Annotated in this window: 95 protein-coding genes, 2 tRNA genes, 1 other RNA gene, 4 pseudogenes and 2 CRISPR repeat arrays (2 of these 104 only partly in view); of the genes and pseudogenes, 52 read left to right on the forward strand and 50 right to left on the reverse strand. The window is 53.8% G+C overall.

What is annotated here, in order from left to right; all coding sequences use genetic code 11:
* The 6 genes from RHH27_RS01860 to RHH27_RS01885 form a co-directional block, all read right to left on the reverse strand.
* Positions 1 to 123: the 5' portion of a hypothetical protein gene (locus RHH27_RS01860; RefSeq protein ID WP_206200827.1), read on the reverse strand. It extends 63 nt beyond the left edge of the window; the window shows 123 of its 186 coding nt (coding positions 1-123); it begins with the start codon at positions 121 to 123; its stop codon lies beyond the left edge, outside the window.
* A complete protein-coding gene (gene rsmD / locus RHH27_RS01865; protein WP_206200828.1) occupies positions 120 to 677 on the reverse strand; it encodes a 16S rRNA (guanine(966)-N(2))-methyltransferase RsmD in 558 nt (185 codons plus the stop codon). The genes RHH27_RS01860 and rsmD overlap by 4 nt, the downstream gene beginning before the upstream one ends.
* A gap of 171 nt (positions 678 to 848) precedes the next feature.
* Positions 849 to 1,379, reverse strand: coding sequence for a non-heme ferritin (ftnA, locus tag RHH27_RS01870; protein WP_206200829.1), 531 nt, complete (start codon positions 1,377 to 1,379; stop codon positions 849 to 851).
* On the reverse strand, positions 1,345 to 1,593 hold the full coding sequence (locus RHH27_RS01875; protein WP_206200830.1) for a FeoC-like transcriptional regulator: 249 nt from the start codon (positions 1,591 to 1,593) through the stop codon (positions 1,345 to 1,347). Before RHH27_RS01875 ends, ftnA begins: the two co-directional genes overlap by 35 nt.
* A gap of 2 nt (positions 1,594 to 1,595) precedes the next feature.
* On the reverse strand, positions 1,596 to 3,893 hold the full coding sequence (feoB, locus tag RHH27_RS01880) for a Fe(2+) transporter permease subunit FeoB (RefSeq protein WP_302678699.1): 2,298 nt from the start codon (positions 3,891 to 3,893) through the stop codon (positions 1,596 to 1,598).
* A 14-nt stretch (positions 3,894 to 3,907) separates the two neighbouring features.
* Entirely contained in the window at positions 3,908 to 4,447 is a 540-nt protein-coding gene (locus RHH27_RS01885; protein ID WP_399364497.1) for a ferrous iron transport protein A, read from the reverse strand.
* Positions 4,448 to 5,469: 1,022 nt separating this feature from the next.
* Between RHH27_RS01885 and RHH27_RS01890 the strand changes: the two genes are divergently transcribed.
* From RHH27_RS01890 to RHH27_RS01900, 3 genes are all read left to right on the forward strand, one after another.
* A tRNA-Pro gene (locus RHH27_RS01890) sits at positions 5,470 to 5,543 on the forward strand.
* A 57-nt stretch (positions 5,544 to 5,600) separates the two neighbouring features.
* Positions 5,601 to 6,254 (forward strand): DUF3318 domain-containing protein, encoded by a 654-nt coding sequence (locus tag RHH27_RS01895; protein WP_302678700.1) that lies wholly within the window; start codon positions 5,601 to 5,603, stop codon positions 6,252 to 6,254.
* A gap of 2 nt (positions 6,255 to 6,256) precedes the next feature.
* Positions 6,257 to 6,475, forward strand: coding sequence for a hypothetical protein (locus RHH27_RS01900; protein WP_206200833.1), 219 nt, complete (start codon positions 6,257 to 6,259; stop codon positions 6,473 to 6,475).
* Positions 6,476 to 6,544: 69 nt separating this feature from the next.
* Here RHH27_RS01900 and RHH27_RS01905 read toward each other — a convergent pair whose 3' ends face one another.
* Positions 6,545 to 7,636: a chlorophyll a/b binding light-harvesting protein gene (locus RHH27_RS01905; RefSeq protein WP_302679141.1), complete on the reverse strand. Its 1,092-nt coding sequence runs from the start codon at positions 7,634 to 7,636 to the stop codon at positions 6,545 to 6,547.
* Between the two features lie 228 nt (positions 7,637 to 7,864).
* Here RHH27_RS01905 and RHH27_RS01910 point away from each other — a divergent pair, with 228 nt between their 5' ends.
* Together RHH27_RS01910 and RHH27_RS01915 are read left to right on the forward strand one after the other, a co-directional pair.
* Positions 7,865 to 9,541 (forward strand): diguanylate cyclase, encoded by a 1,677-nt coding sequence (locus RHH27_RS01910; protein ID WP_206200834.1) that lies wholly within the window; start codon positions 7,865 to 7,867, stop codon positions 9,539 to 9,541.
* A 68-nt stretch (positions 9,542 to 9,609) separates the two neighbouring features.
* Positions 9,610 to 10,254 (forward strand): response regulator transcription factor, encoded by a 645-nt coding sequence (locus RHH27_RS01915; protein WP_206200835.1) that lies wholly within the window; start codon positions 9,610 to 9,612, stop codon positions 10,252 to 10,254.
* 48 nt (positions 10,255 to 10,302) lie between these two features.
* Here RHH27_RS01915 and RHH27_RS01920 read toward each other — a convergent pair whose 3' ends face one another.
* The 3 genes from RHH27_RS01920 to RHH27_RS01930 all read right to left on the reverse strand — a co-directional run bounded on the left by RHH27_RS01920 (position 10,303) and on the right by RHH27_RS01930 (position 15,217).
* Positions 10,303 to 12,729, reverse strand: coding sequence for a sucrose synthase (locus tag RHH27_RS01920; protein ID WP_302678703.1), 2,427 nt, complete (start codon positions 12,727 to 12,729; stop codon positions 10,303 to 10,305).
* Positions 12,730 to 12,811: 82 nt separating this feature from the next.
* On the reverse strand, positions 12,812 to 14,242 hold the full coding sequence (locus RHH27_RS01925) for a sodium/glutamate symporter (protein ID WP_206200837.1): 1,431 nt from the start codon (positions 14,240 to 14,242) through the stop codon (positions 12,812 to 12,814).
* Positions 14,243 to 14,296: 54 nt separating this feature from the next.
* Positions 14,297 to 15,217 carry an alpha/beta fold hydrolase gene (locus RHH27_RS01930; protein WP_302678704.1) on the reverse strand — a complete coding sequence of 307 codons (921 nt, stop codon included), beginning with the start codon at positions 15,215 to 15,217 and terminating at the stop codon, positions 14,297 to 14,299.
* An 83-nt stretch (positions 15,218 to 15,300) separates the two neighbouring features.
* Here RHH27_RS01930 and sat point away from each other — a divergent pair, with 83 nt between their 5' ends.
* A complete protein-coding gene (gene sat / locus RHH27_RS01935; protein ID WP_302678705.1) occupies positions 15,301 to 16,497 on the forward strand; it encodes a sulfate adenylyltransferase in 1,197 nt (398 codons plus the stop codon).
* A gap of 756 nt (positions 16,498 to 17,253) precedes the next feature.
* On the opposite strand, the gene RHH27_RS01940 is transcribed toward sat, so the two are convergent.
* Positions 17,254 to 17,397 carry a hypothetical protein gene (locus RHH27_RS01940; RefSeq protein WP_181495457.1) on the reverse strand — a complete coding sequence of 48 codons (144 nt, stop codon included), beginning with the start codon at positions 17,395 to 17,397 and terminating at the stop codon, positions 17,254 to 17,256.
* 349 nt (positions 17,398 to 17,746) lie between these two features.
* Between RHH27_RS01940 and RHH27_RS01945 the strand changes: the two genes are divergently transcribed.
* From RHH27_RS01945 to rlmB, 3 genes are all read left to right on the forward strand, one after another.
* On the forward strand, positions 17,747 to 19,306 hold the full coding sequence (locus RHH27_RS01945; RefSeq protein WP_302678706.1) for a glycoside hydrolase family 3 N-terminal domain-containing protein: 1,560 nt from the start codon (positions 17,747 to 17,749) through the stop codon (positions 19,304 to 19,306).
* A gap of 85 nt (positions 19,307 to 19,391) precedes the next feature.
* Positions 19,392 to 20,702: an META domain-containing protein gene (locus RHH27_RS01950; protein ID WP_206200841.1), complete on the forward strand. Its 1,311-nt coding sequence runs from the start codon at positions 19,392 to 19,394 to the stop codon at positions 20,700 to 20,702.
* Positions 20,703 to 20,730: 28 nt separating this feature from the next.
* A complete protein-coding gene (gene rlmB, locus RHH27_RS01955) occupies positions 20,731 to 21,612 on the forward strand; it encodes a 23S rRNA (guanosine(2251)-2'-O)-methyltransferase RlmB (RefSeq protein ID WP_302678707.1) in 882 nt (293 codons plus the stop codon).
* Here rlmB and RHH27_RS01960 read toward each other — a convergent pair.
* Both RHH27_RS01960 and RHH27_RS01965 read right to left on the reverse strand, forming a co-directional pair.
* Complete coding sequence (locus RHH27_RS01960) at positions 21,609 to 22,817, reverse strand: 4-hydroxy-3-methylbut-2-enyl diphosphate reductase (protein ID WP_206200843.1); 1,209 nt, start codon at positions 22,815 to 22,817, stop codon at positions 21,609 to 21,611. The two genes, rlmB and RHH27_RS01960, sit on opposite strands and share 4 nt — an antisense overlap.
* Before the next feature lie 42 nt (positions 22,818 to 22,859).
* Positions 22,860 to 24,047, reverse strand: coding sequence for a 1-deoxy-D-xylulose-5-phosphate reductoisomerase (locus tag RHH27_RS01965; RefSeq protein ID WP_302679142.1), 1,188 nt, complete (start codon positions 24,045 to 24,047; stop codon positions 22,860 to 22,862).
* 117 nt (positions 24,048 to 24,164) lie between these two features.
* Between RHH27_RS01965 and RHH27_RS01970 the strand changes: the two genes are divergently transcribed.
* Positions 24,165 to 25,343: a DNA double-strand break repair nuclease NurA gene (locus RHH27_RS01970; protein ID WP_302678708.1), complete on the forward strand. Its 1,179-nt coding sequence runs from the start codon at positions 24,165 to 24,167 to the stop codon at positions 25,341 to 25,343.
* Positions 25,344 to 25,345: 2 nt separating this feature from the next.
* Here the strand turns inward: RHH27_RS01970 and RHH27_RS01975 are convergent, their stop codons facing one another.
* Positions 25,346 to 26,836, reverse strand: a complete 1,491-nt coding sequence (locus RHH27_RS01975; RefSeq protein WP_225901620.1) for a hypothetical protein — start codon at positions 26,834 to 26,836, stop codon at positions 25,346 to 25,348.
* Positions 26,837 to 26,953: 117 nt separating this feature from the next.
* Between RHH27_RS01975 and RHH27_RS01980 the strand changes: the two genes are divergently transcribed.
* The gene (locus RHH27_RS01980; RefSeq protein ID WP_206200846.1) at positions 26,954 to 27,655 is read left to right on the forward strand and encodes a YggS family pyridoxal phosphate-dependent enzyme; all 702 of its coding nucleotides are present in this window, start codon (positions 26,954 to 26,956) and stop codon (positions 27,653 to 27,655) included.
* A 302-nt stretch (positions 27,656 to 27,957) separates the two neighbouring features.
* Here the strand turns inward: RHH27_RS01980 and RHH27_RS01985 are convergent, their stop codons facing one another.
* Positions 27,958 to 28,089 (reverse strand): hypothetical protein, encoded by a 132-nt coding sequence (locus RHH27_RS01985; RefSeq protein WP_255521481.1) that lies wholly within the window; start codon positions 28,087 to 28,089, stop codon positions 27,958 to 27,960.
* A gap of 231 nt (positions 28,090 to 28,320) precedes the next feature.
* On the opposite strand from RHH27_RS01985, the pseudogene RHH27_RS01990 reads away from it, so the two are divergent.
* Positions 28,321 to 28,713: pseudogene (locus RHH27_RS01990) on the forward strand (transposase); the annotation flags it as partial.
* A 23-nt stretch (positions 28,714 to 28,736) separates the two neighbouring features.
* Here RHH27_RS01990 and RHH27_RS01995 read toward each other — a convergent pair.
* The 5 genes and pseudogenes from RHH27_RS01995 to RHH27_RS02015 all read right to left on the reverse strand — a co-directional run bounded on the left by RHH27_RS01995 (position 28,737) and on the right by RHH27_RS02015 (position 33,936).
* The gene (locus tag RHH27_RS01995; RefSeq protein ID WP_302678709.1) at positions 28,737 to 29,117 is read right to left on the reverse strand and encodes a GxxExxY protein; all 381 of its coding nucleotides are present in this window, start codon (positions 29,115 to 29,117) and stop codon (positions 28,737 to 28,739) included.
* Positions 29,114 to 30,055 (reverse strand): GDP-L-fucose synthase, encoded by a 942-nt coding sequence (locus RHH27_RS02000; protein WP_149820529.1) that lies wholly within the window; start codon positions 30,053 to 30,055, stop codon positions 29,114 to 29,116. Before RHH27_RS02000 ends, RHH27_RS01995 begins: the two co-directional genes overlap by 4 nt.
* 2 nt (positions 30,056 to 30,057) lie before the next feature.
* Positions 30,058 to 30,567, reverse strand: a pseudogene (locus RHH27_RS13355) (GDP-mannose 4,6-dehydratase); the annotation flags it as partial.
* A 1,032-nt stretch (positions 30,568 to 31,599) separates the two neighbouring features.
* A pseudogene (locus RHH27_RS02010) lies at positions 31,600 to 32,175 on the reverse strand (GDP-mannose 4,6-dehydratase); the annotation flags it as partial.
* Between the two features lie 3 nt (positions 32,176 to 32,178).
* Positions 32,179 to 33,936, reverse strand: coding sequence for a TolC family protein (locus RHH27_RS02015; protein WP_302678710.1), 1,758 nt, complete (start codon positions 33,934 to 33,936; stop codon positions 32,179 to 32,181).
* A gap of 225 nt (positions 33,937 to 34,161) precedes the next feature.
* On the opposite strand from RHH27_RS02015, the gene RHH27_RS02020 reads away from it, so the two are divergent.
* The 3 genes from RHH27_RS02020 (at position 34,162) to RHH27_RS02030 (ending at position 35,203) form a co-directional block, all read left to right on the forward strand.
* A tRNA-Ser gene (locus RHH27_RS02020) sits at positions 34,162 to 34,253 on the forward strand.
* Between the two features lie 119 nt (positions 34,254 to 34,372).
* Positions 34,373 to 34,597 carry an NAD(P)H dehydrogenase subunit NdhS gene (locus RHH27_RS02025; RefSeq protein WP_225901621.1) on the forward strand — a complete coding sequence of 75 codons (225 nt, stop codon included), beginning with the start codon at positions 34,373 to 34,375 and terminating at the stop codon, positions 34,595 to 34,597.
* Between the two features lie 3 nt (positions 34,598 to 34,600).
* Complete coding sequence (locus RHH27_RS02030; RefSeq protein WP_302678711.1) at positions 34,601 to 35,203, forward strand: HAS-barrel domain-containing protein; 603 nt, start codon at positions 34,601 to 34,603, stop codon at positions 35,201 to 35,203.
* Between the two features lie 83 nt (positions 35,204 to 35,286).
* Here the strand turns inward: RHH27_RS02030 and RHH27_RS02035 are convergent, their stop codons facing one another.
* The 13 genes and pseudogenes from RHH27_RS02035 to RHH27_RS13365 form a co-directional block, all read right to left on the reverse strand.
* Entirely contained in the window at positions 35,287 to 35,412 is a 126-nt protein-coding gene (locus RHH27_RS02035; protein ID WP_302677173.1) for a hypothetical protein, read from the reverse strand.
* 2 nt (positions 35,413 to 35,414) lie between these two features.
* Entirely contained in the window at positions 35,415 to 36,245 is an 831-nt protein-coding gene (locus RHH27_RS02040) for a M48 family metallopeptidase (RefSeq protein ID WP_302678712.1), read from the reverse strand.
* Between the two features lie 204 nt (positions 36,246 to 36,449).
* Entirely contained in the window at positions 36,450 to 40,430 is a 3,981-nt protein-coding gene (locus tag RHH27_RS02045; protein ID WP_302678713.1) for a DNA-directed RNA polymerase subunit beta'', read from the reverse strand.
* Between the two features lie 19 nt (positions 40,431 to 40,449).
* Positions 40,450 to 42,318, reverse strand: a complete 1,869-nt coding sequence (locus tag RHH27_RS02050; protein WP_302678714.1) for a DNA-directed RNA polymerase subunit gamma — start codon at positions 42,316 to 42,318, stop codon at positions 40,450 to 40,452.
* A gap of 77 nt (positions 42,319 to 42,395) precedes the next feature.
* A complete protein-coding gene (rpoB, locus tag RHH27_RS02055) occupies positions 42,396 to 45,722 on the reverse strand; it encodes a DNA-directed RNA polymerase subunit beta (protein ID WP_302677177.1) in 3,327 nt (1,108 codons plus the stop codon).
* 235 nt (positions 45,723 to 45,957) lie between these two features.
* Positions 45,958 to 46,602 carry a Uma2 family endonuclease gene (locus RHH27_RS02060; protein ID WP_302678715.1) on the reverse strand — a complete coding sequence of 215 codons (645 nt, stop codon included), beginning with the start codon at positions 46,600 to 46,602 and terminating at the stop codon, positions 45,958 to 45,960.
* A gap of 41 nt (positions 46,603 to 46,643) precedes the next feature.
* Positions 46,644 to 47,339: a DevA family ABC transporter ATP-binding protein gene (locus RHH27_RS02065; protein ID WP_206200858.1), complete on the reverse strand. Its 696-nt coding sequence runs from the start codon at positions 47,337 to 47,339 to the stop codon at positions 46,644 to 46,646.
* 9 nt (positions 47,340 to 47,348) lie between these two features.
* A complete protein-coding gene (gene devC, locus RHH27_RS02070) occupies positions 47,349 to 48,503 on the reverse strand; it encodes an ABC transporter permease DevC (protein WP_206200859.1) in 1,155 nt (384 codons plus the stop codon).
* 9 nt (positions 48,504 to 48,512) lie between these two features.
* Positions 48,513 to 49,676, reverse strand: a complete 1,164-nt coding sequence (locus RHH27_RS02075; RefSeq protein ID WP_206200860.1) for an ABC exporter membrane fusion protein — start codon at positions 49,674 to 49,676, stop codon at positions 48,513 to 48,515.
* A gap of 91 nt (positions 49,677 to 49,767) precedes the next feature.
* Positions 49,768 to 50,367, reverse strand: a complete 600-nt coding sequence (locus tag RHH27_RS02080; RefSeq protein WP_302678716.1) for a pseudouridine synthase — start codon at positions 50,365 to 50,367, stop codon at positions 49,768 to 49,770.
* Positions 50,368 to 50,377: 10 nt separating this feature from the next.
* Positions 50,378 to 50,564: non-coding RNA, 6S RNA (gene ssrS, locus RHH27_RS02085), on the reverse strand.
* 37 nt (positions 50,565 to 50,601) lie between these two features.
* Entirely contained in the window at positions 50,602 to 53,913 is a 3,312-nt protein-coding gene (locus tag RHH27_RS13360) for a helix-turn-helix domain-containing protein (RefSeq protein ID WP_399373358.1), read from the reverse strand.
* Positions 53,914 to 53,973: 60 nt separating this feature from the next.
* Positions 53,974 to 55,092: pseudogene (locus RHH27_RS13365) on the reverse strand (ATP-binding protein); the annotation flags it as partial.
* A 126-nt stretch (positions 55,093 to 55,218) separates the two neighbouring features.
* Here RHH27_RS13365 and miaA point away from each other — a divergent pair.
* Entirely contained in the window at positions 55,219 to 56,121 is a 903-nt protein-coding gene (gene miaA / locus RHH27_RS02095) for a tRNA (adenosine(37)-N6)-dimethylallyltransferase MiaA (RefSeq protein ID WP_302677184.1), read from the forward strand.
* Here the strand turns inward: miaA and RHH27_RS02100 are convergent.
* Together RHH27_RS02100 and RHH27_RS02105 are read right to left on the reverse strand one after the other, a co-directional pair.
* Positions 56,100 to 56,843, reverse strand: a complete 744-nt coding sequence (locus tag RHH27_RS02100) for a type 1 glutamine amidotransferase (protein ID WP_206200864.1) — start codon at positions 56,841 to 56,843, stop codon at positions 56,100 to 56,102. The genes miaA and RHH27_RS02100 overlap by 22 nt on opposite strands.
* Positions 56,844 to 56,849: 6 nt before the next feature.
* On the reverse strand, positions 56,850 to 58,445 hold the full coding sequence (locus RHH27_RS02105) for a DUF6930 domain-containing protein (RefSeq protein ID WP_302678718.1): 1,596 nt from the start codon (positions 58,443 to 58,445) through the stop codon (positions 56,850 to 56,852).
* 42 nt (positions 58,446 to 58,487) lie between these two features.
* On the opposite strand from RHH27_RS02105, the gene RHH27_RS02110 reads away from it, so the two are divergent.
* The 5 genes from RHH27_RS02110 to RHH27_RS02130 all read left to right on the forward strand — a co-directional run bounded on the left by RHH27_RS02110 (position 58,488) and on the right by RHH27_RS02130 (position 63,601).
* Positions 58,488 to 58,919 (forward strand): resolvase, encoded by a 432-nt coding sequence (locus tag RHH27_RS02110; RefSeq protein WP_302678719.1) that lies wholly within the window; start codon positions 58,488 to 58,490, stop codon positions 58,917 to 58,919.
* 38 nt (positions 58,920 to 58,957) lie between these two features.
* Positions 58,958 to 60,994, forward strand: a complete 2,037-nt coding sequence (locus RHH27_RS02115) for a ribonuclease catalytic domain-containing protein (RefSeq protein ID WP_302678720.1) — start codon at positions 58,958 to 58,960, stop codon at positions 60,992 to 60,994.
* Between the two features lie 5 nt (positions 60,995 to 60,999).
* Positions 61,000 to 61,383, forward strand: a complete 384-nt coding sequence (locus tag RHH27_RS02120; RefSeq protein WP_302678721.1) for a YkgJ family cysteine cluster protein — start codon at positions 61,000 to 61,002, stop codon at positions 61,381 to 61,383.
* Positions 61,384 to 61,450: 67 nt separating this feature from the next.
* A complete protein-coding gene (locus RHH27_RS02125; RefSeq protein WP_206200869.1) occupies positions 61,451 to 61,804 on the forward strand; it encodes a hypothetical protein in 354 nt (117 codons plus the stop codon).
* Between the two features lie 27 nt (positions 61,805 to 61,831).
* Positions 61,832 to 63,601 carry an ABC transporter ATP-binding protein gene (locus RHH27_RS02130; RefSeq protein WP_302678723.1) on the forward strand — a complete coding sequence of 590 codons (1,770 nt, stop codon included), beginning with the start codon at positions 61,832 to 61,834 and terminating at the stop codon, positions 63,599 to 63,601.
* Positions 63,602 to 63,714: 113 nt separating this feature from the next.
* Here RHH27_RS02130 and RHH27_RS02135 read toward each other — a convergent pair whose 3' ends face one another.
* On the reverse strand, positions 63,715 to 63,858 hold the full coding sequence (locus RHH27_RS02135) for a hypothetical protein (RefSeq protein WP_206200871.1): 144 nt from the start codon (positions 63,856 to 63,858) through the stop codon (positions 63,715 to 63,717).
* 149 nt (positions 63,859 to 64,007) lie between these two features.
* On the opposite strand from RHH27_RS02135, the gene RHH27_RS02140 reads away from it, so the two are divergent.
* The gene (locus RHH27_RS02140; RefSeq protein ID WP_302677193.1) at positions 64,008 to 64,757 is read left to right on the forward strand and encodes a pseudouridine synthase; all 750 of its coding nucleotides are present in this window, start codon (positions 64,008 to 64,010) and stop codon (positions 64,755 to 64,757) included.
* Here RHH27_RS02140 and RHH27_RS02145 read toward each other — a convergent pair.
* Entirely contained in the window at positions 64,727 to 67,063 is a 2,337-nt protein-coding gene (locus RHH27_RS02145) for a heavy metal translocating P-type ATPase (RefSeq protein WP_206200873.1), read from the reverse strand. The two genes, RHH27_RS02140 and RHH27_RS02145, sit on opposite strands and share 31 nt — an antisense overlap.
* Before the next feature lie 226 nt (positions 67,064 to 67,289).
* Between RHH27_RS02145 and eno the strand changes: the two genes are divergently transcribed.
* The gene (gene eno, locus RHH27_RS02150; RefSeq protein WP_206200874.1) at positions 67,290 to 68,570 is read left to right on the forward strand and encodes a phosphopyruvate hydratase; all 1,281 of its coding nucleotides are present in this window, start codon (positions 67,290 to 67,292) and stop codon (positions 68,568 to 68,570) included.
* Between the two features lie 3 nt (positions 68,571 to 68,573).
* Complete coding sequence (gene rsmA, locus RHH27_RS02155; protein WP_315862908.1) at positions 68,574 to 69,368, forward strand: 16S rRNA (adenine(1518)-N(6)/adenine(1519)-N(6))-dimethyltransferase RsmA; 795 nt, start codon at positions 68,574 to 68,576, stop codon at positions 69,366 to 69,368.
* Here the strand turns inward: rsmA and RHH27_RS02160 are convergent.
* From RHH27_RS02160 to pheT, 3 genes are read right to left on the reverse strand one after another with little or no spacing between them, the layout of a single operon-like run.
* Positions 69,345 to 70,133, reverse strand: coding sequence for an E3 ubiquitin ligase family protein (locus RHH27_RS02160; protein ID WP_302678725.1), 789 nt, complete (start codon positions 70,131 to 70,133; stop codon positions 69,345 to 69,347). The two genes, rsmA and RHH27_RS02160, sit on opposite strands and share 24 nt — an antisense overlap.
* A gap of 60 nt (positions 70,134 to 70,193) precedes the next feature.
* Positions 70,194 to 71,204, reverse strand: coding sequence for a biotin synthase BioB (gene bioB / locus RHH27_RS02165; RefSeq protein WP_206200876.1), 1,011 nt, complete (start codon positions 71,202 to 71,204; stop codon positions 70,194 to 70,196).
* Positions 71,205 to 71,213: 9 nt separating this feature from the next.
* Positions 71,214 to 73,679 (reverse strand): phenylalanine--tRNA ligase subunit beta, encoded by a 2,466-nt coding sequence (pheT, locus tag RHH27_RS02170; RefSeq protein ID WP_302678726.1) that lies wholly within the window; start codon positions 73,677 to 73,679, stop codon positions 71,214 to 71,216.
* A gap of 362 nt (positions 73,680 to 74,041) precedes the next feature.
* On the opposite strand from pheT, the gene RHH27_RS02175 reads away from it, so the two are divergent.
* Positions 74,042 to 74,848: a transposase gene (locus RHH27_RS02175; protein ID WP_302678727.1), complete on the forward strand. Its 807-nt coding sequence runs from the start codon at positions 74,042 to 74,044 to the stop codon at positions 74,846 to 74,848.
* A gap of 3 nt (positions 74,849 to 74,851) precedes the next feature.
* Here RHH27_RS02175 and RHH27_RS02180 read toward each other — a convergent pair whose 3' ends face one another.
* The 4 genes from RHH27_RS02180 to RHH27_RS02195 all read right to left on the reverse strand — a co-directional run bounded on the left by RHH27_RS02180 (position 74,852) and on the right by RHH27_RS02195 (position 79,259).
* Positions 74,852 to 75,496, reverse strand: a complete 645-nt coding sequence (locus tag RHH27_RS02180) for a ribonuclease HII (RefSeq protein WP_206200878.1) — start codon at positions 75,494 to 75,496, stop codon at positions 74,852 to 74,854.
* 2 nt (positions 75,497 to 75,498) lie between these two features.
* The gene (locus RHH27_RS02185) at positions 75,499 to 76,878 is read right to left on the reverse strand and encodes a UDP-glucose/GDP-mannose dehydrogenase family protein (protein ID WP_302678728.1); all 1,380 of its coding nucleotides are present in this window, start codon (positions 76,876 to 76,878) and stop codon (positions 75,499 to 75,501) included.
* 14 nt (positions 76,879 to 76,892) lie between these two features.
* Positions 76,893 to 77,849, reverse strand: a complete 957-nt coding sequence (locus RHH27_RS02190) for a UDP-glucuronic acid decarboxylase family protein (RefSeq protein WP_149820594.1) — start codon at positions 77,847 to 77,849, stop codon at positions 76,893 to 76,895.
* Positions 77,850 to 77,948: 99 nt separating this feature from the next.
* Entirely contained in the window at positions 77,949 to 79,259 is a 1,311-nt protein-coding gene (locus RHH27_RS02195) for a dihydroorotase (RefSeq protein WP_302678729.1), read from the reverse strand.
* 190 nt (positions 79,260 to 79,449) lie between these two features.
* Here RHH27_RS02195 and nuoH point away from each other — a divergent pair, with 190 nt between their 5' ends.
* The 11 genes from nuoH (at position 79,450) to RHH27_RS02250 (ending at position 87,521) form a co-directional block, all read left to right on the forward strand.
* Positions 79,450 to 80,568, forward strand: coding sequence for an NADH-quinone oxidoreductase subunit NuoH (nuoH, locus tag RHH27_RS02200; RefSeq protein WP_206200881.1), 1,119 nt, complete (start codon positions 79,450 to 79,452; stop codon positions 80,566 to 80,568).
* A 29-nt stretch (positions 80,569 to 80,597) separates the two neighbouring features.
* The gene (ndhI, locus tag RHH27_RS02205; protein WP_302677203.1) at positions 80,598 to 81,188 is read left to right on the forward strand and encodes an NAD(P)H-quinone oxidoreductase subunit I; all 591 of its coding nucleotides are present in this window, start codon (positions 80,598 to 80,600) and stop codon (positions 81,186 to 81,188) included.
* Between the two features lie 11 nt (positions 81,189 to 81,199).
* The gene (locus RHH27_RS02210) at positions 81,200 to 81,802 is read left to right on the forward strand and encodes an NADH-quinone oxidoreductase subunit J (protein WP_302678730.1); all 603 of its coding nucleotides are present in this window, start codon (positions 81,200 to 81,202) and stop codon (positions 81,800 to 81,802) included.
* A 9-nt stretch (positions 81,803 to 81,811) separates the two neighbouring features.
* Positions 81,812 to 82,117, forward strand: coding sequence for an NADH-quinone oxidoreductase subunit NuoK (gene nuoK / locus RHH27_RS02215; RefSeq protein ID WP_011056517.1), 306 nt, complete (start codon positions 81,812 to 81,814; stop codon positions 82,115 to 82,117).
* 75 nt (positions 82,118 to 82,192) lie between these two features.
* Positions 82,193 to 83,362 carry an HhoA/HhoB/HtrA family serine endopeptidase gene (locus RHH27_RS02220; RefSeq protein ID WP_206200884.1) on the forward strand — a complete coding sequence of 390 codons (1,170 nt, stop codon included), beginning with the start codon at positions 82,193 to 82,195 and terminating at the stop codon, positions 83,360 to 83,362.
* Position 83,363: 1 nt separating this feature from the next.
* Positions 83,364 to 84,377 (forward strand): DUF3326 domain-containing protein, encoded by a 1,014-nt coding sequence (locus tag RHH27_RS02225; RefSeq protein WP_302678731.1) that lies wholly within the window; start codon positions 83,364 to 83,366, stop codon positions 84,375 to 84,377.
* Positions 84,378 to 84,407: 30 nt separating this feature from the next.
* Positions 84,408 to 84,692 (forward strand): DUF2887 domain-containing protein, encoded by a 285-nt coding sequence (locus tag RHH27_RS02230; RefSeq protein WP_206200886.1) that lies wholly within the window; start codon positions 84,408 to 84,410, stop codon positions 84,690 to 84,692.
* A 3-nt stretch (positions 84,693 to 84,695) separates the two neighbouring features.
* Positions 84,696 to 84,890, forward strand: a complete 195-nt coding sequence (locus RHH27_RS02235) for a hypothetical protein (protein ID WP_206200887.1) — start codon at positions 84,696 to 84,698, stop codon at positions 84,888 to 84,890.
* A 116-nt stretch (positions 84,891 to 85,006) separates the two neighbouring features.
* Positions 85,007 to 85,717 (forward strand): phosphoadenosine phosphosulfate reductase, encoded by a 711-nt coding sequence (gene cysH / locus RHH27_RS02240; protein WP_255521485.1) that lies wholly within the window; start codon positions 85,007 to 85,009, stop codon positions 85,715 to 85,717.
* 4 nt (positions 85,718 to 85,721) lie between these two features.
* Positions 85,722 to 86,609 carry a glycine--tRNA ligase subunit alpha gene (gene glyQ / locus RHH27_RS02245; RefSeq protein WP_206200889.1) on the forward strand — a complete coding sequence of 296 codons (888 nt, stop codon included), beginning with the start codon at positions 85,722 to 85,724 and terminating at the stop codon, positions 86,607 to 86,609.
* A 24-nt stretch (positions 86,610 to 86,633) separates the two neighbouring features.
* On the forward strand, positions 86,634 to 87,521 hold the full coding sequence (locus RHH27_RS02250; RefSeq protein ID WP_302678733.1) for a polysaccharide deacetylase family protein: 888 nt from the start codon (positions 86,634 to 86,636) through the stop codon (positions 87,519 to 87,521).
* On the opposite strand, the gene RHH27_RS02255 is transcribed toward RHH27_RS02250, so the two are convergent.
* Complete coding sequence (locus tag RHH27_RS02255) at positions 87,518 to 88,024, reverse strand: hypothetical protein (protein ID WP_302678734.1); 507 nt, start codon at positions 88,022 to 88,024, stop codon at positions 87,518 to 87,520. The two genes, RHH27_RS02250 and RHH27_RS02255, sit on opposite strands and share 4 nt — an antisense overlap.
* Positions 88,025 to 88,127: 103 nt before the next feature.
* On the opposite strand from RHH27_RS02255, the gene RHH27_RS02260 reads away from it, so the two are divergent.
* The 11 genes from RHH27_RS02260 (at position 88,128) to RHH27_RS02310 (ending at position 104,766) form a co-directional block, all read left to right on the forward strand.
* A complete protein-coding gene (locus RHH27_RS02260; protein WP_302678735.1) occupies positions 88,128 to 88,748 on the forward strand; it encodes a flavin prenyltransferase UbiX in 621 nt (206 codons plus the stop codon).
* Positions 88,748 to 89,263 carry a hypothetical protein gene (locus RHH27_RS02265; RefSeq protein ID WP_302678736.1) on the forward strand — a complete coding sequence of 172 codons (516 nt, stop codon included), beginning with the start codon at positions 88,748 to 88,750 and terminating at the stop codon, positions 89,261 to 89,263. The genes RHH27_RS02260 and RHH27_RS02265 overlap by 1 nt, the downstream gene beginning before the upstream one ends.
* A 30-nt stretch (positions 89,264 to 89,293) precedes the next feature.
* The gene (locus RHH27_RS02270) at positions 89,294 to 89,956 is read left to right on the forward strand and encodes an SDR family oxidoreductase (RefSeq protein ID WP_286668649.1); all 663 of its coding nucleotides are present in this window, start codon (positions 89,294 to 89,296) and stop codon (positions 89,954 to 89,956) included.
* 55 nt (positions 89,957 to 90,011) lie between these two features.
* Positions 90,012 to 90,635 carry a lysozyme gene (locus tag RHH27_RS02275; RefSeq protein ID WP_399364952.1) on the forward strand — a complete coding sequence of 208 codons (624 nt, stop codon included), beginning with the start codon at positions 90,012 to 90,014 and terminating at the stop codon, positions 90,633 to 90,635.
* Between the two features lie 194 nt (positions 90,636 to 90,829).
* Positions 90,830 to 91,682: a CRISPR direct-repeat array (repeat unit 36 nt; unit sequence CTTGCTTCCCTTCGGGGAAGTAGATTAAATGGAAAC).
* A 216-nt stretch (positions 91,683 to 91,898) separates the two neighbouring features.
* On the forward strand, positions 91,899 to 95,450 hold the full coding sequence (gene metH / locus RHH27_RS02280) for a methionine synthase (protein WP_302678737.1): 3,552 nt from the start codon (positions 91,899 to 91,901) through the stop codon (positions 95,448 to 95,450).
* Positions 95,451 to 95,686: 236 nt separating this feature from the next.
* Positions 95,687 to 97,018: a four-carbon acid sugar kinase family protein gene (locus RHH27_RS02285; RefSeq protein WP_302678738.1), complete on the forward strand. Its 1,332-nt coding sequence runs from the start codon at positions 95,687 to 95,689 to the stop codon at positions 97,016 to 97,018.
* A gap of 125 nt (positions 97,019 to 97,143) precedes the next feature.
* Positions 97,144 to 97,518 carry a cytochrome c gene (locus tag RHH27_RS02290; RefSeq protein ID WP_302678739.1) on the forward strand — a complete coding sequence of 125 codons (375 nt, stop codon included), beginning with the start codon at positions 97,144 to 97,146 and terminating at the stop codon, positions 97,516 to 97,518.
* Between the two features lie 92 nt (positions 97,519 to 97,610).
* Positions 97,611 to 97,826 (forward strand): regulatory protein SipA, encoded by a 216-nt coding sequence (sipA, locus tag RHH27_RS02295; RefSeq protein WP_302677217.1) that lies wholly within the window; start codon positions 97,611 to 97,613, stop codon positions 97,824 to 97,826.
* Between the two features lie 37 nt (positions 97,827 to 97,863).
* On the forward strand, positions 97,864 to 98,979 hold the full coding sequence (locus tag RHH27_RS02300) for a glycosyltransferase family 2 protein (RefSeq protein ID WP_302678740.1): 1,116 nt from the start codon (positions 97,864 to 97,866) through the stop codon (positions 98,977 to 98,979).
* A gap of 34 nt (positions 98,980 to 99,013) precedes the next feature.
* Positions 99,014 to 101,392: a CRISPR direct-repeat array (repeat unit 36 nt; unit sequence GTGCTCAACGCCTTACGGCATCAGAGGTAGAGGCAC).
* A 465-nt stretch (positions 101,393 to 101,857) separates the two neighbouring features.
* Positions 101,858 to 102,871: a 23S rRNA (adenine(2503)-C(2))-methyltransferase RlmN gene (rlmN, locus tag RHH27_RS02305; protein ID WP_302679143.1), complete on the forward strand. Its 1,014-nt coding sequence runs from the start codon at positions 101,858 to 101,860 to the stop codon at positions 102,869 to 102,871.
* Positions 102,872 to 102,930: 59 nt separating this feature from the next.
* The gene (locus RHH27_RS02310; protein ID WP_302678741.1) at positions 102,931 to 104,766 is read left to right on the forward strand and encodes an NYN domain-containing protein; all 1,836 of its coding nucleotides are present in this window, start codon (positions 102,931 to 102,933) and stop codon (positions 104,764 to 104,766) included.
* Here RHH27_RS02310 and RHH27_RS02315 read toward each other — a convergent pair.
* Positions 104,763 to 105,491: a response regulator transcription factor gene (locus tag RHH27_RS02315; RefSeq protein ID WP_302678742.1), complete on the reverse strand. Its 729-nt coding sequence runs from the start codon at positions 105,489 to 105,491 to the stop codon at positions 104,763 to 104,765. The genes RHH27_RS02310 and RHH27_RS02315 overlap by 4 nt on opposite strands.
* A gap of 482 nt (positions 105,492 to 105,973) precedes the next feature.
* On the opposite strand from RHH27_RS02315, the gene RHH27_RS02320 reads away from it, so the two are divergent.
* Together RHH27_RS02320 and RHH27_RS02325 are read left to right on the forward strand one after the other, a co-directional pair.
* Positions 105,974 to 107,641 (forward strand): DUF3370 domain-containing protein, encoded by a 1,668-nt coding sequence (locus tag RHH27_RS02320; RefSeq protein WP_302678743.1) that lies wholly within the window; start codon positions 105,974 to 105,976, stop codon positions 107,639 to 107,641.
* Positions 107,642 to 107,652: 11 nt separating this feature from the next.
* Complete coding sequence (locus tag RHH27_RS02325; protein ID WP_302678744.1) at positions 107,653 to 108,408, forward strand: metallophosphoesterase; 756 nt, start codon at positions 107,653 to 107,655, stop codon at positions 108,406 to 108,408.
* On the opposite strand, the gene lspA is transcribed toward RHH27_RS02325, so the two are convergent.
* On the reverse strand, positions 108,405 to 108,881 hold the full coding sequence (gene lspA, locus RHH27_RS02330) for a signal peptidase II (protein ID WP_206200904.1): 477 nt from the start codon (positions 108,879 to 108,881) through the stop codon (positions 108,405 to 108,407). The genes RHH27_RS02325 and lspA overlap by 4 nt on opposite strands.
* Positions 108,878 to 109,957: an Mrp/NBP35 family ATP-binding protein gene (locus RHH27_RS02335; RefSeq protein WP_149820305.1), complete on the reverse strand. Its 1,080-nt coding sequence runs from the start codon at positions 109,955 to 109,957 to the stop codon at positions 108,878 to 108,880. Before RHH27_RS02335 ends, lspA begins: the two co-directional genes overlap by 4 nt.
* Here RHH27_RS02335 and RHH27_RS02340 point away from each other — a divergent pair.
* The 3 genes from RHH27_RS02340 to RHH27_RS02350 all read left to right on the forward strand — a co-directional run bounded on the left by RHH27_RS02340 (position 109,956) and on the right by RHH27_RS02350 (position 113,711).
* On the forward strand, positions 109,956 to 110,168 hold the full coding sequence (locus tag RHH27_RS02340) for a hypothetical protein (protein WP_302678745.1): 213 nt from the start codon (positions 109,956 to 109,958) through the stop codon (positions 110,166 to 110,168). The genes RHH27_RS02335 and RHH27_RS02340 overlap by 2 nt on opposite strands.
* Positions 110,165 to 111,772 (forward strand): glutamine-hydrolyzing GMP synthase, encoded by a 1,608-nt coding sequence (guaA, locus tag RHH27_RS02345; RefSeq protein ID WP_302677225.1) that lies wholly within the window; start codon positions 110,165 to 110,167, stop codon positions 111,770 to 111,772. The genes RHH27_RS02340 and guaA overlap by 4 nt, the downstream gene beginning before the upstream one ends.
* Before the next feature lie 61 nt (positions 111,773 to 111,833).
* Entirely contained in the window at positions 111,834 to 113,711 is a 1,878-nt protein-coding gene (locus RHH27_RS02350; RefSeq protein ID WP_206200906.1) for a hypothetical protein, read from the forward strand.
* A gap of 67 nt (positions 113,712 to 113,778) precedes the next feature.
* On the opposite strand, the gene RHH27_RS02355 is transcribed toward RHH27_RS02350, so the two are convergent.
* A complete protein-coding gene (locus RHH27_RS02355) occupies positions 113,779 to 114,537 on the reverse strand; it encodes a ChaB family protein (protein ID WP_302677228.1) in 759 nt (252 codons plus the stop codon).
* Positions 114,538 to 114,639: 102 nt separating this feature from the next.
* Positions 114,640 to 115,343: the 3' portion of a replicative DNA helicase gene (gene dnaB / locus RHH27_RS02360; protein WP_302678746.1), read on the reverse strand. The gene runs 646 nt beyond the window's last position; the window shows 704 of its 1,350 coding nt (coding positions 647-1,350); the start codon falls outside the window, past its right edge — the gene reads right to left on this strand; its stop codon occupies positions 114,640 to 114,642.

Below are 115,343 nucleotides of genomic sequence, written 5' to 3' on the forward strand. Positions count from 1 at the left end.
CCCAAAGCTCAGTCTCCCACAGCAACCCGCTGAAGAATATTCATGGACAATGTATCTCGCTTGAATCGCCTCCTGCAACTGCCACGCCACCAACTCCGCACCACCAATGTCTGTAAATGTCAATTTTTGTGACAAACCAAGAAGAGTACTGTCGTGCTGCCATAGGTTTTAATGCGTTGCTGCTGCCAGCCGATCGCTAAGATCGCCTCTAAATCTGGTGGATTTTTTGTGCGACACTCAACAGCAATTTCTCCCTCAGGGCTAAGACACTTTTGCTGCCAAATTAACTGGAGAACGGGTAGATATAAGTCACTATTATAGGGAGGATCAAAGTAGATGAAGTCAAACTGAGGCACAGGGACTTGGGTCAATTTCTGGCGCACATCTCCCCGCAAAACTAAAGTGTGCTGATGGGGCTGGGCAAGGGTTGACCAGTTTTGGCGGATGACTTGACAGGCTTGGGGAGACTGTTCGATCGCCACCACCCACTGGGCACCCCGCAGCAGGGCTTCTGCTCCCATGGCACCGGTACCAGCACACAAATCCAGCCAGCAACATCCTTGGAGGCGACCCTGCCAAATATTGAAAATGGCTTGGCGAACTTTGGCACGGGTGGGACGGGTACTGTGACCGGAAAGGGTTTTGAGCGATCGCTGGCCAGAAATTCGCAGAGGCATACGCTTAAGGTAACGGCTTTCGCCCAAAATAAAAAGCCCCGGGAGTCTTGCCGTGTTTCGACCCCAGGACTTTTGTTTGCGAATCACTCCTCACTACCTACAAGATACTCTGAGTCCTTGGGAACTCCTGTAGCGACACATGACACTTTCTGAAGCGGCACCCTTTTGGCTTTAGGCTGCGGGCGTTGACTGCATTGTCGTGGTTCCTTTGGTTTGGGCAAGCCTGCCAATTTCCTGATCAATAAAGAAGAGTCCTTGCCCCTCCGTGCCAATCAGTTCAATCTTGTCAAGGATACTCTTGAACAAAAACTCTTCTTGGTGCTGCTCGGCCACATACCACTGCAAAAATTGCAACGTCGCATAGTCAGGCTCCGTATCCGCTAACTGCACTAACTCATTAATTTTGTGAGTTACAAACTGTTCATGCTCATAAACTTTACTGAACATCTCCCGCAGGGACTGAAATGTGTGTGGGGGAGCTTCCATACCGCCTAGGATTGCCAAGGCACCGGTTTCATGCATGTAGTTCAAAAGCCGCCGCATGTGTGCCATTTCTTCATCAGCATGTTGACTGAGGAACGCCGCACAACCCTCAAGGGCTTTGTGGGCACACCAGGAACTCATCTGCAAGTAGAGATGTGCTGAATAAATCTCAAGGTTGATTTGCTCATTGAGCCGGTTGGTCATTGCTTGGGATAGCATTGTTGATTCTCCATTCGTAAAGTTCAAGAGGGTAAAAACCACACTGATGACAGCCGCCACAGTGGCTAGGGATGATTTTTTTCACCCGTCCTTTGCGGATGAGTTGGCTAAGGATCAGTTCAATCATCGCTGGCGGTACCTGAAAATGGGCAACCAATTCTTCCAAGGAAACCACGTGGTGCTTCTGAATATAGTCCTGCAGTTGCAAGAGCATAATTATGTCCCCTGTGGCGAGGAAAACCGCTGGCGATCGCCCCAATATTTCAAGGCCATGATTACCATCCCCATCACTGCCCCTAGAGCCAGTAACCAAATTAGCGAGAACATCGGATGCGCCGCAAAGGTCATGAGTTGGTAGTAAGCAGTGGCGACCCAGTAGGCCAATCCCGTTGTCCAAGCCGCTACAAAGATAGTCCAGCCCAAATTGGTTTCTCGATAGACGGCGGCAGTGGCCGATACACAGGGAAAGTAGAGCAAAACAAAGAGCAGGAAGGCGATCGCTGCCGTTGTCGTGCCAAACCGTTGTGCCATCTGGCCAAATGTTGTGTAGTGCACGCTCTGAAGTTCAGCTGCGGCTTCGGGGTTATCTGCCTCTTGCAACACATGGAACCCTAAAGGATCAAGCACCCGTTGCCCCAGCTCACTGAGATTTTTGGGAATGCTGAGCACCGCTTCCTTTAATCCCCCCCAAACTGAAAAGGGTTCTTCTGGTCTATCTCCAGCTTCAGTGCTTTGGGCTTCTTGGCGAGCTAACTCTGTATAGAGGGCATCCATCGTTCCCACCATCACTTCCTTGGCAAAGATCCCCGTAAAGAGTCCTACGGTTGCTGGCCAGTTGTCGGACTGAATCCCCATTGGCGAGAAAATCGGCGTAATTTGGCGACTAAAGGCGCTCAAAATCGATTGAGTACTATCCTTTTGGCCAAAGCGACCATCGGTGCCGACAGAGTTGAGCAGTCCGAGAATGACCACAAGGACGACAATCATCTTGCCCGCTCGACTAATAAAGGTTTTTAGCCGCTCCCAAGCCCGCAGGAGTACCCCTCTGAAGGTGGGTAAACGGTAGGGGGGCAATTCCATTACAAACGGAGCAATCTCTCCTTGAAAGAGGGTGCGCTTCAGCAAGAATCCCGTGAAGATGGCTGCGGCAATTCCCACCATATAAAGCAAAAACACGATATTTTGGCCGTTGCGGGGGAAGAAAGCAGCAACAAACAGGGCATAGACCGGTAGGCGGGCACCACAGGACATAAAGGGATTCATCAAAATCGTCATCAGGCGATCACGCCGATTCTCGAGTGTGCGGGTGGCCATAATGCCGGGGATATTGCAGCCAAAGGAAACCATCATCGGTACAAAGGACTTACCGGGTAAGCCCAGCCAGCGCATCAACCGATCCATGACAAAGGCTGCCCGTGCTAAATAACCAGAGTCTTCAAGAAGTGTGAGAAAAATAAAGAGCAAGCCAATTTGAGGAATAAATGTTGCCGTTGTTTGGATACCGCCCCCCACTCCCTCTGCCAGAAGACCAATGAGCCAACCGGGGGCATTAAATGTTTCCAGCACTTGGGTTGGCCAACCCACGACCAGCGTTCCGACACCAATATCAAAAAAGTCAATAAAGGCACCCCCCACGTTAATTGAGATGAGAAACATCAAGTACATGACGGCCAAGAAAATGGGAATTCCCAACCAGCGGTTGAGTGCAATGCGGTCAATGCGATCAGAGACTGTTGTTGTCAGGCGATCGCCCTGTTCCAGAACCTCAGCCATTAGGTGCTGAATCCAGCAATAGCGACTATCGGCAATCACAAGGTCTATGTCTTCTCCTAGGGTCTGGTGAATCCGCTCTCGCCATTGGCGCAGTGGTGCTACAACATCATTGGGAACTGATTCAATATATTGCAGCCAAGCCAAGGCCTGTGCCCGATTTTTGAGGCCTTGAGTCAGCAAATCAGCAATAGCCTCTTCAATCACAGGGGGTTGGGGCACACTAACGCTAGAAACAGGTGGTGCTGCCAAGGCAGTGCGAATAGTTTGCCGCAGTTGAGCAAAATGCTGTTGTTGTTTGGCACAAAAAGGCAGCACCGGTAGACCTAAGCGCTGGCTCAAGGCTGGGATATCCATCTTGATTTTGGTGGCACGAGCCACATCCATCATGTTGAGGACAAGGATGAGGGGGACTCCTAGATCAAGCAATTGTGATGTGAGGTAAAAATTGCGCTCTAAGTTAGCGGCATCCAGAATATTCACTACCAAGTCATATTCCCCCGCCAATAGAAACTTGCGGGCAATCTGCTCGTCTAAGCCAGTGCTATCCTCAGCATCGAGGGCATAGACCCCCGGTAGATCCACAACTTGGACAGTGATGTCGCGATCCCGATAGCGGCCTTCCTTGCGCTCAACAGTAACTCCTGGCCAGTTCCCTACCCGCTGATTTGCCCCCGTAAGACCATTGAAAATTGTTGTTTTGCCACAATTTGGGTTACCAATTAACGCAATTGTTGCTGCCATGTCACACTCCTTTGCTAGAGCAGATGGACTTTGAGGGCATCAGCTTCATCCTTACGCAAGCTCAAATGAAAGCCTCGCACCTTAATATCTGTGGGATCACCCAAGGGGGCATGGCGGACAACCTCAACTTCGGTGCCGGGGGTTAAACCCATGGCTAATAATTTGCGTTTGTAACTGGGGGTGGTAGGGGCATAGCCGATAATGCGCAGGCGAGCACCAAGGGGGGCACTGCGTAGGTTTACAGCTGCCAATTCCAGCTCTTTGAGCAAGATGTTTTGGGCTAGCTCGTGGTTCACACAAAACCGCTTTGAGTCAAGAGCCACCATGACTGCCCCGCGATCGCCCCGATGTAAGATGCTAATTATCGCCCCCGGTGCCAGACCCATCCCCAACAGTTGCTGGGTATTGCTGCACATTAACTTCACAATGCAGTAGCGATCGCCCACCTTAGCTTCAGCAAGGGAAATCAGATTAGACATGCCTCGTCTCCATCGCTGTCTTCGAGAATGGGGGTCGGCGATATAGGTAAAGGGTGGCCACAAAGGTGATGACATATTGCATTTAATGATTTTTTGAAAGCTAGTTATTGCATATAATTCTCAATTTATAGCACAGCTTTGCAGTGGCACCGTGACTTTAGCAAGTCTTAACCTATCTCCAATCATCCTAAGAGCTGGGTCTATTTGAAAGTTTTGGTGTGAATTTTGTCTTAAGTGAGATATTGAGACTTGTAAAAAGTCTTTTATTAAGATATTTAATCTCATAAGAGATTTTACAAAGAGCGTTTTTTATGGATGCGCAAAGCTCCTGCAAGTCACGGCGATCAAACCCGCTCAAAACGACGAAAGTCCCTATGGGTTTAGAAATCACCCTTGCTCATAAAGGCAGCTTGAAAATTTGCCTAAGTTTTGTCGTTAGCCAAGTTTTGATGCTGTTTTTCTGCGATTGGGTCATCTCCGCCTCGATAAAACAAATAAACAAGCCAGCGAGGTCAGAGCTTGTGATGTCCAAGTAGCGTTTGAACTCATTGGGTTTTTCAGGTCAGTGGGGTAAGGTGTCATCCCCCCTTCCCAGCGCTTTGGCAGCAACGATTAAATCGTAGTAATCGGTGTACCACACCTGCGGATCGTCCATGTCGGGAAAAAGCCGAGCGTTGTCAATCAGGTAAAGAAGAGCGACTAGGATCCTTTTTCTGGTGCGGTAGAGCTGTCTCGGCGGGCAATGTTCTGCTGTGAGCAGATGAACAAGACGAATCAGGGCAAACACGCGACTTAAGGTGATCTCGAAATCTGACCGTACTTGAGAGGGGGATGTTCTTCTCCTTAAGGTTTACAGTTGCCATCCCCAGAGACAAGCGTTGCTATTAAACCCTTGGAAAACGGCTCTACCTGACTGGTTCTGTTTGACCGATTGTGGGTGCCGCAATAGAGCAGATTTTTCAAACTCCCTTTTGAAGAGGGTTTTCACTGCCATAGTTTGAACTATGGACTAAAACTGGACTAAATTTCCTAGGTTGTGCCAACCGCTCCATCGCCATTGAGGAAAACCCCAGCAAGTGTTATCTTAGATAAGTTATCGGGATGTAGCGCAGCTTGGTAGCGCACTTCGTTCGGGACGAAGGGGTCGCAGGTTCAAATCCTGTCATCCCGATTGGTTAGCCTTAAACTGTTAAGATAGGTAAGAAATACCCTTGGATTTTCTTGTGCTATGACCTCGGCTGCATCCTCAGTTGCCCGTTCTGACTTAGCAGAATTGCGTCGTCTCAAGTCTCTCTTGCCACCAGAGCTGCAAAGCTGGGTGACGATCGAACCGGCCAGTGGGGTGAATCCTCCCCTCATTACCTGCGAAGAAATTGGCAAAGATGAGGTGGAGATTCAAATTGATTTAGCCCGTTGGGATCAATTGGCCAAGGATCAGCGCAATCTCCTCTTTTGGCATGAGGTCGCCCGCATTCAAAATGACACGATTCCCCGCGATGGCTGGGAGATGGCAGCACTGGCGATTGGTTTAGGGGGTGCTGTGGGAGAACTCTGGGTGCAGGATGGCCTGTTGCTGCTGCTTGCCCTTGGGCTGTGTGGCTTTTCGGGCTGGCGGCTCTACCAGCGCAATAATGGTGAAAAGGTTCTCAAGGAAGCCATTGCTGCTGATGAGCGGGCGATCGCCCTTGCGACTCGTTTTGGCTATGAACTCCCTAACGCCTACAAAAGCCTTGGCAGTGCCCTCAAGCTCCTAATTGAGCAAGCCCCCAATCGCCGCCAACGCAAACGCTATGAGATGCGTCTGCAAGCCCTGAAAAAAAGTGCGGCCAAAGCCAAAGCCCGCATGCAGGCCATGCAAAACGACACTCCAGCAGAATCTTAATCATGGCTCGGCCAAAACGCCAACTGCTGCTGCCAACCCTCATTCTCCTATGGACAGTGGCCAGTCTAGGGTTTATGGCGCAGTGGGATTTACATCCTGTCCTGCGGTACTATGGCTGGGTCTTCACGGCGCAAGTTGCCTTTTTGATTTTCTTTGCGCCAGCGATCGCCCGACAGCTCAGGGGTACCAAACGTTCCCAAAAAAATGAAAGCCTGCCTTGAATTCATAAAAAACCCTCGATCGCTCTGACCGAGGGCAGCACCTATGGCTCAAGAGGGGAACTATTGCAATTAATTTTCAAGAGCTGGATTGAGAAAAGTCTCCAATTGTTTGAAATTGAATCCCATGGCGCGCAGGGCATGCCAAAGGTGACCCTGTAGGAAGAAAAAGGCAAGGAAGAAGTGGGCATTGGCCAACCAAGCCCGCGGGGTATGCTGCCCAAGGGGTAAATCAATGGTGTCCGCAAAGTAGGGAGCAATTCCCAGTTTCACTTCTAGGGGTGGTCCGTAAAACTCTACGGGATAGGCGAGGGTATTCACCGCACAAAAATAGGCCGCCACAAATCCCGCGAGGGCAATGCCGCCAAGGGAGTAGGAAAGGATGGCTTCAGCATTAAACATCAGCACTTTCCGTGCCCAATTCAGCGGCGGCACAAGAATATGCCAAATGCCACCCGCAATGAGCAAGAGGGCAACATAGATATGCCCGCCCACGAGATCTTCCAAATTGTTAATACTGGCGAAGTGGGTTTGATAGCCATAGATGACAAAGGGATCCAAGGTGGGCTGGGTGACAAGGCGTACCGTCTGCAAATTGGCATCGTACAACCCGCCCCAGATGGTTGCTTTGAGCACTAATAGCAAGGCACCAAACCCTAAAAAGAGCAAATGATGCCCCAAAATAATCCCCAGTTGTTTCGGATCGTCCCAGCGGAAATGGAAGCGCCGCGCCCGCCCTGTGGCGGTACTGAGATCGTGAGGGGCACGAAAGGTATGAAAGAGGGCACCCGCACCCAGCACGGCTGAGGAAATGAGATGCACGGCGCCAATGACAAAGTAGGGGTACAGATCCACAACTTTACCGCCCTCGCCAATGCCAAACCCTAAGGTCGCTAAATGGGGCAGCAAAATCAAGCCCTGTTCCCCCATGGGTAGATCGGGTTTGTATTGGGAAATTTCGTAGAGCGTAAAGGCACCCGCCCAAAAGACAGTTAGCGCTGCTTGCGCCACATGGGCAGCAATAAATAGACCCGACAGGTTCACGAATCGGGCATTGCCTGCCCACCAGTCGTACTTGACATTGGCTTGGCCATAGGTTTGTAAACCTGCACCTGTTGGTGGTGGTGTAGTCACAGAGGTTGGGGATTCACTGGCGATCGCCATACATTCCTCCTTCGATAAACGCATAATATCGACGCTGAACTTATTGAGGATAAATCTCAATAAAGCCTAGGCCTACTATAGCACCACTATTGAGAATTATTAGCATCTGGCAAGGATAAAATGTAAAGATATGTAACTCCCCTCCAGCGGCAATCTGTATCTCCGAGAACTTGAGCAAGATCAAGCCAAGGCAGTAGGGTAATAGCAATAGGCTGTTGGCGAGCAAGTATGGCCATTTTGCTTTATCACGACGACGTGGCAACGGCAGCAACGTTGGTCTCCATCTTGACCACTGCGGATCATCGGGTGGATGTCGTTGCTCGCTCTGAAGACCTCTGGGGACTATTGGCCAGTAGTCGCTATCACCTATTGATTGTGGATGAGTCCCATTTAGGCACGGCAGTTGAGGCCTTTTGCCAGCAGGTGCGCGATCGCGGGTTTCAAGAGCCAATTTTGATTCTTACCCGCAAGGATTGGCCAACCCAGCCAGAAACCCAAGTGATTTATTACCACTATCCCTGCTCCCCAGCAGCGCTCCTTGAAATCGTCCAGCAGCTCCTCAGCGCGATCGCCACCTCCAAGCCTGACAATCATAACGACTCAGGCCTGCCCCTTGTCCTGCACATTGATAACGACGCCGAGTTAGTTCGCTCCCTTGAGGAGCACTCCGTTGATGGTGGGTTCCGCTACGTCGCAATGGATAGCTGGCCGCTGGTCAACACCTTACTTGAGGAATGCTGGCCCAATGCTGTCATTCTCAATCCTGAAGTGATGCCTGATGAGGTAACCACCCGCGAGTTCTTGCAGCAGTTGCGGCAACATCGTCCCCCCATCCCCGCCCTAGTATTTACTGCCCGTGACACCTGGCGCGATCGCCTCGCCGCCATTCGCCTTGGCTCACGGATCACCTTGAGTAAGCCTGTTGATCTTGAGCGACTCTTGCAGACTCTCGAACAGTTACTGCAACCTCAAGAAATGACCTCCGCTAGTATCCTGACCGTGGATGATGACGCCGTCACCCTAGCCATCTTGAAACGGCTCTTGGAACCCTGGGGAATGAGTGTCACCTCCCTTCAGGATCCCGATCAATTTTGGGATGTCCTAGAGGCCACCAACCCCGAATTGGTTATTCTCGATGTCCAAATGCCCGGCATTAACGGCCTAGAACTCTGCCAAGTGGTGCGCAATGATCCCCACTGGAACCAGCTGCCAATTCTTTTTCTTACCGCAACCACCGATCCAGCCCTTGTCACCCAACTCTTTGCCGCTGGCGCCGATGATTTTGTTAGCAAGCCAATTGTCGGCCCTGAGCTAATGACGCGGATCATCAATCGCCTAGAGCGCACCCGCCTCCTGAAACGCTTGGCAGAGGTAGATCCCCTCACGGGATTGAGCAATCGTCGTAAAGCCACAGAAGAGATTGAACGCTTTTTGACCCTTGCCAACCGCCAACAGCAAACTCTTTGCATCGCCGTTTTGGATTTAGACCATTTCAAACGCATCAATGACACCTATGGTCACGACGTTGGCGATCAGGTATTGGTGACCACCGCTCGAATGTTGCGACAGTCCCTACGGATGGAAGATGTCGTGGCTCGCTGGGGTGGCGAAGAATTTTTAATTGCCCTCTATGATATTTCCCTTGATGTGGCCAAACACCGCCTTGCCATCTGTTTACAGCGATTGCGCAACCATACCTTCCACGCCCCCAACCATGACAGCTTCAAGGTGAGTTTTAGTGCCGGCATCAGTCAGTTTCCCACCCACGGGGAGACCTTACTACAACTGGTGAAGATAGCCGATGATGCCCTCTATGCCGCTAAGGCAGCGGGACGTTCTCAGATTGCCACGGCGCCAAAGGAGATGTCTCCAGAGCTGGCCAATGCTTCCCCCCAACAGGAATAAGCTATCCTATAGGAGCACCCTCATTCTTAGTAAGACTTGGCGTCAGCACCGTTAACTGCTCTGAATGTATGAACCTTGAGGCGTCCCCTGCGCAAAATGCCACGATTCTACTGGTAGATGACGACCCTAATCTTGTCCTCTTGGTCAAGGATTACCTTGAGATGCAGGGGTATCGTGTACTGACGGCAGCCCATGGCAACGAAGGTCTGGCAATTCTGCAGCAGCAGACGCCCGACTTAATTATTTGTGATGTGATGATGCCCCAGATGGATGGCTATAGCTTTGTCAGTGCAGTGCGACAACAAACACACCTCAGTTGGTTACCGGTGCTCTTTCTCTCGGCCAAGGGGCAAACCCACGATCGCATCAAAGGGTTGCAAACCGGCGGTGATGTTTACCTAGTCAAGCCCTTCGAACCGGATGAACTCCTCGCCCAAATCCAAGCCCTCCTCAAACAAACGGCTCGCCTGCGGGAAGCGCAACGACTGCAATCCCCTCCTGCGCCTACACCACCCCCCGGTGTCGAACTCACTCCCACAGAAACCCGAATTCTCCAATACGTTGCCCGCGGAATGTTGAATCGTGAAATTGCGGCAGAACTACATGTCAGTCAGCGTACCGTAGAAAGCCATGTCAGCAATATTTTGGGTAAAACCGGCTGCCATAATCGCACTGAATTGGCTCGCTGGGCGATCGATTACCATTACGTGTAACATACTCTCGACGATCGCGGGGCTTCCCACCTAGTCGCTAAACCCATATCACCGCTGCATGTGTTCTGCCAATAGGGCTTGGGCGCGGGGTTTATAGAGCAGATAGAAGAGTGCCTCCATATAGCGCATCATGTCTTCGCGGTTTTCTTGGGAAGAGAAGTTCCAGAAGCCGTAGATCTTGGCAAGGGAAAGCAGGCGTGTACAGTGAATTTTCCAAGTGTAGGTGCTATAGACCCGCTGGATACCCGCTTTGGAAATTCGTTGCCACTGCTGCGGATCGCGATCGCAAGCCTCTATAAAGCGGCGGATAGTCTCCGCCATTTCTTCTAGGTGGGTTGGGTTGATATAAAAACCATTCACCCCATCTTGGATAATTTCCAGAGGGCCACCAAAGCGGGTACCAAAGGTGGGCAGACCACTGATCATGGCTTCCAAAATCGTCAGGCCAAAAGCTTCAAACAACGCCGGCTGGACAAAAATCCCTTGGCGATCGGCAATGATGCGGTAAACTTCCCCCGAATCTGCTTTCGGTAAACGAATCCCTAGCCAGCGAATCTTACCGTGGAGATTGTACTCGTGGATGATTTGATAGAGCTTCTCAATTTCGGCGATTTCCTCGCGATCGCTGGAGTCTTCGGTACGCAATTTCCCTGCCACCAAAATTAAATTACACCGCTCTTGCAGTTCTTTGCTGCGGCCAAAGGCTTCTGCCAGTCCTGTGAGGTTTTTAATCCGATCCAGCCGTGCCATCGAAAAGAGAGGGCGTTTGTTCGGATTTTCTAAGTAACCATAGATCTGCTGCGGATCCTCAAGGGTAAAGAGCAGTTCTTCCAACCGCTGGCGATCGCCCTCTAGCCGCTCCGTATAGTGGTAGTAGGGAAAGTAAACCTGTTCATTCACCCCCGGTGGCACCACATTAAATTTCGGGCTAAAGAGTTCAATGCCGTTCACCACATGGTACAGGTCAGGCATCGTAAAGGATTGATAGGACTCGTACTGGCCAATACTGTCGGGTGTGCCCACAATCTCTTGGTAGGTGCTGCTGATGATAAAGTTGGCAGCATTCATGGCAATCAGATCCGCCGTAAATTGCATTGAGAAGTGATATTTATCCTCTAAGTCCTGCCAGTAGAGGTTACTAAAGAGGTACTTGGATTTCTCGAGGGCATGGGCAATGTTGCATTGGGTCACCTTCATTCGCCGCGCCAGCAAAAAAGCCACCAAGTTGCCATCGGAATAGTTACCAATAATTAAATCGGGCACATGGCCAAATTCCGCCCGCAACTCCCGCTCCGCGTCAATGGCAAAGGTTTCCAAATAGGGCCAGATTTCAAAGCGAGAAATCCAGTTTTGGGTCACCTTGGGATTAAATTCCCGAAACGGCACCCGCAGGATCCAAGCGTTGTTGGTGCCGTAGATTTTCTCTAGGCGTTGGTTGCACAGCGTCCCTTCGGCATTGGGAATCAGGCGAGTCAGGACAATAATTTTAGGTTGTGCTGCCAGTACCCCCAGCCCGGCCAGTTCTAAATCCTCCCGCATTTGTTTTTCGAGGCTTTTCACTTGATCGAGGATATAGACCACCTGCCCGCCGGTGTCGGGTCGCCCCAGCACCCCCTCTTGGCCAAACCAGCCGTGGGGAGAAATGAGGGCAATGCGAAAGAGCATCGGAATCCGCGAGACAAAGGCCTCTAGCACTTGGTGATCGGGCGAATCTAAGAGTTGATCTAAAATTTCTAGGGTGTCGCGTACCCGTGCCGCCGTATTGCCCCAACCCGGTTCAAAGCCCAGATTTTGGAGTTCAAAGCGAAACTCACTGTAGGCCTCGTCGGAGGCGCGATCGCTCAAGGCCACAAGAGCTTGCTTCACCTGTTCTGAGAGGTGCTGAGGAGAGCGAATCCGCTCATTGATCAGAAGTTGATAGCCGTTGTAGCGGTGAATTTGCAAAAAGTTAAAGAGGTTCTGCTGCCACTGGCGCGGGTCTTGGAAAAGCTTGCTGGATAAATAGCGATTGAGAAATTCCACCCCCTTACCGATATTCTTGGCATCACGGATAATTGGCGAGTAGTCATAGAAGGGCTGGACATCAATTTCAAAAACATCCCCCTCATTGGGATGGTACCGATTGACTAGGCGATCGCGCAGATCCAGTAGCTCTGGAATTGTCATCGGCACGATCGTCAAATCCTCCACCAGCAGCCGACACACCTCCTGCTGCGCAATCCGTGGCCGAATAATCCAACACAGACTTTCGTTGTCAACAATGATCTCTTGGGTATAGAACACCAGCTTGCTGAGGCGGGATTCGAAGGGTGTGGGGACAGGGCGATCGAGGTCGCGACAGTAATCTGCAAAGGCGCCCAAAATATCATTGCGCAGGAGATAGCGTTTTTCCCCTAGTTGCAGGATGCGTGAAAATTGGCGCAGATCGGCACGTTCATCACTTTCAACAACGGATTTGAGGAGCACAGAGGTCATCGGCAAACTCACAACACGGCTTTTACCTGAGACAGCACAGCGGCTCAAGTCGTTTCTATTCTAGGGTTCTCCCTGAATGGGGTCAATTTTGCGCCAAGGATCGCCGGATTTGGCCATAGTTCCAGAATCCAAACACTAACCACAGGCCTAACAGCCCGCCCGTGAGCGCCAGTACAGGCACCACCCCAAAATTACGGATCAGAATTGGTGCCGCCGCCGTAAATAACCCACCGCCGACAATCGGCTCAAAAAGAATCTGTTTGTAGGCAAAACTTTCCAAGGCGCCCGATTGGTTGTGGGGATCCACCATACGAATCAGCAATAGCCCAGTAGATGTCACCCCCATCGATTGCCCCATGTCGCCAATTCCCCGCTCAAACCAGAACATGGGCAAAATTCGCGGCGCTAAATAGAGCATGACAAAGAGATTCCAAGCAATTCCCCCCACACTCAAGAGGAGAAAGGGAATGAGATTTTCACCAATGGCGGCTAAAGAGAGGGTGGCCAAGGCGGTAATAATCGTCACATCCAAGGCGACACCGCCAATACGGTTAATCAGTGGCCGGCTAATCAGGTACTGTTTGCGCCAACGGGTCAGGATGAGCTGCACAATAATGCCACCGATCAGCGCCAAGGGAAATAGGGGCACATAGGCCATGAGCTTTAAACCCGTTTGTCCCCAAGTGAGACGCTCTAGGAGTCGCAGCGCTTCAAGAATCACCCAGCCCACAATAATCGCCAAACCCACAAAACAGAAATTTAATGACAAAGGATCAATGAGTAACTCCCGCAGCAGTTGTCGCCGCCGTTGCCGTGTTTCTAGGTCATCGTGGGGATGAGGGTCGAGATTCTCCGCGGTTTCAGAGTCCACCAAGGGTTTGATCTGCAAGCGTCCTGTGCGCCGTGCCCAGTTGATCAGTGCCACTCCAAAAACCACCCCAGAGACTAAGCCCACAGTGGCCAAGCCCAAGGCCATATCAGCCCCAGCGGTAAAGTTTAACTCCCTAAAGGTATCGGCCATGCCGGCGGCAGTCCCATGCCCCCCCTCAAAGGTGATCTCAATCAGGGCACCAGCAATTGGATCCATGCCAAATACAGGAGTGAGAACAAGCAACGTCAGCAGCAGCCCCACCACGTATTGCCCCCAAGCCAAAATCTGACCAAAGGCGACCTGCGGTGAAGCTTTCTGCCAAATTTCCCGAGGGCTAGGGATGATCTCCCCTAGAAATAGACAGGCAAAAACTATGTTGATGAAAATACTGGGAGACTGTTTCCAAACTTCGCGGATGTCTTCGGCAAAAAGACCGTTCCCTAAACCGGAGTTGGGAGCAATTTGACTGGCGATCGCCCCAAGGACACTAGGGCCAAGAATGAGTCCCAAAACGCCCGCAATGACTGAACTGGGCATATAGAGCGATCGCATCAGTGCCCAACGCTGCCGCACAATTCGCCCCAACAGCAGCAAAACACCAATAAAAATAAACGCCCAGAAAACCGTAATCAGCCTAAACATCTGCCATGCCAACTCTGAAGATTGTCGTGATCATAGAGCCTGCAACCGTAGGACTCAACCCCTCCCAAGTTCGTGGCTGCGCAACCAATCCAAAAGCAACGCATTGACGCGATCGGGCTGCTCATCGTGGGGACAGTGCCCCGTGTGATCCAACTCCACCACCTGCATCCTTGGTTGTACCTGTTGAAACTGCTGGCTCAGCATTGGCGGGATGAAGCGATCCTGTCGTCCCCAAATCAGCAATAGGGGTTGGGGCACGCTCTTGAGCATTGTCTTGGCACTCGGCCCAAAGTCCGTGCGGCTCATGGCGCGAATGATTTGCCCAAAGGCGCGATCGCTATCACGGTCATAGGCAGGGGTGAGCAGGATGTCCAGCAATTCATCATCCACACAGTTGGGGTTGGCGTAGGCCAATTGTGCCCAACGCTTGACAATGAAGGGACGGCGAATCGCGTAAAAAAGGGTGCGCAGCAGCCAAGGAGCCGTAAAAATCTGTTCAATTCCGCTCACAAGGGGAGCGATCGCCCTCGGAATCAACTCCTCGCGCACCGCTGGATCCGGCAGACTTAGCATCACCACCCCCGCCGTCATCTGCGGATAGCGATAAGCACAGGTCAGGGCAATCAACGCCCCAATGGAGTTGCCAGCAATCACCGCTGGCTGCCCGACAATCTTCTGCCAAAAGGCATGAACCTGAGCCGCCCAAAACTCAGCCCCATAGGCCGCAATGGGCTTTTCTGCTGCCCCCAATCCTATTAAATCGAGAGCATAGGTCGGCTGATAGTCTCCCAAAACCCGAAGATTGTATCGCCAATGCCGTAGAGACGCCCCAAAGCCGTGGAGCAAAATCACTGGAGATCTCCCCTTCTTCTCATCTACAGCAGCAGGCCACCAAAAGCTATAGCGACTCTGCCATCCTCGCCAGCACCACTCCCGCTCGACGCCATAACGATAGGGGTCTACCAGTTGTCTCATGCACCTATTCGTCCAATAATGACTTCTATCTTAGTTATGAAGTTTTGCAACAGGTTCATCCAACCCCAAAAAGGAGTTCCACATTGAGTCCATCACCGACAGTACAGACAAAGGATGCGATCGCCCCCCACGGCGGTATCCTCGTCAATCGGATTCTCTCCTCCGAACAAAAACAGGCGTGGCTCGCCCGTGCCGATCAATTGCCCCGCATTACCCTTGATGAGCGCGCTGTCTCCGATTTAGAACTCATCGCCATTGGTGGCTTTAGTCCTCTGACGGGGTTTATGGGACAGGCCGACTACGAGCGGGTCGTTGAAGAAATGTACCTTGCCAATGGTTTGCCTTGGTCAATTCCCATTACCCTCTCTGTCAGTGCGGAGGTGGCTGCTCGCCTAGAAATTGGCCAAACCATTCGCCTCGATAACGCAGCGGGTCAGTTTTTGGGTATTCTCGAACTCACCGAAAAATATACCTATGACAAACGCCGTGAGGCGCGCTGTGTCTATCGCACTGAAGATGACAAACACCCCGGTGTCAAGGTGGTCTATGAACAGGGAGAAGTCAACCTTGCAGGCCCGATTTGGCTCCTAGAGCGGCATCCCCATCCCCAATTTCCCAACTACTGCATTGATCCGGTGGATTCCCGTGCCCTCTTCCGTGAAAAAGGTTGGCGCACCATTGTGGGGTTCCAGACCCGCAATCCGATCCACCGCGCCCATGAATATATCCAAAAATGTGCCCTTGAAATCGTCGATGGTCTCTTTTTGCATCCCCTCGTAGGTGCCACCAAGGAGGATGATATTCCCGCCGATGTGCGGATGCGCTGCTATGAAATCATGCTCGAGCACTACTTCCCCAAAGATCGGGTGATTCTGGCCATTAATCCGGCAGCGATGCGCTATGCAGGGCCACGGGAAGCGATTTTCCATGCCCTCGTCCGTAAGAACTACGGCTGTACCCATTTCATTGTTGGTCGCGATCACGCGGGTGTGGGGGACTACTACGGCACCTACGATGCCCAACATATCTTCGATGAATTTGATCCAGCAGCCTTGGGGATTATTCCCTTGAAATTTGAGCATGCCTTCTACTGCACCCGCACCCAGTCTATGGCCACCAGTAAAACCAGTCCCAGCAAACCCGAAGAGCGCATTCACCTCTCAGGGACAAAGGTACGGGAAATGCTGCGCCGGGGCGAATTGCCACCTCCAGAGTTTTCGCGTCCAGAAGTAGCAGCAGAACTGGCACGCGCCATGCGACAACCGCAACTCACGCCATAGCCTAAACATAAAACGAGGGGGTCAAGCTGATGGCAGCAAGACCCCTAACGAAGTTAGCAATGACGAAGTAACTCAACAACTAACGTGGACAAAACGTGGTTTTAGCTGGCGATCAAAACCCCCACTAGGCGATCTCAACCGATCAAGCTTGGAGCATGGACACTAGGTAATGGATTGCTGTCAACGTTGACGACCTTGGATACTAGGAGGTTACCTAGCTTTGCCTTAACTCCCATGGACGACAGGATGGGGACTTCGGCAGTAACCACACAAACGATAAGGCTGGATAAAGCGAGAGGACAACTATACAACGGTGAAGCTCAAAGGATTGGTTTTGATATTACTCGCAAGACAGGAGTGAGATTTATCTTGGAGTAACTTTGCTTTATCCCGAACTCAAGGACTGGGAGGCACAAGCCTTAAGTTCACTCTTATCGTTAACCTTTCTTTCTGTGCCTACTTTTAAGTTAGCATAGGCCTTTGGGAATGCTCAAATGTTAACGGGAAATTCAATATCTGAAATATTCCTTAACTGATTCTGAAATATGCCGTTAGATTCAGTGGTTGCAACCTTTTGGTGGTACCCTTAGCGCTGAGCGTTATTTCTAGGTTTTAACAGTTTGGGCGATCGCCCCAAGCTCATAAAAAACTGCACCAGCCCCATGATTGCCGCTATGGCGGAGCTGATGCGGAAGGAATACCAGTTATTTTTACCTGTAAAGTCTCTACAGGGATTCTGCTTGCGGAAGACAGTAACTAACTCTTACGGGAGGGTGTTCCCGTAAAGGGCTGTGCTCCTGTGGAAGGATAGTGATCATTGCGAGGGGTGAAGATGCGCCCAAATGCCTCCATCAAAAAGACCATCATACTTTGCAGTTTCTCACGTAGTGCTTTTAACATAGGTCAACTCCTAAAGAAAGCGATTTAGGCTTCAGCCTTTGGCTTAATGATTGAACACCGCAGGAAAAACTTGAAACTTGCTCTACCGGAGCAACGGAATCGGACTTTGCCTCAAGATCATTAGGTACAGCCCTTTTCACATGAATGGAACACACTCAAAACAACTAAGGCTCCTATAGAGGAGGTTCATTTCCCCTTATGCAGCCCGTACTTAGAAAAGGGCTGTAAAGGCTGTACTTTTAGTATAAAAAATCAGACCAGTTACCTGAGGGAGTTTGAGACAATTTTTTATATGCTGAATAAGAAAGTTATTCATTTGTGAAATTTTGCTCTGAATGAGATCACACCCATGACATTTATTTCCCCTCTTTCTGATCTTTCACTGCGGGCACAGGTGGCGCAGATGGTGGTTGTACGAGCCAGTGGCTACCTCTACGACAGCCAGATTCAGTATCCCGCTTGGGAGCCGCCCCAAAACACCTTAAAACACTGGATTAAAGACTGGGGAGTTGGTGGGGTGATTCTCTTGGGGGGCAGTGCCGTCGAAGTGGCAGAACGCTGTCGGCAACTCCAATCTTGGGCCACGATTCCACTATTACTAGCAGCGGATATTGAGGAGGGGGTGGGTCAACGCTTCAGTGGTGCCACACAATTTCCCCCGCCAGCAGCTTTAGGCGCCATTGCCCAAAAGAACCGAAAACGGGCGGTTGACCTTGCAAAGGAAATGGGGGCATACACCGCAGCCGAAGCTTTAGCCATTGGCTTGAATTGGGTTCTCGCCCCGGTGGTGGACGTGAATAATAATCCCGCAAACCCAGTGATTAATGTGCGCGCCTTTGGCGAGGAGCCAGACATTGTGAGTGCCCTTGCAACCGCGTTTATTCAAGGGGCACGGGCCTATCCAGTGCTCACAACGGCAAAGCATTTTCCCGGCCATGGGGATACAGCCACGGATTCGCATTTGGAACTGCCCGTGATTCCCCACGATCGCGATCGCCTGCAAGCTATTGAATGGCCGCCCTTTATTGCTGCCATTGCTGCCGGGGTGGATACCGTCATGAGCGCCCATGTCCACCTACCCGCCTTGGATGCCGAGCGACCCGCCACCCTGTCTCCCCCGATTCTCACGGGAATCCTGCGCCAAGAGATGGGGTTTAAGGGTCTAATTGTAACCGATGCCTTGGTCATGGGGGCGATCGCCAACACCTACGGTACCGCCGAAGCTGCCGTCAAAGCCGTAGAAGCAGGTGCCGATATTCTGCTCATGCCCTTGGATCCGCCGGCAGCCATTGAAGCGGTGGTTGCCGCCGTTGAGTCAGGGCGGATTCCTCCTGAGCGCATTCAGGCCGCTGTAGCCCGCATTCAAGCCGCGAAGGCTCGCCTTCAGCCTCTAGCATTACAGTTGGACTATTTCCAAACGACACCAGCCGTTGAGGTGGCCACCACCATTGCCCAAGACAGTCTCGAGCGGGCTGGCCAAGCCTTGCAACCTGTGCCCTTAGGGGTGAATTGTCTGATCGTGGATGATACTCTGCACGCTAGCTTTTTGAACCGTACTTGTCCCGCATTGACACTGCCCCCCACTTGGGGCTTTGACCAACGGGTGGTGATTGATCAGCAAACGCCCCTCACCATGATTGAGGGCTTCCCCAAGGCACCGACCTTAGTGCAGGTGTTTAGTCGTGGCAATCCCTTCCGAGGCAAAGCAAGTTTAAGTGCGCCAGCGATCGCCACCCTCGAACGACTGCAAGCCCAAAATCAACTGGCGGGTCTGGTGGTCTATGGCAGTCCCTACGCCTACCGCGAAATTGCCCAGCATCTGCACTCCGATGTGCCCCGCGTTTTTAGCTATGGGCACTACAGCATCGCCCAAGGTCTGACCCTAGCGTCCTTGCTAAAGGTTTCTTGATCTTTTGCGAGGGAATCGATAGGGAACCCCTATACTCTCTGTACGTCCCTAGAGATACCCCCATAGAGCTTGGTCTTTCATCACCATGATTAAGTTTCCCACTGCGGTTGGCTTGGCAACGCTCTACACAGTCACCACAACGCTGGCGATCGCCCCCATGAGTTTCGCCGCCCCCCAGTCTTGGCTCGATCAACCGCCGCGCAACTGGAATCCCAACCTTCCTATCCTAGAGATTCCCCCACGGGGCAATCCTGATCCCAGTGAGTTGAACCGCTGTCGCAGCACCCTACGTTCTCCCCAATCCATGGCCGATCGCCTGATCCAACAGCGAGGCTGGTATCTCGTGGGCACCCCCATTCGCCATCAGAATGTGGAAATTATTCTTGGCAATAGTCGCTTTGATGGCATGTGTCGCCCGATGGGGTATCAGGCCTTTGTTTTTTCCGGAGGACGTTACTTGGGAACGCTATCGCCGAATCTCATGGATTCCCGCGCTGATGGCTCATTCCTAGGCGAGGTCAAGTTCCAAAACGATGGCACCTTCACCGCAGACTTTGCCCGCTACACGCCCAATGATCCCCTCTGTTGCCCCAGTCGCATCAGTACTGTCACCTATCGCCTCGAAGGGGGACTCCTACCCCTGCCGCGCTTGGTGCCTGTGGCGGTTTCCACACAAGCAACAGCAAATAACCCTCCCTCCCAACCCCCAGAACTGAGCCTCAGCGGTCAACGCTGGCGTCTCAGACGCATTGGCAATCAAGCCGTGCCAGTGGATACCGCCTTTATTGAGTTTGATAGTGCTAACCGCCGTGCCAATGGTTTTACGGGCTGTAATAGCTTTAATGGTGGCTACACCGCCAACGGCCCGCGGCTGCTTTTTGCCCCCTTAGCCACCACCCAACGCCTCTGCGGCCAAGAACCCCTTCAGAGTGTGGAAACCCAGATGCTACAGGGACTAAGTCGCACCAATCGCTACCGCGTTCAAGGAAATACGCTGCAACTCTTTGAGGGCAATCGCCTGCTATTAACCTTTGAAGCGGGTGCGACGGAAAGTCCCCTCAGTGGCCGCTGGCAACTGCAGCGCCTAGCCAATATGCCGATGCCACCGCGCAATCCCATGAATACGGCGTTTATTGAGTTTGATAGCAATGCCCAGCGAGCAACGGGCTTTAGTGGCTGCAATAACTTTAACGGTGGTTACAGCGTCAATGGCCAGCAATTGCGGTTTTCGGCAGTGGCGACAACGCGGCGCGCCTGTATTGGCCAACGGGCACAAAGGATGGAGATGTCGTTTTTACAGACCCTTGAGCAAACGAACCGCTACCGCATTGAGGGAAATACATTGACGTTCTATGATGGCGATCGCCCCCTTGCGATGTTTCAGCGAACACCCTAGGGAAGATCTGCAATCTTAGTGACTCTTCATGACCGAGAAACCTCGTCCCCGCAAAAAAAACCGACCGACCGCGACCCGCCCTCCTCGCCCCCAGCGACGCACCCCAGCTCAACCAATTCGGAAAGCACCCCCAACTGCCGAGGATGTCCCCGAACTCCTCTATGGTCGCCATGCCGTGCTCTCAGCCCTTGAAAGTGGCCGTCCCTGCAACCGTATTTGGGTGATTCCCTCGCTGCGCTATGATCCACGCTTTCATCAACGCTTGAATGAAGCTAAACAGCAAGGAGCGATCATTGATACTGTAACCCCCGAACGCCTCGATCAACTGTGCCAAGGGGGGCGCCATCAGGGGATTGCCCTTCAGGTGGCTGCCTATCACTACTGGTCTCTTGAGGATCTCTTGGCCAAGGCCGCAACCGTGAATCAACCCGTTCTTCTAGCGGCAGATGGCATTATGGATCCGCAAAATCTCGGTGCCATGATCCGCACCGCAGAAGCACTGGGCATGCAAGGAATGATTATTCCTCAACGGCGAGCCGTGGGCATTACTGCAACAGTGGCCAAAGCCGCCGCAGGGGCGCTGGAGTATTTACCGGTGGCACGGGTGATTAACCTCAATCAAGCCCTTGAAACCCTGAAGGCGGCGGGCTATTGGATCTATGGCCTCTCGGAACGTGGCGCGGTGCCCCTACCGAAAATTACCTTCGATCGCCCCACCGTCTTTGTCGTTGGCAGTGAAGGGGAAGGGATTAGCCTACAAACCCAAAAACACTGCGATGAGATTGTCGCTATTCCCCTAGCGGGGCGCACCAATAGCCTCAATGCATCAGTGGCAGTCGGTATTGCCCTCTACGAGATCAGTTGTCAGCGATCGCCCGCTTGGGATTTGACCCAAGCATCAGAGGCCTAGGAAACCGCTACCACAGACCGCAGGGCAAAAATTTTATTGAGAACCGCCTCGACCACCTTGTCGGGAGTGGAGGCACCGGACGTAATGCCAATGGTGATTGGGCGATCGGGCAGCCAGTTCTCGGTAACGGTGAGAGCGTGATGCAGCGGTTTGTGTTCAATGCGATTCCCCGGCCCAATGCGATCGGCAGAATCAATGTGGTAGGAAGGAATCCCATGTTCAATGGCAATTTCTTGAAGGTGGGTGGTATTCGAGGAGTTGTAGCCACCGATCACCACCATCAGATCTAAGGGTTCCTTGACCAAGTTCAGCATCGCATCTTGGCGTTCTTGGGTGGCATCGCAGATGGTATTGAAGCTCATGAAGTGCTCATTGAGGCGATCGGGACCATACTTTTGGATCATCGTGCGTTCAAAGAGTTTGCCAATTTGTTCGGTTTCCCCCTTGAGCATCGTTGTTTGATTGGCAATGCCGACCCGCACCAGATCGCGATCGGGGTCAAAGCCCGCAGAACAGGCCTTGGCAAACTTGGCCATGAAGGCCTCGCGATCGCCCCCTTTGAGGATGTAATCGCAGACATAGCGGGCTTCTTCGAGGTTGAGCACAATCAAATAGGTGCCCGCAAAGGAACTGGTGGCGATCGTTTCTTCGTGGTTGTACTTACCGTGAATGATCGAGGTGAAATTGACCTTTTTGTGCTTTTCAACACTGTGCCACACCTTCGACACCCACGGGCAAGTGGTATCGACAATCGTGCAGCCCCGCTCATTCAGCAGTTGCATTTCTTGGACACTGGCACCAAAAGCGGGCAAAATCACCACATCCCCTTGGCGCACCTCACTAAAGTCCTTTGCCCCATTGACCACCGGAATAAATTCCACGGCCATTTGCCGCAGGCGCTCATTCACCGAGGGATTGTGGATAATTTCATTCGTGATCCAGATGCGCTCGGTGGGAAAGTGGGTGCGGGTTTCATAGGCCAAGGCAACGGCACGTTCTACCCCCCAACAAAAGCCAAAGGCCTCCGCCAAGCGAATCGTTACATCCCCCTGTTGCCAGCGATAGCCATTGGCGCGGATTTGTTGAATCAGCGAACTTTGATACTCCCCTTGCAGCTGCTGGTTTACTTCCTCACCGTGACCAAAGCCTTTGCGGTGGTAGTTTTCGGAACTGTGTAGCGATCGCTTGAATGCGCGGGTATCCATTGGTTTTCCTCTGAAGCAATCTGTATGGTATTTTGACACACTCTATAGCGCAATCATGGGGCGAACTCCCCGTTGTGCCAACTCCTGTACCGTTTCTCGCGCCCAGCGATCGGCGGCCAAAATGTCCTCTAGGGTAGGGTTGTTAATGTTTTGGGCAGAGTAGCGATCGCAGGTCATCTCAATCAGGCGGGGAATCTCAAGGAACGAAATCGCCTCGGCAATAAAGAGCGCCACTGCCTGTTCATTGGCAGCATTCAGGACTGCCGGCATGGCTCCCCCAGCGCGACCCGCCGCATAGGCCAGCCCCATACAGGGATACTTTTGGTGATCCGGCGATCGAAAGGTTAAATCCCCCGCCTTCACCAGATCCAGTGCCGACCAATTCGTGGGAATTCGCTCTGGCCACGAGAGGGCATACAACAGCGGCAACCGCATATCTGGCCAGCCCAACTGCGCCAGCACGGAGGTATCCTGCAACTCAATCAGCGAGTGGATAATGCTTTGGGGATGGATCACAATCTCGATATTGTCGTAGTCCATGCCAAAGAGGTAGTGGGCTTCAATCACCTCTAGGCCTTTATTCATCAGGGTTGCCGAGTCCACAGTAATTTTGGGTCCCATTGACCAGTTGGGGTGTTTGAGGGCATCGGCCACCGTCACTTGCGAGAGTTTTTCCACCGGCCAATCACGAAAAGCGCCTCCGGAAGCAGTGAGAATAATTTTCCGCAGTCCTCCCTCGGGCACCCCCTGCAAACACTGAAAAATCGCCGAGTGCTCAGAATCAGCGGGCAAGAGCTTGACACCGTACTCCTGAAGCAGCGGCAAAACCACGGGCGCACCGGCAATCAGCGTTTCCTTATTGGCCAAGGCAATATCTTTACCCGCTTTAATGGCGGCGATCGTCGGCACCAGACCGGCACAACCAACAATGCCGGTGACCACAACATCGGCATCCCCATAGGCCGCTACCGTCGCAATACCGCATTCCCCCGCCACCAGTTGTGGTTTTTGGGGCAGATCGGCCAGTGCCGCCTCTAACTCTGGCAGTTGCTTGGCATCGGCAATACTGACAATCTCCGGCTGAAATTGGCGAATTTGCGGAATCAGTCGCTCCAAGTTGCGCCCGGCAGCAAGGCCAACAATACGAAAGCGATCGGGATATTGGGCAACAATGTCAAGGGTTTGGGTACCAATGGAGCCAGTGGAGCCAAGGAGAGTGAGTGCCTTCACAGTTTTTGGGGGAGGGTCAGTGGACACCTTAATATCTACCGCAGGAGGGGACACAAGGCAAACCCATACCTATTCCGTTGAGAATAGCAAGAGGCGTTTCTCTAGTCTTTCCCAGTCATGGTGTTACCCCTTTTCCAACTGGTGCAGCAACTAAATCATAAAAAGGCCGAATTTCTCAGCTATGACACCGCCCTAGCTCAGGTGCGACAGGCCTATCAACAGGCTCTCAAGACATGGCAGCAGCAAACCATTGCCGACATCACCGCTGCCATTGATCCGCAGATCCCAGATTGGGGGGCACGTCCTATTGAACCATGGCATCAGGGGTGGCGCATTCCCTTGGGGGTACAGTGGCCCCATCGTCAGGCGGCGCGGGAGTGGGCAATGACTCAACTCATGGATGTCACCACTGTGGCGGTGGATGGTTCCCAGATTGTGCCCAGTGAAGAGCTATTTTTGCCCGTGGGTGTGGTACAGGCGGGGTGGTTTCTCAATCCCCATCGGCGCGATCGCCCCTACGCCAAGGAAATTGTCCTTGAACTAATTACACCAGCGGAACTGCGCCAAGCGGAAGAACAGTTGCGACAGCCGCAAATTTATCGCTTCCACGAACGCTATATCCACCTGCGCCGCTTTGAACTGGAACTAAAAACCCTTCAGGAGCGCATGGCCGAGGTAACCGCACCCGCGTTGCTATTGTTTGATGGCTCCTTTGTGGCCACGTTTGCCGAGTCCTATGCCCCCGAGTGGCAGAGGCGATATGTGGCGGCACTGTGCCAAACCCTTGCCGCGAGCCGGCAACACCAGATTCCCTTGGTGGCCTATATTGATAGCTCTCAGGCACGGGATTTGGTGACCCTTTTAGGACATCTGGAGCAGCTGGCGCCGAGTCCCCACCTCTCGGATGCCCAACTGTTGAGCACGGTGTTGACCCAATGGGGCGATCGCTCCCCTGTGTTTATCTGCGATCGCGGCGGCATCCTTGAAAATTACGGTGCTTGGGTCAAGGGCATTGGCTTTTGCTACCTCAAGGCCCATCAAGGCTATCCCGTGCGCCTCGAACTCCCTCTCTGGCTCTACGAAGCGGGCTTACTGGATCAGGTGATTCGCTGGCTCTGCGGGGAGCTGATTACCGGTCAAGGCTATCCCTATGCCCTTGAAGCTGCCGATCAATTGGCCGTTCTCCAAGGGAGCGATCGCCAAGCCTTCCTCAAGCAATTGCAAGTCTGGGCAGAGGGCGTCGGCATGGAACTGCGCTTTAGTCGCAAATGGGTGAGTAAGCAGCAGCGGCGTTAGCTCTATTGGGACGAATTTTGCAGCGCCTTCAGTGCCTGTTCCAATTCCCCTTGCGACCTCGGCATCCAGTCTTTGCCCCGCAATCGCCGCAACATTTCTAGGGCTTCCTCACGGGTTTGACCAGTATTTTGTTGGTGCCGTTGCCAGAAGTCGTCCCACCAGCCGGGGGGTTCCTGCTTGCTGCCTGTGTATTCCGTGGGGCGCCCAGTGTCACCATCAATCACGAGGCTGCCGACATAATCGGCATTGCTATAGACCTTGGCAATTTGATCATGGATGTGGCGCATATCTTCGGCAGCAACAACGCCATTATCGGTGGCTTTATAAAATTGCACCGTGACGCGGATGGGGAAGCGGGGATCCCGCTCGATCGGCAGGTTATCAATTTCAGTGAAGGGGCCTTCCACCTTGCCATAACTAATGACTGCCGCCTCGACATTGGAGCGACCAGCGCTAGGTGCTGCCTCCATGAGGGCGGGGGCGGGCATCGAGAAAGGGGGCATAACCGATCGGGGCCGAGGGGCTTGCTTCAGGGGCACTTGGATCAGCATCACCATATTCATTCCTGCTGCCTCCGCTTGGGCAGAGGTGATCTCGCCACCCCCGCTTCTCACTCCAAAATCACTGGCGCGTTGTCCCACTAGGCTCGCCCGTTCGCCATTCTTATTGAAAAATAATCGCTGTCCCCACGTCCTGCCGGCTTCAAAGGCATCCCGCTTGTTGTCAATAACGGTGGCACTGGTACCTTGGCGCGTGACCAAAATGGCTAAGACGGCTGGGTTCTTTTCATAGCTTTGGTAGTTAAACAGCACAGGGTTAAAGGTGGCTTCCCCTTGGGAGGGAATGGGTAGGAAACAGGCTTGGGCACTGACGAGGACATGGCTATCGCGATCGGCCAAAAGGGAGCGACGATTTCCTGCCCACGATCGCGGGTTGTGGAGATACTTGCGGAAGTTACCAAGAAATTCCTTGAGGTTGACCCGTTGGAGTGGCTTGCCCTTTTCATTGCCCACAAGGATAAAGAAGCGCTCAAGGGGAATATCCGCTGTGCGATCGCTAAAGTTGGGAAAGCGAATCACGGGCATCAGACTCAGTTCATAACCCTTGGTGCGTGGGTTGTACTGCTGAATTTGAATCGTCATGTCACTGATATTAGGGCCGACGGCAGAGTTGTGGTAGCGAGCGGTGTCCTCCCATGTGATGTCAAGAATGTTCAAACCATATTGCTCGGCAAGCCGCCGCGCTTCTGAGTTGTGGATCATGCTGCGGGTGCGCTCAATGACTTGGCGATAGCGATCATAATCAGCCACAGAAACGCGCGGTGGCGGTTCAGGTTTAGAGAGTGGCGAGGGGTTTGATTCAATTCCCCAATTGGGTTGACCTTGGGCAGCGGACATAAAGTTTTCTCCTGGGGAGAGCAACTTCCCCGCTAAAAGGGTACCGAGAGCGAGTAAACCAATGAGGCCAAGGGAGAGTTTGAGGGGCACAGCCATAGTAGCGTTCTGAATCCTACCCTCTAGCCTAGTCAAGGAGACTGAAAATCCTGCCATGGTTTCACTTTTTGCAACAGGGTTTTAGGATCAAAAAGCATCCTTGCCCGCAAATTGCCTGTGTTATCCGCTGCTGAAATTCGCGATCGCGCCACCCACCTCAAATCAACACTTCCCCCCCATGTCCGCCTGATTGCCGTGAGTAAGTTTATGCCAGCGGCCGCGATTCGGGCTGCCTACGAAGCTGGCATTCGGGATTTTGGCGAAAGTCGCGTCCAGGAAGCAGCCAGCAAACGCGCTGAATTGGCTGACCTCACGGATATTACTTGGCATCTCATTGGCCACCTGCAAACCAATAAAGTGCGGCAGGCGCTGCAACTCTTTGACTGGATCCACACCGTTGACCGCTGGAAATTGGCCGAGCGCATCAATGCCATTCTTAGGGAAACCGACACTCCCAGTCCCCACTGTCTATTGCAGGTGAAGCTGCGCCCCGATCCCCAAAAACACGGCTGGGAAAGATCCGAACTGGAAGCAGCTCTGCCCCAACTCGATGCCCTCTCCCATCTGCGCTGCTGTGGCCTAATGACGATTCTGCCCTTGGGGTTGCCTCCCGCAGAACAATTGCAAGTCTTTCAGGAATTGCGGGCTTGGGGCGAGGAACTGCGTACAAAACCGTGGCAGCAGCTGCAGTGGCAGGAGTATTCCATGGGTATGACGCAGGACTATCCCCTTGCGGTACAGGCCGGGGCAACCATGGTGCGCATTGGCACGGCGATTTTTGGCGATCGCCAAGCAACGCTAGAAATTCACCACGAGTAATGTCCTTGGAAGGGGTTGGTTCGGGAATCATCGCCGGTGGCGGAAAGAGGGGACTGCCCGGCGACCAAAGTTCAACGCTATCGCAGTGCTGATCGTAGTACTCAGGATCAGTGGTGACCCGCACCGCTTGGGGTAGGCCGGGGGCAAGGTAGGCCACATCTTTGCTACCAAGGCCAATTTTGACGGTGACGCCCGGCGGCAGTAGGTGGGGTTGCTCAAGCAGCGATCGCAAGTCGGCCAAGGTATAGGCGGGTTCAGACTGGGGCGGTAGGCTCAAGTCCAAATCAGGGACGGGATCGAGATCAACCGTAGCCGTAGGCGAGGTGGCGGCCATGTCGGAATTCATGCCCGCGGGCGATCGCCAGTGCTTCCTCGGGTGCCAGCTTCCAGTTGGGCGAAAGCGGAATCACCCCCCCACAGTAGGGACACGTCATCGTTCGCGCCCAGAGGAAATTTGTTGGGATAGCATTTGGGTTGGGTTCGTTAGGAAAGTAAGGTAATAGTCTCTCTTCCCGTCGCTTGAGAAATTCATTTTTGAGGCGGTTAAATTCCTCTAAGAGAGCTTTGCCATATTTGGCAGGCCATTCGTAGGTGGCTTTTTGAACCAGAACAGCTACTCGTCGGGCAGAGTCAATTTTTCGTCTAGTTGCAACAGGATCGCAGCGCGAGGCCAACGAATTGATGGAGAGCGAGCGGGGAAGCGTCAGAAAAGAGAGAGTTGAGTCGCAGGACGGTATAGACACCAGAAAGACTTCATCGCGCCGATGCTGTTTTCAGGATATTTGAATGCGGTAGGGTTTGTGAGCTGGCTGAGTCAGTACTGTTTGCCGGCGTTAAAGAGACCTTCGTTGTTGATGATGGATAATGCACCGATTCATCCGAAAGGGGCGATTCAGGCAGTGGTGAAAGCGGCGGGTCACGAGGTGTTATTTTTACCGAAATACTCTCCTGATTTGAATGTGATTGAGCACGACCTCAGTGTGTTGAAGCGAGCGCGGATGTATGCAGGGTCAAACAGTTCGATTGATGAGGTGATGCGCAAGTATTGTGCTGGATGATATCTCATGCTTTATTGGAATAGCTATAGGTTCACTTCAATAATTTGCGGCCGATCCCCTGCTGTAGAAGTGGAAAAGTTGACGACAACCCCTACAGGAATTTTGAGGGTTTCCATATACTTCTTGACTTGCTTGACTTCCTTATCGCCAATGTTCTGAACAGCCTTGAGTTCAACGACTACAACCGCTTGGCCATGGTCACGCACAATGAGATCGGGAATGGCCTCCCCCACAAAATAACCGTGAAAGAAAATCGGTACCTTGCGTTGTTCTTCGTACTCAATTTGCCGTTCCCGCAGGGCAACCTCAAAAGCTTTTTGATAGATGGCTTCGCTGAAACCACTGCCTAATTCTTGGAAGATGTCTTGGGCAATCTCCTGAATAAGCTGGATCCAGTGTCTCATAGGGACGTAGCGTGCTGACGGTACCAAGCAATTGTACGTTCTAAGCCTTCTTTGAGGGGAATTTGGGCACGAAACCCAAAGGCCTCTTTTGCCTTAGTGGTATCTAGGCAGCGGCGGGGTTGACCATTGGGCTTATCGGTTTGCCATTCAATCTGGCCTTGAAAGTCCATCAGGTCGCAGATGAGTTCAACTAAATTCTTAATGGTGATTTCTTCACCCGTACCGAGGTTAATCGGATCAGGATGATCGTAGGCTTGGGTGGCCATGACAATCCCACGGGCAGCATCTTCAACATAGAGAAATTCGCGGCTAGGGCTGCCATCCCCCCACACGGGAATCACCCTCTCCCCCTGTTGCTGAGCAATGTAAACTTTGCGAATTAAAGCAGGAATCACATGGGAACTCAGGGGGTCAAAGTTATCCCCCGGCCCATAAAGATTCACGGGCAAGAGATAGATACCATTAAAGCCATACTGCTGCCGATAGGCTTGCAATTGCACGAGAAGGGCTTTTTTAGCAATGCCGTAGGGGGCGTTGGTTTCTTCGGGGTAGCCGTTCCAAAGATCGCTTTCTTTGAAGGGAACAGGGGTAAATTTGGGATAGGCGCAAATCGTCCCCACACAGACAAATTTCTCGACTCCCGCGCGATAGGCACAATCAATGAGTTGTGCCCCCATCATCAGGTTGTCATAAAAGAGTTCAGCGGGCTTGACTTGATTGAGGCCAATTCCCCCCACATGGGCAGCAAGGTGAATGATAATATCTTGGTTTTGAACGACGGCTTGGCAAGCAGAGAGTTGGCGTAGGTCGTAGTCGCGCGATCGCACCACTGTGATTTGCTCAGGCACTGCCCCGGCGTTTTGCAACTGCGCCACCACTTGGCGTCCCAAAAATCCCGCCCCACCGGTGACAAGAATCCTTTTTTTACTGAGATCCATCACTAGTCTGCCTTACTGATAAACTGCCGCTGGGCAATGAGATCCAGCACGGTGTCGGAGGTGGTTTTGGGGGTTGTTCCTTGAATCCCCACCGCATGGAGATCCGCTTCCACCATCAACGCCACCAGTTCCGGAAAGGTAACCGAGGGCTGCCAGCCCAAAACGGTTTTGGCTTTGGTTGGATCCCCCAAGAGTAAATCCACCTCTGTGGGACGCAAATAACGGGGGTCAAATTCCACATAGTCCTGCCAGTTGAGACCGACATGACCAAAGGCGAGTTCTAAAAATTCCCGCACGGAGTGGGTTTCGCCTGTGGCCACCACATAGTCATCGGGTTGCTCCTGTTGCAGCATCAGCCACATGGCACGCACATAGTCCTTGGCGTAGCCCCAATCTCGCTTCGCTTCTAGGTTCCCCAAATACAGCTTGTTTTGCTGGCCAGCCACAATGCGGGCAACGGCACGGGTAATTTTGCGGGTCACGAATGTTTCACCGCGCCGCGGGGAGTTATGGATCCAGCCTTGGCCAATACCGGCATGAAAGGTGCCAGAGGTGGTTGCCAAATCGAATACCCATCCTTCATGGGCGATCGCGTGGGCTTTAATGACTTCGTCCTTGGGTTTACAGAGATGCTGTCCCGATTGGGTGGTCTGGGGACTGTTCAAATTCAGCTTGTAGTAGGTGCGATCGCCCCGTTCTTCGAGGCCAAGGGTAATACGCTGCTCTAAGGTGGTGCTCACCAACCAATAGAGGCCTGCCGCCAATACGGGTGAAGCCGTGCAAAAGCCCTGAAATTCATAGGTACAAGGGGTAGTGCGCAAACCATCCCCAGCGTTAAAGCCCTCAAGAAACGCCAAGCGAGCCGCATGATCAGCGTTGAGAATGCGTTGGGGAATCCGCTTGTGACCCTCACGGGTATAGATTTGGGGGTAGAGGTAGCGGCCATAGTCGCAATTGCCATTGAGATGCAGTTGGGTCACAGGCTGAGCGTTTGGGAAGCTGCTCGCAGCAGTGTACTCACTGGTATATCCTGCGGCAACTTTTCGCCATGTGGCACTGACCCGCGCCAATAATTCTGGGTCTTGGCTAGCGACTTTCACTTTACCGTCAGGGGTAAGATGCCCCTCTGCAACTAGAATCCCGAGGAGCCAAGCTTCGCTGGGGCTGACATCCACTTGCTCCGTAGGGGGGGGCAGATCAATGAGGGCAAGGCGATCGCCCACCTGAACCTGCTGTGTCTCCTTCGCACAGGGCGTTTCCCTATCGAGGACAAAAACTTGATGATCAGCAGTTGTTTCGTAGAGAGCCGCCCCTGCCATGATCCGATGAACGGTTTTATCGCCGCCATTCCAAGTGGCCGTCATACAGGTCACACTGGTCCAGCCTTCGGCATCCCAGACCTCAAAGCGATCCTCAGGTGCCAAGTCGGTTGTGTAGCGTTTACCCTGCTTGGGATCACTGCGATGGGGAACAACATCGGCAATGGGCAGAATATCCATCAGTCCCCGCCGCCGCAGAATCACTGGTGTGGTGCCAGTCACACACTCATGGTTAAAGAGAATCCCATTACAGGCAAAAAGATTATAGGCCTCGCGATAATTCACCGTTTGCCAGTGGGCATAGACCTTGGCACAGGCATAGGGACTGCGGGGATAAAAGGGGGTCGTTTCCCGCTGCGGCACTTCCTGCACAAGGCCAAACATCTCCGAGGAACCGGCTTGGTAAAACTTCACCTGTTTGCCCGTGCGCTCTTGGTATTCGCGAATCGCCTCTAGGAGTCGCAGCGTCCCCATGGCCACCGTTTCGACGGTGTATTGCGGCGCATCAAAGCTCACCCGCACATGGGATTGCGCTCCCAAATTGTAAATTTCATCGGGCTGGCTCAGTTCTAAAATGCGCCGTAGGGTACCGCCATCGGTGAGATCGCCATAGTGCAGGCGCAGGGGAGCGCCCTCTTGGTGGGGGTCAACGTAAATGTGGTCAATGCGATCGGTGTTAAAGGTGGAGGTGCGGCGAATAATGCCGTGAACTTCATAGCCCTTTTCAAGCAGGAGTTCACTCAGATAGGAACCATCTTGACCTGTGATACCCGTAATTAATGCCCGCTTGCGATCGCCCATCCTTTATTGCCTTGCGCCTAAACGTGTTTGTTCTGGATAGCCCACAGCCCGCTTTAATGCGGCTAGGGAGCGATTATAGTTCAAAATGGCAGCAAGAAGGTTCCCTTGGGCTTGGGTCAAATTCGTTTCGGCATTGGTGACTTCTTGTTGCGTTCCTACCCCTGCTTGAAAACGCAGCCGAGCGAGGCGCAGCCCTTCAGTGGCTTGGGTAACCGCTGTCCGTGCTGTAGCAATGTTTTTCTCATTGGCTCTGAGATTGGTGTAGGCTGTTTCCACCTCTAGGCGGATGATGTTTTTCTGATTGGCATATTGTTCCTCAGCGGTTGCTGCAAGGGCTTCTTGGCGAGCCGCACTGGCGCGGGCATTGCCGCCATCAAAGAGGGCTAATTGCATTTGCAGTCCTACCCCATAGCCAAAACGAGGTGCCAGATCATCGGTGACCTTGTCCAGCAGATTGCCACTGGCAAAGAGACTCAGTTGGGGACGGGTAGCCGCCAATACTACCTGACGATTGTTCAGGGCAATCGTGCGCTGTAGCAGCCGCTGCTCTAGCTCAACACGGTTCTGATAAGCAAGGAGAATACTATCCTCAAGGGAAAGTGACCATTCTTCAGCGGGTTCAACGCGGTCAGCGATCGCCACATCCGCCGTCTGATTCACATTCAATCGCTGCGCCAACTGTCGCCGAGTGGTGATTTCCAAATGGCGCGCTTGGCTCAAGTTTTGTTGGGCATTGGCAAGGTTCACCTCGGCAGTTAACACATCCAATAGAGTGCCAATCCCGGCTTGCTCAAAGGCTTTAGCATCCCGCAGAGTCACTTGGGCGTTGGTTACCGCCGCTTCAGCAATTTGCACCTGTACCTTTGCCTGTTGTGCCAAGTAATAGTCATTGGTTACCTCAAGGATCAGTTGCTGGCGTTGACGCTGTACCTCCAGTTCACTGAAGCGCACTTGGTTGCGAGCTGCTGCAATGGCCGCCGATCGCCCGCCCCCCGCAAACAACGTATAGTTCATCACTAGGACTGCATTCGATGTTGCCCCACTCGTTGCCCCAAAAAGATTGGTGAAAAAGTTCGTAAAGTTGAGTTGATTTACTGGTGCAAGGGTAATGGGAGTGAAGTTGGAGGGGGTAGCCGCCTGACTGGCACTATTTTGCAGTTGTTGCAGTTGCTGTTGCAGCTCAAGGTTTTGCTGATCCGAAAACGCCGTGAGTTGGGGGCCTTGAAATCGCTGTTGTAGTCGTTGCACCTGAGTATTCAAAATACTGCTGGCGGCCAGTTGCTGCGTGAGAAGCTGTTGCTGCGCCTGTTGCTGTTGCTGCTGTTGCAAGGAGAGCTGCTGCTGAAAGTTGAGGGGCAGGTAGGCAGGCTGGCCACCGGGGGAGGTATTTTGGCCAATGCTGGCTTGAAACGCAAGGGTGGGATAAAGCTGTGCTTGCACCTGTCGCAGTTGTGCCCGTGCCCGTTGTAGTTGTAGCTCACTAATCTGGAGGCCAATGTTATTGCGAATCGCCACCTCAATCGCTTGCTCGAGGGTGAGGGGTTGATTGAGATCAATGTTGACCGTTTCAGGAAGCGCCAGTCTATCGGGATTGGGGTTGAGGGGCGTGAGGACATCCGAGGCTGGCGTTTGGGAAGATGCCTGTGCCACTGGAGTCGTGGTGGGTGTAGCTTGAACCGAGCTAGACAGCGTCACGGGGGCGATCGCGAGGAGTCCGGCCATCAGCATTGTCTTGGGATTCAAGGCAAGAGCATTCATCATGAGGACTTAGACGCACAACCTACTCAACTCAGCCCCTAGAGGAATTCGCCTAAGCACCGCTAAAGCTTGCCAGCATCCAGCCATGTGCTTCACTCCCACAACACACCCATTCTGCAAAACTCTAGCATGGATTCTCGATTGCGATCGCCCCCTAGAGCAACAGCCGCAGACCACGAGGATTGAAAAGGGGGAGAAAACTGATCTACAATAAGGAACCCTCAAAAAGGAGAGGTGGCTGAGTGGTCGAAAGCGGCAGATTGCTAATCTGTTGATAGGCAGGTAACTCCTATCCGAGGGTTCGAATCCCTCCCTCTCCGTTGAAGAAAAGATCATCCAACCCATTGCGGAGACTGAATCTTGTTGCAAGTCTAACTCCAGTTGGAAGCGGCCAAGGTCAGGGGATAATAAAGGCACATGACCTCTTTGGGATGAGACAATGGCCAGCGACTTAGCAATGACAATTCTCCCCGGTATGACCGTGAAGGTCACCAATCCCAACGATACCTACTACCAATTTCAGGGGATTGTACAGCGGGTTACAGATGGCAAAGTGGCAGTGCTCTTTGAAGGCGGGAACTGGGATAAATTGGTTACGTTTCAGCTCAGTGAGCTAGAGCCAGTGGTGACCACGCCCAAAGGAAAAGCGAAAGCGAAAAAGTAAACGATGGCGCGGCGATCGCCTCCCCCCCAGCCCTTTGCGGAAATTATCCAGACAGCAACGGATCACTGCATTGCGCAGTGCCACGAACCCGCTAGCCTCGATTTTCCCGTGGTGCCCGCCTTGGGTAGTTGGGTGCGGATTCCTGAAGGCGATCGCGTGATCTACGGCGTTGTTGCCTATGTGGTGACGGCTCCCCTCGACACCATTCACCGTGCCACCGCCTTGGGGTTATCCCTAGAGCAACTACGGCAGGAGCAGCCCCACATTTTTACCCTGTTGAAAACGGAGATCACGATCGCCATCACTGGCTTTCAGGAACAGGAACGCTTTTATCACCACTTGCCCCCCCGCCCACCCCAAATGCACCAGCAGGTCTATGCCTGTACCCCTGAGGAAGTGATTGCCTTCAGTGGTACATTGACCTTTTTGCGAACACTGTTGACCCTGCGGTATGGTCCCGGCGATGCCTTGGTGGCGGCAACGCTGCGTTCCTTGTATCAACTCCGCCAGCGCGATCGCCAGTGGCTGGTGCAGGCAGCCCAATACCTGAACCGACTCCTCAAGGATGACTACGATCGCCTGCGGGGCATTATCGAGCAGTTATGATAGCGGGCAAAACAAAAGCAATCACCATCCCCAGCAAAATAACAATTTCTAGACCCAACAACACTTGATTGGAAGGCTTGAGCCTACCGCCACGCCACCAGTTCCCGATCCGCCGCTCCTCTGGAATGAAAAGCGAGGAGTGCCAAAATCGCGATCGCCCCATGGGCAAGGCGCAGCAGAAGGGGTTGATAGGGAATCGGTTTGGCCATCGTTATTGACGAGCGGGATGTAATTGCTTGACGAGGCGATCGTACTGCTGCGTTTCCGCCCAATCTAGAATTTCCCGTGCCCGCAGCACCGGTAGTGGGTGAGTCAGTTGACTGGCCTGCAATTCCTTGAAAAGGTTGTACCAACCCCGATCAGCGGCCTCATAGTCACGTGCTTGGGCAATGAAGGCATCGAGATTCAGGCGATCGCTCCACTGGGGCGAGCCACCACAGAGTTTCATCAGCACCGAGGCCACAACCCGCGGGTCTTGGGTCACCAACAAGGCCGCGCGATCGCAGGTGAGTTCAGCACAGCGCAACCAATGCATCAATTGGGTTTGCAGTCCTTGCGCCAAGAGCAAGCCCCAAGGGGAGAGTTGACTGGTGGCAAACAGCAGCAGGTTGGCGATCGTCAGATACACGCCATGCTCGCACTTGAGATGTCCCAACTCGTGCGCCAGTACTGCCTGCAATTCCTTGGGTGTCAGCAATTCCACAAGGGAGGAGTGCAGTACCACAAAGGGCTGCTTGCCCCGCATGGCAAAGGTATAGGCATTGGGGACAGGATGCTGTTTCAGATACAGTTGGGGTGGCTCTAGGCCTAAAATACGGCAAGCCTCGATATGAAGCCCGTAAATGTCTGGAAGTTGCTGTTCACTTAGGCGCAGACTGCTGCCAATATTTTCAAGATAAAAGGCCTGCTCCGCCACCGAACCTAGGAGCGATCGCACGAGAAGATCTAACCCCGGCAGTTGTTGGAGGGCTTGGGTGGCCTCGCGATCGCGGGGATGACGAAACTGATCAGCCCTCAGGCTGGAATACGCTGGAACAGGCATGAAATCGTGATTTTTACTTTGACCCCTCTACTGCCAATTTTAAGGTATGGCACAGGTTTCTCGCATCCCTGCCAAAACGTTCGGCGGTGTTGGGCATGATCTGCGACCTGAGACCAAAAAAAGCTACGGCAAGTGCACCCATCGCTTGCTCCTAGATTAGGTGCTCACCTTTACCGTAGCCTTCTTTAGTCAAGGGAGTTTTAGTTAAAAGGCGTCATCCTCCTCTTCCTCCCCATAGTCATCGTCCTCGTCTAGGAGTTCGTCCTCTTCATCGTCAGCATCACTACTGGCGAATTCAAAATCGCGAGTCCGTCCAGTGATTTTTTCAATCACGTGGGGCGCCGTTTCATCGTCAATGAGGACATCCTCACCGAGGTCAGCGGTCACATTGACCGTCATTGAGGGGGGTTCGGGTTCAGGGCTGATAACGTGGGTTTGACCCAAGCGATCTTCACCCTCTTCCCACTCTTCGTCGCCGTTGCTACTTTCCTCGTAGCTGTTGAAGCCGGTGCCCGCTGGGATGAGACGGCCAATGATGACGTTTTCCTTGAGTCCCCGCAGCCAATCGGACTTGCCTTCAATGGCTGCTTCCGTGAGTACCCGTGTTGTCTCTTGGAAACTGGCGGCTGAAATAAAGCTATCGGTATTCAGCGAAGCCTTGGTAATCCCCAAGAGGACAGGGGTATATTGGGCAGGTGCACCACCGGTGAGTGCCATGGGTTCGTTGGCTTGCTCCGCTTGGCGCAGACTCATGAGTTCCCCAGAGAGAACGATTGTATCGCCGGCATCATCAATCCGTACTTTCGAGGTCATCTGGCGGACGACCACCTCAATGTGTTTATCGGCAATCTCAATCCCTTGGGTGAGATACACCGACTGCACCTCATTGACCAAGAAGGATTGCACCTTCTCAAGGCTAATTTGGGCGGCTTTGAGCAACCCTTGGGGTTTGTAGTACTCAAAGTAAATGGAGAGGATGTCGTGGGGATCCACAGGGCCATCGGTGAGGGGGTCAGCGAGATTGACCTTTTGACCATCCACCACCAAGGGGTTTTGACCCGGCAGGACAGGGTATTCCTGAATCGTGCCATCCTCTTCAATGACTTTGATATCTACGCTGTCATCACTGTTGTAGGTGACTTGACAGGTGCCGGGGCGCACAGCCAGCACGCATTTTTCCTTGGGATGGCGCGCTTCAAGGAGTTCTTCAATCCGAGGTAACCCCTGAATAATGTCCCCCGTTTTCGCCCGCTCAAACACCAACAGGGCGAGGTTATCCCCGCGCTGCACAAGGTCACCGTCCTCAATTTGCAGCACTGCCCCCGGCGAGACAAGGTAGGGACGAGCTAAGCGCAGGATCACGTGCTCATCGGCCACCGCCATGACCGCTGCTGTTTCTGGGGCAGTCACCCCCTTGGCCAGTTCATCGCCGGGACGCACGAGATCGCCAACTTTGACCGTGGGTTTAGCCCCGTTGGTCTCGATCCGCAGGCGATCGCTCTCAGTAACGACCAGAATACGGCGAACCGATTCCCCACTGCGCAAGATCCCCTGCACTTCACCTGCCTGCTTGGCTTTGATGTCCGTGCGGGCAATCACGGCACCGGGGCCAATGTGATCGCCATCCTTGACCAAGAGGGAAGTAAACGTACTGCCTTGGGTTTGATCGGCAGCAATGTCACGGCGAATCACCAAGGATTCCAGAATCACCAGTTGGAGGCGCTGGGCTTCTGGATCCACCTCATCCGTCACAATTTCAATGTCAGCAGCCAGTTGGGGGGCTTCGCTGCCAATTTCAAGGACTAACTGTGTCCGCAGCAGATCAACGCCATCAACGGACTTAACTCGCTCATCGTGTTTGTAGGGCAACCGCTGCACAGCCCGCAGGCGAATGGACTGTCCTGAGCTATCACTGGAGTCTTGGCTGGGTACCGATGGCTCATCAGGCACGCTAAATTCTTGAACGGGGCGCAGCAGAATCGCTGGTCCTTCGGGAGTGTCCTCCAGATAATCCACTTGCGAGAGGGTTTCGACCACAAGGCCGGGGAGTACCTCTTCACCCGGACGCGCCAACACACCATGCTTCAGCCGCGCGGCTTCCGGATCATCCACAAGGTGCAGTTCGCCGGGCTTGATAATAATTTCCCGCAGGATGTCGTTTTTCTGGATGACTTCGACGACACCGCTGTTTTGACAGAAGATGTCCTTGACAACCTCCGTCCCTGCTTCGACGTATTGGTTGTCCTCGACCATGAGCAGCGAGATGTCTTTATTGACCTCATGGGTTTCTTCGGGAATCCACAGGAGCGTCCCCCCCTTGAGGACTTCGTAGCCCTGCTTGGCTTTGCCTTTTTTGGCCACTTCAATGTCGGCATATTTGAGGATACCGCCAGTCGTGGTGTGGTAGCGATCGTCAATGAGTTCGGCCACCACTTGACCATTGGCAACTTTCGTACCGGGGGCAGCTTTCAAGGAGAAGCGCTGACCAGTGGCGGTTTCAATAATGTAATGCTCGCGTCCCTGCTGGGTTTCTTTGAGCACCTTGGCTTTATCGAGCATCACCGAGGCAGTAATAATTTCCACCTCGCGACCGCCTTTGCTGTCCTGTTGCTCAGGGAGACGCACGACACCGCCATGCTCGGTTTTCACCGTAGTTTCTGCCAGCACGGCTCCGGCTTCAATGCGATCGCCATTTTTCACCACTGGCTCCGCACCGGGGGGCAGGTTATAGACTTCCCCAGACAGTACCCAAATCAAGCCACCTTTGGGGGCAATGCGCGTTGTGGTGCCTTGGCGATCGCGCTTCTCCTCTGCTTCGAGGTTGACGAACTTCACTTGACCCGCCAAATCCGAGGCCACATCCTTGGTCACTTTCTCCGTGGACTTGCGGACACTGCGGGAGGCCTGCGCCACTTCCGCCAACAATTGACCCGCTGCAACGGTTTCACCCTCTGCCACTAGCACAATTGACCCTTGGGAGAGGTCAAATTCTTGGCTTTGCTGACCACCTTTGATCACAAGCTTGCCAGCGGTTTCGACAATAAAGGCATCATCCCCGTGACGAGTGCGGTAGGGACGTACCCGTAATTTCTTGCCGTACTCCACCGTGCCAGCAAAGGGAGCGCGTTCTTGGCGAGCCACTTCCCCCGTAAACACCCCACCGGTGTGGAATGTGCGCATGGTCAACTGTGTACCAGGTTCACCAATGGATTGAGCCGCAATAATTCCCACCGCTTCCCCCATATCCACCAGTTGGGCATGGGCAAGGCTCCAGCCGTAGCAGAGACGACACACAGAGCCAGTGGCCTCGCAGGTAAGAGGCGATCGCACCACTACTTCTTCGATACCCGCATCAACAATTTTCTTCGCTAGATCAGCAGAGATGGCTTGATTTTTGGCCACCAGCACTTCGCCCGTTTCCGGATGGCAGACATCATTGAGCACCACTCGACCCAAAAGCCGATCCTCTAGCGCCAGTACCTTATCCCCCACCGTCATACTGCGCAGCGTAATGCCCCGCTCCGTTTCACAATCCTCTTCGCGGATAATCACATCTTGAGAGACATCCACCAAGCGCCGGGTCAGGTAACCGGAGTCCGCCGTCCGCAGTGCTGTATCCACCAGTCCTTTACGCGCACCGTAGGAGGAGATAATGTACTCCGTCACCGTCAGCCCTTCGCGGAAGTTGGTTTTAATCGGCAGGTCAATGATTTCCCCTTGGGGATTGGCCATTAACCCCCGCATTCCCACCAACTGGCGCACCTGCGAGAGGTTCCCCCGTGCCCCCGAGAAGGCCATCATATACACGGAGTTGAGGACATCAGTATTACGGAAGTGCCGCACCACCTCGTTTTTCAGTTCTTCGTTGGTGGTGTTCCAAGTGTCAATCACCTTCTGGAAGCGTTCTACCTCCGTAATTTCACCCCGCGAGTAGCGCTCTTGAGCGGTTTTAATTTCCTTTTCAGCAGCTTCGAGGAGTTCCTGTTTTTTCGGGGGCACGAGCAGGTCATCAACACTGATGGAGACGCCGGCGCGGGTGGCATAGCGAAAGCCAAGGTCTTTGACTTTGTCGGCCATTTCCGCTGTGCGGGCGGTGCCAAAGTTACTAAACGACCAAGCAATTAGGTTCCGCAAGCCTTTTTTGTCAATGATGCGGTTAAAGAAAACAGGCTTTTTCTCAGTCATGGTGTTGGGGTCTCCCAAATTAACTGGCTAGGGCTTCTTGAATCGTTTGGTTGTAGATGATGCGACCGGGGGTGGTGCGGATGTATTGGGAAATCAGTTGACCGTTAGCATCCTCCTTGACCCGCCGCAGGGAATACTCCAGTAAACGGGAACCATCTTCATAGGTCGTAATCTGAGGTTCACTGGTATCACCATCGTCCACCTCACCGTCGTAGCGCACCCAGACAAAGGCATGGAGCGGCAAGTGTCCCTGTTCGTAGGCCATGACCACGTCTTGGAAGTTGGCATAGTAGCGATCGCTATAATCTGGCAGCTTCGGATTTTCTGCCGTCAAGTAATAGCAACCCAAAACCATGTCTTGGCTGGGAGTAATAATCGGCTTGCCCGTGGCCGGCGACAGAATATTATTTGAGGCTAGCATCAGCATCCGCGCCTCCGCTTGAGCCTCAATCGAGAGGGGCACGTGCACCGCCATTTGGTCACCGTCAAAGTCCGCGTTGAAGGCAGGACACACCAAGGGGTGCAGTTGAATGGCACGCCCTTCCACCAGAATCGGCTCAAAGGCCTGAATCCCCAAACGGTGGAGGGTCGGCGCCCGGTTGAGCAGCACGGGGTGACCCTCAATCACCTCCTCCAGCACATCCCAAATTTGGGGGTCATTGCGCTGGATCATCCGCTTTGCTGCCTTAATGTTGTTGACAATTTGTTGGCGAATCAAGCGGTGAATCACAAAGGGCTGGAAGAGTTCAATGGCCATTTCCCGAGGCAGGCCGCACTGGTGCATTTGCAGTTTTGGCCCCACCACAATCACCGAACGACCGGAGTAGTCCACCCGTTTCCCCAGCAGGTTTTGGCGGAAGCGACCCTGTTTCCCCTCAATAATGTCGGAAAGGGACTTCAGGGGACGGTTATTGGCGCCCACTACCGTACGACCGCGACGACCATTATCAATCAGGGCATCCACCGCCTCTTGAAGCATGCGCTTCTCATTCCGCACAATAATCTCGGGGGCGAGAATCTCTTGCAGGCGGGCAAGGCGGTTGTTGCGGTTAATGACGCGGCGGTACAGGTCATTAAGGTCAGAGGTGGCAAAACGCCCGCCATCTAACTGCACCATTGGCCGCAGATCCGGTGGAATCACGGGAATGACCGTCAAAACCATCCACTCCGGCTTTGCTCCAGTGGCAATGAAGTTGTCAATGACCCGCAGCCGTTTGATCAGCTTGGCGCGTTTTTGCCCCTTGGAGTTGAGGATTTCCTGCCGCAGTTGGTCGGCCTCCCCTTGCAGATCTAAAGCCTGAAGCAGGCGTTGAATGGCTTCAGCCCCAATACCCACCTCAATACCCTCTAGCTCCGAGTCTTCGCTGTAGATCTCTTCTTCAATTTCCTGCCACTGATCTTCGCTTAGGAGCTGCTTGTAGCTGAGACCGGGGTGATTGCCCGGATCTAGCACTACATAGGAGTTGAAATAGACAATTTGCTCTACATCCCGCAGGGGCATATCCAGCAGGATCGCCATGTAGCTGGGAATCCCCTTCAGATACCAGACATGGGTCACTGGGGCAGCCAACTTAATGTAGCCCATGCGATGGCGGCGCACCCGCGATTCGGTGACTTCAACGCCACAACGTTCGCAGACAATGCCACGATGGCGCACCCGCTTGTATTTACCGCAGTGGCACTCCCAATCCTTAGCAGGACCAAAAATCCGCTCGCAGAAGAGGCCGTCCATCTCCGGCTTGAGGGTGCGATAGTTAATGGTTTCTGGTTTAGTCACCTCGCCCACCACTTGACCGTTGGGGAGCGTGCGCTGCCCCCATTGGATGATGCGCTCCGGTGACGCGAGAGACACTTTTACATAATCAAAGCGTTGCTCGATTCTGGGCATAAACTCACAAATCCTTTGGCGGTGAATGGATCAAGGGGGCGATCGCCCCCCAAACAAGCTGACTCAGTTCTAAGTGTTTAGAATGTCGTTGCCCCTTCTTTGTCGTCCGTGTCGTCGAGGGCACTGTAGTCAATTGTGGGTCGTGCCGGGGTACGGCGAGGGCTGACATCCACCATCAAATCCACCTCGGGGTCAGGTTTCATTTCGCCATCGTCATCAAAGCTGGGAATACTGGCCTTGCGCACGGAAATATCCAAGCACAGGGATTGCAGCTCCCGCATCAGCACCTTGAAGGACTCTGGCGTGCCCGGTCGGGGAATGGATTGCCCTTTAACAATGGCATTGAGGGCTTCATTGCGTCCTTGCATATCATCGGACTTGACCGTCAGCAACTCTTGGAGAATATAGGCGGCACCATAGGCCTCCAATGCCCACACCTCCATTTCGCCAAAGCGCTGACCCCCTTGCTGGGCTTTACCACCGAGGGGCTGTTGAGTAACCAAAGAGTAAGGCCCTGTGGAGCGGGCGTGGATCTTATCGTCCACCAAGTGCACGAGCTTCAGCATATAGGCCATCCCCACCGTCACTGGCCGGTCAAAGGGTTCACCGGTGCGGCCATCATAGACGACCATTTTGCCCGGATCCTCAGGATTAAAGACCCAATCTTGACCCGTGACTTCTTTGGCCTCTTGTAGCTTGGCATGGACGGTTTCGCGGGATTTTTCCTTGCCGTGCATTTCATCAAAGGGAGTAATTTTGAACCGACGACCAAGGCACTCCCCAGCCCAGCCCAGCAAACACTCATAGACTTGCCCCACATTCATCCGTGAAGGCACCCCCAAGGGATTGAGGACAATATCCACGGGGCGACCATCGGGCAGGAAGGGCATATCCTCCACCGGGAGAATGCGGGAAATAATCCCCTTATTGCCGTGGCGGCCGGCCATTTTGTCCCCCACCTGAATTTTGCGCTTCTGGGCCACATAGACCCGCACCACCATATTGGCACCGGGGGGTAGTTCATCTCCCTGCTCACGGGTAAAGACGCGCACATCGACAACGCGACCTTTTTCACCATTGGGCACCCGCAGGGAGTTATCCCGCACATCCCGCGCTTTTTCACCAAAGATGGCACGCAGAAGTTTTTCTTCGGGGGGCTGATCCGATTCCCCTTTGGGGGTGACTTTACCAACGAGAATATCGCCCGCCTCGACAAAGGCACCGATGCGGATAATGCCGTTTTCATCTAACTGTCGCAAGGCATCCTCGGACACGTTGGGCACTTCGCGGGTAATTTCCTCTGGTCCAAGTTTGGTTTGCCGCGCCTCGATCTCGTACTTCTCAATGTGGATGGAGGTATAGACATCCTCTTGAACTAGCCGCTCGCTGATCAGGATGGCGTCTTCGTAGTTGTAGCCTTCCCAAGGCATATAGGCCACAAGGATGTTTTGGCCAAGGGCTAGTTCGCCCCCCTCAGTGGCGGAGCCATCAGCAATCACCTGTCCTGCCTGCACGCGATCGCCGACAAAGACAATCGGTCGTTGATTCAAGCAAGTATCTTGGTTGGAGCGCTGGTACTTTTGCAGCGTGTAGGTCATCTCAGGGCCGTTATCGGTTTTGACGCGAATTTGATTGGCATCCACATAGGTGACCACACCATTGGTCTGGCTGAGAATCACCATCCCAGAGTCCCGTGCTGCCTGAGCCTCTAGACCTGTACCCACTAAGGGACGGTGCGGTCGCAACAGGGGGACTGCCTGCCGCTGCATGTTGGATCCCATGAGGGCACGGTTGGCGTCATCGTGCTCTAGGAAGGGAATCAGCGAGGTGGCCACAGAGATAATCTGTACTGGCGAAACTGCCACGTAGTCCACCTGATCGGGGGTGGTGGTGGTGAAATCTTGACGATAGCGTACCGGCACCACATCCCCAAGGATGTAGCCGTTTTCATCGGTGGGCACATCCCCCGGTGCTACCCGCTTATCATCTTCTTCGTCAGCGGTCATGTAGATAGGCGGCTGATCCCTCAGGACGCGACCATCTTTCACCGGATAGAAAGGCGTCTCAATAAAGCCATATTCATTGACGCGGGCATGGGTGGCCAAGGAACCAATCAACCCAGCGTTGGGACCTTCAGGAGTTTCAATGGGGCAAATGCGACCATAGTGACTCGGGTGAATATCCCGCACCGCAAAGCCCGCCCGCTCACGGGTGAGCCCCCCAGGGCCTAGGGCACTCAAGCGCCGTTTATGGGTGAGTTCCGCGAGGGGGTTGGTTTGATCCATGAATTGGGAAAGCTGGCTAGAGCCAAAGAATTCCTTAATGGCCGCCACCAATGGCTTCGGATTCACCAGCGAAGTGGGCGTCAAAGAATCCGTGTCAGACACCGTCATCCGCTCGCGGATAATCCGCTCTAGGCGATTAAGGCCAACGCGCACTTGGTTTTGCAGCAATTCACCCACAGAACGGACGCGGCGGTTGCCTAGGTGATCAATGTCATCAATCGTGCCCAGATCAAACTCGAGGTTAATTAGATAATCAATGGCCGCAAGAATATCTTCTGGGGTGAGGATGCGTACCGAGTCGGGAATATTCAGCTGCAACTTGCGGTTGAGCTTATAGCGACCCACCCGGCCAAGGTCATAGCGTTTGGGATCAAAGAAGCGCGACTCCAGAAGCTGTTGTCCCCCTGAAACCGTGGGCGGCTCCCCTGGGCGTAGTTTTTTGTACAATTCAATGAGGGCGTCTTCTTCGGAGAATTTGCCTTCTTTTTCAACAGTTTTTTGGTAGTACTCGGGGTGACGCAGCCGCTCTAGAATTTCGCTATCGGTTAACCCCAAGGCCTTGAGGAGAACATGGGCTGAAAGCTTGCGGGTTTTGTCAATGCGCACCCACAGCAAATCATTCTTGTCGGTTTCAAACTTCAGCCAAGCCCCTCGGTTAGGAATCAGGCTGGCATTGTAGGTACGGCGACCATTTTTGTCGGTTTCTGATTTGTAGTAAACACCAGGACTGCGGACAATCTGGTTGACAATGACGCGCTCTGCACCATTGATAATAAACGTGCCGCGATCGGTCATCAGGGGCAGATCGCCGATGAACACATCTTGGTCAATGATATTGCCGTTTTCTTTGTTAATGAGGCGAGTCGGGACATACATTTGCATTGAGTAGGTGGCATCCCGCCGCTTGGCCTCATCGACGCTATACTTCGGCTCCTTGAGTCGGTAGTCCTTGGCCAAAAAGTGCAACTCAATTTTGCCGGTATAATCAGTAATGGGGGAGAAACTCTCTAGCTCTTCAATGAGTCCTTCTTCCAGAAACCATCGGAAGCTGGCCCGCTGAATCTCGACAAGGTCTGGCAAGGTAAAAGCGGGTGGCGTGTAAATCTGATTACTAGCCATGTATATCCTCTAGAGGGTATCGCTAAAACGCGGATCTTGCATCTTAAATGAAGAGGCGTTGCCCTGTCAAGCACACCAAAAGCTCCGCTTACGGCAAACACTGCCGCCGGAGACCTCTGGCAAGATGAAGCTGTTGGAAACGAGAAGAGTTGACAAGTGCCACTGCCGCGCTTGCAAGCCGCTACCTATGACCATAGCACAGAGTTCTTACAGTTAAGCGACAGTTCACTAATAGTTATGGGGTTTGCTGCAACTTCAATCCTGTGTGCAGGGTTTCCAAAACAAGCGTTAAATGACCGTCTCTCAGGGCTGGCCAGTGTAGCCACAATCCAGAGAAGTGCCCACTGCGAAAAATGCCGTGGTCATCGGGCGCTTGACGGCGGTAGCTTGTTCCTTCCCTGAGATACCAGTGAAAATCCTGCTCCGGTACCACCCAGACCAAGTATTCCTGAACCCCACAGCGACAATAAACCTCTAGTTTGTCGTGGAGATCGTAGGCGGCACTGCTACTGGCAATTTCGACAATGAGTTCAGGCGCCCCTTCAAGATAATCATCCCCGCTGATACAGGAGGTGCCATTGACAAGGCGCAACAGGGCATCGGGTTGCACCACTGTTTGGGCATCTAAGCGGACGGTGGCATTATCGAGCACCATGACGTTGGCTGTTGCCACTTCAAAGGCCATCAACCAGCCCATGACGAGACTGTGGGGACGGCTGTGGGAATTCACCCGCACAGGGGAGGCCACGTACACGACTCCGTTAATGAGTTCAGCTTTTTTAATATGGGGACATTGGGCATATAGGCGCTCAAAGGCCTCGCGACTGAGGCGATCGCCACTCTCCAACATTGGCACTGTCCCCTGCGGAGCTGCAAACATGATCAGCGGATTTGCCCTGCACTGCTTGCCTCTATTCTAGGCTAGGCGGAAAGGCCAATTGTGGTTTCTGAGAGGCGGCCATCTTCCATGTGAATAATGCGATCGGCGACATCAAGAATACGGTTATCGTGGGTCACAATTAAAATGGTGCAGCCCTGTTCGCGGGCAAGGGTACGCATAATTTCCACCACATCGCGACCGGATTTTTTATCGAGGGCAGCCGTCGGTTCATCGGCAAGGACAATTTTGGGATGTCCCACGAGAGCGCGGGCAATCGCCACCCGTTGCTTTTGCCCCCCCGAAAGTTCATGGGGATAGTAGTCAAGGCGCTCTCCAAGGCCAACGGCACAGAGCATGGCTTCCACCCGCTCTCGAACTTCCTGTGGACTGAGGTGGGGTTGCAAATCCAGCGCCATTTGCACATTTTGGCGAGCCGTCAAGGCATGGAGCAGATTGTGTCCTTGGAAGATGTAGCCCGTTTGCCGCCGAATTTGAATCTGCTGCTCTTTTGTGGCATTGCGTAGCTCCTGACCCAGAACCCGCAGACTGCCCTCTTGTGCCGATCGCAAGGCACCGATCAGGGTTAACAGTGTGGTTTTCCCTGACCCCGAAGGCCCCGTCATGATCACAATTTCACCCGCCTCAATGCGAGCGCAGAGATCAAAGAGAATTTGCTTGCGCAGTTGCCCCTGACCAAAGTAGTGATTGAGGCCTTGAATGTGGATCACTGGCTCCATAACACTCTCCTAGAAAATATCGGCAGGATCAGCCGCTTGGATCCGCCGCATGGCGATCGCCCCCGAAAGGGTACACATCAGCACTGTGAGGGTAAAGACCAAACTGGCGCGCTCTACGGTCATCCACACTGGCAGTGACGTGGCTCTGGCAATCAGGATGTAGAGTAAAAATGACACGATAAAGCCTGGAACATAGCCGATACAGGAGAGAATCAAAGACTCCTGCATGACCACGCCATAGAAGAAGATATCGCGGTAGCCCATGGCCTTGAGGGTGGCATACTCCGCCAAGTGATCCGTGACATCGGTGTAGAGAATTTGATAGACAATCACCGAGCCAACGATAAATCCCATCAGGGCACCAAGGGAGAAAATAAAGCCAATGGAGGTACTCTTTTCCCAATAACTGCGCTCAAACTCAGCAAACTCCTCACGGGTCATCACCAGTACATCATTGCCGAGGGAAGCATTCATCCGCCGTGCCAATGCTTTCGTATTCACCCCCGGCTGCACCCGTACTAAACCCACATCGATTAGCCCCGGATGACGTTCGGGGAAAAGGCGCAAAAAGTTCAAATCACTCGTGAGCAAATTACCATCGGCACCAAAGTTGGCTCCCATGCGAAACAAGCCTGCCACGGTGATTTTGCGGCCAGAGACTTCGGTCGTGACCTCTTCCCCCTGGCGGTATAGCTCAGGAATCGGGCCAAACTCAGCGCGGGATTGGGCATCAAAAAGAACATGGTCCGCTAGCTTAATCGCATCTTGCCAGTGGGGGGTATCGGATACGGCAATGGACACCGCCAGCGGATCGACGCCAATCACCATCAGTTGGCGAGTACTTTTGTTAATGGGATTGCGCCAGAGACCAAAACTCAGGTAGAGGGGAGAAACCGACTCGACCCCTTCAAAGCCCGCTGCTTGGTAGAGTCGCCGCCGCGGGAAGCTGCGCATGGCAATCAGCGCCGTGGATTGGGGACTAATGAGGACAATATCGGTGTTTAAGCTCTCGTGGAAGCGCACTGCCGCCTTAAAGAGGGCATCGCGAAAGCCAAACTGCATCAGCATCAGCACCACTGCAAAGGCAATGCCCGCGATCGCCACCAAGAGCCGAATGCGCTCTCGAATCAGTTGTAGCCAAGCTAAGGGAATTGCAAAAATCATCCTTGAACCTCAGCGCGGATCAATGGCAATTTCCACTTGCATATTTGTTAAACCCGCCACCGGCTCACTGTTGTCAAGGCGAATTTTCACTTCCACAACCCGCGCATCGGTTTTTGCGGCTGGATCCGTATCAGTCACGTCATTCTTGGCCACCACCAAACCCACTTGCGCCACGCGGCCGGTAATGGGGGCCTTCAAGGCACGACTGCGAATTTCCGCGGGCTGACCCACCCGCACACGAGGAACATCGGTTTCATAGACTTCAGCAACGGCATACATTTGATCGGTGTTGCCCAGTTCGAGAATCCCGCGTTCGTTGATGGTTTCGCCGGCTCTGGTGTGAATCCGCAGCACCCGACCATTGCGGGGGGCGCGAATAATGGTGCGCTCAAGGCGGGCTTCTGCCAGTTGCAGATTGCGCTCTGCTGAGAGGAGCTGCACTTGGGTTTGTACCCGTCCCAGATTGGCTTGGGCGGCTTCGATCTGAGCAGTGGCGGTGGCAAGTTCCGTACGCCGTTCCTCCTGTAGGCGAACAAGGTTGGCTTGGGCGTTGCGTAATTCTTCCTGTAAGCTCCGAACGCGAACTGTGCGATCGTCGAGATCCTGTTGCGACACTGCCCCATTGGCAAAAAGTTGGGCAAAACGCTGGTACTCGCGGTTGGCGGTCTCTAATTCCGCTTGAATGCGTTGAATCGTGGCCTGCTGGGCTTGAATGGCGGCAATGGCCGGTTCATTGGCGCGATCGCGCCGCCGCTCGGCTTCGGCAATTTGAGCAAGGGCGAGGCGGGTTTCGGCCTCATAGCGTAAGCGGGCTTCCTGCAACTGACTGACCGCCAAATCGCGTTCGGCTTTGCGCTCCGGATAGGTATCTAAATAGGCAAGGGGTTGACCGGCGACCACGCGATCGCCCTCGCGCACTAACAACTGTCCTAGCCGTTCGGTCATTGAGGGAGCACTGACGGCCACAACTTCCCCTTCGGGTTCCAATCGACCCAAGGCGGTAATGCGATCGCTCATGGGATTAGCAAGGGCTGCCTGAATTGTCTGTTCTTCATTGACCCGTTGACGTTGCTGCCAATAGTTCAAACTGAATGCCAAGCTGCCTAATCCGATGGCGATCGCCCCCCCGATCAGCCATGGACGACCAACTTTGCTGAGAAACGGCTGTCCCATGGGACGACCTCGTGAATGCAGTGCAGTCAAAAATAACAAGTGTTACCTCATCTTAATATAGACGCCCTCGGTTATTAAGGAATGCTAAGTGCTAAGCAAGTCGAGGCGGTCGCCGACCACAGGCTTGCCAAAGGGCTTGCCGTTCTTGGGGCAGAACCTCGCGCCATTCTCCGGGGGCAAGGCCACTCAATTGCAGATTGGCGATCGCCACGCGTACCAAGCGCAGCGTGGGTAACCCTACCGCAGCCGTCATGCGGCGGACTTGGCGATTGCGACCTTCCCGCAACGTTAGACTTAGCCAGTGGGTAGGAATAGAACGACGATAACGAATGGGTGGTTCCCTAGGGGGTAAAGGGGGTTCCTGTGCCAGTACCTGGACAACCGCAGGTCGCGTGCGACAGCCTTGGATGACAACGCCTTCGGCCAACTGCGTCAGAGCTGCGGGGTTGGGTTCACCTTCTACCTGTACCCAGTAGGTACGCGGATGGCCATAGCGCGGATCCGTCAAGCGGTGCTGCAACCAACCATCGTTGGTGAGAAGAACCAGCCCCTCGCTGTCATAGTCCAATCGCCCTGCGGGATAAACATCGGGAATGGGAACATAATCCTTGAGGGTCGATCGCCCCTCTTGATCTTGAAACTGACAAAGCACTCGATAGGGCTTATACAGGAGAATGTAGCGATGGTTCATGGTTAGGAAAAGTCTAACCGCGACGCCGTTTTACCTCAGTTTATGACCTAGTAAAGCCTAGGGGGGAATGCTAACCGTAGACTTAGAAGTTTCTGGCTCAATGGCCAGTCTACTGCCGCCCACAGTGTTGATTCCCAAATGTTTTGCAATTGTAGATCACAAAACAATATTGGCAGTCACCAACGTCGCAGCCAAACTAGAGCTACTATAGCACATCTACTCTGGGGGCTGGCTTTAGATATCGAGGTTTTCTAGGGCCAACTGTGGGCCATAGGTCTCGATAAATTCGCGACGAGGTGCCACGCGATCGCCCATGAGGATGGTGAAAATGCGATCGGCCTCAGCAGCATCTTCAATTTCCACCCGTTTGAGAATGCGCGTCTCTGGGTTCATCGTCGTTTCCCACAACTGCTGCGGCATCATTTCCCCGAGACCCTTAAAGCGCTGGATCGTGTAGTTGGCATTTTCCGGGAAGGCGGCAATCTGCTGCTGCAGCTCGCGATCGCTATAGCAATAGAAGTGCTGTCGCCCGCGTTCGACCTTATACAGGGGTGGGCAGGCAATATAGACAAAGCCTTGGTTAATCAATTCCTGCTGATAGCGATAGAAAAAGGTCAGCAACAAGGTGCGAATGTGGGAACCATCCACATCAGCGTCTGTATTGTGGGCACACAACCCACCGACACCACAAATAAAGTTTTCATCCCCCTCCACTGAGAAGTCATAGACATACTCACCCACGGGTGGAATTTCCGCAACTTGCGTCACCTCTAGTGCCATTAAGTCTTCACTAATAGGGGTAAAAGCCAGTGGCTTGTGGTGGGGCAAAGCCAGATAGGCCTTCAGGGATTCACTGTGGGGATGACGCTGCCAAATGGGCAGCGCCGCTTCCAGTTGGGGCTTGCCGCTCAGGGTGAGGCAATGCACTTCATGGCGGGTTGGTACCCGTGAATTGGCAACGGCTTCTGGTTTTAGCGTTGTCCAGCTTGCTACCCAGCCCAACTGACCAAACAGGTAGAGGAGGCCATCTTTGAGGGTAGGAGAAGTGGTGGTCATAGAGATGTGGCTGCGGGCGATCGCCCCATCGCCGAGGAAATACCCCTCCAAAAAGGCCAATTGTAGCTCTAGTGGCACCCGCCACACCAAGGAGGGCAGGCACTTCTCGTGGGCTTTGCCCCCCACCCCCAAGGCTTTGAGTAAGCAGGCTGCCAAGACACTGTGGAAGTAGAGTTTTTGTCCTTGACTTTCAGGGTCAGCATCGCAGTGAGGAGACTCGCCAAAGAGGGTTTCAATGATACGGCAGAGTTCAGGGATAAAGGGCTGGTCTTTTCGCCCCAAGCTGAGGCTAACTTGATGTTGACTCAGGCTTCCCTCGGCTACATACCAGCCTAAAAACCACAATAACTCCCGATTGACCTCTAAATATCGGCCAAAAGCTTTGTCATGGTGGGCATGGGGCACGAGTTGCACCTCCCCAGTGAGGCACTCTAGTTCCGCAAGGGTAAAGCTATCGAGGGGCTGATAACCGCTGATTTGGCGGTAGGGGGCATTTTTGCTGTCGTCACTTTGATGCTGCATCCTCTCAAGCCGCGACGGTAACGTTTGGTATTGGAGTGGCTGATGCCACTGAATGGCCTCTAGATAATTGAGGAAGTGCTTCAGTGTGGGCGTGGTTTGACCCCGTTCCCATTGGGAAATAGTGATGGCCTGTTTGACCCCGACTTGGGCAGCAACGGCCTGTTGACTTAGCCCTTGGACTTGACGCGCTTGCCGTAGGGGTTCCCACAGCTGGGGATCATAGGCAACACGCGGTTCTTGCCCCTCCGAGGAGCACTCAACCCGTGCTAGCAGTTGTTGGCCACACAGGGCTTTGACACCTTCCCCCTTGAGATACAGCCCCTCCGTGAGACCCGCTTGGTAAAACAAGTGCAGCAAATCAATGCGCTCAACAATTGGGGGACGCGGTAAACGACGACTGCCAACGAGGCGATCGCCCACTTGAATCTCATTTCCTTTTTTCAACTTGATCTGACCGTCTTCATAAACATAGACACTGTGGGAGGCCGTCACCTTAATGGAGCGATGGTAGCGGGTTTGAATTGCATACATTGGCTCTTCATGGGAATGGCGAATCACTGCCTTCAGGGGTTGAAAGCGAGTCTGACCCGTCTTGGGATCAAAGGACATCACCTGATAGTGCTCAGCAATCCGTTGCCCCTCAATGCACTGATCAATAAACTCGCCAATTTTGACCAATTCCACATGGCCGTAGGCATTCATAACAAGGGTGGGTTCATCCCCGGCCACACTCATAATAATGATGCGGTGATAGCGCAACTTGGCAGGATCAAACTCCTCTCCCTTCACGCCCAGACCAAGGGCAGTAATTAAGGACTGCACCTCATTGTTCTTGTAGATTTTGGCATCATCCGTTTTTTCAATGTTGAGAATCTTGCCCCGCAGCGGCAAAATTGCTTGGAAGCGGCGATCGCGCCCTTGTTTGGCACTGTTGTGAACAAAAACGCCACTGGCCAGCGCAAAGTTATGGGTTCCCGGCACTTCTAAATCGTAAACATCAATCTTTTCACCCATAACCTCAATTGAGACAATGCGATGGTTATAGTTTTTGATTGCTTCTAAGGCACGATTTGAATCGCCATCAAAGTACCGATTACAGAAAGTTTCAAAGTGTAGGAGCGACTTATCACGTATTTGGCAACGATATTCGCGATAAGACTCTAAATCAATATTACCTTGTTCTAACTCAATTTTCTTTAGGGCTTTAATTGTCTTGTCAAAGTAGGTCTTTGATAGTGCTTCTTTCCGCTTCTGACGGCACTTCTCCTTAACTTCAGGATGATCTAAGGTTTTATCAATGTGCTGGCGATGAAGTTCAAGATGTGCATCAGCAGACAGACGAATCAGATTCGTGGGATTATTGTTTCGCTTGTTGAAGTCAACATGATGACAATGCTCACCACTTTCTAAGGCGTATTTTTCTTGCCAGCGGTTATACCAATCTGCAAGCATGTGGGTAAACAGCCAAGAATTTGATCGAGGATCCCAAACCCTTTCGTAGCCATCGATCGTAATTCCCGAATCAGCGCTGCTAGATGCTTTTCGATAAAGTGGCATTAGGGAATCATCGGGAGTTAACGCCTGTGCCTCTTTATACTCACCATTGCGGAGCATGAAACGGTGATCGGGGGTGCAGGTAATCACCTCGCCGTTGTCAAGGGTGAGCTTAATGACTTCAGCATTTGTTTTAGTTTTGCGGACGTTGACCAGTCGCTCAATACCAATCGTGCCATCGTGGCGAACTGTGTAGCCAAAATGCTCCTTGCCTGCCGCTTGTTCTGCCATTAACTCCACAAAACTGAGGCAACGGCCATCGGCGAGAGCCACCTTTGTATCACCAGCAAAGCAGCCACCCGCAGAATCACCTTCGACAATGAAAATTTCCGAGACAGCGGGATCCCGTGAACTGCAATCCGCCAATTTCCCCGGCAGCGTTGAAGACTCCAGCACCGACTTGCGCCGTACCATTTCCCGTGCCCGCCGCGCCGCTTCAGCCGCATTAAAGGCTTGGATGGCTTTTTCCAAGATCGTGTCGGTGACGGTCGGATGAAAGTCAAGGTATTCCGTTAGGGCTTCGCCCACAATGGCATCCACAATGCCGCGTACTTCGGTATTGCCGAGTTTGGTTTTTGTCTGCCCTTCAAATTCAGGGTTGGGCACCTTTACTGAAATAATGGCGGTGAGGCCTTCACGAATGTTTTCCCCCGCCAAATTGGCGTCCCCCTCCTTGAGTTTATTGCGCTTGCGGCCAAGGGCATTGAGGGTTCGCGTCAGGACTGCCTTTAGCCCCTCCATGTGGGTACCGCCATCAATGGTGCGGATATTATTGGCAAAGCCTAGCAGGTTTTCACTGTAGGCATCGGCACACCACTGTAGGGCTGCTTCCACCTGCACATCGTTTTTTTCCCCCTGAATGTAGATGATCTCTGGGTGAAGGGGTTCCTTTTCCTGCACCATGTAGCGAACATATTCACGGATACCGCCTTCATAGCAGTAGGTTTCACTCAAGGGGGGCGTAACGCGCAAATCCTTGAAATCAATACGAATGCCGGCATTGAGATAGGCCAGTTCCCGCAGCCGTGTCATCAGCACCTTGGCGTCAAATTCAATCGTTTCTGTGAAAATCTGGCGATCAGGAAAGAAGGTCACTGAGGTACCCCGCCGTTCCTCACTATCGGGGGTCTTTTCGAGGGGAGTAATGGGAACCCCCCGTTCATAGCGCTGATGATGGACAAAACCATTGCGCCACACCGTCACTTCTAACCATTCCGAGAGGGCGTTGACCACAGAGACACCCACACCGTGCAACCCCCCTGAGACTTTGTAGCCACCATCGCCAAACTTGCCCCCGGCGTGGAGCACCGTCATCACCGTCTCAACCCCAGAGACGCCGGTATCGGGGTGAATATCCGTTGGAATCCCGCGCCCATTGTCGGTGACCGTGACGGAGCCATCAGCATTGATCTGAACTAGAATGGTGGAACAGTATCCCGCTAAGGCTTCATCAACGGAGTTGTCCACGACTTCATAAACCAAGTGGTGGAGTCCCTTGGGGCCAGTGCTGCCGATGTACATCCCCGGTCGTGTCCGCACGGGTTCAAGGCCTTTGAGTACCCGCAACTGGGCAGAGGAATACTCGGCGGTCATGGCAACTCCCTAACTGCTATAGAATCGAGGCAAATGCGTCTTCACTTGCCTAAATGTCAAATCTGACCTAAATTTTAGCACATAAGGGTTATAGGCGATTCTAGGAAATTTTCAGGCTGTATTTGAGTGGGGGATGCAGGGCTAATTGTTATTGGGGGGGCAACGGCCACCGGCAAAACGGCACTGGCGATCGCCCTCGCGCAGCAATTGAATAGCGTGATTTTGAGTGCCGACTCCCGCCAAGTCTATCGCGGCTTTGATATTGGCACCGCCAAGCCCACCCCCGCCCAGCAACAGCAGGTGCCTCACCACCTCATTGATATATGTGACCCCCGCGATACTTTGACCCTAGCGATTTACCAAGCCAAAGCCCAAGCCCTCATTGCCCACTACCACGCCCAAGGAATCACACCCCTCTTGGTGGGGGGGACAGGATTGTACATCCGCAGTATTACCCAAGGGCTAACAATGCCCCAAGTCCCACCGCAACCACATCTACGGGCACAGTTGATGGCGCTGGGTCAGCAGGAATGCTATCAATGGCTTCAGCAGGTGGATCCTGTGGCGGCGCAACGCATCCATGCCCACGATCACGTGCGTACCCTGCGGGCTTTGGAAGTCTATTACGTAACGGGGGTACCCCTCAGCCAGCAGCAGCGGCGCGAACCGCCTCCCTACCCGATTTGGTACTTTGCCCTGCCAGGGGGCGATCGCCAACAGCAGCGGGCACGGATTGAAGAACGCACCCAGCAAATGCTGGCCATGGGATGGCTCGATGAAATTCGGCAACTGCAAGCGCAGTACGGTGATGAACTGCCCCTATTAGATACACTGGGCTATCGCGAGATGCGCCAATATCTGCGGGGAGAACTCACCCTTGAGGCGGCGATTGCCCTCACGGTACAGCACACCCAACAATTTGCCAAACGGCAGCGGACGTGGTTTCGGGCAGAACCCGGCATCCATTGGCTGCAAGCCACCACCCTAGAGGAGCAACTAGCAGAGATTCAAGCACAACTGGGAATATAGCCCAGCACCACCTCAACAAAGCGGCGGATCAACTGATTGGCGTAGGGGGTAGGACGGGCTGTTTGCTTGAGTTTTTCCAGTTCGGCAGTGCCCAATTGATAGCGATCGCAATAACGGCTAATGCGGGCAATCAGGTCGCGATCGTCCACCTCGGGATGAAACTGAAAGCCATAAAAGGGCTTGCCCTCCAAGCGAAAGGCATGGTAGGGACACAACTCACTGTAGGCCAGTAAGGTCGCTCCCGCTGGCAGGGTCAAGGCGCGTTCCTGATGTCCGGAAATGGCCAAAAAGGGATTGGGAAAGCCAGCAAACAATGGATCCGCAACCCCTGCTGGGGTGAGATACAAAGGGTAGGTGCCCATTTCCATGGCCTCGCGATCCACAATCACTTGCCCTCCCAAGGCCTGCACTGCCAATTGAAAGCCAAAGCAGGAGGCCAACACGGGGATCTCCTGCTCAATACAGGCCAAAATTAAGTCCATTGCCGGCGGTACAAAGCGATAGATCTCTGGCTTGAGCACTGTGGCATCACTGGAGCCACCGATAAAAAGGGCATCAAAGCCTTGAATACAGTCGGGGGTAAAGTCAGCACACTCAAAGCCATTGAGCACTGTAAATTGCTCGGCGGCCAAACCGCTCAAGCGGATAAATTCTGCCAATTCCTCCTGCTGCGTAGTGCGATCGCCCCGTGCCTGAAGCAGTAGAATCCGTAGGGACTTCACCGTTCTCTAGCGTTTAGAAATCTCAATGGGCTGAGGGGTCGGTGGACGTTGGGTGTCCACGAAACTAAAAACCAGAGACGTTTCAAAAAGTCCCACGATTTGCTTGAGGGTTGGCTGCATCCGCGTTTTGCCCGTCATGCCATAGGCCACAGCAAGGCCACAGGCGCCCTCAAGGTCATTGACCTCCTTGATCCAATCGAGGAGCAGCGAACCACTTTCGGGGTCAAAGGTATCCAAAAGCCAAAGATGGTTGGCATTGGTTTGGGCAAGGAGCATGACTATTTGCTCGGGACCTGAGAGGGGAAAGACCGTTAGATGGTGAATGCCGCCCTCCTCAGCAATTTTGGCGGCGAGCGTCTCCGCTGCGGCTTTTTTGGTTTGAATCGTCAACACGGGATAGCCCTCAAACGCCTCGGGAATCTCCCCCCGTTGATGGTAAGAGACGGCTGCTTGTAATTCCTGTAGCTCTTTCGGCGGAAACAACTTAAAGAGGATATAGGCTTCCCCCGGAATTGCTTCCGTATCAATGGGAATCTGGTGCTGTGATTCGCTCTCCTCAGGGTCACCATTGATTTCTGCCATCATCTCTGGCACTGTTGCCACGTGCACCTGATAACTAAGGGCAGAATGGCGGGGTGAAGGAATCTTGAACCTCAGGTCTAGTTCAGGGCACTCCTCCTTCTCAAACTGTTTCTTGGTCTTTTTCCAGAATTTGATCAGAGCCTCGATTGCCACATAGACCATTTCCGCTTCTTCAGGGGCGTAAAAGGGTCGCATTCCCTCCAAAGGATGGATGACACCCGGTTCAATGGTGTAAAGATGCCCCTTGAGGACAAAAGAGAGATCATTGCCTAAATCCCCTTCGTCAACCTCGGAAAAATTCAAGAAGAGACAATCGTTGCGCAGAACCGTTTCCTCTAAGCGCTCATCATCGTCTTCGTCAATGTAGGGATATTCTTGATCAATCTGCTGCCAAAAGTTGCGTAGTGCCTCCTCCCCGCGGTAGAGCATTAGACCAAAGTCACGGTTTGCCCCTTGGGGGTTCACCAGTACCGCAAAGAGGGTGGGAGAGTCCCAAGCGTCGCAGTGGAGTTTAAGGGGGGTAAGACTGTCTAGGCGCCGCCAGATGTCCAGTTGAGCAAATTCCCTGATTTTCTGTTTGTACAGAGAAACATATTCAGGGGGGAGCACCTCGATATCTTCATCATCACTGGTGAGTTCCGCCGCAATGAATTCAAAAAATTCAGCCAGCAGGGGAATGTGGGCTTGATACTCCACCTGAATATCGAGGGGAGCCACCACACCGCGCAGAAAAAATTGCAACTCGCGGTCATCAACGATGATGGTGTGGGGACGGCAGGGCTGAGCTTGGGGATGGCGGGGATATTCGATCGCCTGCACCAACAGCCGCATCAGTTGCTCTGGGGTGGGTGGAAACTGACCCACCTCCATGCTGCGTACCCCCTGATCCTTGGGATCGAGCCAAGCCGCACAAAAGACCTCGTCGTTCTCGCTGTCCAGCCTGCGGCCGCCACCGACCCAAATGGCGGCAACTTGCGGTACATTCAACAGACGACGGATGGTCGCAGCGGGTAGGCTCACAGAGCGATCGCTCCCAATTCGATAACCTTTCCACTCTAGCAAATGACGCAAATGGGTCGCACTAAGTATTTATTGGGGTTTGATCCAGGGCGGGACAAGTGTGGGTTAGCCCTTGCCCTTGGTCAAGAAGTGGTGCGCTATGAAGTGGTGGCCAGCGATCGCGCGATCGCCCGTGTCCAAGAGTGGCATCAAGCCTATCCATTTGAACAGGTGATTATGGGCAATCAAACCACCTCCCGCCAGTGGCAGCAACAATTGCAAGCGGCTTTGGCTGTAGAAATTATTCCAGTGGATGAGCGCAATAGTACCCTAGATGCCCGCGATCGCTATTGGCAACTTTTTCCGCCCCAGGGTTGGCAGCGGCTGATTCCCAAGGGGTTGCGCCTGCCCCCCCGACCCATTGATGATATTGTCGCCATTGTGCTGTTAGAACGCTACTGTGGTTATCCCCTGCTGCTCAGTCAGAGGCAATAAACTTTATAATTGTCAGGTTATGGTACAGCACGGCAGCCGTGGAGAAAGGCACCCTCATTGAATTTCGGGTCAATAACCAGCGTCGCTTAGCGGTGATCGATCGCCCCGAAGGTAAAAAGCATTGGATTGCCATTGATCAGCATTTACAAGCCCACACCATTCATCCGCGCCAACTGACCTTTACGGTGCCCGAGGAGCGGTTTCGTCCCCAAGAGATTCCCACATTTTGGCAGCAGGTGCAGCCGCTCTTGGATGCCGACAGTCTAGAAGTGGCTTGGGAAATTATCCGCGAGGAAAACCGCCCCATTACGCCAGCGGATCTAGCGGAGCTGCTTTTTTCGGAGCGATCGGCGGTGGCCTGCTATGCGGCCTACTATCTCCTGAGTGAGGATCGTTTCTACTTCAAGCTCAAGGGGGAAACCTACGAGCCTCGACCGGCTGCCCAAGTGGCAGAACTCAAACATCAAAGCGAGCGGGAAGCCCAACGCTTGGCGGAGGAAGTTAGCTTCCGTGAACATTTGACCCAAGCCCTGAAGGGGGAAACTGTGGCGTGGTCTGCCAGCGATCGCAAACGCCTTGAGCAGTTAGAACGTTATGCTATAGCCATTGAACCCAGTGGCCAACACCAAGCAGCCATTGACCTCCTCAGTGAATTGCAGCGTCCCACCCAACCCTTGGGCGCTTTCCAACTGTTGGTGGATCTCGGCCTCTGGTCAGAGCACGAAAATCTGTTCCTGCGCCGGAGTCAAATTGACGTTGAATTCTCTGCCAAGGTACTTGCTGTGGCCCATGAACGCCTCACCTCACCCCCTACAGATATTGACGCTCCCCTGCGCCGCGATCTCACCCATCTCAAGGTCTATACCATCGACGACGAAAGCACCCAAGAAATTGACGATGGCCTCAGCCTCGAAGTCGTGGGCGATCGCCAAAAGCTGTGGATTCACATTGCCGATCCCACCCGCTGGGTGATGGTGGATGATGTCTTGGATCAGGAGGCTCGCCGCCGCGCCACAACGGTCTATCTACCGACGGGGATGATTCCCATGTTTCCCACGGAGTTGGCCACAGGACCGATGAGCTTGGTCGCGGGACAAACCTGTTGTGCGCTGAGTTTTGGCATTCTTTTAGCCGACAACGGCGAAGTGCTGGAGTACGAAATTTGCCCCAGTTGGATTCGCCCCACCTATCGCCTGAGCTATGACGATGTGGACATGATTTTGGAGCAGGGGGTGACTGGGGAAGCGGATCTGCTGGCGATCGCCCAATGGGGACAGCGGCGTAGTGAGTGGCGACAACAACGGGGAGCGATTCGCATTAATATCCCTGAACCCAACATTAAAGTGGCTGGTGAAGAGGTGGAAATCTCGCCCCTCCATGACTCCCCCGCCCGCCAACTGGTGGCAGAAATGATGATTCTTGCCGGTGAAGTAGCCGCCCATTTTGGCGCCCGTGAGGGCATCCCTCTGCCCTTTCGCAGTCAATCACCGCCAGAACTGCCCCCAGAGGAGGAATTGTTGCAACTGCCCGCTGGAATGGTGCGGGACTGTGCCATTCGTCGCTGTATGCCCCGCAGTGAAATGAGTACCCAACCCAATCCCCACGCCAGTCTGGGTCTTGATGCCTACTGCCAAGTGACCTCCCCGATTCGTCGCTACACGGATCTGCTGGCACACCGTCAGATTAAAGCCCACCTGCGGGGAGAAAGGCCGCCCCTGACACCAGAACAACTCAATGAAATTTTATTGGGACTGATGTCTTCGGTTCAGGAGTCCGCTTTGGTGGAGCGGCAGACCAATCGTTATTGGTGCCTAGAGTACTTGCGGCGGCATCGCGAAGAGGTGTGGCGGGGCATTGTGCTGCGTTGGTTGCGTCCGGAAGAGGGACTGGGGCTAGTACTGCTGGAGGATTTGGGGCTAGAACTGGCCATGCGCTTTCAACGGCAGGCAAAGTTGGGAGAATCGGTACTGGTGCGGGTGAGTCGGGTTGATCCGCGAGGCGATCAAATTTGGCTGGAGGAAGTGCCCCCAGATGCACTGACCTCAACAGAAACGGTCGCTTTATCTTCAACATGATCCCGATGAGAAAATGGCAATGCATGCAGGGGTGTGGCGCCTGTTGTTACCTTGAGTTGCGCGATCGCTCAGAAGTGCCCACCATTCTCAATGCAGAGGAATTTGCCCTCTACCAATCCCTCATTGGTGCCGATGGCTGGTGTATTCACTTTGACCCCCTCAGCCGCCGCTGCCGCATCTACGAGAATCGCCCCCGCTTTTGCCGCGTCACGCCAGAAGTCTTTGAGGATTTGTATGGGATTACGCCTGAGGAGCTAGACGAGTTTGCCATTCAGTGCTGCTGCGAACACATTCACGATCGCTACGGTGAGCGGAGTTTTGAACTGCTGCGCTATGAATATCTGGTGGGTCAGGGCGTAGATCCCCCGCAGGGGGAGGAGGCTCCCTAGGGCTGTCCTTTGTGAACGGACACCTATAATGACAGCAAATGACAACAGTTGTGTGCAGCCAGAGCCTATGGATGACTATCGGATGCGGGTGAACTTGGTCGAAGGCTCGGTGAGTTTTCGCTTCTCTCGGACAGCCGCAGAGGCCCTACGGCAAGAGATTCAGACTTTAATGGAACGCATGCGGGCGATCGCCCATGCCAAAGCCAGCGGTACTCCCCTGTCTCCCCAAGCGGCCATGGAATATCAGCACGTGGGCGAGGTCTTCCTCGAAGTGTTTTGTAATCCCAATATCTGGCCCAATCCCTATGCCGCCAAGGTTCTATTGACCGTGCGAGATGATCGCATGCGCCTGACGACAGAGGCAGAGCTAAATCGTCTCGTGGAAGACCTCAACCAGTTTCTCGAAAGCGCTCCCCCCTAGGGGGACAACATCTGTTAGGTTGAGGATATGGTTACTCTTCCTAAGGCTGGCCGCTCTGGCCGTTTTCGTCGCCTCTTGGCCTATTTGCGTCCTCACCAAACAAAAATTTGGGGGGGGATTGTTGCGCTTTTTATCGTCAACCTTTTGGGCACCTATTTGCCGCTGCTGATTGGTACTGCGGTTGATGAATTGCAGGCTAAGTTTGACTTGCAGCGGGTGGTGTTCTATGCCCTGCTGCTGATTGGCCTAGCCTCCCTGATGTGGCTGATTCGCATGGCCTCGCGCCTGTGGATCTTTGGGGCTGGGCGATTGGTGGAATTTGACCTCAAGCAACGGCTCTTTGAACATCTGCTGCGTTTAGAACCCAGTTACTTTGCGGAGAATACCCCCGGGGATCTCATTAGCCGTGCCACCAGTGATGTGGATAATATTCGCCGTCTGGTGGGTTTTGCCCTTTTGAGTGCGGCGAACACCGTGTTTGCCTACGGTATGACCCTGCCCGTGATGCTGGCAATTCATCCGGGGTTGAGCTTGGGGGCGATCGCCGTTTATCCAGCGGTTCTTTTTATTGTCCAAACCTTTAGCGATCGCCTGCGGGCAGAGCAGCTCGATGTGCAACAAAGCCTCGCGGAACTCAGCGATCTCATTCAAGAGGACATGAGTGGCATTGCCCTGATTAAAATCTATAGCCAAGAAGCCAATGAACAACGCCAATTTGACCAGTTAAATCAAGACTTACTCCGCAATAACTTGGTCTTGGCTAAAACTCGCAACATTCTCTTTCCCCTCTTGGGGGGGATGGTCAGCTTTAGTTTGCTGATTTTGCTGTGGTTTGGCAGCCGCATGATTGCAGCCAACACAATTCAGGTGGGGGATTTTATTGCCCTACTGCTGTACATTGAGCGGCTGATTTTCCCGACGGCACTCTTGGGCTTTACGATTACCACCTACCAACGGGGGGAAGTGAGCATTGACCGGATTGAAGCCATCTTGAGCGTGGAACCCCGCATTACCGATGCCCCAGATGCCATTGCTTTACCCCGCGATCGCGTTCAGGGACACCTGCGTTGTCAGAATCTAACTTTTACATATCCCAATCGCCGCACCCCTGCCCTCAATCAACTTAGTTTTGAAATTCAAGCAGGGGAAATGGTGGCGATCGTTGGCCCCATTGGCTGCGGCAAATCCACACTGGCCAGTGCCCTGCCTCGACTCTTGGAGATTGCCCCGAATCAGATTTTTCTGGATGGCATCGACATTACGCAGCTGCGCCTTGCTGATCTGCGGGGGGCGATCGCCTACGTGCCCCAAGAAAGCTTTCTCTTTAGCACTACAATCAAAAACAACATTCGCTACGGCGAACCCGATGCCACGGAGCTAAAGGTGATTGCCGCCGCCAGCCAAGCCCAAATTCACAATGAGATCCTCAACTTTCCTAAGCAGTACGACACCCTTGTGGGCGAGCGGGGCATTACCCTCTCTGGGGGACAGCGTCAACGAACCGCCTTAGCCCGTGCCCTACTGGTGGATGCGCCGATTTTAGTCCTCGATGATGCCTTGGCCAGTGTTGATAACCAAACGGCTAGCCAAATTTTGCAAGTGCTGCGGGAACAACGGCGCACACGCACGGTGCTCTTTATTTCCCATCAATTGTCGGCAGCGGCAACCTGCGATCGCATTCTGGTCATGGATCAAGGGCGCATTGTTCAACAGGGTACCCATGATGAACTGGTGGCAGCAGGGGGGTTATATCAATCCCTTTGGCAGCAGTATCAGTTAGAAAGCTCCCTTGGATAACTGGATCGCCTGCTGGAGAATGCCAATTTCCCATTAGAAGGGGGCAACCCTGACGGCTACCCCTAGCTTCAGTATCATTAAGAATAGACAATATCGCTAAAAGCTAAAAGGAACTACTGCCCTGGTGTTTGCGGACTGGGGGACTCGGTTGGCGTTTGGTTATCGGTACCACCGCCGCCACCACCACAGGCAACCAGCGTTGTCGAAAAGCCCACTAAAATTAACCCTAAGGCGGCGAGTTTGTAAAGAAATTTCATAGAACTCCTCACGGCAGATAATTAGGCAAGGATTGGACAGTTCTTTTCTACCAATTCTGCTCGGGGATTGGCAACTCTGTGGCAACGATTGGTCTATAGAGATTTCCCTCAAAAGTGCCACCACATCCTAGAAAGCAACTATACCCCCTATGACAACTGAGCGATTACAAAAAGTCCTTGCCCATTGGGGAGTGGCCTCGCGACGCCATGCAGAAATACTCATCCGCAGTGGTCAGGTCTTCGTGAATGGTCAGCGGGCAAAATTGGGGGACAAAGTGGATCCCACGCGCGATCGCATTGAATACAAAGGACAACCCCTGAACCCACCCCGCCCACCCCAACGGCTCTACCTGCTGCTCCATAAGCCCAAGGGGGTTCTCTGTACCTGTCACGATCCCCAAGGGCGCACCACCGTTTTGGATCTTTTGCCGCCTAGGTATCAGCAGGTGGCCGGTCTTCATCCTGTGGGTCGCTTAGATGCCGACTCTAGCGGTGCCCTGCTGCTCACCAATGATGGGGCGTTTACCTACTATCTCAGTCATCCCCGCCATCACATCCCCAAAACCTACCGCGTTTGGGTGCAGGGACAGCCTACGGAAGGGGTCTTGCAACACTGGCGAGAGGGCGTTCCCTTGGACGGGGTGATGACACTACCCGCAGCCGTTAAGCTCCTGCGCACCGAGGGCGATCGCTCCCTCTTGGAAATCATCCTGCACGAAGGTCGCAACCGCCAGATTCGCCGTGTGGCCGATCAGCTGGGTTATCCTGTTGTTGCCTTGCAACGGATCGCGATCGGCCCAGTTCACCTCGGCAATCTTCGCCCCAGAGCCGTTCGCCCCCTCAGCCGCCGTGAATTGGCCGCCCTTGCTTATCCAGCCAACCGCGAAGGCTCAGCCTGAGAGCCAGTCATTTTGGGTGGAATATGCTGCACCGGATGATCGGGATGGGTGGCTTCCCATTCGGCAAGAAATTCCTGTGTGTCTTTGACGGGCGGTAAGGGCAACGAGCCACCGGGACCCGCCAAGGGGCGCAATCCATTCAACTCCGCTAAGATGGCTGTGCCGTTGTTAATAACCACCGCCAAAATCGGGTCAAGGGCAAAGAAGACCCCCGACAGCAGCGCACCAATATTAGGAATGGCCACGATCGCTGTATTTTGCCAGACAATTTCCATCGCCTGCTTGGCAATCCGAATCGCAAGGGTCAATCCCCGCAAGTCATCCTCCATGAGCACCACATCGGCGGTTTCACGGGCAATATCGGTTGCCCCGGCAAAGGAAATAGAGACATCGGCATAGGCAAGAGCGGCAGAGTCATTGATACCATCGCCACAGAAAGCCACGACTTTACCGCTGTCATGGAGGGCACGCACCACCTCCACTTTCTTTTCCGGGAAGGCTTCGGCGTAGATATGCTCAGGGGCAATGCCTAAGTCTTTGGCCACCGCACGGGCAACGCGGCCAATGTCACCCGTCAGCATATGGGGAGTAATGCCTGCCCCCTTGAGTTCACGGATGACTTCAGGACTTTCATTGCGGATTGGGTCACTGTAGAGAATCACCCCAATCAAACGCCCATCCCCGGCCACATAGACAATTGACGCCCGCCCAGAATCGAGATCGGGGAAACGTTCATTGAGATCAATCAGGCAAATGTTTTCCTGCTCCATCATGCGGCGGCTGCCCACCCGCAGATCCACACCCCGCACTTTTGTGGCCACACCGAGGCCAACGCGGTATTCCCAGTCTTCACAGTCAAAGAGGGGCTGATGGGTTTCGCGAGCATGGCGGACAATGGCTTCAGCCACAGGGTGGGTGAGTCCCTGCTCGGCACTAGCGGCCATACTGAGAATGTCATCGGCACTGAAGCGCGGATCCATGACTTTAATATCCGTCACGCCAGCATGACCTTGGGTCAGGGTGCCCGTTTTATCAAAGACAATCGTGTCAATTTGCGCCAGTTTTTCAATCGCCCGGCCACTGCGAATGAGAACGCCATGTTGGGCTGCATAGGTGAGCGCCGACAAAATCGTGGTAGGCACCGAGACGCGAATCCCTGTACCGAGGTCAAGGGTCAGCAGGGCGATCGCCCGATTGAGATCCCCTGAGAGTAAGCCAACACCTGTGCCAATGGCCAAGGTTGGAATGACGGCTTGGTTGGCCACCATGGCAGCATAGTTTTCAATGCGCGTGTCATGCACCGGTGCCGACTGCATTAAGTTCACAATCACACCTGCACGGGTATTGTTGCCTACTCGCTCCGCTAAGATCACCAGTTGCCCCTCGACCAGCAGCGTTGACGCAAAAACCTCCATTCCCTCGCTGCGCGTTACCGGCACCGATTCACCCGTGAGTTTGCACTGATCAATGAGACCTGTACCCCGCAGGATGATGCCGTCAACGGGAATTTGATCCCCTGGATAGACAACCACGCGATCGCCCTCGACAAGGTCTTTCACTTCAACTTCAACCTCAACCCCGTCCCGTTCCACAAAGGCGGTTTTGCCGAGGCAATCCAGCAAATCAAGGTTGGCGCGCTCCGATCCCCGTGCCGTGAGGTCGCGGATCACTTCCCCCCCCTCAATCAGACCCAGCATAAAGGAGGGGGCAAAATAGTGCCCTTGCATGGTGTGGAGGGAAATTGCCAAGCCATCGAGGAAGTCAATCGTTAACTGTTTCTCCTCTTGAATCGCTTCCCATGCTCGCCGAAACACCGGCATTGCCCCGGCAATCACCACACTGGCAATCACATAGCCGGGAATCGGTACCCCCATCAGGGAGGCCACACTCAACCCCAAGCCCAGAGCCGGTAAGCCCAAGCGTTCCCAATAGTTAATTTCGTGAGCTTCCGCCGCAGGGGTGGCCTTCTCAGTACTTAGGGCGGGAAGATCTGGATTGGCCGCCACTTGAATCGACTCAAAAATTTGCCCTTGAATCGTTGCTAGGGCTTCCCCAAAGAGCTTGGGATTATATTCCACCACCAGGGAGCGGGCAGGGGGGTTAATGCGTGCCGTTGTCACCGCGGGTAAACTGCCCACAATGTAGAGCAGCCGTGCCCCATATTCAGCATCAAAGCCCAAGCGCGGAATGCGAATCCGAAAGCGACCCCTAATCCAATGCACAACTTGATAGTGAACGGTCTCTGTGGTGATAGGGTGGGTGGGTACTTCAGACTGCGGGGAACGACTTCGGGCAATAGTGGTCATAATGGATTCCTACGAATGGTCGGGCAAGTGAAGCTGGCTAAAAGTCTTAGTAATCGTTTTCCCCCAATTGTGGATGATAGACACCAAAATTGAGTCAAATTAAACCAGTCTCAGACAAGAAAGGCAATGCAATACAGGACACTTTATAGCTTAGGTCATCCTTAAGCCATTTCAGTTTTATCGGGCATCTATCGTACAATCTAGCTGCATATTGAGGAACAAGCAGATGATGGATACGGCGATCGCAACGATTCGTGCCCGCGAAATTCTCGACTCGCGGGGGCGCCCCACGGTAGAAGCAGAAGTTGAACTGGATTGTGGCATTGTTGGACTGGCGCAGGTTCCTAGTGGTGCCTCAACGGGGAGTTTTGAAGCCCATGAACTGCGGGACGGCGATCCCAAGCGCTATGGTGGCAAAGGTGTCCTCACAGCGGTGGAAAACATTGAAACCACGATTCTCAGTGCCCTTGTGGATCTCAACGCCCTTGATCAGACAGTGATTGACCAGTGCCTCTTGGAACTGGATGGCAGTGAGAACAAATCCAACCTTGGCGCCAATGCCATTCTTGCGGTTTCCCTTGCCACGGCCAAAGCAGCCGCAGAATATCTCGGTCAACCCCTCTACCGCTATTTGGGGGGGCCTCTGGCCAATGTCCTCCCCGTGCCGATGATGAATGTGATCAACGGGGGTGCCCATGCCGCCAACAACATTGACTTTCAGGAATTCATGATCATGCCCATTGGTGCCCCTAGTTTTCGGGAGGGACTGCGCTGGGGGGCAGAGGTTTTTGCCGCTCTGAGTAAAGTGCTAGCTGATAAGGGGTTACTGACCGGGGTGGGGGATGAAGGGGGCTTTGCGCCTAACCTCGACTCCAACCAAGCGGCCTTGGATATTTTACTTCAGGCGATTGAAACCGCAGGTTACACCCCCGGCACTGACGTTGCCCTTGCCCTCGATGTCGCCGCCAATGAATTTTATGAAGACGGCAAATATGTTTTTGATAATGCCAGCCGCACTGGCTCTGAGTTAATTCGCTACTATGAAGAATTGGTGAGCAACTATCCCATTGTCTCGATTGAGGACGGCTTGCAGGAGGAGGACTGGGATCACTGGGCACTCTTGACCGAAACCCTTGGCAGTCGTATTCAACTCGTGGGGGATGACTTGTTTGTCACCAATCCCAAACGCTTACAACGGGGGATTGACAATGGCGTGGCCAATGCCATCTTGATTAAACTCAATCAGATTGGTTCCTTGACAGAAACGCTGCAAACCATTGATCTGGCGACTCGCAAGGGCTACCGCTCGGTGATTAGCCACCGCTCTGGCGAAACCGAAGATACCACGATTGCGGATTTGGCTGTAGCTACCCGTGCGGGTCAAATTAAAACCGGTTCCCTCTGCCGCAGTGAACGGGTTGCCAAGTACAATCGCCTGTTACGCATTGAAGCGGAACTAGGGGATCAGGCAGTCTATGCGCCCACGGTGGGCTTGGGGCCGCGCTAGGTGATTCGTGCCCGCAAACGGTTTGGCCAGCATTGGCTGCGTAGTGAATCGGTTTTAGCTCAGATCATTGCAGCGGCTGAACTGCACGCGGGCGATCGCATCCTAGAAATTGGTCCCGGTCGGGGTGCCCTCACTCGCCCTCTTCTAGCCAGTGGTGCTGAGGTGGTGGCCGTTGAACTGGATCGGAATCTGTGCAGTAAGTTGCGGCAGCGGTTCAGCGGGGATCGATTTCAGTTGATTGAGGGGGATATTCTCAAGGTTGATTTAGCCCCCTTGAACTGCCACAAAGTGGTGGCCAATATCCCCTACAACATCACAGGGCCGTTACTGGGGCATCTGCTTGGCAGTATTGCCCGACCGCGTCGCCCGGCCTTTGAGCGGTTGATTCTACTGGTGCAAAAAGAAATTGGCGATCGCCTGATGGCCACCCCCGGTAGCAAGGCCTACGGTGCCCTCTCCGTACGGGTGCAATTTCTGGCCACCTGTGAGCCGGTCTGTGCAGTGCCCCCCCGCGCCTTTCAGCCGCCGCCTAAGGTGGATTCTGTGGTGATCTGTCTGCGACCCCACGCGACACTGCCAAGGGTGCGATCGCCCCAATGGTTAGAAACGTTGCTGAAACAGGGGTTTGCCACTCGCCGTAAGATGCTGGCCAATGCCCTCAAGTCCCTTGTCGAACCCGATCAAGTGCGCCAAGCGCTGCTTCAGTTGGGGCGAGATGTCAATAGCCGCGCCGAAGCCCTTAGCTTGGAAGACTGGCTAGCCCTCAGTGAACTCCTACAGCAGCCCCACCAAGATTAACAAAATCCCCAACCCACCACAGGCGGCAGCGCCAATGGTTGAATAGAGTACGGCATTACTGGTGTCTTGACTCAGGCTGTCTTCTGATTTCAGGGAGACAAAGAACTTTTGTCCCTTGACGGTGGGACGTTCAATGCGTAGCGTGCCCGTTTGATCACTGGCGGTGCCCACGACCAACACCTGCCGATCCACTGGCGTGATCCATTCCTGATAGCGATAACCAATGGTATTGCCACTGCCAAAGGTGAGGCTGCCCACGTTTACTTGGAAGCTGCCAAAGCCAAGGCGGGCAGTGTTATTGGCGGGTCGAAATTCATCGAGGACTTGGACTGTTTCCATATCAGCCCCCCGCGGATCCACTTCAATCTCGCCGTAGCGATCGCGCACGCGGAAGGGAATGGTTTGGCTATTGCTGCTAATCGTGTCGGAGCGGCGTTCAGTGCGCCAGCGGGTGCGGCCTTCGCTATCGGTTTCGCGCACCTGTTCTTCATACTCGCGGCTGACACACATGCGGTAATGGACGCAGGGCACCTGCTTTAACTCCGAGATCAGGGGCTGATCGACAACAATCTGACCAGAGACCTTCACATATTCCCGTAGGTTGCCACCGCCAATTTCCTGCGCCACCTGCTGTTGGAGCTGATGGAGATCCGCCGTGGTGGATGGCGTGGCTAGCTTAAGACTACGCAGCTTCAGGCGATAGTGGCGCTGTACAAAAAAGAGGGCAATCGCCGCAATTAGCAAAAGGCCACCAAAAATGCCCATCGGAGACTCCGCAACAGTAGCGCCGCCAATCCCTAGTTTAGCGATGGGTAGCCCATTATGTTATGGGGCGATCGCCCGCCCTTCGGGGTCTTCAAGAACAAAGCCAGCATCGGCAATCATTTGCCAGTCTTGGTGGGGGGCTTGGCCGGGGGTCGTTAGATAATCGCCGACAAAAATGGAGTTGGCAGCATAGAGGCCAAGGGGTTGCAGCGATCGCAGGTGTACTTCACGGCCACCGGCAATGCGAATCTCCTGACGCGGCAATAATAGGCGAAACAGCACCAAGATGCGTAAACAGTGGCGCGGATTGAGGTTGTGCTGTGTCCCAAGGGGTGTCCCCGGAATGGGAATCAGAAAATTCACTGGTACACTGGTCACCTGACGCTGCCGCAGGGAAAGGGCAAGATCAATGACATCGTCATCGGATTCCCCCATACCCAAAATACCGCCAGAGCAAGTTGTAATTCCAGCGGCTTGGATATTGGCCAAGGTCTGGTCGCGATCGCTAAAGGTGTGAGTGGTGCAAATTTCGCCGTGGAAGTTTTCCGAGGTATTTAGGTTGTGATTGACGCGATCAACGCCTGCTGCCGCTAGCCGTGCCGTTTGCTCAGCGGTGAGTAAGCCCAAGCAGGCACAGATTTTCAGGGGATAGCGCTCCTTAACTGCCCGAATAGCAGCAAGTACCTGCTCAAAGACCTTCTCATTGGGCGATCGCCCGGAAATGACCATGCAAAAGGTACCGGCCTTGAGTTGGGCAGCGCGATCGGCCGCAGCAAGAATTTTTTCCTGCGAGAGCAGGGGATACTTTTCAATCTCAGCCGTGGAGATTTTTGATTGTGAGCAGTAGTGGCAATCCTCTGGACAGAGACCACTTTGGGCATTGAGCAGATAGTGCAGCCGTACCCGATTCCCCCAGTAGTGGTAGCGCACCCGATAGGCGGCCGCCAGTTGATTCAGGAGTTCAGTATCCGCGGCTTGTAACACCGCCCGCGCTTGATCGCGGCTGAGGCATTCATCGGCAAGGGCTAAATCGGCAAGGTGCTGCCAATCGGTCGTCAATACTGTGTTCATGGTTTTTTCTTAGCTACGGAGGGTCACGGCGTATTTTTCCACAAGGCTGTCGCGAATGCGCTGATGTAATTCATTCACCTCGGCCTCGGTGAGGGTGCGATCGCTGGCGCGGTAGGTGAGGCGAAAGGCCAAACTGCGCTGCCCTTCGGGAACACCAGTGCCACTGTACTCATCAAAAACCTCGACACTCTCAAGGAGGGAGTCGCGCCCGCCTGCAGCTTTCCAAATGGTGCGGCTGAGTTCTGCCACAGTGAGATCCGCCGGCGCAAAAAAGGCGAGGTCGCGATCGCTGGCGGGATAAGTTGAAAAGGGCTGAAAGATAATCTGGCGATAGCGTTCCTCAAGGCGGCTCAGGAATACCTCCAGATCCAGTTCAAAGACATACACCGCCGCCGGCAGGTCGAGGGTCGCCGCATACTGCGGGTGTAACTGGCCAAAAATACCGAGCCGTTCTCCATTCAAACAAAGGGCCGCCGTCCGCCCCGGATGCAAGCGTTCGTCTTGGCGATCGCTCTGATATTCCACATGCAAACCAAACCGCTGAAAGACACTCTCGAGAATCCCCTTGGCTTCATACCATGTGAGGGGTTGGGCTTGCTGTGAGCGGCGTACCCATTTCCCCTGCCACGGATCGCCACCGATGATGCCCCCAAGGCGATCGCTTTCCCAGAGACCCTCTTCATCTTGACCAAAAACACGGCCAATTTCAAAACCATTGAGGGGCGGATTCCCCTGTTCTTGGTTGTAGCGGAAGGCTTGGACGAGACCCGTAATTAGATCCGTACGCAGCGAGGAAAACTCCGCCACTAGCGGATTCACGACGGTCACTTGGTTGGGCTGACCACCTTTTACCCAAGAATAGTGCATCAATTCCGTCAGACCCACCCCGCGAAAGGCCGCCCGTAGCTCCCGCAGTAGGGTGAGTTCCAGCGGTAGTGCTCCCAATTCCGATTGAGCGGGCAAGGTTTCCTCAAAGCGGTCGTAACCGTAGAGCCGCGCAATCTCCTCAATCAGATCCACCTCTCGCTCAATATCCCGGAAGCGGTAAGGGGGCACCGTCACCGACCACACCACTAACTCGTCCTCAAAGGTTTCTTGACGGCTGAGGTGAAAGCCAAGGCGGCTGAGTAGCTCTTCAACGGTCTCTGCGTCCAAATAGGCGACTTCCTCGCTCTCCGCTTCGTCAGCAACCACGGCCCCCAACAGCCGGTGCACTTGTTCCAGCCGCAGGGTGAGGGTGCGCTCAAGGGGCGGACGCTGATCCGCTAGTGTAGTGTAGGTCACTGTCCCTTGAGCCACTTCAGTCAATAGGGCGATCGCTTCAGCGGTGGCCGCCTCTAGTTCTGCGGGGTTCACCCCCCGTTCATAGCGAGCCGAAGCTTCCGTGCGTAATCCTTGGGCGCGAGCCGATCGCCGAATCACTGGACTGGCAAAGAGTGCCGCCTCAAGGAAGACATTCTGCGTACCCTCGTAAACTTCAGTCTCTTCGCCCCCCATTACTCCGGCAAGGGCAACGGGCACATCCCCGGCGGTAATCAGGAGATTGTCGGCACTCAGCACCCGCTGCTCACCATCGAGGGTTTTCAGGGTTTCCCCGGCCTTGGCAAAACGCACGCCGACACTCACTGGGGTTTGGGTAGCAACCCCTTGCAACCGATCCCAATCAAAGGCATGGAGGGGCTGACCCCACTTCAGCAGGATGTAGTTGGTGATATCCACCACATTATTGATGGCACGCAAACCGGCAGCCTCTAAGCGTTGCTGGAGCCAATGGGGCGAAGGGGCAATCTGGACATTGGTGATCAGTGTGCCACAGTAGGCAGGGCAGGCTTGGGAGTCGGCGATCGCCAGCTGTACAGGTACCTTAGCACGGGACTTTTTGGGGGCGATCGCCTTTGGGGCGGGTAGCGTCAGGGGAGCACCAGTAAGTGCGGCCACTTCACGGGCAATGCCTACCATACTCAGGGCATCCGCACGGTTGGCAGTTGAGGTCAGGTGCAAAATCACATCATCCAAGCCGAGGAGAGGACGTACATCTTCCCCGACGGTTACTGCATCAGCGAATGTGTGAATGCCCTCAGACGCTTTGGTTAGCCCCAACTCAGCAAGGGAGCAAATCATCCCCTCAGATTTCACGCCCCGCAGTTTTGCCGGTCGAATTTTCAGATCAATTTTGGCCAGATATGCCCCCGGTAGTGCCACAGGTACATACAAGCCTGCGGCGGCATTGGGTGCCCCACAGACAATCGTGCGGGGTTCCCCTTGACCCACATCCACTTGGCAGACCCGTAATTTTTGGGCATTGGGATGGGGTTCACAGGCCAAAATATGACCCACCACAACCCCTTCCGCCCATGTGCGCCGATCTTCAATTTCTTCGACTTCAAACCCCGCCATCGTCAGGCGATCGGCCAAAGTCATCACATCGAGATCAACAGCCACTAATTCCCGTAGCCAGCGAAGGGAAACCCGCATGGAATCCTCAACAAAACGTCATACTTTGCCATTCTTCTTCAGCCTACCAAAATTCGCCGCAGTGCTCCGCCTATACCGCAAAGCGGTTAGGTGGTAGTGAGGTGATAGGCGACCATAGGGAGCAGTCACTCAATCTCAGCTTCTTGCTGGACATATTGAGCTAGCACCGAACATCGGGCGCGACTAATAGCTATAGTCCACTCATGCTCACCCTGACGTACGAGTACAGGCTAAAACTAACCCAGCAGCAGGCTAAGCAGATCGACTACGATCTAGACGTGTGTCGCCAAGTTTGAAATGATGCGCTGAGGGAGCGCAAAGACTAGATTGCTTCGCGCAAATGTCCAGTCAATGCCTGCTCTGTGCCTAGCGAGTACATCATCCCAGCGGATGCCCCCTACCCCAGCTTCAACGTGCAGTGTCAACGATTCACCCAAGCAAAGCAGACCAACCCTGATTTAGCGTCGGTTAACGCCCAAGCATTGCAGCAAGTCTTGAAGCGGGTGGTTGGCCTCGATGTTGGCTTGGAATACTTTCTCTCCACCTCGGACGGACTTCAACTAGCACGGCCTAGGTTTTTCGTAGAGATGCAACGCAAGCTTCAATTGCTGCAACGCAGACTGAAGCGGAAACAGATTGGGTCAGCCAACTGGAAGAAGATTCAACGCAAGGTGGCGAAGCTGCATGAACAGATTGCCCGCACCCGCAGGGACTGTCACTTCAAGGTTGCCCACCAACTTTGCGACGGGGCTGATGTGATTGTGGTGGAGGATTTGAATCTGATTGGCCTCAGTCGTGGGACGCTGGGCAAGCACATGCTGGATGCGGGTCATGGGCCATTCCTGAACTCGGTGTTGCCTTGGGTGGCCTGCAAGCGTGGCAAGGTGGTTGTCAAGGAGAAAGCAGCGGGCACCTCTCAAGAGTGTCCCAACTGTGGCGAAGCAGTCCGCAAAACGCTATCAATCCGTTGGCATGAGTGCCCCTGTGGCTGTTCAATGCCTAGGGATATTGCCGCTGCATTCGTGTTGCGGAATCGATTGATAGGCGGTGGGGCGCACCGTCTTGAAAATGCCCCTGGAGAGGTTCTGGCGGGGATGACTTTCGGGTCATCTAGTCAAGACTCTGTGAACGGGGAATCTCCTGCTATACGCCTAGCGTTAGCGGGATGAGCGTCAATGTCCTGTGATGGCATTACACAAGTGTAAGTCGGTATGAAGCAAGGATTTCAAGAACGATCGCCGATGCCAAGGGGTCAGGCCGTACTGATCAAGGGCTTGACGGTGTTGGGGGGTGCCGTAGCCCACATTGCGTTCCCAGCCATACTGGGGATAACGCCGAGCTAAGCGTGCCATGAAGCGATCGCGCCGTACCTTGGCAATAATCGAGGCACAGGCAATACTATAGCTGTGGCGATCGCCCCCGATAATGGCCGTTACCTTTTCAAAGGGCGCTGTTTTTGTTAATTTGCCGTCAATCAGGGCATGATCCCAAGGGGCAACCCGCGCTAGGGCACGCGCCATGGCTCGATAGGTGGCTTGCAGGATATTCACCTGATCAATTTCCGCCACACTGGCACTACCAATGCCAATGGCGATCGCTTGGTTATAAATCTGCCCAAAGAGGCGCGATCGCTGGCGGGCACTCAACTGTTTGGAGTCGCGCACCTCTGGAAGAGGCACACAGTCTACTGGTAAAATTACGGCTGCTGCCACCACTGGCCCCGCCAAACAACCCCGACCCACCTCATCCACACCGACCACGCGACAATAGCCCTGTTGCCAGTAGGCTTGCTCATAGATCAGGCTGGGCGGTTCCATGCTTAATGGCCAATCCCCACATAGCGGAAGCCGAGTGACTCTAGCCTCTTGCGATCCAAGAAGTTGCGGCCATCAATGATCACGGGTTGGTGCATCACCTTGGCCAGTTCCCCATAATCCACCTCTTGGAACTGTGGCCAGTCGGTCACCAGCACCAAAGCATCACAGCCATCGGCAAGGTGCAGCAGATCCGTTTCCACAATCACATGGGAGAGACCCGATCGCAGACCCGACTGGGACACGAGGGGGTCATAGGCCTTGACCTTGGCACCCAAGCGATACAGTTCCTCGATCAAATTCAGGGCAGGGGCATCCCGCAGATCATCGGTGTTGGGCTTAAACGTTAACCCCAAAAGGCCAATGGTTTTACCTTTGAGGATTTTTAGCACCTGTTGTAGTTTTTCAATGACAATAAAGCGTTGCCGCTGGTTGACTTGAACGGCTGCTTTGAGCAACTGGGCATCGTAGCCGTAGTCTTCCGCCGTGTGGATGAGCGCCGAAACATCCTTGGGAAAACAGGAACCACCCCAGCCCAAGCCCGCTTGCAGAAATTTCTCGCCAATGCGGGAATCTAGGCCAATCCCCTTGGCCACTTGAACCACATCCGCCCCCACGCGATCGCAAATATTGGCAATTTCGTTGATAAAGCTGATTTTAGTGGCCAAAAAAGCATTGGCAGCGTACTTAATCATTTCCGCCGAACTGAGATCCGTCACCAACACCGGCACGGGGGGCAAGGTGGGATCAGCCGCATACTTACGTTCAATGATCGGCGCATAGAGTTCCTGCATGATTTGAATCGCTTTGCGGCTACTACTACCCAAGACAATGCGATCGGGATTAAACGTGTCATAGACCGCTGAACCTTCCCGCAGAAATTCAGGGTTGCTGACCACATCAAAATCCAACGGCGGATGGGTCGCCCCCCCTTTAATGGCATCCGCTAGATCCGGTTCGCGCTCCACCACACCATCGAGAATAATCATTCGCACCCAGTCTCCTGAGCCAATCGGCACTGTGGATTTGTTGACAATGACTTTGTACCCCAAATGCAAATGGGCACCAATACCGCGGGCAACCGCTTCCACATAGCGGGTATCGGTTTCACCATTGGGTAAGGCGGGTGTACCGACGGCGATAAAGAGCACGTCACCAAACTCCACCCCAGCGCCAAGATCACTACTGAAGCGAATGTGGCCACTGGCAATGCACCCACGGAGTAACTCCGTCAGACCGGGTTCATAAATGGGGGATTCCCCCTGTTGCAGCAGCTTAACTTTATCAATGTTGTTGTCAATGCAAATCACCTCATGGCCGATATGTGCCAAGCACACTCCCGTCACCAAGCCCACATAACCGGTGCCAATCACACATACCCGCATTCCCTGTGGCCTCCCTAAACTTCCACCATCATAGGCGTATAGGGCACGCCTAGTCGCTCGGCAAAGTCAGGAATTGTGCGCTGTAATCCCTCGAGGAGGGGGACGGTCGGTTGCCAGCCCAACACCGTGCGAGCAAGGGTAATGTCAGGACGACGGCGCTGGGGGTCATCACTGGGCAGGGGCTTAAACTGAATTTCCACCCCCGGATTAATCAGGGCTTGGATTTTTTGGGCTAGCTCCAGCACGGTGTATTCATCAGGGTTGCCCAGATTCACAGGGCCAATGTGATCGCTATTCATCAGCCGAATTAACCCTTCCACCAAGTCGCTGACATAGCAAAAACTGCGGGTTTGGGAGCCGTCGCCATAAACGGTGAGGGGAATGCCCTGCAAGGCTTGAACAATAAAATTGCTGACTACGCGGCCATCGTTGACTTGCATTTTGGGGCCATAGGTATTAAAAATCCGTGCCACCCGCACATCCACATTGTTTTGGCGGTGGTAGTCAAAGGTGAGGGTCTCTGCCACCCGCTTGCCTTCGTCGTAACAGGAGCGGATACCAATGGGGTTGACATTCCCCCAGTAGGACTCAGATTGGGGATGCACCAGCGGGTCACCATAGACTTCTGAGGTGGAAGCAAGGAGAAACCGCGCCTTTACACGTTTGGCCAACCCCAGCATGTGGAGGGTACCCATGACATTGGTTTTAATCGTTTTGACGGGGTTGTACTGGTAGTGAACTGGCGAGGCGGGGCAAGCCAAGTGATAGATTTGATCCACCTCAAGGCGAATCGGATCGGTGACATCATGGCGGATCAGTTCAAAATTGGGGTGACCCATCCAGCGCAGAATGTTGCGCTTTGTACCAGTGAAGTAGTTATCTAAGCAAATGACCTCATGACCCGCTTCCATCAGCCGATCAACTAGATGGGAACCAATAAACCCAGCACCGCCAGTAACCAGAATACGCATTGTGTTGCCTAAATAGAGTTACGCTATTCCTTTGCCTCAGATTAGCACGAGTTCATAGGAACCCAGTAATGTCTCATTCCAGTTCGCGATCGCTCCCCGTTAGCTGCCAAATTGAAGGGGGCGGCCACGCACGTCGGTATTCACCCGCCCTTGGCTAAAAACAATCTCACCATTGACAAAGGTGTAAACTGGCCACCCCGTCAATGACCAGCCCTCAAAGGGACTCCAGCCGCACTTGGTGAGCAGTTCCCCGCGGCGCACTGGGCGATAGGTCTGCAAATCCACGAGCACCAGATCCGCATCGTAACCGGGGGCAATTTTGCCTTTATTGGGAATGTCGTAGGCCGCAGCAACGGCAGTGGACATCCAACGCACCACTTGGGGCACCGTACAGCGACCGGCCATTGCTTGAGTCAACATCAGGGGCAAAGAGGTTTCCACCCCCGGCATACCCGAAGGGCTTTGGGGATAGGGCTGCGCCTTTTCCTCTAGGGTGTGGGGAGCATGATCGGTGGCAATAAAGTCAATCACCCCATCCAATAGTCCCTGCCAGAGTTTTTCATTATCTCCTGCGGTGCGTAGGGGCGGGTTCATTTGGGCAAGGGAGCCAATGTTGGCATAGGCCTCTGTGGTCAGCAATAGGTGCTGGGGGGTAACTTCCACCGTTATCCAAGGAAGCTTGTGCTCGCGCAGAAAGTCCACTTCAATTCCTGTAGACAGATGGAGAATGTGCAGGCGGCGTTCGTATTTACGGGAGAGCTTCACTGCTAACTGGGTGGCGTTGAGGGCAGCAATCTCGTCTTGAATTTGCGAGTGTACGGCCACATCGCTAATGCCAGCAAATTGTTCGCAACGGGCACGGATTCGCCCTTGATCTTCGGCATGGACAGCAATGAGGCGTTTGCCCTCACTAAAGATACGGTCTAAAATTGGCTCCTCATCCACCAAAAGGGGGCCGTGCATTGACCCCATGAAAATCTTGATGCCACAGATGGGGTGAACGGTGTTGAGAACGGCAAGGTTATCCTTAGTGGCGCCAATGAAAAAGCCATAATTAACAACACATTTGGCGGCAGCACGGGTGAGTTTATCGTCGAGGGTGGCCTGATCAATGGTCAGTGGCCGAGTATTGGGCATTTCTAAAAAACTGGTGACCCCCCCCTTGGCACAGGCACAACTGGCAGTAAATAGATCCTCTTTGTGCTCTAAGCCCGGTTCACGAAAATGGACTTGGGGGTCGATCACACCGGGCAAGAGAGTGAGACCGGTAGCATCAATAACCGTATCCTCTGGGTGGATGGTGACAGTTTCTGCGACTTCGGTGATGCGATCGCCCTCAAGGCGTACCTGTTGTTGTCGCAGTTCTCCCTCTGGGGTACAAATCACCGCATTTTGGATTGCGATCGCCACCCTGTTCTCCTGCAAAATTGGCTCTCTCCCTTGATCCTACTGGCATCTGAGACCCAAAGACACGAGGTGTAAACTATAAACATCTGTAATACTTGTGGTGATAAAAATTTGCCCCAGATCTATCTTCGTAACGGAAATAAAACCCTTATACTGTAGAGCGTGTCTGTAGGTGGGGCGCGATCGAATCGCTATGGAATCTGGTATTGACTTACAGGGGCAGTTTATTCGTGCATTGGAATCCCTTGGCCTCTCCCATGATCTGGCCAAGTTGCTATGGTTACCCCTGCCAATGTTAATGATGCTCATTGTGGCCACCGTGGGCGTACTGGTGGCCGTTTGGCTAGAACGGAAAATTTCTGCCGCTGTGCAACAGCGTATTGGCCCGGAATACATTGGTCCATTGGGGATTTTGGCACCCTTAGCCGACGGCCTAAAACTGATTTTTAAGGAAGATGTTCTCCCCGCGAATACCGATCGCTGGCTGTTTACCCTTGGGCCGGCGGTGGTCGTGATTCCTGTCTTTTTGTCCTATATTATTGTCCCCTTTGGCCAAAACCTACTGATCTCCAACTTGGCGATGGGGGTCTTTCTCTGGATTGCCCTCTCCAGTATTGCGCCCATTGGCCTGCTGATGTCGGGCTATGCCTCCAACAACAAATACTCCCTACTGGGGGGACTGCGGGCAGCGGCACAATCCATTAGCTATGAAATTCCCCTTGCCTTGGCGGTGTTGGCAGTGGCCATGATGTCCAATGGCTTGGGTACGGTGGAAATTGTCGAGCAGCAGTCGGAGTATGGCATCCTCACTTGGAATGTCTGGCGGCAGCCCATCGGCTTTTTGATCTTTTGGATTGCAGCTCTGGCAGAGTGTGAGCGCCTCCCCTTTGATTTGCCGGAAGCCGAGGAAGAACTCGTGGCTGGTTACCAAACAGAGTACGCTGGCATGAAGTTTGCCCTCTTTTACCTCGGTGCCTACGTTAATCTTGTGCTTTCGGCACTCTTGGTCAGTGTTCTTTACTTTGGGGGTTGGAGCTTTCCCATTCCCCTAGAAACCATTGCTAATCTTCTTGGGGTGAGTGAGAGCAATCCCTTTTTGCAGATTGCCTTTGCGGTGCTGGGCATCACGATGACCCTGATTAAGGCCTACTTCTTTGTCTTTTTGGCGATTCTGCTGCGCTGGACTGTGCCCCGTGTGCGCATTGACCAACTCCTAGACCTTGGTTGGAAATTCCTATTACCCGTGGGTCTAGTGAACTTGCTGCTGACCGCTGGCTTGAAGCTCGCCTTTCCCGTAGCCTTTGGCGGTTAAGAAACTCCCCATTTCCATGAGGTGACACCATGAAATTCCTCCATCAGATTACCAACTATGCCAAAGAGGCAGTGCAGTCCGCTAAGTACATTGGTCAAGGCCTCTCCGTGACCTTTGATCACATGCGGCGGCGGCCGGTGACGGTGCAATATCCCTACGAAAAACTCATTCCGTCGGAACGGTTTCGGGGACGGATTCACTTTGAGTTTGACAAGTGCATTGCCTGTGAAGTGTGCGTGCGCGTCTGCCCGATTAACCTGCCGGTGGTGGATTGGGTCTTCAACAAAGAGATCAAGAAGAAAGAACTGAAGCACTACAGCATTGACTTTGGTGTGTGCATCTTCTGTGCCAACTGTGTGGAATACTGCCCCACCAATTGCCTTTCAGTAACAGAGGAGTACGAACTGGCCACCTACGATCGCCATGAGCTGAACTACGACAGTGTGGCAATGGGACGCATTCCCTATAAAGTGACCCAAGATCCGATGGTGACCCCGATCCGCGAGTTTGCCTACCTGCCGGCGGGGGTAATGTCTGGCCATGATTTGCCTGCGGGTGCCCAACGGGCGGGAGAGCGTCCAGAAGCGATCGCCAACACTGCTGAATCATCTGAGAACTAGGAGTTGTTGCTGTGGACTTAGCCACCCTGACCCAAACGATTACCTTCTTTGCCCTTGCCGCTGCAGTGATTGTTGCTGCCCTTGGCGTTGTGCTCCTGAACAATGTTGTCTATTCCGCCTTCTTGCTGGGGGGCGTGTTCCTGAGCATCTCTGGGCTGTATATCCTCATGAATGCTGACTTTGTCTCAGCGGCACAAATTCTCATCTATGTCGGCGCGGTGAACGTTCTCATCCTCTTTGCCATCATGCTCGTCAATAAGCGTGAGGCCTATACCCCAGTGCCGGGGCGTTGGCTGCGTCAGGGGGGTGCCGCAGTAGTCTCCCTTGGCGTCTTTGCCCTGCTGACAAAAATGATTTTGCAAACTCCTTGGCAGCTCAGTTCCCTGCCGCCCACGACTGACAGTATCACAACCATTGGCCAGCACTTTTTTAGTGCCTTTCTTCTGCCCTTTGAGTTGGCCTCGGTCTTGCTGTTAATGGCCTTGATTGGGGCAGTGGTGCTTGCACGGCGCGAACTGGTCTTGGAACCTGAACCCATCTTAGGGGAAGAGGTGGTACCCCCCTTGGAGTTGCCGGAACGTCCCCGTGAACCTGTAGCCTTGTCTGAAAAATAGGGGAAGACGATGCAGTTAACCTATGTTTTGATCTTGGCAGCACTGCTGTTTTGTATTGGCATCTATGGCCTTGTCACCAGTCGCAATGCTGTGCGTGTGCTCATGTCCATTGAGTTGCTTTTGAATGCTGTCAACCTCAACTTGATTGGGTTTGCCAACTATCTGGATGGCCAGCAAATCAAAGGGCAAGTCTTTGCCGTGTTTGTGATTACGGTAGCAGCCGCCGAAGCAGCCGTGGGTTTAGCCATTATTTTGGCCATCTATCGCAACCGTGACACTGTTGACATGGAGAAATTCAACCTCCTGAAGTGGTAGACTAGAAGTCGGAACTTGCTTCCCTCAATTGCCGTCTACTTTCAAGAACCAGTGTCAGCAAAAGGGCAATCACCTATGACAGTGCGTCTTGGTAAATCGGTCACTTATCTGTCGTTAATGGCATTGGGGGCAGCCGCTGCAATGTTTGCCACCCACCTAATGCCAGCGTCATCGCCCTTGGTGACCCCCAGCTTGGCGCAGTTACCGGCACCGCTACCAGCGGGAAATGACATTAACTTTATTGCCCGTGCTGTTGAGCAAGTCGGCCCGGCGGTGGTGCGGATTGATGCTTCCCGTACGGTGCAGACCCGTGTGCCCGCCATCTTTAATGACCCTTTCTTTCAGGAATTTTTTGGGCCAATGATGCCCCCCCGCAGCCGCGAGGAGCGGGGTCTTGGGTCTGGCTTTATCATTAGCAGTGATGGCTTGATCCTCACCAATGCCCATGTAGTGGATGGTGCTAACCGGGTGCGAGTAACCCTCAAGGATGGCCGCACGTTTGAGGGGCAGGTTTTGGGTCAAGACCGTCTGACGGATGTGGCCGTAGTCAAGGTGAATGCCAACAATTTACCGGTGGTGCGCCTTGGCAATTCTGATCATTTACGTCCCGGTGAGTGGGCGATCGCCATCGGCAATCCCTTGGGTCTCGATAATACGGTGACTGCGGGCATCATTAGTGCGACGGGACGTTCCAGCGGTGATATTGGCGTGCCCGATAAGCGGGTGGGCTTCATTCAAACCGATGCGGCCATTAACCCTGGCAACTCTGGTGGCCCCCTGTTGAATCAACGGGGAGAAGTCATTGGCATGAATACCGCGATTATTGGTGGTGCCCAGGGCTTGGGATTTGCCATTCCCATCAACACGGCTCAACGAATTGCCAACCAACTGATTGCCAACGGTCGTGTCGATCACCCCTTCTTGGGTATTCGCATGGCCAATCTCACCCCTGAGGTGCAGCAACGTCTCAACGCTAATCCCAATAGTCCCGTCCGCGTCCAAGAAAGTTCGGGAGTTTTGATTTTTCAAGTCCTGCCTAACTCGCCAGCCGCCCGCGCGGGTCTGCAACCCGGCGATGTGATCCGTCGTATCAATGGCCAAAACATCACCAAAGCGGATCAAGTGCAGCAAATGGTGGAAAGCACAGGCATTGGTCGCACCATGGAACTGGAAGTGCGCCGTAGGGGTCAAACGGTGACCGTGGCCGTGCAGCCGGCTCCCCTCCCTACTCAGGCTAGTCGCTGACGTGCTGACGGCCGTTCTGATCATTCCAACGGGCATTGGGGCTGCCATTGGTGGCTATGCGGGTGATGCGATTCCAGTTGTTCGTGCTTTGGCGCAGGTGTGCGATCGCCTGATTACCCATCCTAACGTTCTCAATGGGGCGATGCTCTATTGGCCGCTGCCCAATGTTTGGTATGTGGAAGGCTATGCCCTTGATGAATTTGCGGTTGGCCGTTGGGGATTGCTGCCACCGCGTCCAAATCGCATTGGCCTGTTACTGGATGCAGCGATTGAAGCGGATCTCCAACTGCGCCATCGTCAAGCAGCGGCGGCCTGTTCTGCCACCTTGGGTCTAATGATGACTGAACCTGTGATTACAGATGAACCTTTGGGCGTGCAGTTGCAAACCGCTGCCTCGGGGGCAACCTGGGGGACTCTGGCGAACCCCGCTAGTTTATTGCGGGCGGCAGAAAAGCTGATTCAAGTGGCTCAGGCAGAGGCGATCGCAATTGTGACCCGCTTTCCGGATGATCCGGGCACAGACGCATTGCACCACTATCGCAGTGGCCAAGGTGTCGATCCCCTCGCCGGGGCAGAAGCGGTGATTAGTCATTTGGTTGTCCAGCACTTTCAGCTTCCGGCAGCCCATGCCCCCGCCCTGCAACCATTGCCCCTAGAGGAGACTGTGCACCCCCGTGCCCTTGCCGAAGAAATTGGTTATACCTTTTTGCCGTCCGTGTTGGTGGGGTTGAGTCGTGCTCCCCGCTATAGCCCGACTGCCCCGCAGGCGCTGTGGCGACAGGAGGTGAATGCGGTGATTGTACCCGCCACTGCCCTTGGTGGACGGGGAATTCTGGCCTTGGCTCAACAGGGCGTCCCCATCCTAACGGTGACTAACAATACCACAACCCTCAATGTTACAGCTGTCGATTTGGGGATAGAGACAATCCCTTGCCAGTCCTATGCCGAGGCCATTGGCGTGTTGAGTGCGATGAAGGCGGGCGTGTCTTGGCAAACGGTTACACTGGCAACCTGAAAAAATTTTTGCTTCTATCCCCATCGTCAAGTGGAACAGGTGTCCTTTGAACCCTATGAGGTGTTGGTGAATAGTCATCACCTGCATCGGGTCTATCTGAATGAATTGGGGTCACTTGAGACATTGCCATTGAGCCTAGCGCTGATGCAACTCACTGTGTTACCCGAAGCAAAAATGCCGACAGCAGCACGGTTGTTGGCAGAGCGAACTCGCACAGAGGCAGTGCCAAGGCCAAAAGTCATAATAGAGTTATATGGCTATTCCAATCACTGGAACGGTGGTCGGGGTGCCCCTGCTGGACAAGTGATGCTCTGAAATGTGGAAACGCGGCAAGTGGTGGGCACATGGCCTGCACGGCTGGAAAATCGCTACTATTGGGTCGTGCAACCCGAAATTGTGGTAGCGCCGGGGCGGTATGCAGTGTTGACCTCCAGCCCGCAAACGTGGTCTTATAATGCGACTTCCAAAAATGCTGGCATGACTTGGATTGAAGGGTACCCAATGCCTCGCTAGTGTCAAAGTTGGAGAAATTGTTGGCAGGGGGGCGATCGCGAGTCGCAGGGCGGGGCTTTAGACCCAATTCTTTGGTAAGCTAAAGAATGCTTTCTAAAACCGTGCTAAAACCTCCTATGGCTGCATCCGTAAGCTTTGACCTCGATGCCCTGAACCAACGCTTTGAGGGGGCACATCCCCGTGAAATTCTAGCGTGGGCAGTGGCTGAAATTCCCCAAGGGCTGGTGCAGACCAGTGCCTTTAATGTCGATGACATGATGATTACGGATTTGCTCTACCGTGATCTACGCCCCAATCCGCCGGTGCCTGTTCTCTTTTTGGATACGCTGCATCACTTTCCAGAAACCCTTGAATTTGTGCAGCAGGCCAAGGAAAAATATGGTCTGGATTTGCGCACCTACAAAACCCCCGATGTGGACAGTCGTGAGGCCTTTGCTGCTCGCTATGGCGACAAGCTTTGGGAAACCAATGTTGAGCAGTTTCACCATCTCACTAAAATTGAACCACTGCAACGGGGCTTAGCAGAACTCAATACGGTGGCTTGGATTACGGGACGGCGTCGGGATCAGGCGGTTACCCGCGCCAATATGCCCTACGTGGAACTGGACAAGCAGGGTCGTCTGAAAATTAATCCCCTCGCTGCTTGGACACGCAAACAAACATGGGCCTACGTGATGGAGCACGGAGTAATTTACAATCCCCTCCACGATCGCGGCTATGCCAGCATTGGCGATGAACCCCTCACTACCCCTGTAGCCGAAGGGGAAGACGAACGGGCAGGTCGCTGGCGTGGCATGGGCAAAACCGAGTGCGGCATCCACATCTAAGCCCATGTACTTTCAGGACGTTATTGCCACACTGCACCAGTTTTGGGCGGCTCAGGGATGCCTGATTGCCCAGCCCTATGACGTGGAAAAGGGCGCCGGTACCAAAAGCCCCCATACCTTTTTGCGTGCCCTCGGCCCTGAGCCTTGGGCAGTGGCCTATGTCGAACCCTGTCGCCGACCCGGAGATGGCCGCTATGGCGAGAATCCCAACCGCTATCAGTACTACTACCAGTACCAAGTGCTGATTAAGCCGTCCCCTGAGAATATCCAAGAGATCTATTTGGAGTCGCTACGCGCCCTTGGCATTCGCCCCCAAGAGCATGACATTCGCTTTGTTGAAGACAACTGGGAGGATGCGGCCGTTGGCGCGTGGGGTGTGGGCTGGGAGGTCTGGCTCGATGGTATGGAGGTGACGCAGTTTACCTATTTCCAGCAGTGTGGTGGCTTAGATTGTCGGCCGGTGTCCATTGAGATTACCTATGGCTTGGAACGGTTGACCATGTACCTCCAGGAGGTGGATGCGATCGCCAGTATCCGCTGGAACCCCACGCTCACCTATGGCGATGTCCATTTGCAAGGGGAAATTGAACAGTCCACCTACAACTTCGAGGCCTCAGATCCGGAACGATTGTTCACCCTTTTTAGTCTCTACCAGCAGGAGGCGGAGCAGCTTCTAGAAAAGCAGTTGGTACTACCCAGCTTGGATTATGTGCTCAAGTGTTCCCACACCTTTAACCTGCTGGATGCCCGTGGTGTGATTTCGGTGGCAGAGCGCACTCGCTACATTGGTCGCATTCGGGGCTTGGCACGGCGGGTCGCCCAAACCTATGTGCAACAACGGGAAGCCTTGGGATTTCCACTGCTAAAGGAGCCAACGCCGATCGCCCCCTAAGTCACCATCGCTCAAGGAGTATCCATGGGACGGCAGTGGTACCTGTCGGTGGTCTTGGCCTTGTTTGCAGCATCGGCAACGCTAGCAGCGGATGTGCCACGCTTTCTCAGTCCTAGCAAGTTTTGGGGGCAGTTGGTCTCTCAAGTCAAACCCTTGAAGCCCGAAAAAGTGGTGGCGCTGACCTTTGATGATGGCCCTTGGGGAACCTCAACCCGCCAAGTGCTGCGAATTCTCAAGGAGGAGGAGGTCAAAGCCACATTTTTTGTGATTGGTAAGCACGCCCTCATGTACCCCGATATCATTGCTGACATTGTCAAAGCCGGTCATGCCGTTGGCAACCATAGTTGGAGTCATCCCTATCAGCCCGTTGGTCCTGAAGTCGCCAAGCAAGAAATTGAAAACACCTCTGCGCTCATTGCCAAGCAAAGCCAAGCGCAAACGCGCCTGTTTCGGCCACCGGGGGGCAATCTGACCACGGGGCTAGTGGATTATGCCAAGTCGAAAAACTACGCCATCATCCTGTGGTCGGTGGATACCCACGACACCCGCCCCAACACCACAGCAGCGGACATTGTTGAGCGCACCCTCAAGGAAGTGAAACCGGGTAGTATTATTTTGCTTCACGATGGCGGCGGCGATCGCGCCACTACCCGCAAAGCTCTCCCCACGCTGATTCGTCGCCTGCGGCAAAAAGGTTATCGCTTTGTCACTGTGCCGGAACTGCTGCAACTGGCAGTTAAAGCCCCCACGCCGAAGCCTGAACCAACACCAACACCTCCGCCTCCACCGACAATCACACCAACACCCACCCCTGAGCCAACTGCCACCCCGAAACCCAGTCCTGAGCCGATACCTACCCCTCCCGTCCCCAGTGAACCGCAATTGGAGACGCCACGCATGCCCCCTAACTAAGGCTCTAGGGGAAATTCACTAATCTGTGGCGTCGAGGTACCATTGAGGGTTTCCCCCAGTTGATGGAGGGGTTCATAGACCGGTTCTAAACTGGCTTGGGTGTGGGCGATCGCCCGCAGGAGTTCAGCCGTGAGATATTCCAAGGGATGGGGAGGGGGCGGTTGGCGGCGGCGGTATTTGGGAGTGGGCACAAACTCACTGGCTACGGCCTGAAGCTGGTAGGCCAATGCTTTCACCTTGGCAAGGTAGGTCAGGGTTTCCTCAAGGTGCTGGGTAATTTGCTGGTGTTGGGCTTGCAGTTGTTGCCACTGTTCGGGGGCGATCGCACCCGCTGCTGGTTTGAGATCGAGGGGAGTCAAATCCTGAAACAGTGCTTCTATATCTGGGGTTTCACTACTCACGAGTCCCTCCAACAAGGCCGCATCAAATAGCTCCCTGAGCACTTCGGGAGAGACGGCTGCCCACTCACTGGGGGAAGAAAATGCAGGGTCAGGCGCTGTCATGGGCATTTACCAAGTCGCGTTGGGCGGGATTGCAGTGCATCAAAAGGGGACGGTTGCCCTAACTTTGTTAACCTTATAACGGTTTTGTTTGGTGATCGCGGTTGTGACCTCCTCTTCTTTGCCAATTGTTTTGGGTGTAACGGGTGCATCGGGTCTCATTTACGCAGTGCGTGCCATTAAATTTCTATTACAGGCGGACTATCCTATTCAATTAGTGGCATCAAAGGCCGTGCACCAGGTGTGGCAAGCAGAATATGGCCTCACCCTGCCGATTCAGCCCGAGAAGCAGGAACTGTTTTGGCGCCAACAAGCCCAAGTCTGGACGGGATCCCTCACCTGTCACCGACCCACGGATGTGGCAGCGGCGATCGCCAGCGGTTCCTTTCGCACCTTGGGCATGGTGATTCTGCCCTGTAGTATGAGTACGGTCGCTAAGTTGGCGGCAGGACTGAGTTCGGATCTCCTAGAGCGGGTGGCCGATGTCCACCTCAAGGAACACCGTCCGTTGGTGCTGGTGCCCCGCGAAACGCCTTTTAGTCTCATTCATCTGCAAAACCTCACCCAATTGGCAATGGCCGGGGCGCGAATTGTACCCGCCATCCCTGCATGGTATCACCGGCCGCAGACCATTGAGGATCTAGTGGATTTTGTCATCGCCCGTGCCCTTGATCAGTTAGGGTTAGATTGTGTGCCGCTGCAACGTTGGCAAGGACCCCTTTCCTAATGCGCGCTTGGATTTATCTGGGGGCGATCGCCCTGCTCAGTACACTGGTCGTCCAAAATTGGCAGCCGCTGGTCTCGCTGCGCTTTTTGGGACAGCAAACTCCGGCGCTCCCCCTTGCCGCTTGGCTTGTGGTGGCAGCCCTCTCAGGAATCGTGGCGGGGCAGTGTTTACTCTGGCTAACCGCAGAAGCGCCAGTAGCGCGGCCAACCCCGCGATCGCAACCCCCTGAACCAGAACTGGATGCCTCGATGCGTCCGCCGGAGGATGAACCAGAGATCGATACCAGCGATGTGGAGGATTGGTTTAGCGAGCCTGAGCCAGCCCCCCGCGAACCAGAGATTCAAGATCGCCCCCGCACGACCTACTCGTACCAATATCGCCCTTCCCGCAAAACCACCGCCAAAGCCCCGCCACCCCCAGAAGAGGTTGTGGATGCCGAATACCGCATTCTGACGCCGCCACCCCCCAAGGACGCTCCCCCAGAGGATGAAGAAGACTGGGATATTCCCCTATGATCAAAGGCGTTGCCATCGGAGGAACAGCTTGTGAAAGTTGCCGTGGTTGGTGCCACAGGTCGCACGGGTCATCGCATTGTGAGTGCCCTACAAGCGTCTGAGCATCAGGCGATCGCTGTTGTGCGCAATCCCGCCAAAGCCCAAGGGCGCTGGCCAACGGTAGAGATTCGCACCGCTGATGTGACCCAACCGCAGACGCTGCCCCCGGCGCTCAAAGAGTGTGAAGCAGTCATCTGTGCCACGGGAGCCAGCCCCAGCCTCAACCCCTTGGAACCCCTAAGTGTGGATTATCTGGGCACCAAGAATCTGGTGGATGCCGCCAAAGCTGCCCATGTGCAGCAGTTTATTCTCGTCTCGTCGCTGTGTGTCTCGCAATTTTTCCATCCCCTGAATCTTTTTTGGCTGATTTTGTATTGGAAGCAGCAGGCAGAACGTTATCTCCAAGAAAGCGGTCTAACTTACACGATTGTGCGGCCGGGGGGTCTGAAGGAAACCGATGACGGTGGCTTTCCGATCATTGCCCCAGCAGATACCCTCTTTGAGGGGAGTATCGCGCGATCGCGGGTGGCGGAAATCTGTGTGGCAGCCTTGGGCGAGCCAAGTGCCTACAACAAAATTTTTGAGGTGGTCAGCCGTCCTGATCAAACCCCAGCCGCCTATCCAGAGTTATTCCGCTCAATTGCGGCAGTGTGAGGATCAGTTGGTGCGGTTTTCCCGTTGGTTGCTGGCGATCGCTCTTCTAGTGGGCATGGGCTATTTCTTTTTTGGGTCGCGTTCAAGTGCCCTCTGGTGGTACTGGTACCGCTGGCAGCCGGGTCAAATTGCCCCCTTAGTCATGCAGGGGGGTGATCCCTATGTACGGGCACTGATGCGCACCATTTCTGCCAGTGAGGCCAACGACGCCAATCCCTACACCCTGCTCTATGGTGGCGAACACGTCCAAGACCTCAGCCAGCATCCCGATCGCTGTATTCCCATTCGCCGCGGTCCCAATCAGCACCTATGTACCACCGCCGCAGGCCGCTATCAATTTCTCACCACCACTTGGGAAGAAAAAGCCGCCCGCTATCATCCCCAACCGCCGAGCTGGTTTTGGCAGGGCTATAGCTTTGCCCCAGAGTATCAAGATCAGGTGGTCTATCGCTGGCTGACAGATCCGGCTGCTTGGAATGCCGATATTCCCCAACTCTTGCGGGAGGGACGTGTACAGGAAGTTTTTGCCCTACTGTCGGATACGTGGACTAGTCTGGGCTACGGCCTTGAAAGCAACCTGATCACACCCCACCTCGAAGAGATTTACCAGCAACTGTTGGCTCAAGAATTAGCCGCCTCCCAGACTGCACACTCTCCGGGGAGGGATGCGTTACGCTAGTCAATTTTCTCTGCCGACGGATCTATTCGAGTGCCCCAATTTCTGATTCTTGCGTAGAATCCCTCGGAGTCCCTCTAGAAGAGGGTTTGAGTATTTTCAGTGGCTTCGTAGAAAATGATTTGACACCCCTCGCAGGGGATCCCTCGGAACAGGGGGTTGCAATCCGCTCAGGGAGAGGCTATATTGAAGATGCTCTTGCTTCCCTTCGGGGAAGTAGATTAAATGGAAACACCTCCTTAAATAAATCGGAGGTTTCTTTTTGTTCTTTTTCTTGCTTCCCTTCGGGGAAGTAGATTAAATGGAAACCAGGGTTTTTGCAACCCTGCGTTTGTTTTTCTTTCTCATCTTGCTTCCCTTCGGGGAAGTAGATTAAATGGAAACAGCGGAAATAATATCCGCCAATAGGGCGTTGTTCTTAGCTTGCTTCCCTTCGGGGAAGTAGATTAAATGGAAACTGAGCTTGAAAATATGTTTATTGCGCTTTGTGAACTAGCAGCTTGCTTCCCTTCGGGGAAGTAGATTAAATGGAAACTAGATCTAGAGCGTCATTAGTGATTTTTACTATCACTTGCTTCCCTTCGGGGAAGTAGATTAAATGGAAACTGCCGCAAATCCGATGGCACGTAAAGTAAATTGCGCTTGCTTCCCTTCGGGGAAGTAGATTAAATGGAAACTCGCGCATCAAGTTCTCGCGCAAGTTTTCGGGGAGACTTGCTTCCCTTCGGGGAAGTAGATTAAATGGAAACACCCACAAAACTGTGTCCTGCTGCGGCTTGGAGAATTTACTTGCTTCCCTTCGGGGAAGTAGATTAAATGGAAACACCACCTGAGCATGCAGATGTCCCCGCAGGTCTTGCGGGCTTGCTTCCCTTCGGGGAAGTAGATTAAATGGAAACAATTGAAATAGGTTTCATGTTTGGTTCACTCAATGCAACTTGCTTCCCTTCGGGGAAGTAGATTAAATGGAAACAAGTCAGAGGCATCAGAAATATCATGTCCTTGACCTTGGGTCTTGCTTCCCTTCGGGGAAGTAGATTAAATGGAAACAACAAGAACAGAGAAATACTGTCATCAAAAACAGGCTGAGTACTCAGTTTTTTGAAGGGGGGTGTTGAATTCTATTTTTTCTGCACCCCTAATTTTTTTGTCGCAAGAAGTGTCAAGGCCGAGCTGTCAGTTCCATCCGTGAGCAAAGGGCTGTACCGCTCCCGGAGAGATTAAAATCAGAAAAACCCTCTGGTGCAAATCGGCTGGCCTTGGTGGATGTCTATGTCGTTTCTTGAGTATCTCCATGCAGAACCGCGGCGCGTCATTGTCTTTGATGGCGCAATGGGCACGAATCTTCAGGCGCAAAACCTGACGGCAGAGGACTTTGGGGGCAAGGCGTACGAAGGCTGCAATGAATACTTGGTCATCAGCAAGCCAGAGGCGGTGGCCAAGGTGCATCGGGACTTTTTGGCAGCAGGCGCCGATGTCATTGAAACAAATACCTTTGGAGCCTCCTCCGTTGTTCTCAGTGAATACAATTTGGGCGATCGCGCCTACGAAATTAGCAAGAAAGCCGCCGAACTGGCCAAGTCCGTGGCCGCTGAATTTAGCACCCCCGAAAAACCCCGCTTTGTCGCTGGCTCAATGGGGCCTGGTACCAAACTCCCCACCCTTGGCCACATCGACTACGACACCCTCTACACAGCTTTTCGCGAACAAGCGGCGGGTCTCTTTGATGGCGGGGTTGACCTATTTATTATTGAAACCTGCCAAGACGTGCTGCAAATCAAGGCGGCACTCAATGGGGTAATGGCCGTCTTTCGAGAGCGGGGAGAACGCCGCCCTCTCATGGTCTCCGTGACGATGGAGCAGCAGGGCACGATGCTGGTTGGCTCGGAAATTGGTGCTGCCCTGACGATTCTGGAACCCTATCCCATTGATATTTTGGGACTCAACTGCGCCACAGGGCCTGACCTGATGACGGAGCATATCCGCTACCTCTCGCAGCACTCCCCCTTTGTGATTTCCTGCATTCCCAACGCCGGCTTGCCTGAGAACATTGGTGGTTGTGCCTACTACAAATTAACACCGATGGAACTGCGGCTAGCCCTCACCCGCTTTGTCGAGGACTTTGGGGTGCAAGTGATTGGCGGCTGTTGCGGCACTCGACCGGATCACATTGCTGCCCTTGCCGAAATTGCTGCCACCCTGACCCCCAAGGCGCGATCGCCCCAACGGATTCCCGCGGCTGCCTCGATCTACAGCCCGCAGCCCTACGACCAAGAGAATTCCTTCCTGATCATTGGTGAGCGGCTCAATGCCAGTGGCTCGAAAAAATGCCGCGATCTCCTCAATGCCGAAGACTGGGATGGCCTCGTTGCCCTTGCCCGTGCCCAAGTGCGTGAAGGTGCCCACATCCTTGATGTCAACGTGGACTATGTGGGGCGCGATGGCGTGCGGGATATGCACGAGTTGGTGTCGCGGTTGGTTACCAATGTCACCCTGCCCCTGATGCTTGACTCTACGGAGTGGCAAAAAATGGAAGCGGGGCTAAAGGTGGCGGGGGGCAAATGCCTGCTCAACTCCACCAACTTCGAGGATGGTGAACCCCGCTTTTACAAAGTTTTGGAACTGGCGAAAACCTATGGCGCTGGCGTTGTGGTCGGCACGATTGATGAAGAGGGGATGGCACGAACGGCTGAGAAAAAGTTTGCCATTGCTGAACGGGCTTATAAAGCCGCCCTTGACTATGGCATTCCCCCCTACGAGATTTTCTTTGACCCTTTGGCACTGCCGATTTCCACAGGCATTGAGGAGGATCGGGTCAACGGTCGGGAAACCATTGCCGCCATTCGCCGTATCCGCGCTGAACTCCCCGGCTGTCATATTTTGCTGGGGGTCTCGAATATCTCCTTTGGTTTAAACCCAGCGGCTCGCCAAGTCCTGAACTCGATGTTTCTCCATGAGGCGATGCAGGCGGGCATGGATGCTGCCATTGTCAGTGCTGCCAAGATTCTGCCCTTGGCGAAAATTGAGCCAGAGCACCAAGAAGTGTGCCGTGATCTGATCTATGATCGGCGGCGATTTGAGGGGGACGTGTGTGTCTATGACCCCCTTGCGGAACTGACCCGCCTCTTTGAGGGCAAAACCACCCAACCGGATCGCTCGCAGGTGGAGAACCTGCCCATTGAGGAGCGGCTAAAGCGCCACATTATTGATGGCGATCGCCTGGGGCTGGAGGACACCCTCGCCAAAGCCCTTGAAACCTATGCTCCCCTTGAAATTATCAATACCTTCTTGCTCGATGGCATGAAGGTGGTGGGTGAACGCTTTGGCGCTGGGCAGATGCAACTGCCCTTTGTTTTGCAGTCCGCAGAAACGATGAAGGCCGCCGTCGCCTACCTCGAACCCTTTATGGAGAAATCTGCCACGGGGGACACCGCCAAGGGCACTGTCGTTATTGCCACGGTGAAGGGGGATGTCCATGATATTGGCAAAAACTTGGTGGATATTATCCTCACCAACAATGGCTATCGGGTGATTAACTTGGGGATTAAGCAACCCGTTGAAAATATCATCCAAGCCTATGAGGAGCATCAGGCAGACTGCATTGCCATGAGCGGCCTCTTGGTGAAATCCACCGCCTTTATGAAGGAGAATCTGGAGGTCTTTAATGAGCGGAGCATTACCGTTCCCGTGATTCTGGGGGGGGCGGCCCTCACACCCAAATTTGTCTACGAGGATTGCCGCGCCACCTACCACGGTCAAGTGATCTATGGCAAGGATGCTTTTGCCGATTTGCACTTTATGGATCGGCTGATGCGGGCAAAGGCCGCAGGGCAGTGGGACGATCGCCAAGGATTTTTGGATGGCACAACGGTCTCTCCCCCAGAGGCAGAGGCCACACCGGCGATCGCCCCCGAACCCCCCTTGGTGACTGAACCCGAAACGCCAGAAGTAGTAGATACACGCCGTTCTGAAGCTGTTGCGGTGGAGATTCCCCGCCCCACACCCCCCTTCTGGGGCATTCGTCACCTCAAGGCGGATCAGATTCCCCTTTCTGAGGTCTTTGCCTATCTGGATCTCCAAGCCCTGATTGCGGGTCAGTGGCAGTTTCGCAAACCCAAGGATCAAGACCGTGCCACCTATGATGCCTTCCTTGCCGAGAAGGTTTATCCCATCCTTGAGGAGTGGAAACAGCGCATCCTTGCGGAAAACCTACTCCATCCTGAACTGATTTATGGCTACTTCCCCTGCCAAAGTGAGGGTAACACGGTCTATCTCTACGATCCGCAGCGGGTTGGTGACAAAAGTGCCTGCGTCCCTGAGCGGGCGATCGCCCAGTTTACCTTCCCCCGCCAAAAGAGTGGCCGCCGCCTCTGTATTGCCGACTTTTTTGCCCCTGCGGCATCGGGCATCATTGATGTCTTTCCCATGCAAGCGGTGACCGTTGGTGAAATTGCTACCCAAGTGGCGCAGGAGCTATTTGCGGCCAATCAATACAGTGACTACCTCTACTTCCACGGCATGGCGGTGCAAACGGCGGAAGCCCTCGCAGAGTGGTGTCATGCCCGCATTCGCCGTGAATTGGGCTGCACTCCCGATCCAGAGTCGATTCGCGATATTCTTGCCCAGCGCTACCAAGGCTCCCGCTATAGCTTTGGCTATCCTGCCTGCCCCAATATGCAGGATCAATATACGCAACTGCGACTCCTCGAGAGCGATCGCATGGGGATGTATATGGACGAGAGTGAACAACTCTACCCTGAGCAATCCACCACGGCGATCATCTGCTACCATCCCACCGCCAAGTATTTCAGCGTCTAAGCCTCAGCTTTCTGCGTGCTAAAACTAATCATTCAAAAGACGCTGCCATGGGTACACCAAGGGCATCCCCTAAACAGGCACCCAATAATCCATTGACAACAAGCATTCATAGGGAGCAACCAGATCGGATTTTTCAAGAGTTCTCAAGAATTCTTATCACCCTAGGTACCCCATGTTTTAGAAAAGAACTGTCGCGATCGCCCCAATGATAAACTGCAAACGAAAGAGTGTCGGAGATGCCCTCGGTGACGCGCCCAAAAATTATTGTTCTAGATGATGACCCCACCGGTTCGCAAACAGTGCACAGTTGCCTGCTGTTGACCCGCTGGGATGTGGATACCCTCTGTCGTGGCCTCACCGATAGGGTGCCCATTTTCTTTATCCTCACCAATACCCGTGCTTTGCCTCCAGAAATCGCAGCGGAGGTCACGCGCACCGTTTGCTGTCATTTGAAGGCGGCGATCGCCCAAACCGGCACCACCGATTACATGGTTGTCAGCCGTTCCGACTCCACCCTCCGCGGCCACTACCCCCTTGAAACCGATGTGATTGCCGCTGAACTGGGACCCTTTGATGCCCATTTTCTGGTGCCTGCCTTTTTAGAGGGGGGGCGCATTACCCGTGATAGCCAGCACTATCTGCTTGTTGCAGGTCAGCCGGTGCCCGTTCATGAAACGGAGTTTGCCCGCGATTCCGTCTTTGGCTATCACCACAGCTACTTACCCGACTATGTGGCCGAAAAGACCCAAGGGCGCATCCCCGCCGCAGCCGTAGAGCGTTTTGTCCTTGCCGATGTGCGCAATCCAGAGACCCTGCGCAGCCGCTTGAGTCAGTTACAAGGCAATGTCTGTGGGGTGGTGGATGCCGAGAGCCAAGAGGATTTAGACCAATTTGCAGCAGCAGTGCTTGAGCTTGCCAGTCAAGGAAAACGCTTTTTGTTCCGCAGTGCTGCCAGTTTGCTCACGGCCTTAGCGCAGCTGCCGCCCCAGCCCACCCCCCCAGAGGCAATGGCCACCTATTGCCGCCCTGGCCGCTATGGTGCGATTTTGGTGGGTTCCCACGTGCGCAAAACTACTGAACAACTGACCGCTTTGCTGGAGGAACCCGATGTGTTTCCCATTGAAGTGCCCGTGGCTCGATTGCGCGACAGTGGGGCGGCTGAACCTGACATTATCAACGAAGTCTTGGCGGCAGTGGATCAGGCGATCGCCAGTGAGAAAACCCCCGTCATCTTTACCAGTCGTGAGGAACTCACCTTCGCGGATGCAGCGACACGGTTAGCCTTTGGGCAGCGAGTCTCGGAAGTGCTGATGGCGATCGTCCAGCAGTTGCCCGCCGATTTGCGCTACCTGATCAGCAAGGGGGGCATCACCTCCAACGATGTGCTGAGTAAGGGCTTAAACTTAGCCACGGTTCGCCTCTTGGGGCAAGTGATTCCGGGCTGCTCCGTGGTGCGCACGGGTGCTGATCATCCCCGTTTTCCCGCATTACCAGTGGTGCTGTTCCCCGGCAATGTCGGCGATCGCGAGGCATTGCGCATGGTGTATCGTCGCTTTCACAGTCCTTAGTGGATAGCTCAAGCCCTTGCTTTTGTCTAGGAATTTTTACTTAGTGGCTTGAATCTCGCTGAGCTCAGGGTTTAGAATGCAGTTGTAACAATAATAAACAATTTTTAATCTTTCCCGATAAGTGAATGAGTTTAGTCAACACGGTTGGGGTTCGATCAACGGTATGGCGCTGGCTGCTGCCTGTCTTGGTCGTGCTGGTGGTGGGTGGCGGTTGGGGGGTTTCTCTGCTATTGCCCCTGCGGGATCCCTACATTCAATCGGTACGAGCAGCGGTGGGCGATCCGAGTCGCGGCGAGCAAATTTTTATTCTCAACTGTGCGGCTTGTCATGGCATTGATGGCAAGGGCGAAGTGGGTCCTAGCCTTGTGCAGATTAGCCACCGCCGATCGCAAGCAAAGCTCATCCAGCAAATTATTAGCGGCGATACCCCTCCCATGCCCAAGTTTCAAGCCCAACCCCAAGACATGGCCGACCTATTAAGCTACTTGAAGACACTCTAAAACTTTTGACAAAAATCTCACAGGCGAAACCAGTATATTAAATTGAAAATTGTGCTACCAGAATTACGCATTTCGAGCATTCTTTGGTGGGAATGGAAGAAGCCTTTGCGGTGGGCGATCGCGTTCGCCTTGTGGAACTGCCCCCCTATGTGAAAACAGCGGAGCCAATGCCAATGTTGCGTCCCGCCAGTATCCTCACCCTCGGTGAAGAGGGGGTGATCCTCGGCCAGCAACCGGGGAACTATTGGGTCGTGCGCCTAGCGCGGGGTGCCTTTTTGCTGGAAGCCAAGTATCTCAAACGGCTGTAGTGCCTTCGCTGCTATGGCTCCGCTGCTGTCTCTGTGCATGATTGTCAAAAACGAAGCCCATCAATTACGGCGCTGCTTGCAGTCGGTGCAGCCTTGGGTGGATGAAATCATTGTTGTGGACACGGGTTCCACCGATGGGACGATCGCCATTGCCCGCGAGTTTACTCCCCATGTCCATGCCGTTGTCTGGCAAGCAGATTTTGCTGCCGCCCGCAATGCCTCCCTAGCCCATGCAAGCGGGGAGTGGGTCTTTTACATTGATGCCGATGAAGAATTGGTGGTTACAGATCCCCAATGGCGAGACCAGTTGAGCGCTGCAAGTGGGGATGCCATCAATCAGTGGAGTCTGCTGCGCCGTGAACAGGCGAGCGATCGCAACTGGAGTGAGTTTTGGAATGTCCGCTTTGGCCGCCGTTTTCCTGATCTTCACTTTGCCGGGGCACTCCATGAGCAACTGTACTATCGGGAGCGGCAGACAGTGGTGGGTCAGTTGCAGGGGGTCTATCTCATTCACCACAACCAACAGACGCCAGATCAGTTTCTGGCAAAGCTTCGCGATCGCAATATTCCCATCCTCGAAAAAATGGTGCAGCAGGGCGATCGCCGACTGCAAAACTTGGTGTGTCTTGGGGATCACTATGCCGCCTGTGGCGATGGCGATCGCGCCCAAGCTTGGTATGAACAAGCCCTTGAGCAAATTGCCCCTGCCGTGGCACAGGGAATTCTGCCTCAGGAGACGACTTGGCTGCGCCATCTTCTTTTTTGGGTGAGCTACCGTGCCTTTGAGGCCAAGGACTACGAAACGGCTCAGTATTACCTCAGCTATGGCCTACGCTTCTTTGATCGCTATCCGCCCCTGCTCTATGTGGCGGGGTTACTCATCTTTGAATTGGGCTTGCATCGCGGAGCCTTGCCCTACTTTCACCGCTGTTTAGATCTCTTTGAGCAGGGAACCTACGATCGCGCTGAACCCTTCGATCGCCAGTGGATGACCACTCAACCCGCCTATAGTCTAGGTTTTACCTACATGACCCTTCAGGAGCGCGATCGCGCCATCGCCTATTTTCAAAAGACCCTTGAATTTAACCCTGACTATTCCCCTGCGCAGACCTACCTGCAACAACTGTTGACGGCATCGGCAAATCAAGGGTGATGCGAGTTCCCGCCCCTGCTGCCGAGCGAATCCAGTGCTCAACGCCTTACGGCATCAGAGGTAGAGGCACTCTCTTGCGGTGTCCCGTTTGATGATCTGTATGGTGCTCAACGCCTTACGGCATCAGAGGTAGAGGCACAAGGAATAGGGGAATGGTGGATTGAATTAACGCGTGCTCAACGCCTTACGGCATCAGAGGTAGAGGCACTTAAAATTGGGAAGGCTGAGTCGCCCAGCAGATCGAGGTGCTCAACGCCTTACGGCATCAGAGGTAGAGGCACGAGTAGGCGGCCAGAGTAGTCAAGAGTAGGCGGCGTGCTCAACGCCTTACGGCATCAGAGGTAGAGGCACCTACGTATTGGAGCGGTGGGTGAAATTGTCTAAGCCAGTGCTCAACGCCTTACGGCATCAGAGGTAGAGGCACAACCAAGAGCCAAGAGCCAAGAGCCAAGAGCCAAGTGTGCTCAACGCCTTACGGCATCAGAGGTAGAGGCACCAGAAAGCCTCACCAAACAAGGGTTTACAGACCGTGCTCAACGCCTTACGGCATCAGAGGTAGAGGCACTTGCGCCCGCTTTCTGATCTGCGTTCGCTTTCTAAGTGCTCAACGCCTTACGGCATCAGAGGTAGAGGCACACAATCACTTTCCCCATGGTTTTGGGGATACTGGGTGCTCAACGCCTTACGGCATCAGAGGTAGAGGCACTTGTACACTTCTGAGATATTTTTCTGTTCCAAACGTGCTCAACGCCTTACGGCATCAGAGGTAGAGGCACCTTATTAAAGAACCTATTTCTCAAAGTAACTTATGGTGCTCAACGCCTTACGGCATCAGAGGTAGAGGCACATGATGAGCGTCCCTGAGCCTCCTTGGACAGACCTCGTGCTCAACGCCTTACGGCATCAGAGGTAGAGGCACGTTCCTTACAGTACTGATATAGAAGGACTTAAAGATTAGTGCTCAACGCCTTACGGCATCAGAGGTAGAGGCACTTCTATCACAGGCTTATTCCTTGAAGACACCTTTAGTGCTCAACGCCTTACGGCATCAGAGGTAGAGGCACAACTTAATACAACCAAATCAAGAGAATTTGGATTATGTGCTCAACGCCTTACGGCATCAGAGGTAGAGGCACCCGCAAGTAAATGGTCAAGGCGCCAAGCCTCTTCTAAGTGTGCTCAACGCCTTACGGCATCAGAGGTAGAGGCACATAGTCCGCGATTACTACTCTTTGCGGCAGTGTTTCCTGTGCTCAACGCCTTACGGCATCAGAGGTAGAGGCACCCAAAAGGACGACCAGATTGCCCCAGAAGGACGCGTGCTCAACGCCTTACGGCATCAGAGGTAGAGGCACTCCTCAAAATAATTACATGCCAAATTCATTTTCTTGTGCTCAACGCCTTACGGCATCAGAGGTAGAGGCACATATAATTAACGTAGTGGTGTTTTTGGTTAGTTTTGTGCTCAACGCCTTACGGCATCAGAGGTAGAGGCACAAAGCGGCCAAGGAAAGACCAAGGAAAGCGGTGTGCTCAACGCCTTACGGCATCAGAGGTAGAGGCACGACAAGGGACAGAGACAAGGGACAGGGGCGGCGACGAGTGCTCAACGCCTTACGGCATCAGAGGTAGAGGCACTAGCGGGCTTTTCTATATCGTCGACTCCGACCCGCGTGCTCAACGCCTTACGGCATCAGAGGTAGAGGCACGAATAAACTAATGGCGGCAGGGTTCAACAACGACCGTGCTCAACGCCTTACGGCATCAGAGGTAGAGGCACGCTAAAGAACCAGTAAACCCTGTTGTTCCCGACTTGTGCTCAACGCCTTACGGCATCAGAGGTAGAGGCACGACGGTTACGGTAACAGAGTTCCAATTCAGGAAGTGCTCAACGCCTTACGGCATCAGAGGTAGAGGCACCAAAAAAGAAAATCTTTAACATAGAAGAGCAAGAAGTGCTCAACGCCTTACGGCATCAGAGGTAGAGGCACGTTGTAATCCAATACAGGATTCTGCTGGAGAATCGTGCTCAACGCCTTACGGCATCAGAGGTAGAGGCACACGCCACTTTTGTCCCTTAGGGCTTATTTCCCTAGATCGTGCTCAACGCCTTACGGCATCAGAGGTAGAGGCACTCGCTTGTTCAGGCTGATGTTCAGGCTGACCATAGTGCTCAACGCCTTACGGCATCAGAGGTAGAGGCACCTTTTTCAGAAAATTCAATATTAGCATACTTATTGTGCTCAACGCCTTACGGCATCAGAGGTAGAGGCACCTGTAACTCCTGATTTATTAAAAAACTACATTGTGCTCAACGCCTTACGGCATCAGAGGTAGAGGCACTTCCTTGTAACTTCATAAAGTGCTCCCTAAAATCGTGCTCAACGCCTTACGGCATCAGAGGTAGAGGCACAGCGGCGCCCTAGAAATGCCTCTAGGACTAGCTTAGCACAGTCACTTTTCAAGCACCTCTGGCACTTGGTTTTTTTGTGACTGTAAAATTTTTAGCCTCGGCCAGTATTCAGTTGTCAATCCCGCTCTGGGGAATAGGTTCAGAGATTTTCAAGCACCTCTAAATCTAACAAAAACTCTCAAACCAAGTCAAGGGGCTATCTTTGAATATCAGCCGTATCAGAGAATATTTGAATCCAGAGGTGCTTGCATGCGCCACAATCTTGGACAAAACTCAGCTGGCATTCTCTGGGGTCTCGCAAATTTTAGTGCTGCTGACCCGTCAGCAAGAGAAAGATTAACTGCTCTTAGCAAAACTGCAAAGCAATTGTCCCAGCGCCTCAGCGTTCTTTCTTGTGCCCCTATTCCAGAAAAGAGCAGGTTGGCAGTTTGTTAGGATCAAGGGGAAGTGAAGCGGTTGAACACTATGGCGCTGCTGGGACAGTCCGCAGTAGAGTTGAAAGCATGGGTCGAAGCCCAAGGGCAGCCTAGCTATCGGGCACAACAACTCCATCAGTGGCTCTATCAAAAGGGGGCGCGATCGCTCCAAGAGATTACAGTTTTTCCAAAACGGTGGCGTGATACCCTCGCAGGAGTAGAGATTGGCCGCTCAGAGATTCGCTATCGCCATGATGCCCAAGATGGCACTGTGAAGCTTCTGTTGACCTTAGCTGATGGCGAAACCATTGAAACGGTGGGCATTCCCAGTGGCGATCGCCTGACGGTGTGTGTGTCTTCCCAAGTGGGTTGCCCCATGGCCTGTGATTTTTGTGCCACCGGTAAAGGCGGGTATCGCCGCAATCTGGCTTGCCATGAAATCGTCGATCAGGTGCTAACGATCCAGAGTGAAATGAGGCGGCGCGTCAGCCATGTGGTGTTTATGGGTATGGGAGAGCCACTCTTAAACTTAGCGGCTGTTATCCCAGCGGTCACCTGCTTGAATCGCGATATTGGCATTGGTCAGCGGCACATTACCCTCTCAACGGTTGGTATTCCCCAACAAATTCAGCGACTGGCACAATATCAGTTGCAAATCACCCTTGCCGTCAGCCTCCATGCCCCCAACCAAGCCCTACGGCAGCAGCTCATTCCCAGCGCCAAGCACTATCCCCTCAGCCAACTGATTGCCGATTGTCGTGCCTATGTGCAGCAAACGGGGCGCCGCGTCACCTTTGAATATACAGTTCTAGCAGGGGTCAACGATCGCCCCCAGCATGCTGAGGAGCTAGCGCAGCTATTGCGGGGCTTTCAGAGCCATGTCAATCTGATTCCCTACAATCCGATTACTGAGGCAGCCTATCAGCGTCCCAGTGATCAGCAATTGCGACAATTTTTGGCTCAACTGTACGCCTTGGGGGTAACCGCCAGCATTCGGCGATCGCGGGGTCTGGATCGGCAAGCCGCCTGTGGTCAACTGCGCCAAGCCCAACTCAGTGCCTAAAGATTTTTTGCTATCATGATTCTCTAATTCATGTTATTCCTATCACATTTCCTTTTTGAATGAAGCCAGAGCTTTGGTTGATTGCTCCTGTTAGCGCGATCGCCCTCGGTGGTATTGCCACACTGATTCAACCCCAACAACCCTTAGCAACCCTTTTAGGGAGTGGCATCGGTGCCCTTGCGGGTGCACCCCTCATTGAAAAGAACCAACGCCGTAGCGATCGCCTCATTCGAGACATTCACACCGTCCTCTCCTCCTCCCCAGAGAGCACCGAACTCAAAGCACTGCTCCTGCAAGAACTGGCACAACAACGCCAACAACTCACTGACCTTGAACAGCAACTGCACCAAGCACTTCCTGAAGCCCTGCACCCGATTCTCCACGAGATCGCCCAGACACGGCAAACCCTCACGGACAATCTAAGGGACGCCTCCCCACTAGCTGCCCAGCAACTTGAACCGCTCATTGAAGCCATTCATGCCCAGAGTGCGGCTCTGCAAACCATTCAGACACTCCTGCAAAGACCCCAACCCCCAGCAACTGCCCTAAAAACCGCTGTCCTCTACGACATTGAGAACTTAGTCTTTAACCAAGGGCAGCGACTAGACCCCGCCCAAGTGAATGAGCTTGTTTCCCTAGACAACGTTCTGGAGGCAATTAAAAGCACTATTGATCTGGGGGAAATCGCCATCCAGCGTGCCTATGGGAACTGGCAAAATCAAATTCTCCAAGCCCTCAACGCCCAACTGGAGCGATCGCAAATCGAGCGGGTAGGGGTCTATGGTCGCAATCACAATCAGCGTAATGCAGCGGACATTCAACTTGCCCTTGATGCCATTGATCTAGCCTACCAGCATCCCGACATCAATACTTTTGTGCTCATCTCCGGCGATGGTGGTTTTGGCTCCATTGCCCTACGCCTACGGGATTACGGTAAAACCGTGATTGGCTGTGCCTACCGTAATGCCGCCAGTGATAGTTTTCAGCGAGTGTGCCACCGATTTATTTTCCTTGAGAATCCCTTCATTCAGTCCGACCCCGCCACCAATGGCAGAAACGGCACGCCTCCCCCGCGTCAACCCAATCGAGAAAATCGCACCGCGCCATCCTCACCTCGGCGTCTTCCCATTGAGCCGTTGAACTATGAACAAATTCCGCCATCGGCGATTCAACAACGGGAAACTGAAAAACTTTTGGAGCTATTCTCCTACTACACCACTGATGCAACAAGACGGCGAGAATTGGCTAGGGGTATGGTCTTTAATACCGTATTTTTAGAAATGAGATCCGTTGCCCCCCAATTGGATCCGCTGCGATTTGGCTTTTGCAAGCCCTCTGAATTAGTGGCCTACTTAACCACACACCATCAGTTACAAATTGGCGTTGCGGTGAATGGTCAATTGGGTAGAACGATTCTCTGCTGGCGCAATAACCTACCTGAGCGCTACACCCTGCGCACCTCCAGTCCCCAAACCATTCACACCGTCTCGATCTACCGTGGTATCTTTGCCGATGAAGTGGCGGCCGATTTTTTACTGACTCAGGTGGGACAGTGGTTAATTGCCCATCGTCCCCGCAATGCCCCTTTTGAGAGAATGATAAATATTATTCTTGAGCAAGCTCGTCGGCGGCAGCAGCGCATTGGTCAGCAGGAGATTAAGCGGGCGATCGCCAACTATGTCAAAGCGGGCGTTCTAACACGAACAGGGAACACCCTCACCCTCAACCCTGCCATCACGGACTTTTCTAGTTTGGCGATCGAGCTACAAATTCGCTTTCGCCAAGCCGTGGCAGAACGCCTCAGCAAGATTGGTGAAACCATCAATGAGGAGGTCTTTGCCCAAGCGGTTCCCCTCAAGCCTCTACAACTACCGACTGCGAACAACCCAACCTAGGATGCAGATGGTGGCTCAATCTGACTGGGCAGTTCTAGACAATAGCCAGCCCCATAGACGGTTTTGATATAGCGCGGATTCCGCGGATCCGGCTCTAGTTTTGTCCGCAGGTGGCGGATGTGGACGCGAATAGTTTCAATATCATCATCGGGGTCATAGCCCCAGACTTCCTTGAGAATTTCACTGGGGGAGACCGTTTGGCCATGGCGTTGCAGCAGGCAGTGCAGGAGTTCAAATTCAAGGCGCGTCAGCTTAATAATTTTGCCAAACCAAGAGACCTCAAACCGTTCAGGCACTAGTGTCAATGGCCCATAGCTGAGGATTTCGCGATGGCCTGCCGTGGCGGGAATGCGATCGGCGCGGCGCAAGAGGGCGCGTACCCGGGCCAGCATTTCCTCCAATTCAAAGGGCTTGGTGAGATAGTCATCGGCACCGGCATTAAATCCTTCCACTTTATTATGGGTTTGGCTGAGGGCCGTCAACATCAAAATCGGAATATCTTGAGTACGGGGATCGCGGCGCAGGCGTTGGCAAATTGTAAAGCCATCCACTTGCGGCAACATCAGGTCAAGGAGAATCAGATCCGGCGAAAGTTGCACAGCGAGGGCTTGCCCTTGCATCCCATCTAAGGACTTTGTAACCTCGTAGCCCGCCATTTGCAGGTTAATTGCCAACACGTCGGCGATCGCAGGGTCATCATCAATGATTAAGATGCGGGGCTTCATAAAATTGACAGTACTCAATCCTCACGGGCGGCCAACTACCGCTTCTGAGAGAATTATAAACATGGCAGCAAAAACCTTAAGACTTTGTTGAGTTTCTTTAGATTTTCTGAATATTTGACACCAATCTAGGGATACAGAACTTACTCTAAAATAAGGGATACCTCCAGCAGATCAGAGGCTATCCTGCATCAACTTGTCCAGTGCTGAGCGTGGCCAATCTATAGGACACTGAGCGATCGAGAATTGGCCTAGACCACTTTCTAATCAGCACTTGGCGCAGTCTGAAACCCAGTTCTAGGCTGGCATTACGCGCAGCAAGCTAAACCGGAATTACGTTCATGCCGCGAGCTCTATGCGGTCTTGAGCGGATTTTCTACAAACCTAGGCTATACTTTGGGAATGCAACTTTTGGGCAGAAACGATGATCCTGTCCTGACTTTTGCGAACTGCTCACTCATGTAATGCTGTGGTTTGGATCGAATATGCTTGCTCCCATTCTTGTGGCACAAGCCGCTCTAGCAACTCCACCCCAACATGCATCCACTCTGGTACAGGGATATTCGCTTCGCTCGAATGTTGTTGTCCAAGCCAATACTGTACCCGCCAATCTAAGACCCCCTGAAGTCCCCTCGCCACCTGCGGCAACGGCCTACGTCACACCCACCAATTTTGCCTACTTCCCCCAAGACATTCGTCCTTTACCCGGCAAGTTGGACGATGTCCCCGTGTTTAACAGCAATAGTCCAGAGATGGTGCGCTCTGAGGGGATTCTCCTCTCCACCTTTCCACCCCACGGGAAATGGCAACCGGCGGCTCACCTCAACTATCCCTTAGAGGGGCGCTTTGATGTCTTTGCCCACCACATTACCCAATCCAATCGGGCGGTGAGTACGCCAACCCTCTATTTGGGGCTGCTTGCCTATAACCCAACGGATCGCTATGTCACGGTGAGATTTCATCAAGCCGCTAGTTTTTTAAGTACGCCAGATGCTCCCTTCCGCAATTTGCCCGCCATGCTCGATAACCCCACGGGCTTTGTTTTTTCAGGGCCTGGGAGTCGCGTCACCAACCAAGTGCTGCGGGGGGTACGGCAGACGTTCTTTCCCTCACAGATAACCATTCCCCCTCGCGAAGCGCGGATGCTGGCGAATTTGCCGCTGCCGTTGCCCACTCAATTTCCCAATGCGGTACTCAATCGGGTTCGGGCAGAGTTTATGCTCAATGCCGATGGCAGCGTCGGCCCCAAGTTACCCCTAATCCCGGATACAAATCCCTTTGGTGAGGTCTCCTCCTCCAATGGCCGTTCCACCCTGATGTATTTAGAAAGTAGTGGCCCGATTTACTTAGCGCAAATGTCAATGTTTGCCCGCATGAACGAGCAGGGCACCGAACGGGCACCCACCCTAGAGGAATGGTGGGCAATGCTCCATCGCGGTCAACTGGTTACCCCCCGCGACATTCCACCCACGCCCCCCAATAGTGGTCAGTTTGGGCGCTTCTTTTATGGCCGTGTGGCCGGTGTCAGTCAAGGCTCTCGCTGGCAAGCCACCCTCACCGATGGCCAAACCCATGGACAGGCTTTAACGATTCCGGCACCGGGGCGAGCCATCTCCTATGGCATTAGTACGCTGCACCGCGGCACCCTTGGCACGGGTCAAATTCAAAGTGCCCCCATGTTGGTACGCTATCCAGACACCGCCTACTACGCCCATGGCAATTATGGTGTTCACTATAGTTTGACCTTGCCCTTGGTCAACAATACCCGTCAGTTCCAGTCGGTGGTGCTAACGCTGCAAACCCCTCTCAAACAAGATCACCGCAGTGTCGTCCTCCAATTTTTGGAACCCCCGGCTCCCCAAGTGTTTTTCCGGGGAACGGTGCGTGTTCGCTTTACAGATGATTTAGGACAGAGGCAAGAGCGCTATGTCCATTTGGTACAGCGGCGGGGTCAGCGGGGAGAACCATTAGTGACATTAAATATGCGTCCAGGTGAAAAACGGGATGTTACTGTGGATCTACTCTACCCACCCGATGCCACCCCACCCCAAGTGCTGACAGTAGCGACATTGCTTGGTCCTAGCTATGAGAACACGACTCAAGTGCCGGCCGCTCCCAATTCTTTGTCCCTCACACCCGTGACGACACCCTAGGAGTGACGAGAGTGGGCGATCGCGCCGCGTGGCCAAAGGACAATCGCCTTGTTCTCATTGGGGATGTCCACGGTCACTATGAAGGCCTGTGCCGTTTACTGGATCTCATCTCACCTCGGGTGGGCGATCGCCTGTACTTTCTTGGCGACCTTGTGGATCGAGGGCCGAGTAGTGCCGCTGTCGTGGAATTAGTGCGCCAGTGTGGCTATGGTGCTGTGCGCGGCAACCACGAAGACATGATGCTCCTCACCTTTGAGAATAAACAAATCAATCCAGCGCGGCTCTTTGTCTGGTCGAATAGTGGTGGGGATGAGACCCTTGCCAGCTACACCTCCACAGAGTTGCTTTGGCAGCACCTCGACTGGCTGCACAGAGTGCCTTTTTATCAGGATTTGGGAACGGTGTTTATCGTCCATGCGGGGCTTGATCCAACACTGCCCATAGTGCAGCAAACCAGTAAAGAGTGCTGCTGGATCCGCGAGTCGTTTTTAGGCCACCCCATCCCCTACTTTGCGGATAAAACAATTGTGGTCGGCCACACGATTACCTTTACGTTTCCCAATGTCGAAGCAGGACAAATCGTGCGGGGTGCTGGCTGGATAGACATTGAAACCGGTGCTTATCATCGCCGCAGTGGCTGGTTGACGGCGCTGGATTGGACGAATCAATGGGTCTATCAAGTGAATGTCCTCTACGGCGGTACCCGCCAAGGGGAACTGGAAACATTCCTTGTGGATTTGGCAGATTTCTCTTGGAGCACGAGCTAGCGCTGGCGCCATGCCGACCACAAAAGACACGCAATGCCGATATTAATGGCAATATCCGCCACGTTAAAGACGGGAAATTGAATCCAGCGAAAATCCAAGAAGTCAACGACTTCGCCCGTGAGAAAGCGATCAATGCCATTGCCTAAGGCGCCACCCAGTAAACAGCCATAGCCCACTTGCTGCCAGCGATCTAATCTCGGACCGAGCACCGCCCAAGTGATCAGACCCAAGCTCACGATGAGAGACAGCCAGCGCAACCAGACACTGCCATTGGCAAAGAGGCTAAAGGCCGCCCCAGTATTTGTAACGTAGGTAATGTGAAAGACACCGGGGATAATGGGCGTTGTTTGCGGCGGTACTGTTAGGGCATAGGTGGCCACAATCCATGCTTTCGTCAGGCGATCGCTAACTAAGGCGAGGCCAGCCGCCCACCAAAAAAGGGGATTCTTGATCTTGAGCCGCTTACTGCTCATCCCACAGGACTAAGGGCGGCCACTGAGACCCGTGCCGCCACCTGTTGGGCGATCGCCCGTAGGGCTTGCGCCGAAGCAGACTGCGGATCCGCAATGAGAATCGGTTGACCCAAATCTCCCCCTTCCCGCACGGGCAATTCCAAAGGCACCTGTCCTAAAAGGGGTACACCCATTTCCGCCGCCAAGGCTTCGCCGCCCCCACTGCCAAAAATGTCATAGCGACGATTGGGCAAATCGGGGGGAATAAAGTAGCTCATATTTTCCACTAGCCCAAGGACTGTGACTCCCAACTGCTGAAACATCCGCAATCCCCGCCGTGCATCCCCAAGGGCAACAGGTTGGGGCGTTGTTACAATCACTACACCTGCCATTGGTACCGCTTGCGCCAGTGTGAGTTGGGCATCCCCAGTGCCGGGGGGCAAATCCACAATCAGATAGTCCAATGCGCCCCAATCGCTTTGGTAGAGAAATTGGCGAATAATGCCATTGAGCATGGGACCGCGCCAAATGACCGGCTGATCACGATCAATCAGGAAGGCCATCGACACCACTTTCAAACCATGAGCTACCGGAGGTAACAGGACATCGCCTCTGGCTTCCTTGCGCACTTCGACAATGGCATCCTCTAGCCCCAGCATCGTGGGAACATTCGGCCCATAGATATCCGCATCAATAATGCCAACGGCAGCCCCCGCTTGGGCAAGGGCAAGGGCTAAATTCACCGCAACGGTACTTTTGCCGACCCCCCCTTTCCCACTGGAGACGGCAATAATGTTCTTGACTCCTGCTACATCGGTGCGATCGGGCAGGCTCTTTTGCTGCGGCGTTTCAGCGGTAACCGCCACTTGCACATCCATCACCCCCGGCAGAGTAAAGACGGCCTTCTTGCAATCCTCGACAATAAATTCCCGTAGGGGACAAGCCGGGGTTGTCAGTACCAGTGTAAAGCGAACCGTGCCATCCTCAATGGCAACATCGCGGATCATGTTGAGTTCCACTAGCGATCGCCGTAACTCGGGATCTTCCACAGGACGGAGAACGGCCAACACAGACTCAACAGTAAGGGGGGCACTCATGCAGGTGATTCGTTACATTCGCTACTTAGATAGCGATCGTACCATCGTTGGGCAGATTCCTCCGCCAGCCACAGCAGCGATACAGCCAACGATGCAAGCCAAGACCGCTCTCAGACAGGATCACACCCCCATTTGCCTACACTATATTTCAGAAAAGGGCGGTATTCTGGAAAGTATTAGCCATTTGGGATCAGAAGGATTGCAACGTTGACTCACTCCACCCTCCACCAACCCGCCACAGCCGCCGGCCAAGGCCTGCAACGCCAACTTATTGTCATTCTTGATTTTGGGTCGCAATACTCCGAACTTATTGCCCGCCGCATTCGTGAGACCCAAGTCTATTCCGAGGTCATTTCCTACCGCACCACTGCTGAGCAACTTGCCCAATTAGCCCCCAAGGGCATCATTCTCTCCGGTGGCCCCAACTCCGTCTATGACGAGAATGCTCCCCAATGTGATCCAGAAATTTGGAACCTCGGCATTCCCATCCTTGGCGTGTGCTATGGCATGCAACTGATGGTGCAACAGTTGGGGGGAACTGTGGAGCGAGCCACCGCTGGCGAGTATGGCAAGGCAGCGCTCTTTATTGACGACCCCACGGATCTGCTCACGAATGTTGAGCAAGAAACAATTATGTGGATGAGTCATGGTGATAGCGTCACCGAGTTGCCCCCCGGTTTTCGCGTCTTGGCGCATACCCACAATACGCCAATGGCGGCGATCGCCCATCCAGAGCGGAAACTCTATGGCGTTCAGTTCCACCCAGAGGTGGTGCACTCCGTGGGCGGTATTGCCCTGATCCGCAACTTTGTCTATCACATCTGCGATTGTGAACCCACTTGGACAACGGCTGCCTTTGTCGAAGAAGCGATCCGTGAAGTGCGCGCCAAAGTGGGGGACAAACGGGTACTCCTTGCCCTATCGGGGGGGGTGGATTCCTCGACACTGGCCTTTTTGCTCCACCGCGCCATTGGCGATCAACTCACCTGTATGTTCATTGACCAAGGGTTCATGCGCAAAGGCGAACCGGAGCGACTCCTCAAGCTCTTTCAAGAGCAGTTTCACATCAAGGTGGAGTACGTCAATGCCCGCGATCGCTTCCTTGCCCAACTGGTGGGCGTCACAGATCCCGAAGAAAAGCGCAAACGCATTGGCCATGAATTTATCCGCGTTTTTGAAGAAGAGTCGCAGCGGCTAGGGCCTTTTGACTACCTTGCTCAGGGCACGCTGTATCCCGATGTCATTGAATCGGCAAATACCAACATTGACCCGCAAACCGGCGAGCGCGTAGCGGTGAAAATCAAGAGCCACCACAATGTGGGCGGTCTGCCGGAAAACCTGCGCTTTAAGCTGGTGGAACCCCTGCGCAAGCTCTTCAAGGATGAAGTGCGCCAAGTCGGACGCTCCTTGGGTCTGCCCGAAGAAATTGTGCGGCGGCATCCTTTTCCCGGTCCCGGTTTAGCGATTCGGATTCTGGGGGAAGTGACCCCGGAACGCCTAGAGATTCTGCGGGATGCGGATCTGATTGTGCGGCAGGAAATTAACCGCGCCGAGATGTACCACGACTTTTGGCAAGCCTTTGCGGTGCTGCTGCCGATTCGCACTGTGGGGGTAATGGGCGATCAGCGAACCTATGCCTATCCAGTGGTGCTGCGGTTTGTCACCAGTGAAGATGGAATGACCGCTGATTGGGCACGGGTGCCCTACGATCTCCTCGAGCGCATTTCCAACCGCATTGTCAACGAGGTGCCGGGGGTGAATCGGGTGGTCTATGACATTACCTCCAAGCCACCGGGAACCATTGAGTGGGAATAAATTTGCCAGAAAGGGGAGCGATCGGTTTAACTGGGAGAGATGGTGGTGTGAGTGATGTGGCATGAATGGCAAATGGACGCTGGCCCTTGGCTTTAGTGCAGGTGTATGGCTGCCCCTCGCGGCAACGGCGCAATCTAGCCCGCCCCAATGGCAAATTGAGGCTCGGCCAATAACTCACCCCACCTTTGAAGTGGCACCAACGGTGGAAGCACTGCCCCAATGGCAAGCCGTTCCCGAACCTAGGGGCGATCGCCCGTGGCAGCCAGCAACGCCAGAAGAACTGGCGCAACCCATTTTGCCCCCTGTAGCTGAGCAGGCACCGACACCCGTCATTGCCGAGGAACCCCAGTATCGCATTCCTCCCTTAATGCGTCCGCCCACCCGTCTCTTTAACTTGGAGACTGCCAATATCCTGCCGGAGCAAACCCTTGAACTACGGGGGGGAATTCGCAACTATGATCCCCAAGTGGCTGGGGGCGGCGGCGGTCTGCAAATTTTCTATGGCTCCATTGACTATGCGATCAATCATCGCTTGCAAGTGAGCTTTAGTGGCAATTACTACGACGATCCCTTGGGACGCTTGGTGAAGGGGCTACAGCCCGACCTTCAGTTTGGGGCGATCGCTGCTGGTCTCAAATATCAAGTGCATCGCGGCGAGAATCTATCGGTGGCTGTGGCTGGCTCCCTAGAGGCAGTACGGGTGCGATCGGACAATTTCCTCTTTGTGCCGGGTGCTGCCCAAGCAGGTACTTGGACGGTTGCCGCCTCATTGCAAGCGCCAATGACCTATTCCTTTAATCCCCAGTTGCAGTGGCACTTTACGCCCAACCTCACCTATTTTCCCGACACAGTGAACAAGGGAGGGGAATTTTACGGCACGAACTTCAACTTTGGCACAGGCATCAGTTGGCAGCCCCATCCTCGCTTTAATCTTTTTGCCGATGTCAATATGCCCGTCGGTCCGGGGGGCAATGCCGTGCGCAGTAGCGATGGCGCGATCGTCAACCTGCCCGTGTGGAGTGCCGGTGTGCGCTTTCTAGTGAACCCTTCAGTGAGTATTGATTTGGCAGCCACCAACGCCTTTGGCATTACACCTGCAAGTCGTACCTTGGCTTTTTTGCCCGGTGCGGATCAAGTGGGTGTCATGGCGGGATTAAGCTATACCCCCAATATGGGGCCTGATTTTGCGCCACCCTTTTTGCCCAGTTTTCGCAGTGGGCCTCGGCAACCCCTCACGGATCGCGATCGCCAGCTTTTACTCAATGGCCTCACCCTTACCTCCCCCAGCACCCTTGATCCGGGGATGCTGCACCTGCGGGGCAATAGCGGCACCACAGGAACCGGTTTTCAAGTGGGCTTTGGTCTTGCCTACGATGCCCAATTTGCCATTGCCATTGAACAGTGGGAACGCGGCGAAACCCTCATCGAAAACATCAACTACAGCGGTAACTTGCAGTTGGGGCTAGCAGCGAAGTTGCGTTTCCTCGATCAGGCTCAAGGGGATCCCTTTTCTTTGGCCTTTCAAGGCTCATTTAATCGTGGCATTAAGCAGGGGGGAGGTGGCAGTCGTTCCCTAGGCGGCTTGGAACTGGCCTTTATGTATGAGCCAACCAAGAATGTGGCACTCCTGTTGAATCCCAAGTTGGGCATCTTTAGTCCCAGCCAAAAAATCGTCGGTGGTGTGGGGGTCGGCCTCAATGTTGAGGTAGTCCGCAACCTCCAATTCATTGCCGAAGCCACGCCGGTCTTTGGGCAAACGGGGGTCTATAGTGCCGGCTTGCGTTACGTCGTGCCCCAGTGGGGACTAGGCATTGATCTCTATGGATCAACGGCAGTCGGCAGCAGTATTCCCAATGCAGGTCTTGTCGGTCAGGGGTCGCCGGGGGTGGGGGTCAACCTCCATTGGCTGTTTGGCGGATCGCGGCCACAGGAGAATTAAAGTCATGCAAACTCAATAGTTGTTAGTCCCCCCTCAAGCGCAATGAAGGGGGAGCAGGGGCTAACGCCTAACTGCCGTAGATGCCTTTATCATCCCGTTGGAAGAGGCGTTTGATGTGCTCCCACGCCTTAATGAGGGCATTTTTTTCATCGTTGGACTCCTTCAGCGCCTCGTTGTAGGCTTCGACAAATTTAGACTGAGCGGCCTCCGAGAGATCTGCGCGTACCTCTGGGGAAATATCCTCTGGCCCAGACAACTGCCCCTCAGGCTGACGCGGAATTTGCATCTCCGTAATGGCTGCCTCTTGACCGCCAGCGGATTGCAATAGGAGAAAAATCTCGCCGGCTTTGTCCTCAGGGACTTCAACGACCAGCAAAAATTCACCTGCCTGTACCCGCGTTTGATAAATGGCAGCTTTGTCCTGCGGCATCCCCAAGGAAATCAGTGCGGATCCTAGGCCGGCGCCCAAAGCACCATAGAGCGCACCACTGGTCGCCCCCAAAAGGGCAGCCGCCAGAGGGCCAGCAGCAGCCACAACGCCAATAAAAGGAATAAACAGAACGCCGACTCCGGTCAGCAAACTCAGCAGTGAACCAAACACCGAGCCATAGAGGGCACCCGTGGTGACGCCATCCAAAATAATATCTTTCTTAGTAATAAATCCACTAATGCGGGCTTCAGACTGAAAATTGCGGCCAATGATTGAGATATTTTCCTTGAGCACACCGCGATTCAAGAGTCGTTCGATCGCCTCTTTGACTTTGGCCTCTTCCTTGAAGGTGGCCGAGACACATTTTGTTGCTGGTTGAGCAAAAGTCGTACGCATTGATGGGTTTCCTCATCAGGACATGACCCCAGTATAGATACGAGCAATTATCGTTGACACCGAACCTCCAAGGTGAGGAAACAGAACGCTCTCCCCACTCGACTAATCGCGGGCAAGGTTTTCAAAGCGAGTGTATTGGGGGTCAAAGAGGAGCTTGACGGTGCCCACTGGGCCATTGCGGTGCTTGGCAATCAGGAGTTCACAAATGCCGCGATCGGGGGTGTCAGGGTTGTAATATTCATCGCGGTACAGCAGAATCACTAAGTCGGCATCCTGTTCAATAGAGCCGGATTCGCGCAAATCAGACATCAGGGGGCGTTTATTTTGCCGTGATTCAACACTGCGGCTGAGTTGGGAGAGGGCAATGACAGGGACATTGAGTTCCCGCGCCAGTCCCTTGAGGGAGCGGGTAATTTTGGAGAGTTCCTGCACCCGACCTTCGGTAGTTTCTTCGCCACCCATTAGTTGCAGATAGTCAATCAAAATGAGGCCGAGGCCATTGGGATGCTCGGCATGGAGACGACGGGCAGTGGAGCGAATCTCCCCAAGGGTGGGATTGGGAGTGTCGTCAATGTAGATGGGCAGTTGCGAGAGAATACCGATCGCCCGACTTAGGGGTTCCCACTGGTGTTGGCTAATGCGCCCCGCCCGTAAATAGTTGCTGTCAATGCGGGCTTCGCTGGCAAGGAGACGTTGCACCAGTTGCTCCTTGGACATCTCAAGGCTGTAGATCGCCACCCCCAGATTATGAATTTCGGCAATGCGACGGGCAATCTGTAGGGCGATCGCCGTCTTGCCCATTGAAG

Origin of the sequence: Thermosynechococcus sp. PP555 (assembly GCF_031583225.1) — a bacterium.
Taxonomy (GTDB): Bacteria; Cyanobacteriota; Cyanobacteriia; order Thermosynechococcales; family Thermosynechococcaceae; genus Thermosynechococcus.

Bases quoted from the DNA above. Each gene is read 5' to 3' on its own strand.
- rsmD (WP_206200828.1), bottom strand. From the start codon at position 677: ATGCCTCTGCGAATTTCTGGCCAGCGATCGCTCAAAACCCTTTCCGGT.
- ftnA (WP_206200829.1), bottom strand. From the start codon at position 1,379: ATGCTATCCCAAGCAATGACCAACCGGCTCAATGAGCAAATCAACCTT.
- RHH27_RS01875 (WP_206200830.1), bottom strand. From the start codon at position 1,593: ATGCTCTTGCAACTGCAGGACTATATTCAGAAGCACCACGTGGTTTCC.
- feoB (WP_302678699.1), bottom strand. From the start codon at position 3,893: ATGGCAGCAACAATTGCGTTAATTGGTAACCCAAATTGTGGCAAAACA.
- RHH27_RS01885 (WP_399364497.1), bottom strand. From the start codon at position 4,447: ATGTCATCACCTTTGTGGCCACCCTTTACCTATATCGCCGACCCCCAT.
- RHH27_RS01895 (WP_302678700.1), top strand. From the start codon at position 5,601: ATGACCTCGGCTGCATCCTCAGTTGCCCGTTCTGACTTAGCAGAATTG.
- RHH27_RS01900 (WP_206200833.1), top strand. From the start codon at position 6,257: ATGGCTCGGCCAAAACGCCAACTGCTGCTGCCAACCCTCATTCTCCTA.
- RHH27_RS01905 (WP_302679141.1), bottom strand. From the start codon at position 7,636: ATGGCGATCGCCAGTGAATCCCCAACCTCTGTGACTACACCACCACCA.
- RHH27_RS01910 (WP_206200834.1), top strand. From the start codon at position 7,865: ATGGCCATTTTGCTTTATCACGACGACGTGGCAACGGCAGCAACGTTG.
- RHH27_RS01915 (WP_206200835.1), top strand. From the start codon at position 9,610: ATGAACCTTGAGGCGTCCCCTGCGCAAAATGCCACGATTCTACTGGTA.
- RHH27_RS01920 (WP_302678703.1), bottom strand. From the start codon at position 12,729: ATGACCTCTGTGCTCCTCAAATCCGTTGTTGAAAGTGATGAACGTGCC.
- RHH27_RS01925 (WP_206200837.1), bottom strand. From the start codon at position 14,242: ATGTTTAGGCTGATTACGGTTTTCTGGGCGTTTATTTTTATTGGTGTT.
- RHH27_RS01930 (WP_302678704.1), bottom strand. From the start codon at position 15,217: ATGAGACAACTGGTAGACCCCTATCGTTATGGCGTCGAGCGGGAGTGG.
- RHH27_RS01940 (WP_181495457.1), bottom strand. From the start codon at position 17,397: ATGTTAAAAGCACTACGTGAGAAACTGCAAAGTATGATGGTCTTTTTG.
- RHH27_RS01945 (WP_302678706.1), top strand. From the start codon at position 17,747: ATGACATTTATTTCCCCTCTTTCTGATCTTTCACTGCGGGCACAGGTG.
- RHH27_RS01950 (WP_206200841.1), top strand. From the start codon at position 19,392: ATGATTAAGTTTCCCACTGCGGTTGGCTTGGCAACGCTCTACACAGTC.
- rlmB (WP_302678707.1), top strand. From the start codon at position 20,731: ATGACCGAGAAACCTCGTCCCCGCAAAAAAAACCGACCGACCGCGACC.
- RHH27_RS01960 (WP_206200843.1), bottom strand. From the start codon at position 22,817: ATGGATACCCGCGCATTCAAGCGATCGCTACACAGTTCCGAAAACTAC.
- RHH27_RS01970 (WP_302678708.1), top strand. From the start codon at position 24,165: ATGGTGTTACCCCTTTTCCAACTGGTGCAGCAACTAAATCATAAAAAG.
- RHH27_RS01975 (WP_225901620.1), bottom strand. From the start codon at position 26,836: ATGGCTGTGCCCCTCAAACTCTCCCTTGGCCTCATTGGTTTACTCGCT.
- RHH27_RS01985 (WP_255521481.1), bottom strand. From the start codon at position 28,089: ATGACGTGTCCCTACTGTGGGGGGGTGATTCCGCTTTCGCCCAACTGG.
- RHH27_RS01995 (WP_302678709.1), bottom strand. From the start codon at position 29,117: ATGAGACACTGGATCCAGCTTATTCAGGAGATTGCCCAAGACATCTTC.
- RHH27_RS02000 (WP_149820529.1), bottom strand. From the start codon at position 30,055: ATGGATCTCAGTAAAAAAAGGATTCTTGTCACCGGTGGGGCGGGATTT.
- RHH27_RS02015 (WP_302678710.1), bottom strand. From the start codon at position 33,936: ATGATGAATGCTCTTGCCTTGAATCCCAAGACAATGCTGATGGCCGGA.
- RHH27_RS02025 (WP_225901621.1), top strand. From the start codon at position 34,373: ATGGCCAGCGACTTAGCAATGACAATTCTCCCCGGTATGACCGTGAAG.
- RHH27_RS02030 (WP_302678711.1), top strand. From the start codon at position 34,601: ATGGCGCGGCGATCGCCTCCCCCCCAGCCCTTTGCGGAAATTATCCAG.
- RHH27_RS02035 (WP_302677173.1), bottom strand. From the start codon at position 35,412: ATGGCCAAACCGATTCCCTATCAACCCCTTCTGCTGCGCCTTGCCCAT.
- RHH27_RS02040 (WP_302678712.1), bottom strand. From the start codon at position 36,245: ATGCCTGTTCCAGCGTATTCCAGCCTGAGGGCTGATCAGTTTCGTCAT.
- RHH27_RS02045 (WP_302678713.1), bottom strand. From the start codon at position 40,430: ATGACTGAGAAAAAGCCTGTTTTCTTTAACCGCATCATTGACAAAAAA.
- RHH27_RS02050 (WP_302678714.1), bottom strand. From the start codon at position 42,318: ATGCCCAGAATCGAGCAACGCTTTGATTATGTAAAAGTGTCTCTCGCG.
- rpoB (WP_302677177.1), bottom strand. From the start codon at position 45,722: ATGGCTAGTAATCAGATTTACACGCCACCCGCTTTTACCTTGCCAGAC.
- RHH27_RS02060 (WP_302678715.1), bottom strand. From the start codon at position 46,602: ATGTTTGCAGCTCCGCAGGGGACAGTGCCAATGTTGGAGAGTGGCGAT.
- RHH27_RS02065 (WP_206200858.1), bottom strand. From the start codon at position 47,339: ATGGAGCCAGTGATCCACATTCAAGGCCTCAATCACTACTTTGGTCAG.
- devC (WP_206200859.1), bottom strand. From the start codon at position 48,503: ATGATTTTTGCAATTCCCTTAGCTTGGCTACAACTGATTCGAGAGCGC.
- RHH27_RS02075 (WP_206200860.1), bottom strand. From the start codon at position 49,676: ATGGGACAGCCGTTTCTCAGCAAAGTTGGTCGTCCATGGCTGATCGGG.
- RHH27_RS02080 (WP_302678716.1), bottom strand. From the start codon at position 50,367: ATGAACCATCGCTACATTCTCCTGTATAAGCCCTATCGAGTGCTTTGT.
- RHH27_RS13360 (WP_399373358.1), bottom strand. From the start codon at position 53,913: ATGGTACGGCGCAAGTCGGTGCTGGAGTCTTCAACGCTGCCGGGGAAA.
- RHH27_RS02110 (WP_302678719.1), top strand. From the start codon at position 58,488: ATGACGCAAATGGGTCGCACTAAGTATTTATTGGGGTTTGATCCAGGG.
- RHH27_RS02120 (WP_302678721.1), top strand. From the start codon at position 61,000: ATGAGAAAATGGCAATGCATGCAGGGGTGTGGCGCCTGTTGTTACCTT.
- RHH27_RS02125 (WP_206200869.1), top strand. From the start codon at position 61,451: ATGGATGACTATCGGATGCGGGTGAACTTGGTCGAAGGCTCGGTGAGT.
- RHH27_RS02130 (WP_302678723.1), top strand. From the start codon at position 61,832: ATGGTTACTCTTCCTAAGGCTGGCCGCTCTGGCCGTTTTCGTCGCCTC.
- RHH27_RS02135 (WP_206200871.1), bottom strand. From the start codon at position 63,858: ATGAAATTTCTTTACAAACTCGCCGCCTTAGGGTTAATTTTAGTGGGC.
- RHH27_RS02140 (WP_302677193.1), top strand. From the start codon at position 64,008: ATGACAACTGAGCGATTACAAAAAGTCCTTGCCCATTGGGGAGTGGCC.
- RHH27_RS02145 (WP_206200873.1), bottom strand. From the start codon at position 67,063: ATGACCACTATTGCCCGAAGTCGTTCCCCGCAGTCTGAAGTACCCACC.
- eno (WP_206200874.1), top strand. From the start codon at position 67,290: ATGATGGATACGGCGATCGCAACGATTCGTGCCCGCGAAATTCTCGAC.
- RHH27_RS02160 (WP_302678725.1), bottom strand. From the start codon at position 70,133: ATGGGCATTTTTGGTGGCCTTTTGCTAATTGCGGCGATTGCCCTCTTT.
- bioB (WP_206200876.1), bottom strand. From the start codon at position 71,204: ATGAACACAGTATTGACGACCGATTGGCAGCACCTTGCCGATTTAGCC.
- pheT (WP_302678726.1), bottom strand. From the start codon at position 73,679: ATGCGGGTTTCCCTTCGCTGGCTACGGGAATTAGTGGCTGTTGATCTC.
- RHH27_RS02180 (WP_206200878.1), bottom strand. From the start codon at position 75,496: ATGGAACCGCCCAGCCTGATCTATGAGCAAGCCTACTGGCAACAGGGC.
- RHH27_RS02185 (WP_302678728.1), bottom strand. From the start codon at position 76,878: ATGCGGGTATGTGTGATTGGCACCGGTTATGTGGGCTTGGTGACGGGA.
- RHH27_RS02190 (WP_149820594.1), bottom strand. From the start codon at position 77,849: ATGCGTATTCTGGTTACTGGCGGTGCTGGGTTTATTGGTTCCCATCTA.
- nuoH (WP_206200881.1), top strand. From the start codon at position 79,450: ATGGAATCTGGTATTGACTTACAGGGGCAGTTTATTCGTGCATTGGAA.
- ndhI (WP_302677203.1), top strand. From the start codon at position 80,598: ATGAAATTCCTCCATCAGATTACCAACTATGCCAAAGAGGCAGTGCAG.
- nuoK (WP_011056517.1), top strand. From the start codon at position 81,812: ATGCAGTTAACCTATGTTTTGATCTTGGCAGCACTGCTGTTTTGTATT.
- RHH27_RS02220 (WP_206200884.1), top strand. From the start codon at position 82,193: ATGACAGTGCGTCTTGGTAAATCGGTCACTTATCTGTCGTTAATGGCA.
- cysH (WP_255521485.1), top strand. From the start codon at position 85,007: ATGGCTGCATCCGTAAGCTTTGACCTCGATGCCCTGAACCAACGCTTT.
- glyQ (WP_206200889.1), top strand. From the start codon at position 85,722: ATGTACTTTCAGGACGTTATTGCCACACTGCACCAGTTTTGGGCGGCT.
- RHH27_RS02250 (WP_302678733.1), top strand. From the start codon at position 86,634: ATGGGACGGCAGTGGTACCTGTCGGTGGTCTTGGCCTTGTTTGCAGCA.
- RHH27_RS02255 (WP_302678734.1), bottom strand. From the start codon at position 88,024: ATGACAGCGCCTGACCCTGCATTTTCTTCCCCCAGTGAGTGGGCAGCC.
- RHH27_RS02265 (WP_302678736.1), top strand. From the start codon at position 88,748: ATGCGCGCTTGGATTTATCTGGGGGCGATCGCCCTGCTCAGTACACTG.
- RHH27_RS02275 (WP_399364952.1), top strand. From the start codon at position 90,012: ATGGGCTATTTCTTTTTTGGGTCGCGTTCAAGTGCCCTCTGGTGGTAC.
- metH (WP_302678737.1), top strand. From the start codon at position 91,899: ATGTCTATGTCGTTTCTTGAGTATCTCCATGCAGAACCGCGGCGCGTC.
- RHH27_RS02285 (WP_302678738.1), top strand. From the start codon at position 95,687: ATGCCCTCGGTGACGCGCCCAAAAATTATTGTTCTAGATGATGACCCC.
- RHH27_RS02290 (WP_302678739.1), top strand. From the start codon at position 97,144: ATGAGTTTAGTCAACACGGTTGGGGTTCGATCAACGGTATGGCGCTGG.
- sipA (WP_302677217.1), top strand. From the start codon at position 97,611: ATGGAAGAAGCCTTTGCGGTGGGCGATCGCGTTCGCCTTGTGGAACTG.
- RHH27_RS02300 (WP_302678740.1), top strand. From the start codon at position 97,864: ATGATTGTCAAAAACGAAGCCCATCAATTACGGCGCTGCTTGCAGTCG.
- rlmN (WP_302679143.1), top strand. From the start codon at position 101,858: ATGGCGCTGCTGGGACAGTCCGCAGTAGAGTTGAAAGCATGGGTCGAA.
- RHH27_RS02310 (WP_302678741.1), top strand. From the start codon at position 102,931: ATGAAGCCAGAGCTTTGGTTGATTGCTCCTGTTAGCGCGATCGCCCTC.
- RHH27_RS02315 (WP_302678742.1), bottom strand. From the start codon at position 105,491: ATGAAGCCCCGCATCTTAATCATTGATGATGACCCTGCGATCGCCGAC.
- RHH27_RS02320 (WP_302678743.1), top strand. From the start codon at position 105,974: ATGCTTGCTCCCATTCTTGTGGCACAAGCCGCTCTAGCAACTCCACCC.
- lspA (WP_206200904.1), bottom strand. From the start codon at position 108,881: ATGAGCAGTAAGCGGCTCAAGATCAAGAATCCCCTTTTTTGGTGGGCG.
- RHH27_RS02340 (WP_302678745.1), top strand. From the start codon at position 109,956: ATGCAGGTGATTCGTTACATTCGCTACTTAGATAGCGATCGTACCATC.
- RHH27_RS02335 (WP_149820305.1), bottom strand. From the start codon at position 109,957: ATGAGTGCCCCCCTTACTGTTGAGTCTGTGTTGGCCGTTCTCCGTCCT.
- RHH27_RS02350 (WP_206200906.1), top strand. From the start codon at position 111,834: ATGAATGGCAAATGGACGCTGGCCCTTGGCTTTAGTGCAGGTGTATGG.
- RHH27_RS02355 (WP_302677228.1), bottom strand. From the start codon at position 114,537: ATGCGTACGACTTTTGCTCAACCAGCAACAAAATGTGTCTCGGCCACC.